This window comes from Cobetia sp. BL01, assembly GCF_056493605.1.
Window position 1 is genome coordinate 288,356 of the sequence record NZ_JBVBEE010000001.1, and the last position, 115,343, is coordinate 403,698.

The window sequence follows — 115,343 nt, forward strand, 5'->3', positions numbered from 1 at the left end:
CGACCTTGCGCGCCTGTGTCGCTATGCCTGGCCCGGCAACGTGCGTGAATTGAAGAATGTCATCGAGCGCGCGCTGCTGCTGGGACGCCTGCCCGGCGATGCCCTCCCGGCCTCCGGCACCTCTCTCACGTCTGGCCATGCCGCGATGCCCGGCGCCTCGGATGCACCAGGCGACGCTGCCGCTCCCCAGGCGGGGGGGGAGGCCGACAGCGAGGCTTCACACGGCTATCCGCTGGAGTGGTCGCTGGATCGTGTTGAGCAAGCGCATCTGCGTGCAGTACTGGAGCATCACGCCAACAACAAGTCCGCTGCCGCGCGTCAGCTGGGCATCTCGCGCAAGACGCTGGATCGCAAGCTGACCCACTGGCGCGCCGAGGCCGAGAGCGCCATGCCTGACCGCGACTCGTCTCACCGCTCGGCTGATGACCCTGCATGATCCAGCGCCTGCGCCATTACCTTGCCGGCTCGCTGCGCCGCCGCTTGCTGGTGCTGACGCTGGCCCCGCTGCTGCTGTTGCTGCTGGCGCTGGTCGGCCTGACCGCCTATTGGACCACCGCCTACACCGACCGCCAGCTGTACATGAACGTGCGCAGCGATCTCGATGTGGCAAGCCGCACGCTGCAACGTCAGCACCAGCGGCTTCGTGACGGCCTGGAAACCCTGCGCCGCAACCTTCGCCAGTCCACCACGCTGCCAGGCTCGTCCTCACCATCGACCGAGACACTGGCGCCTCGTCTGAAGGCGTTGCGTGAGACCCTCAACGCCGATTGGCTCCGCTGGCTGCCAGCGGAGCAGCTCGGACAGACGCCCGGTGTCGCCGCCCTGGTTCCGCGTCTGCGCCAGGGCGAGAATCTGGATGGCCTCGACATGCTCAGCGCCGATTCACTGGCATCTCTCGACCCCTTGCTGGCAGAGCGGGCCCGCCTGGCCCTGCGCCGGACACCTCATGCACAACCCAGCGCGCGGCGTGAGGAAACGCGCGGCATGCTGTTGCGTGCGCTGGTGCCGATCATGGATTCACGCGGGACGCTCGTGGGCGTGCTTGATGCCGGGCGGCTGCTCAATCGTGACCCGAACCTGGTGGATGAGATCCGCGATCTCCTCTACGGCCCGGGGACGCTGCCGCTGGATGGCACAGGCACCATCACCCTGTTTCTGGACGATGTCCGAATTGCCACCAACGTGACTGACAGCACCGGTGAACGCGCACTCGGCACGCAGGCCTCGCTCGAAGTGACCCGTCAGGTCATCGGTGAGGGGCAGCGCTACGTCAATCGCGCCTTCGTGGTACGCGACTGGTTCGTTGCCGCCTATGCGCCTCTGGATTCTCTGGACGGCCAGCGGATCGGCATGATCTACGCGGGCTACCCCCAGGCACCCTACGTGCGACTCTACCGGGAGACATTGGTCCACATCAGCCTGGTACTGCTGGCGGTCAGCCTGTTGGGAGTTCTACTGGTCTGGGGCGGGGTCGAGCGCCTGATGCGCCCCATTCGCCAGATACGCCATGTGGTGCATGCCGTTCGCGATGCACCCTCCAGTGATGGGCTGCGCATCGGGCCGCTTGCCTCGCTTGGGCCAGAACAGCGTCGTGGTGATGAGCTGGATGAGCTGGCGCAGGAATTCGATACCATGCTGGCGCGGCTGGAGGCGCACCGCAGCGAGATTCAGGCGGCCGCCAATACCCTGGAAGCCCAGGTCGAGGACCGCACGCGTGACTTGAGCGCACAGACGAACACGCTGCGCGAGCGCAGCCAGGCACTGGAGGAGCATGTCCGCCTGTTGCGCGAAGCACGCGCGAAGCTGTTGACCCGCGAGAAGCTGGCAGCACTCGGGGAACTCACGGCAGGCATCGGGCATGAGATCAACAATCCCGCCGCCGTCATCCTCGGGCATGTCGAGTTGATCGAGGTCATTCTCGGCGACCAGGCAGACCCCGTACGCGAGGAAATCGCGACCATCATCCATCAGGTGGAACGAATTCGCGCGCTGGTCGACAACCTGCGCCAATATGCACGTGACCCACATCAGGCGAGCCACCACGGCGCACAGGCAGAGCTGCCTGACCTGCCGGGCGAGACGCTCCCCACCACGCTGAGCCCCCCGAACCTCAGCCAGATTCATCCAGATGAGGCCATCCATAGCGTCGAAGTACTGGTACGCCATGCGCTGGATCATCACGGACACAGATTGACGCATGAGCTCTCGGCGACACGTCAGATCGAGGCCGACCGCGCCCAGCTGACACAGGTGCTGGTCAACCTGCTCATCAATGCCATCGAGATGGCACCCGGACCGGACACGCTATGCATCACCAGCGCCGATCGCGACGCGACGCTCGCCGGTGTGGAGGAGGATCATTCGCCGGTGATGACAGGAGACCCCGGCGGTGAGGTCGTGGCCGGCATCGAGATCCGGATCATCGATCACGGCAATGGCGTCCCGGAACACCTCAGGGAGCGCATCTTCATCCCTTTCTTCACCACGCGCGCCAACGGCTCCGGTATCGGTCTGTCGGTCTCGTCCGGGTTGATCACGCAACTGGGCGGACGACTGTGGCTGGAAGAGACGCCCGGGGGCGGCGCGACCTTCTGCCTGTGGCTGCCTTGTATCGCGCGGCGTCACCACGAAGACAACCAGGGCCGACACCTGCTCGAGACCCTGAGCGCCGGTGGCAGCAGCCGTGCCAGTTGATCCCCCTGCCCTGCCATCCACCGACCGGAGCCTTTGCCATATGCCATCGGCCAATTCGACTCCCTCTCCAGCCCGCCAGACCTCGACGGCATCCACCGATGAGCCACAAGCCCGTCACGCGAACACGTCGCCGACGCTTGGCCAGCGCCTGCGCATCCTGCGCACCCGCCACGGCCTGTCTCAACGCGAACTCGCCAAGCGCGCCAACGTGACCAACTCGACCATTTCCCAGGTCGAACAGGATGCCGTCAGCCCCTCTGTCAGCTCGCTCAACAAGATACTCGATGTCTTCCCTGTCTCGCTCAGTCACTTCTTCAGCGACGAGATCCCCGAGGCGCCTGCGCGAGTGCTGCGCCGTGAGGAGCATGCACCATGCGAGGAAAGCCCCGCTGACACGCGACTACGCAAGATTCCCGACTGGCCTGATGCCTCAGAACAGCGTCGTCAGAAACCGCAGGTCACGCTGGGGAGACTTGAAGACCAGGACAGCGTCAGCCTGCAGGCAAGCCATGACAGCCTCTTGCTCGTCACCCGCGGGCGACTGCGCATCGAGCTGCCGGCAGAAGCGCTCGATATCCACCTCAGATCCGGAGATGCCGTGCGGCTGCAGGCCGGAGAGCGCTACCGACTCCACCATGCCCAGGCGCAAGATGCTGATGGGTCTGAACCACTGGACGAGGAAAGCCTGACAGCCAGTCACTGGTCATGCATCGCCAGCGCGGGATAAACCGAAGGAGCCCCCTTTCTTCCCAGCGAGCCACGCATCAATCAAGAATGCCCCTCTTTCCTGTCAGTACCGCGACACGAAAGAGGGGCATTCATCAGAACCGCGATTCACCTGGGCATCCGCTCACTCGACAGGCCGAGAGGGTTTACTCCCCCTCTTTCGCCGGGGGCAGCACCAGATTGAGCACGATCCCCAGAATGGCCGCCAGGCTGACGCCCTGCAGCGTGAACTGGCCACCACCAACCTGCATGCCGCCAATCCCGAAGACCAGAATCAAGGACGCGATCACCAGATTGCGCGGCGCGGTAAGCGAATCACCGGCACGCACCAGGGTGTTCATTCCCACCACGGCGATCGACCCGAACAGCAGGCACATGATGCCACCCATGACAGGGGTGGGAATCGTCTGCAGTACCGCCCCCACCTTGCCGATGAAGGCAAGCGAGATGGCCACGCAGGCCGCGACGGTCATGACACGCGGATTGAAATTGCGCGTCAGCATGACAGCGCCCGTCACTTCCGAGTATGTCGTGTTGGGCGGTCCACCGAACAATGAGGCCGCGCTGGTGGCCAGGCCATCTCCCAGCAGTGTCCGATGCAGTCCCGGCTTCTTCAGATAGTTCTGACGCGTCACGGAGCCGATGGCCACCATGTCACCGATATGCTCCACGGCCGGCGCGATGGCGACCGGAATCATGAACAGGATGGCGGAGAACTCGAAGGTAGGAGCGGTGAAGCTTGGCAAGGCCAGCCACGCCGCCTCCGCCACAGGCGACAGGTCGATCACCCCCATGGCCAGTCCCAGCAGATAGCCGGTGATGATCCCGCCGAGAATCGGGATGAGGCGCCACAGTCCGCGACCGAAGATCGACAGTATCAGGGTGACGGCAAGACTCACCAGCGAGAGGGTCAGTGCCTGTCCATGAGAAATGGTGTCACTGAATTCCCCCGTGGCCATCTGGACGGCGGTCGGTGCCAGCGCCAGTCCGATCACCATGATGACAGGCCCCACCACCACGGCAGGCAACAGGCGATGCACGATACCGACGCCCTTGAGACGAATGCACTGCGCCAGCAGCACATAGACCAGTCCGGCAACGAACAATCCCCCCATGGTGGCGGGAATGCCGAAGTTGGCGACCGAACTCTGGATGGGAGCGATGAAGGCGAATGACGAGGCGAGGAAAACCGGCACGCTCGCCTTGGTGACGCTCTGGAAGACCAGCGTCCCGACCCCTGCCGTGAACAGCGCGACGTTGGGATCAAGGCCAGTCAGCAACGGCACCAGCACCAGCGCACCGAAGGCCACGAAGAGCATCTGTGCTCCCGTGATCAGCGTCGCCAGCGTGAAAGGCTCCTTCTCAGGAGTCTGGAGAGCATCATGAGAGGCAGAGGAAGCGGAGTCCGGGGCTTGAGAAGACGACATGGCGGAAGATTCTATTCAATGAACTGACGAAGGAAGGCCTCAACCTGACTGCTCAGACAGGTAAGGCAGATACAAAAACGCCCCACGCAAGGCGAAGGGCGTCGAGAGCTCAGGCGAGGCGCTTAGCGCGTGCCGAAGATCTTGTCACCGGCGTCACCAAGACCCGGGACGATGTAGCCATTCTCATCAAGACGATCATCGACGGAAGCCGTGAAGATCTCGATGTCAGGATAGGACTCCTGCACCTTGGCGATGCCTTCCGGTGCCGCGACCAGCACGATCACCTTGATCTGCTGGCAGCCCTTGGCCTTCAGCATGTCCAGCGTGGCGATCATGGAACCGCCTGTCGCCAGCATCGGGTCGATGACGATCGCCAGACGCTCATCGAGATCCGAGACGAACTTCTCGAAGTACGGTACCGGCTCGAGGGTTTCCTCATCACGGTACAGTCCCACCACGCTGATGCGCGCGCTGGGAATCAGGTCCGTCACCCCTTCCAGCATGCCGAGACCGGCACGCAGGATCGGCACGATGGTCACTTTCTTGCCCTTGATGCTCTGGACGTCCAGCTCGTTGCCGCTCCAGGCGTCAATGGTGGTAGTTTCCAGCTCAAGGTCCTGGGTTGCCTCATAGGTCAACAGCTTGGCGACCTCACTGGCCAGCTCACGGAAGCTCTTGGTGCTGATGCCTGCTGCACGCATCAGGCCGAGCTTGTGCTGGACCAGTGGATGATTGATGGCATGGACGCTCATGGAAATACCTCTTGGGACAGAAGATGGTGCTCATGATTGCGCAGCACTACCCCGCCAGCGAGGGACGATGGCAGGCAGAGAGGCTGGCAAATTGGGCGTATTCTAGCCGAGCAGGACTTTGATGTTAAGCGCACCCGACATCGTCACAGGCGAGGCGGTCAAGAAAATCGCCGACGGCTGAACAGTAATCAGGGTAATCGAAGCGCTCAGCCAGAATCTGACGCGCACGTCGGCCCATTTCACACCGAAGCTCAGGACTGGCGATCCATTTATCAAGCACTTCTGCTGCTGCCACTGGCGATATCACCCTGGCCGCAACGATGGCATCCTCGTCAGGCGAATAGACCCTGACCTCTGGCCCGACGAAAGCGAGATCATGCTCTGCAAGTTCACCTATGGATCTGATGGTGGGAAGCACGGCGCCATTCTCTCCCGCGATGACCTGCTCCGGCAGCCCATCGACATTGCCGACGATGGTCGGCACGCCATGCGCCAAGGCTTCCTGCACCACGTTACCGAATGGCTCACGCCAGGAAGGGCAGATGAAAGCATCCAGCGTGCAATAGAATTCCGACATCTCCTTAACCGCGCCATGAAACGTCACGACATCGGCCAGCCCCCACCTTGTCACCAGTGCTTGCAAGGGGTGTCGCAAAGGCCCGTCTCCCGCGATATGCAGCTCCACATTCGCATGGATGTCCCGCAGCAATCTGATGGTCTCGAGCGCCACGACAGGCGCCTTGAGTGCCGTCAGTCGACCGGCAAACCCCAACCGGAAGACGTCGCCGTCATGGGTTGCCGTCACCTGCGGTAGCGACATGGCATTGCGTGCCACAAGCGCCGGGCACTCCTCTGATAGACCTAGCTTCAGCTGGAGCATGCGCAGTGATGCATGGGAATTGCAGATGACGCCGGACCAGCGTTCCACGTAACGCTGGATATCGGGAGCCGGCTCGATGAACCAGGCGCTGCCTCTCTCGAAATGCACGATGGGTACGTCATTTGGGAGAGCAATGGGGAAGTTGCGATATTTATTCCAGATGACCAACTGCTCAAGCGTCAATGATTTCAGCAATTTCCGCTGATACGTAGAACGCAACCATGGAATCTGCTTGGGAAGATTGATGCCACGAGGTCCCTTGACGGAATGAATTCGCCAGAAATGATCACTCAATTCTTCTTGTACGATAGGGTGGATTCGATCGGTCATCGGAAGGACATGATAATCATTTCCGGCTTCCAGCATGGTAGTGAAGAAGCGTGAAAAGTGACGTTCCACTCCGCCCAGATTTCTCAGGCTGACGAGATGACCTATCTTCGGCTGACTTCCCATGGCGCTCCTTCTATGTGAATGCGTCCCTATCGGAAGCCAACATTATCACAACGGAAACATCAGCACCGCGCCATGCCTGACATCCCCGATGACTCACCTGCCCTCTCATGAGAGGATGAGTCCACACCCAACCTCCGACAATCATTGCTCAGGAAGGATACCCAAAATTGGCAAAGTCCTGTGCATATAGGATGGCCAACTTCTCTCGCGTGGCAGACGCCATACTTTCCTGAGCCACACGACAGCGGACATCCCCCTTGTTGCGATGAGCAATGGAGGAATCGATACCCAGCTTCTCAGCGACAATCTTGAAGTCCTGATCCAGCGTCTCGAAATGTCCCAGGAAATCCACCATCAACCTGTCATCTGCCGACATGATGAAAGAAGATTGAGAGTGGAATAACAGATGACTGCGAAAAGCACCTTGCCAGAGCCCGGTTTCCACAAAGTCATCAAAGCCACGATACTTTGCGAGTGAGGCTGCCACGCGACTGTCCTCAGGCCCCTGATTCCCACCCTTCAATATATAATGGTATGCGGAAAAAGCGCGATCATAGGGATTTCGCACAAAGGAGAACTTGAAGTAATTATTGAATTTCTTGCTATCTGCTTTTTTATAAGTTTGCCAGGAAACATGATCTCGGCCTTTTTCACTCTTCTTTCCCAATGCGGCTAGAACCGAGGTCCCGGCGGCCTTGGGAATATGTATGAAAATACATTTGTTGCGATCAAAGTGTTTACGATAAGGGAATTCGTGCTTCAACCACATGACAAGCCTCATACATAGATTGCGAATGATCCATCACCTTGCCGCAAGAGTAGGCAAACAATACGCATTTTTCGTGTACATACCGTCAAAAAAAGGAAGAAGTAGATCATGCGCCAGCGCAATGTTACAGTACATGGAAATAGACTTACGGTGTGACCATCAGCCATGCTCCATATTTTTATATCGTGCGATGAAAACTATGCGCCTCATCTAGCCACGACCATCATGTCCATACTTGATAACTGTCAAAAGCCAGAAGCGCTGAGCTTCATCATTGGTGATGGAGGACTGTCGTCCGACACCATTTCCAGATTGCACGCAATGATCGCGCCCTACCAGTCACAGATCACCTTTACTTACCTGCACGAGAGCAAGTTTGAAGGACTGGAGGTCAAACGTTACGGGCTTTCCATCTATTTCAGATTATATCTGAGTGAGGTCATCGACCCTTCCATTCAACATATCGTATGCATTGATTGCGATACTATCGTCGTGGACGATATTACGACGATCATGGATGACCTGCCGACCCAGGACTTCACGCTGGCCGCTGTGGAGAATATTGGCCGATCTCCTTATAAATCATTGGGCCTGGAGAAAGGCAAATACTTCAACTGCGGCTTGATGTTGATCAACATGCCTCGCTGGAAGGAATATAATATTGGCGAGAGGGCATTATATTTCTTGAGAAAACACCCCGAACTCTGTCTATATCCTGAACAATCCGCACTGAATAAAATTCTCGACGGCCAATGGACACAATTACCGTTGGTCTGGAATGCTCAACGTCCTGCTTACAAGATTCTTGAGAAAAGAATGGATGAACAGCATAGAGCGGAACATGAATTCCTGGAGTCCATCGAGAAACCCAAGATGATTCACTACATGGGAAAAGGCAGCAAGCCTTGGGAATATGGCTCACTGCATCCATTGAAGGATGTTTACTTTTATTATAGAGCCAAGACGCCATGGGCCTCTGGCAATATCGTCAACAACAAGACACTCAAGAAATCCATTCTGTCTTATATTGAATTGCAGAAGTTATACAAGTACCACAAGAGAAGATCCATGAGCCAGGAGTTGCTTGACGCTCATCGATAACGATTTCCTTGAATGGCATCTCTCGGAGATGCCATTCAATTCATCATCATGGCCGCCTCTTGATTACCGCTTGTCCACTACCTCGGCAATGAAGTCACCAATCCCCTGGCAGTACCGTTGCTGACAGAAATCTCGTGCGATGATCTCGCGGGCGACCGTCCCCATCTCTCTCCGCTGCTCCGGGCTTTCCGCCCAACGCTGCAGGACATCGGCAATGGCGGCCGAGTCCAGGACATGCGCCTGCACGATGGCATCGCGCTCGGGTGAATAGACTCTGTCCGGCCCCTGGACGAAGTCTTCTCCATAACGGGCGAGCTCACCCTTCGGGCGTCCGGGTGTCAGCACCTCACCATTGAGGCCGGAGGTGATCTGCTCCGGCAATCCATCGACATTGCCGACGATCGCAGGCACTCCATGCGCCAGGGCTTCCTGCACTACATTGCCGAACGGCTCGCGCCAGGAAGGACAGATGAAGGCATCGAGGAAAGAATAGAATTCACTCATGTCACTGAGCAGGCCACAGAAGCGGACACTGTCTTCAAGCCCCCACTCGATGACCAATGACTTGAGAGCCGCCTCCAGCGTCCCCGTACCAGCGATCCAAAGCTCAGCATGGGGCACACTGACCTTGAGATCTCGCAGCGCCTCGATGGCAATCACTGGCGCCTTGAGGCCGGTCAGGCGTCCTGCAAAACCGATTCTGAATCGCGAAGCCGGATGCGTGGAGGCCTTCTCGGGCAGCATGATGGAATTGCGCACCACCTTGCAGGGCAAGGTGTCACGGATGCCGAGCGACAATTTCAACATGCGACTGGCGGCATGGGAGTTGCAGATGATGCCATCGAGCCTCGAGAGGTAATCCTCGACCTCGGGGGTAGGCTCCACGAACCAGGCAGCGCCATGCTCGTAATGGATGAGGCTGATGTGCTCAGGAAAATGCAGAGGATGGTGACGCAGCTTGTTCCACACCACGATTGCCTGCATCTCTTCATCATCGAGCAATCGCGCCTGGCAGTTATCCCGCAGCCAGGGGAGCTGACGCGGGATCTTGATACCGAGATAGCGCTTTATATCGTGCACGCGACCTGGAAAGTCCGCATAGACGGACTGCAGCATCGGATGAATCTCGGGGGTCTGCAACAGCACATGATGATCACGCTCATTGGCGGCCATGCGATAGAAATTGGTGAAGGTGCGCTCGGCCCCTCCCAGGTTCTTGAGACTGATCAGATGACCCGCGCGAGGTCCTTGCAATGTCGGATGCGTCAATGTGGTTTCTCGTCTTCACTCTCAGGTATCAAGCAGTGGCAGCTGCCAATCTATCGGCACATCGCCACGTGCCTCCAGCCAGGCATTGGCCTGTGAGAAGTGACGAGAACCGAAGAATCCGCGGTGCGCTGCGAGAGGCGACGGATGCGGAGCGTGGAGTACCAGATGCTTCTGGCGATCCGCGGCCCCCGCCTTCTTCTGGGCATGACTGCCCCAGAGCAGGAAGACGACACCCTCGCAGTGCTGGTTGATCACGTCGATGGCGCGGTCGGTGAACTGCTCCCAACCTTGCTTCTGATGCGAGGCGGCCTTGCCCTGCTCGACCGTCAGCACGCTATTGAGCAGCAACACCCCTTGCTCCGCCCAGCTTTCGAGGAAGCCGTGATCCACGGGTTCGACCCCGACATCGGCAGCCAGTTCCTTGTAGATGTTCTTCAGTGAGGGCGGCGGGCGCACGCCGGGGCGTACCGAGAAGCACAGACCATGTGCCTGGTCCGGCCCGTGATAGGGGTCCTGCCCCAGGATCACGACCTTGACGTTGCTCAGCGGGGTCAGCCAGAAGGCGCGAAACCAGTCCTGCGAGTGCGGGTAGATCACCTTGCCGGCATCTTTCTCGGCGCGCAGGAAGGCCTTGAGCCGCTGCATGTACTCGGCATGGAATTCCTGCCCGAGATGCGCCTGCCAGTCGGCAGGCAGCACCTGGGAGCTACCGGAGGTGGCAGTCTCCAACGGCATGTCAGCTGTCGCTCTCTTGCTTCTTGAGCTGCTCGGAGATCGGTTCGACGTAGGCGATTCCCATGTCCCACGGGAACTGGATCCAGCAGTTCTGCGGCACTTCGGTGATGAAATCATCGACCAGTGGACGGCCTTCCGGCTTGGCGTAGACGGTCACGAAATGGGCCTTGGGCAACATGTCGCGCACGGCACGTGCGGTGTTGCCGGTGTCGACGAGGTCATCGACCAGCAGCCAGCCGTCACCGTCATGATCGACGCCCTTGACCACTTCCAGACCACCCTGCTCCATGTGGTCGTGGTAGCTCTTGATGCACACGGTGTCGATATGGCGGATGCCCAGTTCACGGGCGATCAGGCCAGCCGGGATCAACCCACCACGGGTGATGGCGATGATGCCCTTGTAGTCACGACCGATCAGGTCATGACAGAGCGCGCGCACGTCGCGGTGCAGCTGGTCCCAGGAGACGATGAAATGGTCGTGATAGCGTTCGGAAGACATGTGGGTCACTCGCAATGACGGAACAAGAACAAAGCATGGTGGCTGGCGTGCCACCCTACAAGGGACAGATCGCGCCGGTGTGAAACGACACTGCCGGCGACGACGATATCGGACGTTGTCTGCAACGACGATGGCCCTGCCAAAAGACAGGGCCATCGTCGTTGCGCAGGCTTACTCGGCTTCGGTAAAGCTGCAGGCGGCGAAGACGCTGTGGCCTTCCTCGTGGATCTTGGCGGAACCTCCCAGCTCCGGCAGGTCGATGATCGCGGCGGTCTCCACCACGATACCGCCGGTGCGCTCGATCAGCTTGCAGGCCGCCAGCATGGTGCCACCGGTGGCGATCAGGTCATCCATCACCAGGATGCGATCGCCTTCACGGAAGGCATCGGAATGCAGTTCGACGGTGGACTCACCGTATTCCAGCGTGTAGGTCTCGCTGATGGTCTTGAACGGCAGCTTGCCCTTCTTGCGCACCGGCACGAAGCTGCAGCCCAGCTCATAGGCCAGCGGTGCACCGATGATGAAGCCGCGTGCATCGATGGCGGCGATGGCGTCGATCTCCATCTCCTGATAGCGGTGCACGAAGGAGTCGATCAGCTTGCGGAACGCGGCGGAATTCTGCAGCACCGGCGTGATGTCGCGGAAGTTGACACCTGGCTGGGGCCAATCCGGCACGGTGCGGATGACAGACTTGATGTAGTCGCTGTAGATGCTCATTAAAGGGCTCCGTCGAGGAACAGGTATTTGCAGGCAAACAGGACGGCGAGAATCACCAGCCCCGGGCTCAGATCACGATAGCGGCCAGAGAACAGCTTGATCACGGCGTAGCTGATGAAGCCCAGTGCGATCCCGTTGGCAATCGAGTAGGTCAGTGGCATCACCAGGGTGGCGATCACCACTGGCGCGGCTTCGGTAATGTCATTCCAGTCGATGCGTGCCAGGCCACCTGTCATCAGGCAGGCAACATAGAGCAGCGCACCCGCGGTGGCAAAGGCGGGGATGGAGGTGGCCAGCGGTGACAGGAACAGGCTGACGAGAAACAGTCCCGCCACGACCACCGCGGTCAGTCCTGTGCGTCCGCCTGCCGCCACACCGGTGGCAGATTCGATATAACTGGTGACATTCGAGGTCCCCATCACCGAACCGGCCATGGTCGCGCTGGAGTCTGCCATCAGGGCACGACCGAGACGCGGCAGGTGGCCACGCTCGTTGGTGAGTCCCGCCTGCTGGGATACGGCGATCAACGTGCCCGAGGTATCGAACAGATCGACGAACAGGAACGCGAAGATGATCGACACCATGCCCAGGTTGAAGGCACCGGCGATGTCGAGCTGTGCGAATGTCGGCAGCATGCTCGGCGGCATCGAGGCAAGGCCATGGAAGTCATTGTTGCCGGTCAGGGTCGCCAGCAGCGTCACCACCAGGATGCCGATCATCACGGCGCCGATCACCTTGCGGTAGGACAGCGCGACGATCAGGAAGAATGACAGCAGCGCATACAGGGCTGCCGGCGAGGACAGATCACCCAACGTGACTAGGGTGCCCGGTGCATCAACGACGATGCCGCTGCCCTGCAGCGCGATGATCGCCATGAAAAGGCCGATGCCCGCGGCGATGCCCGTCTTCAGTGAGGCCGGAATGGCGTTGATGATCCACTCCCGGATCTTGAAGGCGGAGAGCAGGAAGAAACTCACCCCGGACAGGAAGACCGCGCCCAGCGCGATCTGCCAGGGAACGCCCATCTGCCCCGCCACCGTATAGGTGAAGAAGGCCGTCAGGCCCATGCCGGGTGCCAGCGCGATCGGGTAGTTGGCGTAGAGCCCCATGATCAGGCAGCCAAGGGCAGCTGCCAGACAGGTCGCCACGAAGACGGCGCCGTGATCCATGCCGGTGGAGGCCAGCATCGAGGGGGCAACGAAGATGATATAGGCCATCGCCAGGAAGGAAGTGAATCCGGCGATGACTTCGGTACGCACATTGGTACCGTGCTCCGAGAGCTTGAAGAGACGTTCCAGCATGAGGGAAACCCTTATCCTTGAGCAGTGCCTGTCCGGCAAGCCGCAGTGGTCGATGACGTTCGGGAACAGCGGATCAACACGAACTCACTCGGACAGGTATGCTGCACAGGGGGCAACCATGGCTTCCCCCTCGTTCAGCCTGCCTGAACCACGATGCCCTGCCGGTGGCAGGGCATCGAAAGGCGCAACATGGTACCCAAAGGTCTGCAGCGAATCGAGCATTGCAGGCATATTTCCTGACCGGTCAGACGGGTTCTGGCGTCCTGCCAGCGAATTGACCCCGCAGCAAGCCTGCAAGCCTCATGCCAGCCGTGAGGCCATGACTCGCTCCACCGTCTCGACGATGGCCTGGGTCTGGGGGTCCACCTCGAGATTGACCCGATCCCCCACCGCGCGCTCACCCATCAGGGTGCGCTCAAGGGTTTCCGGTATCAGATTGACGCAGAAACGCGTGCCCTGGACCTCCCCGATGGTCAGACTGACACCGTCAAGTCCCACATAGCCCTTGTCGAACAGGAAACGCATCAGCTCAGCGGGAGCCTGGAACCAGATCCGGCGATTGTCAGCCGTGGCTTCAATGGCATCGAGGGTGACCATCGCCATGACGTGACCGGACATGGAGTGGCCACCGATTTCATCCCCGAAGCGCGCTGCCCGCTCGATGTTGACCCGACTGCCCACCTTGAGCTCGCCGAGGTTGGTCAGTCGCAGTGTCTCACGCATCAGATCGAAACTGGCCAGCTGACCCTCGAGTGCCGTCACGGTCAGGCAGCAACCGTTGTGCGCCACTGACGCCCCGGTTTCCAGCCCCTGCTCCAACCCCTGCGGCAACCGGACCTGATGGGTACGAAACTCCGGACGCTCTTCAATGGCGACCACTTCCGCCATGCCTTGCACGATACCGGTGAACATGCGCTTCCTTATCCTTGCACTGCTTCCCGCAGAGCGGGAACCCATGAATATGATGACAGGCCATGACACCCGGGCACTGATGACACCACGAGATCCGACATGCCGATGGGAAATCCTAGCATGCCGGACTCGATGCCGGCAGCCATCACGCCTCCTTCACGCCATCGAGCGAAGCGAAGATGAGCAGGCCTGCTGTCAAGGGTTGGCCTTGCGCCACGGGGCTGGCAAGGCGCCCTGCGTGTAAGACATCTCTGACAGCGAGTATCGGCAAATTGCCATATCGAACGCCAGTTCGAATAAACCGTCAACGCCAGACCAAAATCGTTGACACCCCGAGGGTGACTGATAGAATGCGCCTCAAATCTGTTTGGCGCCGATTTGTACCCGGATTGCGGGCGCCCACTTCGAGAGTCTGTCTCCCGGGGTGCAAGTTCTGCTAAAAGGGTGTGTCCAGCGTTGATGGCCACCCATCTTGGGTGGTCTTTTTTTCCTCTCTGGATCACTCTCCTCTTGCCAGGCGTGCCTTGCCCTTCTCGGCGCAGTGCACGACACACGCAGAACAGGCGGCTTGCCGCAGACCTTCGCCCGCATTCCGGTTGGTGCCTTAACCATTCGGACCCCCATGATCACACTCAAGAACGTCTCCAAGACTTACGGCAGTGGTGACAAGGCCGTGGTCGCGCTCAAGGATGCCAGTCTCACGGTTCCCCAGGGCGCCATTACCGGTGTCATCGGCCTGTCCGGTGCCGGAAAATCGACCCTGATTCGCTGCGTCAATCTGCTCGAACGCCCCACCGAGGGCAGTGTCGTGGTCGATGGTCAGGAGCTGACCGCACTCGACGACAGCGCCCTGCGTCGTGCTCGCCACCAGATCGGCATGATCTTCCAGCACTTCAACCTGCTGTCCTCGCGCACCGTCTTCGCCAACGTGGCCTTGCCGCTGGAACTGGCCGGAATCTCCAAGGCCGAGATCAGCCAGCGCGTCGAGCCACTGCTGGAACTGACCGGCCTGAGCGACAAGGCAAGCCAGTATCCTGCCCAGCTGTCCGGCGGACAGAAGCAGCGCGTCGCCATCGCTCGCGCACTCGCCAGCCGCCCCAAGGTGCTGCTGTGCGATGAAGCCACCTCGGCGCTCGACCCCCAGACCACTGTCTCCATTCTCGAGCTGCTCAAGGACATCAATGCCAAGCTGGGCCTGACCATCCTGCTGATCACCCATGAAATGGAAGTGGTCAAGAGCATCTGTGATCAGGTCGCATTGATCAGCGGCGGCGAGCTGGTGGAAGTGGCAGCGGTCGGCGATTTCTTCACCGCCCCGCAGACCCGCCTGGGCCGCGAATTCCTCAATGAATTCCTGGAACTCGAACCACCGCGCGCACTGGTCGAGCGCCTGGAGGCGACTCCCGGCCCGCACACCCATCCGGTGGTCCGTCTGGCCTTCAGTGGCGACGCCGTCTCCACGCCGCTGATCTCGCGCCTTGCGCGTGAGTGTCAGGTGGACGTCAGCATCCTGCAGGCCAAGGTGGAATCCATTCAGGACCGCACCCTGGGCCTGATGATCGCCGAACTGATGGGCGACAGCGCCCAGACCCAGCAGGCGCTGGACTATCTCGAATCCCACGACCTGAAAGTGGAGGTGCTCGGCCATGTCACCCGCACTGCTTGAACTCGTCCTGTCCTCCACCCTCGAGACCCTCTACATGGTCGCGGTGGCAGGCCTGATCTCCGCGGCACTCGGCATTCCGCTGGGCGTGGCACTCTACACCTCGCGCCCGGGCCAGATTCTCGCGCGCCCGGTACTCAACAGCGTGCTGAGCATCATCACCAACATCGGCCGCTCGGTGCCCTTCATCATCCTGATGGTGGCGATCATCCCGCTGACACGCCTGATCGCCGGCAGCTCGATCGGCACCAATGCCGCCATCGTGCCGCTGACCATCGCCTCGATCCCCTTCGTCGCCCGTCTGATCGAAGGCGCCTTGAATGAAGTCGGCCCGGGGCTGGTCGAAGCCGCTCAGGCCATGGGTGCCACGCCGATGCAGATCATCACCAAGGTCCTGCTGCCGGAAGCACGCGGCGGCATCATCAATGGTCTGACCATCACCGTGGTCACCTTGATCAGCTATTCCGCCATGGCCGGTACCGTCGGTGGCGGCGGCCTGGGGGATCTCGGCATCCGCTACGGCTACAACCGCTTCGACCCGATGGTGATGCTGGTGACCGTGGTCATCCTCGTCGTCATGGTGCAGGGCTTCCAGAGCCTGGGCGACCATCTGGTGCGCAAGTCGAACCACAAGTAAGCCTCGCTCCATGAGCGGTGACTGATCCACCAGTGGCGATCGATCTACAAATCACATGGCTTTCGGTATCGTGACGGCTCATCACAATGAGCCGTCACTCATAACATCCCGCGGACCCCGCCGGTCACGTCGGATCACAAGGAGAACATCGATGCGCAACATGCTGACCACGCTTTCTTCCCCGCTGCGCCTTGCCGGTGCTGCCACCCTGCTCGGCGCCACCCTGCTGGCAGGCTGCGGCAACGACGCGTCCGACGAGAACACCCTCAAGATGGGTACCGTCGCAGGTCCGGAAACCGAGGTGATGAAGGTCGCGGCCGAGATCGCCAAGGAAAAGTACGACCTGAACGTCGAGATCACCGAGTTCACCGACTACGTGTCTCCCAACGCCGCTCTGGCCGATGGCTCGCTGGATGCCAACGCCTACCAGCACCAGCCGTACATGGAATCCATGGTGCGTGAGCGCGGCTACAAGTTCGCCAGCGCCGGCAAGACCTTCGTGTACCCGATCGGTGCCTATTCCGAGAAGTACGAAGACATCAGCGAACTGCCGGACGGCGCGACCATCGCACTGCCGAACGACCCGTCCAACGAAGGCCGCTCCCTGATCCTGATGCACGACCTGGGCATGATCGAGCTGACCGACAAGGACAACCTCGAAGCGACCCCGATCGACGTCGCCAAGAACCCGCATGACTACCAGTTCAAGGAAATCGAGGCTGCCCAGCTGCCGCGCATCCTGCCGGACGTCGACCTGGCCTTCATCAACAACACCTTCGCTCAGCCGGCTGGCCTGAAACCGGAAGACGCGCTGATCCGTGAAGGCGCCGAGTCCCCGTACGTCAACCTGATCGTCGTGCGCCAGGGCGATGAAGACAGCGAGAAGGTGCAGAAGCTGGTCAAGGCCTACCAGACACCGGAAGTCGAAGCCAAGGCCGAAGAGCTGTTCAAGGGCGCTGCGGTACCGGGCTGGAAATAAGCCTTCGAGCGCAAGCTGACAGCCGCATGACGCAAAGCGCCGACCCTGAGGTCGGCGCTTTTGCATCTGATTGATGAATCCCCCCATCACGTCCAGATGCCGACGCGGCGCAAGAGCGCGCGCGCAGGGCGTGCTTGAAACAGGCGACCCGCGACCGCATCCCTGCGTCACCGGCATCAACCCGCCATCCACTCAGGAGCCAACATGGCCACTCGTCCCGACTACTCACTGCTGGCCCGCCAGCTGGACGCCACGCTCGACACTCGCGACTGGCTGACCAACGCCTCCCAGACGGCTGCCTTCATCAACATGACGGTGGCGGACCTCAACTGGGCAGGCTTCTATGTACAACGTCAGCCGCAGATCCTGCACCTGGGACCGTTCCAGGGTCAGCCGGCCTGCCACCCGATCCCCTTCACCAAGGGCGTGTGTGGCGCTGCCGCGACCCAGCGCACCACTCAGCGCATCGCGGATGTGCATGCCTTCCCGGGCCATATCGCCTGTGACGCCGCGTCGCGCAGCGAGCTGGTCATCCCCGTTCTCATCGAGCAGAACGGCCAGCAAGTGCTGTGGGGCGTGCTGGACCTGGATAGCCCCAGCCCCGAGCGCTTCGATGAAGAGGATCAAGCCGGCATCGAACGCCTGGTCGAGATCTTCATCGCCTCCAGCGATTTCGACAGCGTGCCCGCCTGATACGCCCATCAGGTGCCGACATCATGTCCTGCCGCCCGCCATGCCTCCTGCATGGCGGGCGGTCTGCGTTGCGGCGGGTCAGGCCTTTCTTGCATAGCCCTCACACAGCCCCTTGCAAAGCCCCTTGCACAGCCCCTGGCGAGATGACACGTTAAGAGCTCTCTGACCCGACAGGAGCAGAACATGTCATCCCAGTCAACATCACATGACGCGTCTTCCTCAGCGCCTTCCTCATCTTCATCGACCGCTCATCCTGCCCCGCATGCGCAAGGCTCTCTCCAGAATCACGATGACGCCCACGCAGGGCTCGAGCAGGTCATCGCGCATCTCGAGCGCCTCAAGGCCTTCACGGCACGTACCGGCAATGACCTGGGCGCCAAGCGCACCCTGCTGGAAGGCTACTTCGCCGCTGATGCCAGCATTCTCGACACCGGCGTGACGCCACGCCTCGAGATGCTGCCGGGAGGAAACGGCGAGCGCCTCTGTGAGGTATTGCCCGCACCAGACGGCGCACCGACACCTGCACGTCACCTGCTGTACGTGCATGGGGGTAGCTGGATCGCCGGCTCCCCCGCCGGTCATCGCCCGCTGGCCAGCCGTCTGGGCCGCGCGGCGCGCGCCGAGACCTACACGCTGGATTATCGCCTCGCCCCTGAGGCGCCCTTCCCGGCAGGCCTGGAAGACGTACTGGCCGCATGGCACTGGCTGTGCCGCGAGTTTCCGGATGACCACCTGCTGCTGGCCGGAGACAGCGCGGGCGGCAACCTCACGCTCTCGACCCTGAATGCGCTCAAGAGCGCAGGCGAGCGGCTGCCGGATGCAGTGATCGCCTTCTCGCCCGCCACCGACCTCAGCTGGGGCAGCGCCTCGCTGTCGCGCAAGGCCGAGGTGGACCCGATCCTCGACCCCAATCTGCTGCCCTTCGTGAGCATGGCCTATGTGCAGGACGGTACCGACATGAGCGATCCACGTATCTCGCCGCTGGAGGGGGATCTGTTTGACCTGCCACCGACGCTGATCCAATGCGGCGAGGCGGAAATCCTGCTCGATGACAGTCGTCGCTACGCCGCGCAGGCACAGGATTGCGGCTCACCTGTCACGCTCAGCCTGTGGCCGGACATGCCGCATGTGTTCGTCGGCTTCGCACCGCTGCTCAGCGCTGCCAACGCCGCCCTCAAGGAAGCCGGTGACTTCCTCGACACCACGCTTGCCTGACAGCACGGCCAGCGCCAGCGCTTCTCGACAGGCGTGTCTGACGCGCACACGAAAACGCCCGACTCGATGAGCCGGGCGTTTTCTGGAATCTGGTAGGACCAGGCGGATTTGAACCGCCGACCTCCACGATGTCAACGTGGCGCTCTAACCAACTGAGCTATGGTCCTGGATGAGGCTGATGGATCACTGTCACTTGAAGCTTCTGCTTGGTAGGACCAGGCGGATTTGAACCGCCGACCTCCACGATGTCAACGTGGCGCTCTAACCAACTGAGCTATGGTCCTGTATCAAGTGGCGAGATGTTGCCATCGATGCCGATGCTGGTAGGACCAGGCGGATTTGAACCGCCGACCTCCACGATGTCAACGTGGCGCTCTAACCAACTGAGCTATGGTCCTGTGTCAGCAGCTGAATGAGAGAAGCGTTTGTGGTGCGAAGCGCTTTGCCCTGTCAGCGAGGACGTATTCTACTTATCTTCCGTTTTGATGCAACCCCCTGATGATAAAAAAATTTCTCGCCTGAGTAGCATCGCGATACTCGCCGTATGCGCCTTCTTTCAGGCGTCTCACCGGGGTCACCGATCCTCCCCCGAGAACGCGCGAGGCGGTGCCAGCCCATGCCGGCACCGCCTCACTTCTTTACGCCCTCACGTCTTCACGCCCTCAGCGCCGCGCAAGCGACATCACAAGGCAACGGGGCGTCAAAACAATACCCATCGCAGTCCCGCGGCCACAGCCGCCCCCAGCAAGGGGCCGGCGATCGGCACCCAGGCATACCCCCAGTCAGAACTGCCCTTGCCCGGAATCGGCAGAAGCCAATGCGCGACACGTGGCGCAAGATCGCGCGCCGGGTTCATCGCATTGCCGGTCGGGCCACCCAGTGACAGACCGATGGCCCATACCAGCGCCCCGATGAGATACGGCAATACCCGGTCAGTGATCAGCTCGCTGTTGACCATGCTGCCGATCGCGAAGACGAGTACCACCGTCGCGATCGCCTCACTGACGACATTCGCCAATCGGGAATCGACTGCCGGATCGGTACAGAAGACCGCACGCTTGCGCAGCGGGTCACGGGTCACGGGTCACCTTCCAGTGGGGATAATACGCCGCCCACACCAGCACGGCCCCGGTGAAGCATCCCAGCATCTCCGCCAGCATCATCCTGGCCACCTCGAGCACGCTTGCATGCACGCCCAGCAGATACTTGGCGAGGGTGACCGCTGGATTGAGATCTCCGTAGGGAGAGCCTGTCGAGGTCGACACCAGCACCCCGACCATCACCGCAAAGCCCCAGCCGGCATTGATCATCAACCAGCTGGAACCGGCTCCCTTGGTCTTGCGCAGCATCGCATTGGCGACGACTCCGCCGCCCAGCAGGATCATGAGCGTGGTACCCAGAAATTCGCCCGTCATGACGTCAGTCCACATGCCAGATGACCTCCGTCACTTGTCCCCATCCACCACCCACTGCGTCTTCCAGCCCCGAGAGAGGTCGCGGCATCGCTCCCCCAGACAGGAATGTCGGCACACGGGCACAAAGACTTCGCCCCGTCGAGTGACGGGGCGAAGGAGGCGTTACATTGCCACAGCTGACGAGGTGGCTCCAGCCACTTGCGACAGAAGGGCTTACAGCAGCAGATTCCACATGCTGGCCGCGATCAATGCCCCCGCCAGCGGGCCGGCGATGGGCACCCAGGCATAACCCCACCCGGAGGCACCCTTGCCATGGATCGGCAGCAGCGAGTGCGCGATGCGAGGACCAAGATCACGCGCCGGATTGATGGCATAGCCAGTGGCGCCACCCAGCGACAGCCCGATGGCCCACACCAGCATGCCGACCAGATATGGCAGCAGGCCGGCACTGATCTTGCCGGAGCCGACGATGGCGCCGATGCCGAAGATCAGCACCACGGTGCCGATCACCTCACTGAGCATGTTGCCCAACCGGCACTCGACCGCGGGGTCAGTACAGAACACCGCACGCTTGAGGCCAGCGTCGCCGGTACGCTTCCAATGCGGCAGATAGGCCAGCCACACCATCACCGCACCGGCGAAGCAGCCCAGCATCTGGGCAATGACATGACGCGCCACATCGATGAGGGTGGCATGCACCCCGAGCAGGTACTTGGCGAGGGTCACCGCCGGATTGAGGTCCGCCTGGGGCGAGCCGGTGGAAACGGCCACGAACACGCCGATCATCACCGCAAATCCCCAGCCGGTGGTGATCACGATCCACCCGGAGCCGTTGCCCTTGGTATCCGCGAGTACCACGTTGGCGACCACACCGCCGCCGAAGAGGATCAGGAACAGGCAACCGAGAAACTCGCCCGTCATGACGTCAGTCCACATGTCAGTGACCTCCGTCGCTCTTCACCCGTTCGACGGCTTCCAGCCAACCGGCATAGAGGCGCTCACGCTGCTCTTCCGCCATCTCCGGCGCGAAGGTGCGCTCGCAGTGCCACAGCTCGCTGATCTCCTCCAGGCTTTCATACCAACCGATATGCAGGCCGGCCAGATACGCCACACCCAGCGCCGTGGTTTCCAGCACACGCGGGCGATCCACCTTCACGCCCAGCATGTCGGAGAGGAACTGCATCACCCAGTTGTTGCTGACCATGCCGCCATCCACGCGCAGATTCGCGCAATTGATGGTGACGTCATCCAGCATGCACTCCTGCAGATCTCGGGTCTGATAGCACACCGATTGCAGGCCGGCCGCGACGATGTCGGTGATGCCGGTACCTCGGGTCAGCCCCAGGATCGCGCCGCGTGCCTGCGGGTCCCAGTGTGGCGCTCCCAGGCCGGTGAAGGCCGGCACCATGTAGACGCCGTGGTCGGCGCTGGCCGCACGTGCCAGCGGCTCGGTCTCGGAGGCATCGGAGAACAGCTTCAGGCCATCACGCAGCCACTGCACGGTGGCGCCGGCCACGAAGATGCTGCCTTCCATGGCGAAGGTCGGCTTGCCGTTGAGGCGATAACCGACGGTGGTGAGCAGACGGTTCCTGGACAGCTCCATCTTCTCGCCGGTGTTCATGATCATGAAGCAGCCCGTGCCATAGGTGCTCTTGCTCATGCCCGGCGTGAAACAGGCCTGCCCGACCAGCGCCGCCTGCTGATCGCCTGCCACGCCACGGATCGGCATTGCCGCCCCGAACAGCTGCGGATCGGTGGTGCCGAAATCATCACTGGAATCCAGCACTTCCGGCAGCAGGCATTCCGGGATGCCGAACAGCGCCAGCAGCTCGCTGTCCCAGCACTGATCAACGATGTTGAACAGGCAGGTGCGCGAGGCATTGGTGGCATCGGTCACGTGACGGGCCCCACCGGTCAGCTTCCAGATCAGATAGCTGTCGACGGTTCCGAAGGCCAGTTCGCCCTTCTCGGCGCGCGCACGCACGCCTTCGACGTTCTCGAGAATCCAGCGCAGCTTGGTCGCGGAGAAGTACGGGTCGATCAGCAGGCCGGTCTTGCGCTGAATCATCTCGCCATGGCCGGCATCGGAAAGCTCACGGCAGTACTCGTGGGTCCGGCGGTCCTGCCAGACGATGGCGTTGTAGACCGGCACGCCGGTCTTGCGGTCCCAGACGATCGTGGTCTCACGCTGGTTGGTGATCCCGATGGCCGCGACCTGCTCAGCGCCGATATTGGTATTGATCAGCGCCTGATGCACGGTGCGCTTCACCGATCCCCATATATCATCGACGTGATGCTCGACCCAGCCGCTGTTCGGAAAGTGTTGCGCAAATTCTTCTTGTGCCAGTCCGGTCACCGCGCCTTCACGATCGAAGAGGATGGCGCGCGAGCTGGTGGTTCCCTGGTCAATGGACAGAATGTGGTTGGTCATCGTCAATATCTCCCGGTAGTCCGTTACAAGATGGCCCGCCCATGCAACGTTCAGCGGGCCATTTGAATGATCATGTTTCCGCTGGGAATCAGCTAGCGGTGCGTGCCGACATGCGAGCGCTCTCGAAGATCGTCAATGACAACAGGACGACCGCCATCACGCACGAGCCAATCAACAACATGAAACCACCATCCCATCCATAGGCATCTACCGTATAGCCTACCAAGGCACTGGCAGCGACAGAGCCGCCCAGGTAACCGAACAGGCCGGTGAAGCCAGCCGCGGTCCCTGCCGCCTTCTTGGGTACCAGCTCAAGCGCCTGCAGACCGATCAGCATGACCGGGCCATAGATCAGGAAGCCGATGGCGACCAGACACAGCATGTCGATTCCCGGATTACCGGCAGGATTCAACCAATAGACAGTGGTGAAGACGGCGACCAGCGCCATGAAACACACCCCTGTCGCACCGCGGTTGCCCCGGAACAGCTTGTCGGACAACCAACCACACAGCAGCGTGCCGGGGATACCGGCCCACTCATACAGGAAATACGCCCAGGAGGACTTGTCGACGCTGAAGCTCTTGGCTTCCTGCAGGTAGGTCGGCGCCCAGTCGAGGACCCCGTAACGCAGCAGATACACGAAGACATTCGCCAGCGCGATGTACCAGAGCATGCGATTCTTGAACACGTACTTGACCAGGATCTCCCGCGTGGAGAATTCCTGTTCGTGGCTTTCATCGTATCCCGGCGGGTAGTCATTCTTGTGCTTCTCGATGGGAGGCAAGCCACAGCTCTGCGGCGTGTCTCGCATGGTCAGCAGGGCGAAGATCGCCACGAAGACGGCCAGCGCGGCAGGCACATAGAACGCGGACTGCCAGTCGTTGAACCAGGCCATGCCAAGAATGAACAGCGGACCGACAAGACCGCCGCCGACGTTATGGGCCACGTTCCACACCGAGACGATCTGGCCACGCTCACTCTGTGACCACCAGTGCACCATGGTGCGACCGCAGGGCGGCCATCCCATGCCCTGCACCCACCCATTGAGGAACAGCAGCACGAACATGATGCCGATGCTGGAGGTTGCCCAGTCAGTGAAACCGAAAAGGAACATGATGCCGGCAGACATCAGAAGACCGGCAGGAAGGAAGTAACGCGGGTTGGAGCGGTCAGAGACAGCCCCCATCACGAACTTGGAGATGCCATAGGCGATCGACACGCCGGCAAAGGCCAGACCAAGATCACCACGGGAATAGCCCTGCTCCACCAGGGAAGGCATGGCCAGGGAGAAGTTCTTGCGTACCAGATAGTAGCCGGCATAGCCTAGAAAGATACCGAGAAAGATCTGCCATCTCAGTCGCTTATAGGTGTCGTCTACCTTGGCGTCGTGAAGCGGTGTGGCGTGCACCGCGGATTTGAATAAACCGTACATTCTGCTGCTCGCTCCTGATTTTACGACACCGACCTCTACACGGGCATAGCGACGCCTTGACAGACGCGCTTGGTGTTCGAATGCGAAAGTACAGGCTTCACATCGGTGTCACAATGCGAAAAGCACCGATATTCGCTAGACCTTTGTCTACACGAGCATGACAATCCTTGCTATTCAGTAAGTTATGCATGATTTCGTATAACTTCAACGGCTTGCGCCCACCAGGTCAATCAGTGCAACCACTGGCGTCACCGCGAGCATGTATCAAAAAGAACATCAAACGAACATTCTGGATGGCACACTGCCCCGCCTCACCATCACGGGGCACCTGGTCGAGCAGCAACCGCACGCAGGATCACGTTGCCTGCGCGACGGTTCAGAGCAGACGTCTTTTCACCGGACATGAGCAAGAGGACAGGATGATGCAGTCCAAGCGCCACCGCGCCATCGTCGAACTGATCACGCGTCAGGGCTATGCCTCCATCGAGCAGCTGGCGAGTCACTTCAAGGTCACGCCGCAGACCATTCGCCGTGACCTCAACCAGCTCTCGGAAGCCGGTGCCCTAAAGCGTGTCCATGGGGGGGCGGGACTTGAATCCAGCACGGTGAACACTGCCTACAGCACGCGCAAGACCCTGAACCTGGAAGCCAAGCGACGCATCGCTCGCACCCTGGCCAACGAGATACCGGATCACGCCTCGCTGTTCATCAACATCGGCACCAGCAATGAGATGGTCGCCGAGGCGCTGTGTGATCATCACGGACTGGAAGTCATCACCAACAACCTCAACGTGGCAGCCATTCTCCAGCACAAGGAGGATTTCAATGTCATCGTCGCCGGTGGCATGGTGCGCTCCCGCGATGGCGGCATCATCGGCGAGGCGACCATCGACTTCATCAATCAGTTCAAGGTGGATTACGGCATCATCGGCATCAGCGGCATCGATGAAGATGGCTCGCTGCTGGAGTTCGACTATCAGGAAGTGCGTGTCGCCCAGGCGATCATCCACAACTCGCGCCAGGTATTCCTGATCGCGGATCACTCCAAGTTCCAGCGCAATGCCGTGGTGCGTCAGGGCAACCTGAGCCAGCTGGATGCGCTGTTCACGGATATCCAGCCTCCGGAAAACATTCTGAGACTGATGCACCAGCATGAAGTGGCCTTGCATGTTGCGGTATCCGACGAGGCCGGGAACGCCTGATCCACGGCGCAGAGCGCCCAGCCACGCGGAACACCTGTCGTCTCGCCATCCCCTTCCTCATCGTTGAGTCATTTCCCACGTCAAGCTGTGCGTCATGCCGTGGCGTGGGTTGCCGCTGTTCTTCTCTTCTTCTCTTCTTCTCTTCTTCTCTTCTTCTCTTTTTCTCTTTTTCTCTTCTTCTAGCCTGCTCCTCCTCGGCTCTCTTCTCATCCTCCTGCTCAGCAAGCTCCCCTTGCATCGGGCATCTCGCCTTGCGGTGCGCCGGCAGGCTGCAGAAAAGCCCATCGGCCAGTACCTCGAGCGCATGGGCGAAGAGGCAGATCTTCATCCGACTGTCATATCCCGCATCGACACTGTGAAAAATGTTCAGGCAGGACAACAGGTTGAACATGGTGCAATGCCGGGTCGCTTGTTCGAGCCCATTATGCGCACTTTCGAAAATCGAGATGCCACAAGAATCACCTTGATGTTCGACTTTCACTAAGCTATGTTCACTTTCGAAACTTATCACGCGCACCGAACCGGTGCCGCCCCATCTCGATCTCCCCGGTAGCGCCGGGCACGTGCAGGAGCAGCCCATGTCCCGCGACAACGACGCACTTATCGACCTCTTCATCATCGGCGGTGGCATCAATGGTGCCGGTATCGCCAATGACGCCAGCGGGCGCGGCCTGAGCGTGGCACTGTGCGAGCAGAATGATCTGGCCAGCGCCACCTCTTCCGCCAGCAGCAAGCTGATCCACGGCGGCCTGCGCTACCTGGAACACTACGAGTTCCGGCTGGTACGTGAAGCCCTGCAGGAGCGTGAAGTGCTGCTCAAGAAGGCACCGCACATCATCTGGCCCCTGCGCTTCATCCTGCCGCACCAGCCACATCTGCGTCCGGCCTGGATGATCCGCGCCGGCCTGTTCCTGTATGACCACATCGGCAAGCGCGAGACCCTGCCAGCCTCCAAGGGGCTCAAGTTCGGTGAGCAGAGCCCCTTGGTCAGCGAGATCACCCAGGGCTTCGAATATTCCGACTGCTGGGTGGATGATGCGCGTCTGGTCATCACCAACGCGCTTCAGGCTCAGGAGCAAGGCGCGGAGATCATGACGCGCACTCGCTGCGTCGGGGCACGCGACGTGAACGGGCATTGGGAGCTGACGCTGGAGAACATCGACAGCGGTGAGACCTTCACCCGCCACGCCCGCACATTGGTGAATGCCGCCGGACCCTGGGTGGAGTCCTTCATCAAGGGTGCCACCGAGCGCACGCCGCGCTACGGCATCCGCATGATCCAGGGCAGCCACCTGATCGTGCCGCGCCTCAATACCGATGATCGCGCCTTCATCCTGCAGAACAAGGACAAGCGCATCGTCTTCGTGCTGCCCTATCAGGAAGACTTCAGCCTGGTCGGCACCACGGACGTGCGCTACAAGGGCGACCCCTCCGAGGTAGCCTGCTCCAGCGATGAAACCGACTACATGCTCGAGGTGGTCAACCATCACTTCAAGCGCAAGCTGAGCCGCGATGACGTCATCTCCTCCTTCTCCGGCGTACGCCCGCTGTGTGATGACGAGTCAGCCGACCCGTCAGCGATGACCCGCGACTACACCTTGCACCTGGATGACAGCGGCGCGCCGATGCTGTCCATCTTCGGTGGCAAGATCACCACCTATCGCAAGCTGGCCGAATCCGCGCTGGAAGATCTGAAGCCACTGCTGCCCAACATGGGTGAGCCGTGGACCCACGAGAAGGCCTTGCCGGGGGGAGACATCGAGAGCCGCGCGGCCTTCACTCGCCAGCTGGTCCGCGACTTCCCGTTCCTGGGAGAGGCTCGCGCCAGACGCCTGGCTTCCAGCTATGGCAGCCTGTGCCTGCACTTCCTCGAGGGCAAGAAGAGCGAAGCCGAGCTTGGCGAAGACTTCGGTGCCGGCCTGAGCGCCGCCGAGATCGATTACCTGGTCGAGCGTGAGTGGGCACATGAGGTACAGGATGTGGTGTGGCGGCGTACCAAGCTGACCCTGCGCCTGAGCGATGAGCAGAAGACCCGTATCGGCGAGTACCTCAAGGAACGCCTGATGGCGCACGCCGCCTGACGCATCGCTGATTCATCTGCTCGCGACATCAGAAAGCCCGCCCTCCTGACTGGAGGGCGGGCTTTCTGTCGTTTACTCGCAGACTCTTGCGTGCTGTCTCTTGCCTGCTGACGCTTGCTGTCAGCCTTGCGGGGGCACGCTTACTGGATGCCGCCCTCGGTCAGCTTGGCCGGGTCCAGCAGGCGCTCCAGCGTCTCACGGTCGAGATCCGTCTCCTCCTCGGCCACCTCGAGGATCGGCCGGCCGGCCTGATAGGCCACCTTGGCGATACGCGCGGCCTCGTTGTAACCGATCACCGGATTGAGTGCCGTGACCAGAATCGGGTTCCTGGCCAGCGGCGCTTCGATGTTGTCCTGCCGCACCGTGAAGGTGGCAATGGCCTTGTCCGCCAGCAGGCGGCTGACATTGGCGCTCAGCGTGATCGAGGACAGCAGATTGTTGGCGATCAACGGCAGCATGACATTGAGCTGGAAGTTGCCGCTCTGACCGGCGATGCCGATGGTGGCATCGTTGCCCATCACCTGGGCAGCCACCTGGGCGGCGGCTTCCGGAATCACTGGATTGACCTTGCCCGGCATGATGGAGCTGCCCGGCTGCAAGGCCTCAAGCTCGATCTCGCCCAGCCCGGCCAGCGGCCCGGAGTTCATCCAGCGCAGGTCATTGCTGATCTTCATCATCGCCACGGCGTAGGTCCGCAGGTGACCGGAAAGTTCGACCGCGGAATCCTGACAAGACAGCGCCGCGAAGAAGCTGTCGGCCGGACGGAAGGCGTGCCCGGTCTGAAGCGATAGGCGCTTGGCCATGCGTTCGGCAAACTCGGGATGCGCGTTGATGCCACTGCCGACGGCCGTGCCGCCCTGGGCGAGACGCTCGAGACGCGGCAGCGACTCCTCGATGCGCTCGATGGCCTGTGCCACCTGGGATTGCCATGCCCCCAGCTCCTGACTCAGACGAATCGGCATCGCGTCCATCAGGTGGGTGCGGCCGGTCTTGACGACATCATCGACCTCCGCCGCCTTGCTCGCGATCACATCGTGCAGATGACGCAGTGCAGGCAGCAAGGTATCGGTGACGGCAATGACCGCCGACAGGTGAATCGCCGTCGGGATGACATCGTTGCTGGACTGCCCCATGTTGACGTGGTCATTGGCGCCGACCTTGAGGTCGCTGTTCTCGCTTTCCAGCTGGGCATTGGCCAGATGCGTCAGCACTTCATTGACGTTCATGTTGGTCGAGGTGCCGGAACCGGTCTGGAAGACATCGACCGGGAACTGATCCGCATGCTCGCCATCGATGATCTGGCGCGCCGCCTTGACGATGGCACCGGCACGCGCCTCATCCAGCAACTCGAGGTCGAGATTGACCTCTGCCGCGGCAAGCTTGATGCGCGCCACCGCCTGGATGAACGGTGCCGGCAAAGGCTGGCCGCTGACCGGGAAGTTGTCCACCGCACGCTGGGTCTGCGCCCCGTAGAGTGCACTGACCGGCACCTCGAGTTCGCCCATGCTGTCCTGTTCGCGACGGGTCTGGCTGCTCATGCAATGACTCCCTGTGATGACACCAGGCAGCGGCTCGTGTGACTGGCGCTGCCGGTAGGCGTGAATGGATTGCCCCCATGATCACGTGGGGCCTTGGGGGAATCCAATCAAGCCACTTGATGGTAGTGATTATCAATAACAATCATCAGATTTCCGCGTTGCCCTTCACGACCCGCCACTACCCTGCTGATGACAACGTGATTCTGGCATGCCAAGCGCTGTGACGAGCTCGTGGGGGTCGGTTACACTGTGCGGCGATTCGGTGGTCCGCCGCGCCCTGCCTGCGCCGGTGCGCGGCGGCATCGCTCACGACATCCTCTTCCATTCTCTGTCGACGGAATCTCCTGGCACCCGATGTCCACTTCTCTGCTGCTGATGCCCGCCATGTCTGCGACTCGCCTGCTCACTCCCGGTCTTGTCATTCGCGAGGGGGAATCGGCATGAACTGGCTATCGCACAATCCCTACTTCACCTATCTGCACCGCCAGCGCCTGCATATCCTGCGGGTCACCGTCGCCCTGACGCTCTGTTTCAGCATCATCGAGCTGTTCGATCTGCCGCACAGCTCCTGGGCACTGGTCAGCACCGTGATGGTGATGGGCAATCTGCCCCACGTCGGCGGCGTGCTCGACAAGGGCTCGCAGCGCCTGCTCGGCACGCTGCTGGGGGGACTCTGGGGCCTGATCCTGATACTGGTCGCGGACCCGCTGCCCGGCGTGGTGCCCATCTGGAGCATGGTCGGCATCGCGCTGGCGCTCAATGCCACCTTCAGCAATCGCTATGGCTACAGCTCGCTGCTGTTCTGCGTCACCCTGCTGATGGTGGTGGGCGATGGCAATCATGATCTCGGTATCGCCCTGTGGCGCGTCTTCAACGTGGTACTGGGCACCTTGATCAGTATCGTGGTCAGCCTGGTCCTGCTGCCCCAGAAGGCGACGGATGTCTTCCGCTTCCTGCTGGCCGACAACCTCGACAAGCTGGCGCGGCTTTACCACAACCACACCAATGCAGAGCGTTCCAGCATCGAGGAAACGCTCAATCTGGTGCGCGCCACCTCCGCCCAGCTGGTCAAGCAGCGTGGACTGGTGGATGCCGTGGTGCGTGAGGGCCGGATCCAGCGCGGTGATATCGAGGAGATCCTGTCGTTCGAGCGGCGCATGATCTCGACCATCGAGCTGCTGCAGGAAACCCACTGGAACACGCGAGAAGGTCATGAGTTCATCGAAGGACTCGAGGGCCTGCGCGATGCCCAGCACCGACTGGCTCGTGCCCTCGGCACGCTGGCCTTCCAGGTGCGTACCGGCCAGCACATCGAGCTAACGGTCACACCGTTCGACCTGCAGCGCTACGCCGAGGTACGCAATGTCGAGAGCCGCAAAGGACGTGCCCTGTTCAGCCCGGCGGGCTATCTGTGGCTGAATCGTGAACTCGCGCGCCTGACGGAAGCCCTCGGGGAGCGGCTGTCCCTGCTGGAACGTCTGCCCAGCGAGCGCCTGCAACGGCGCCTGCCGGGCCATGGCCTGATCAGTGATGCCCGCCGGATCTTCCTGCCGGAGGACCCGACCCCGGGCGAGACAGCCGTCCCCAAGGACTCTGACAGCGACGGCACGCCCCCGACACCCGAGGCGAAGTCACCTGACACCCGGGATGACGCCCATTCCCGCTCGCCCGCCGCCGCACCCGGTGACACGCCCGGTGACACGCCAAGGAAAGACGCATGAGCACAGCGCATGACATCACTGCCACCAGTGACCACGATGTCCTGATCGTGGGCGGCGGTGCGGCCGGCCTGACCCTTGCGCTCAGCCTGGCCAATCAGCCGTCATCCGCGTCGCGCTCGCGCCGCGTGACGCTGCTGCGTCCGGCGCGGGAGGCCCAGGGCGCCAGCCGCTGGGCTCAGGGCGGCATCGCGGCGGTACTGGCCCCGGAGGATGACGTGGAATCGCATGTCGCCGATACGCTGATCGCGGGGGACGGCCTGTGCAACGAGCGAGCGGTGCGCTTTACCGTCGGACATTCCCGCGAGGCCATCGAGTGGTTGATCGGGCTTGGCGTCCCCTTCACGCCAGCCGAAGCCGATGCCAGCTACCCCTATCACCTCACCCGGGAAGGCGGCCACGGCCGGCGACGCATCATTCATGCGGCCGACGCCACGGGGCGGGCGCTGCTGGATACGCTCAGTCAGCATGTCGAGTCACATCCTGCCATCGAGGTGCTCGATGACCTGCTCGCCGTGGACATCGAGGTGAAGGGGGCTCAGGTCGCGGGACTGCGGGTCATCGATGGCACCGGCCAGCAACGCTTGCTGACGGTGCGCGATCTGGTATTGGCCACGGGAGGTGCCAGCGGCCTGTTTGCGCATGCCACCAGCCCCAGCGCCAGCGTCGGGGATGGCATGGCGATGGCCGTGCGTGCCGGTGCCAGCCTGATGAATCTGGAGTTCCAGCAGTTTCACCCCACCTGTCTGTACGACCCGGCCGGAACACCGTTCCTGATCTCGGAAGCCGTGCGCGGCGAAGGTGGCCTGTTGAAGCGCCCCGATGGCCATCGCTTCATGCTGGATCACGACCCTCGCCTGGAGCTGGCACCACGCGACGTGGTGGCGCGCGCCATCCTCGCCGAGATGCGCGCTCACGGGCTGGATCACGTCAATCTCGATATCAGTGCACTGGGATCCGCGGCCATCCATCATCACTTCCCGACCATCCTGGCGCATTGCCGGGAGCGTGGCATCGACATCACCCGAGCCCCGATTCCCGTGGTACCGGCAGCACATTACAGCTGCGGCGGAATCGCCACCGAATTGAATGGCGCGAGTGATCTGGCAGGACTGTGGGCCATCGGCGAAGTGGCCTGTACAGGGCTTCACGGGGCCAATCGCATGGCCAGCAACTCATTGCTGGAATGCCTGGTGCAGGCGCGCGCCTGCGGCGAGGCGCTCACCGAGGGCGAATCGGCGCCCGACACCTGGCCAGTGGCGCAGGCGCTCACAACGAGCATGCTGCCTGAACGAGGACAGCTGCCTCCCCGTCAGCAGGCACTATTGACTCAGCTGAAAGACAGACATGCGCTCTGGCAGCACGTGATGTGCCTGGAGAATCGCGAAGCGGATGAGCGGCTCACGGCGTTGCGGCGCCTGATGAGCCTGCAGGCGGGCATCGAGCGTAGCCAGCAGGGACTGGAAGCGGCACTGGATCAGATGGCGGCCTGGCTGGCCTGTGAGCCCCCTCATTCGTCAGAGCGCGCTCATTCCTCTGAACTCTCCCGGCAAGGCAGGCACTCAGGGGCCAGCGCAGGTGTCACTCACCTGGCCCTGTATCAGGCGCTGACTCTGGCGCCGCTGTTGTTGATCAGCGCTCACCAACGTCATGAATCACGTGGGCTCCACTTCGTGCGCGATTACCCCATGCCGGCACCGCGTGCACGTGACAGCGTGATTCACCTCAGATGATCATTGGCGGCGATCAGTCGCGATACGGGCCATCAGCGGCTCGATGGCAGGCGGCTGTCGTGGCATGTCGTGGGCGAGAGGTGGCCACAGCAGCCACAGTCGCAGCCGATGCAGCTGTGCTGGAGGTGCGCTGTCTGGCCATAGCCACAGAGTACGTGAGCGCTCACCGAGGCACGTGAGGCGCAGGCCCACCAGTCGCGGCGAACACCACAGGCGCGTGACGCCGACACGCTGCCAGCCACCGGAGTTCGCGTCCGCCCACCACCAGCAAAGGCGCATCTCGGGGTGCCGCCTGCGCGTCTCGTCGAGTGATGCCGGTGAGCGAGGGCTTTCCTCTTCGGCTTCGTCGTGCGCCAGTTCGCCCTCCTCACCTCCCTCACCTGTCTCCGTCTCTGTTTCTGTTTCTGGCATGGCGGCCAGCCCCGAGCGCTCCGCCCTTTCCCCCACGGGCTCCGCCCCGAGCGCCAGCCACCATACCTCCCGATGCCGGTCTCGGCGATGCCACCACCACCAGGCTTCCACCCCCTGCAAGACCCCGCCTGTGGTCAGCATGGCCATGACGGCCGAATGGATGTTCAAAGGCGGCATCATGCCCCAGAAAGCACAATGCTCCGCCTCGAAAGGCAGAGCATCATGGGTGCGGCAGGCCCACCAGGCATCCAGGCCGGAAGGTCCTGCCAGGCGAGCGAACAGCCACGTCATCAGCACGAGGCTGCACGCCAGGAGTATCAGGCGCAGAATCGCCTGAGCATGCAGGGCCTGTTCAGAGGCCCTTGAACTGATCGCGTTCGCCATGTTCTGCATTGGCGATCACCATGTCGATCAGGCGCTGATAGTCCTCATTGCCACACGGATCCCGCTTCATCAGCCACACGAAGAGATCCTGATCCTCTTCCGCGAGCAGTTCCACGTAGAGGGCCTTGTCCTGCTCACTCAACGCATCGAAGCGCTGCTCGAGAAAAGGCAACAGCAGCAGATCGAGTTCCCACATGCCGCGGCGGGAGTGCCAGTGAAGGCGCTTGCGAATCATCTCATCCATTGCCCGAACCTCAGTCGTCACATCAATGCCGGCAGTATACCCGAGGGGGAGTCTGGCAGCATCCGTTGACCCTTTGCCACGACAGGAATTGGCAATCCATGTCGTGATGGGCAATGATGTTCGTAGTGCGTTGTTTTCTCAGGATTTGCCCATTATGCTGAGGAGATAACAATCACAAGGATGCGGGGGTCCGTCAGACGACAAGAGGTCATCTGACAGCCGCATCACGATCACCCTTCCCGCAAGGGTGCAGGCATGGAGAGATCCGATGACCAAGTCCGAGCTGATCGAACAGATAGCCATGCGACAGCCTGAGTTGTCGCTCAAGGATGTAGAAGCCGCCGTTCGCATCATCCTCGATGATGTCACTGATGCGCTGGCCCACGGGGGGCGCGTGGAGATTCGCGGGTTCGGTAGCTTCTCGCTGCACTACCGTGAGCCGCGTCTGGGACGCAACCCGAAGACCGGAGAGCCCGTCCAGCTGGACGGCAAGTTCGTCCCGCACTTCAAACCGGGCAAGGAACTGCGCGAACAGGTCGATGCCAGCCGCGCGCTCGGCTACTGAGCCCACAAGGCATCGGCCTGGCCTCAGGCCGCACGGCTGACGTCGAGACTCACGGCTTGCCCGGTGATACACTCGCCAGGCGATGATTCACGACTGCATTTCATGACAAGGAAACCGTTATGCGCTGGCTAAAAGGTCTCGTTCTGGCCGTGATCCTGCTGATCGTTCTGCTGGTCGGCATCCTGTTTGCCGTTCACAACCAGCAAACCGTGCCTCTCGACCTCATCTGGCTCGAGCTGCCGGCTGCCTCACTTTCCATGTGGCTGCTGTTTTCACTGGCCATCGGCGTCGTGCTCGGCATGATCGCCATGACCGGCATGTATCTGCGCCTGCGCACGCTGTTGACCCGCGCGCAGCGCCGCAACCAGCAGCAACGCAAGGAACTGGACCAGCTGCGCATCCAGGAGATCAAGGAAGTGGCATAAATGCCTGACCTGATACTGCTGGGACTGCTGATGGCCGCCATTGCCATCGGGTTCTGGCTGGGGCGACGTGATCGTCGCCCCACTACGCAAACTCCCGCCCCTGCCACCTTGTCCCGCGACTATTTCGTTGGCCTCAATCATCTGCTCAACGAGCAGCCTGATCGCGCCATCGAAACCTTCGTACAGGCCTTGGAAGTCAACAGCGACACGGTCGATACCCACATCGCGCTGGGTAACCTGTACCGCAGTCGCGGGGAGGTCGACCGCGCCGTCAAGATCCACCAGAATCTGCTGGCACGCCCGGCCCTCGACAGCGAGCAGGGCGAACGCGTTCAGCTGGAACTGGCCCGCGACTTCATGCGCAGCGGTGTCTACGACCGCGCCGAGAAGCTGCTGGAAACCCTTCTCAAGCAGGCCCAGCACGATGACCATCGTCGCGCTGGCCGACGCCTCCTGATCGACCTGCTCGAGCGTGAGCGAGAATGGGAGGCTGCCCTCGAGGTCGCGCACCCCATCCTGCGTCAGGAAGGTGGCATCCGACGCGCCGCCGCCCACTGGCACTGCGAACTGGCGGCCCTCGATATCCTCGAAGGCAGTCAGGCGGTGGCGCGCAAGCGCCTCAAGCAGGCACTCTCCACGGATGAGAAGTGTGTGCGCGCCAACTGGATGCTGGCCGAGATCGAATACGAGCATGCCAACTACAAGCAGAGCATTCGCCTGCTGCAGCGCATTCCGCGTCAGGACACCGGTTTCACTCCCATCATTCTCGAACCGCTCGGCAAGGCATTCCACATGCTGGACGACGAAAGCGGACTGGTGCGCTATCTGCAGCAGGAAGTCGAGCGCGGCCCCTATACCACCACGGTGGTCAGTCTCGCCCAGTTGATCGAGCGCCGGGAAGGGGTCGAGGCCGCTGTCAGCTTCGCCAGCGAGCAATTGCATCGCCACCCCAGCCTGCGGGGGGTCGACTATCTGCTCGACCTGTACCTGCTGGATGCCGATGAGCGCGAGACCCAGCGCTTCAGCCTGCTCAAGCGCCATACCCAGCAGCTGATCGAGGCACGCCCTCGCCATCGCTGCCACCGCTGCGGATTCGAGGCCTCGATGCTGCTGTGGCAATGCCCGAAATGTCGCCACTGGGGTACCGTCAAGCCGATCACCGGACTGGAAGGCGAATGAGCCCCCGCGTTCCGTGACTCGCTCATCTGAACCAGCCCGTCAGCTCAGCCCGTCAGACCAAGCACGTCAGACCAAGCACGCCCGAGCAGAAGGCGAGACGCCCCCGCCGCTTTCGCGACGGGGGCGTCTCGTCATTTCAGGGCCTGAAAGCCCTCGACTCTCTGGCATGTCAGGCGACGCGAGGCCCACGCAGACGCGGTGACAGCGTCTCTCCTGCCCCGCAGGCCAGCACGATGGCCCCCAGGAAATACGGCCAGTCCTCTAGACTCAGGGCCGCCACGCCAAGCGCATCAATGAAGATCGCCACGATGCAGATCGGGCTGACATAGCGAATCATGAACAGCCAGATACGGTAGCCTCCCTCACTCAGATCCAGCTCATCGCGCAACATGCTGCTCTTGAAGACGAAGCCGGCCAGCAGCGCCATGGCGATGCCACCGATCGGCATCATCCAGCGCGAGGTCAGGTAATCCAGCCAGTCGAAGAAGTGCTTGCCGGCCAGGGTCCAGTCCGCGCCCAGATTGAAGGACAGCATCGCGAACATCGCGACCAGCCACAACACGCTTCCGGCAAGCCACGATGCCTTGGTGCGACTCATGTTGCGGTTCTCGCTCAGCCAGGCGACGGTGGCCTCGATCATCGAGATCGCGGACGTCAAGGCGGCAATGGAGAGCATGGCGAAGAACAGTACCCCGAACAGCTGACCGAAGGGCATCTGGTTGAAGGCCACCGGCAGGCTCATGAAGATCAGCCCCGGACCGGAGGACGGGTCCATGCCATTGGCGAAGATGATCGGGAAGATCGCGAGTCCCGCCATTAGCGCCACCAGCGTATCGGCGATCGCGACCGTGAAGGTGGTGCGAGCGATGGAGGTGCCTGACGGCAGATAGGAGCCGTAGGTCAGGATGGCGCCGGAGGCCAGCGACAGGGTGAAGAAGGCATGCCCCAGCGCGGCCAGCACGCCCTCACTGCTCAAACGGGAGACATCGAAGTCGAACAGGAAGTGGAAGCCTGCCGAGAAGTTGCCGGAGGTCAGGGCGTAACCGATCATGATCAACAGCATGATCACCATGCCCGGCATCATCCAGCGCACGCTCTTCTCGACCCCCTCCTGCACGCCACGCCCGACGATCAGCATGGTCACTACCGTCACCAGCGTCGCCCAGCCACCCAGTGCCCAGGGATTGGCGTTGCCAGCCTCGAAGATACCGCCCAGCTCAGCGACGCCATGTCCGGACAGCGACCCGCTGGCCATCTTCCACAGGTAGCTGAAGGACCACCCCGCGACCACGACATAGAACGACAGGATCATGAAGCCGGCCAGCATCGCCATCCAACCGAAGACCTTCCACAGCGGGCTGGCCCCCGCTTCCCGGGCCAGGTTGGCGATCGCCTCGATGGGGCTGCCGCGACCACGGCGCCCGAAGGCGATCTCCGCCATCATCACGGGTACGCCAACGGCGAGAATGCAGGCCAGATACACCAGCACGAAGGCGCCTCCGCCATATTCACCGGTGATATAGGGAAACTTCCAGATATTGCCCAGCCCTACCGCGGAACCGGTAGCTGCAAGGATGAAACCCCAGCGACTGATCCAGAGATTCTTGGGTTGCTGTCTTGCCGTCATGGAATACCTTACGAGTTATTGTTGTGAGCCAGTGGTGATCGACGCAACGCCTTGCCGTCTCGGGTGCTCACGCAGACCATTTTACTGATAAGAAGGATGTTCGTCCGCGATTCCTGTGGAAAATCCCCACACGCACCTCGCAAAACGTCTGCGATAGCGCCATTACCAAGCGACGCCATTCACTCTACATCAGCCACTGCTAATTGGTAACATTTGAAACGACCATCAGAGCAGGCGCTTGGCAAGGGAAATCCCTGTCGGACGAGGATCAGTGCGGAAGCCGACATCGACGAGTCACTGGAGTAAGCTCATCCATGAGCGCACCTGCAAGCGCTAGCGGCAGAGCCTCGGAATTCGCTGAGCTGATAGGTCTCTCGCCCTCTCAAGCAGCGCAGACAAGGAGTCGTCATGCATCGTCAATTCGCGGTGATCGGACTGGGGTATTTCGGCAGTACCGTCGCGCGGGAGCTCAGGCGCCACGACCATGAAGTGCTCGGCGTGGATCTCGATGAGAAACGTCTCAATGCTATGGCGGACCTGCTCAATCAAGCCGTCATTGCCGACCCGACCGATGAGCATGCCCTGCGTGAGCTTGGCCTCGAACAGTTCGATGCCGTGTTGATCGATCTGGCCGACTCGATGGAGCAGAGCCTGATCTGCGCGCTGCTGGCCAAGGAACTCGGTGCCAGGGAACTGTGGGTCAAGGCGACCTCGGATGCGCATCACAAGCTGCTCAGCCGTCTGGGCGTGGACCACATCGTGCACCCGGAGTACGACCTGGGCGTGCGGGTGGCGGAAAGCCTCGCCTATCACGCCATGGTCGACTTCATCCACCTGGGCGATCACCAGTTCGTGGTCGAGCTGGAGGTCAGCGAGCGTCTGTGCGATGACTGCCAACAGCTCGATCAGCTCCCCATCGATGAGGACATCAGCGTGATCGCCTTGCGCAAGGGCGCGACACTCGATCGCAAGCCTTCCGGCAGTACGCAGCTGTCCGCTGGCGATCATCTGGTACTGATCGGCGAACTGAGCGCGCTGCGCAAGCTGGGGGCGCATCTGTGAGGCAGCGCTACCGACGCTATCTTCGCCCCCTGACCCGTGGCCCACGTGGCCCCATCATCCACCTGTCGCCTCCGGAGATCCTGCTGGGCGGCTTTCTGGGACTCAGCATGCTGGGGGCCTGCCTGCTGAAACTGCCAGGCATGCATCAGGAGGGCCTCAGCTGGCTGTCGGCACTGTTTACCGCCACCTCGGCGGTGACCGTCACCGGGCTTTCCGTCACCCCGCTCAGCGAGTTCACCTTCGCCGGGCAGGCCGTCGTGCTGGTATTGATCCAGCTGGGCGGCCTCGGTTTCATGACCATCGCCGCCCTGTCACTGGTGATGCTGGGGCAACGACTGCCGATGCATCAGACCAGCCTGCTGCGTGAAGCGCTCAACCGCAGCAGCTCACGCGAGATCGGCCGGCTGCTCAGGGTCATCACCGCCTTTGCGGTGACACTTGAACTGGGCGGCGCTCTGCTGCTGGCGCTCGAATGGGTGCCACGCCATGGCTGGGGACGCGGCATGTGGCTGAGCCTCTTCCACTCGGTCTCGGCCTTCAACAATGCCGGCTTCACCCTGTGGCCGGACAGCCTGTTGCGCGAATCCCGCAACCCGCTGGTCGCAAGCGTCATCAGCCTGCTCTTCATGACGGGTGGCATCGGCTTTGCCGTGATCGGCGAACTGCGCGAGCGCAGGCGTGAGCATGGGTGGCGCGTGCTGCTGCACCCCTCACGCTTCTCCGTACAGACACGCCTGGTGCTGGAAGCCACCATCGCACTCAACCTGTTGAGCCTGGTGGTGATACTGGCGCTTGAATGGGGCAACCCCGATACCCTGGCAGGCATGCGTGATCATGGCGAACGCTTCATCTCGGCAGCCTTCATGGCAGTGACGCCCCGTACCGCCGGCTTCAGCATGTTCGATACCTCCGCGATGACACAGGCCTCGACCCTCTGGACCATGGCGATGATGTTCATCGGTGGCGGGAGTGGCTCGACGGCCAGTGGCATCAAGATCACCACCTTCGTGGTGCTGCTGCTGACCACTCGCGCCTTCCTGCGCCAGAGACACTCACCGACCCTGCATGGCCGCCGTATCGGAGACGAGACTGTCTTCAAGGCCATCGCCGTGGCCTTGGCCGGCATGCTGTTGATCTTCAGCATGCTGTTCGGGCTGACCATCACCGACCCCGACCACGACTTTCGATCATTGGCCTTCGAGACGGTCTCGGCGTTCGGCACCGTGGGACTGAGCCTGGGGGTGACGCCGGAGCTTTCCGCTCCCGGACAGTGGTTGATCATCATCACCATGCTGCTGGGACGCACCGGCCCGCTGGCACTGGGTTACCTGCTGGCGACCCGCAGCCGTCCCGGCGTCAGCTATGCACGCACCGAACTCTCCATCGGCTAGGCAGCACGACTTGTCTGACGCACTTTCTCTCCCCCTGAACGACGAAAGCCCCGATGCAGGGCATCGGGGCTTTTCACTCGAACGACAGGAGCGGCGAAGCTGTCAATGGCTCAACGGCAACGGCTTCGACCAGCGACCTCAGTGATCATCGTCATCATGATGATCATCGTGGTCGTCATGCTCCTCAAGGCGCTGATGGGTATGGCCTTCGCCATCGTACTCATCCACCCGAGCCTTGAGTTTCTGGCCAGGACGGAAGGTCACCACGCGACGCGCGGAGATCGGAATCTCCTCGCCTGTCTTGGGATTGCGCCCCGGACGCTCGCGTTTGTCACGCAGATCGAAGTTGCCGAAACCGGACAGCTTCACCTGTTCGTTCTCACGCAGGCAGCCACGAATCTCATCGAAGAAGACTTCGACCATCGACTTGGCTTCGCGCTTGGACATGCCAAGCTCTGCATGGAGATGCTCGGCGAGTTCCGCCTTGGTCAACGCTCCCATGTCCGCTCCCTCGTTCAAGTGGCGACTCATGCTCTCAGCGCCACCCCGAAACGTGTGTGGCCATCGGCGACGATCGCATCGACTAACTGATTGATTTCCTCATCATTCAGCGTGCGCGAAGGATGCTGCCAGGTCAAGCCCAGAGCGAGCGACTTATGACCATCGGCTACCCCCTGGCCCTGATAGACGTCAAACAGGCGCAGATCCGTCAGCCATTCCCCGGCTTGCGAGCGGATGGCGTCGAGCAGCGACTGCACGTGCACGCCCTCTTCGACCACGAAGGCCAGGTCACGACGCACTTCCGGATACTTGGAGAGCGGTGCAAAGCGCGGCAGACGGCCCGCACAAGCAGCGGCCAGCGTGATCTCGAACACGAACACCTCGACCTTCAGGCCGAGTTCGGCACGCGCCGCCGGGTGCAAAGCCCCCATCCAGCCTGCCGGCTCGCCGTTGTAGAACAGCTGAGCGGACTGACCCGGATGAAGCGCCGGATGCTCGGCAGCCTCGAAACGCCAGGCATCCAGGTTGCCGCCCAGTGCCAGCAGTGCCTCGACATCGCCCTTGAGATCGAAGAAGTCGACCTTGTCACGACCGCCATTCCAGCCTTCCGGCAGACGTGCGCCGGTGATCAGGCCACCGATCATCGGTGTCTGCTCGAGGGAGTCCAGCTCACCACGGAACACAAGCCCGGTCTCGAACAGGCGCACGCGCGACTGCTGACGATTGAGGTTGTGACTCAGTGCCTTGACCAGCCCCGGCAGCAGCGAGCTGCGCATCACGGCCATGTCGCTGGAAATCGGGTTGGCCAGTGCCGGCGCCACCCCTTGCGGGTCCAGCGTCTTCTGCAGCTCAGGGGCGACGAAGCTGTAGCTGATCGCTTCCTGATAGCCCCGCGCCACCAGCTGACGACGCAGACTGGTCAGCGGCTGGGTGGTCTCATTGGCCACGGCCGGTGCCAGGCGCGCGTTCGGGCGGCTGACCGGCAGATTGTTGTAGCCGTGGATGCGCGCCAGCTCCTCGATCAGGTCAGCCTCGATGCTGACATCGAAACGCCAGCTCGGCACCGTCACCTGCCACTGGCTCTCGCCATCGGCCACGACCTGCATGCCCAGACGCTCGAGGATCTCGACGATCTCGGCATCCGGCAATGCCATGCCCAGCGTGCGCTCGACACTGGCGCCGCTCAGGCTGACGACGGCGGCCTTGGGCAGCGCTGCGTCGCTTGCGACCTCGATGATCGGGCCCGGCTTGCCCCCGGTGATCTCGAGCAGCAGAGCCGTCGCCCGCTCGATGGCATCACGCTGCAGCTGCGCGTCCACACCCCGCTCGAAACGATGCGAGCTGTCGGTGTGCAGGCCATAGCTGCGCGCCTTGCCAGCCACGTTCAACGGCGCGAAGAAGGCCGACTCGAAGAAGATGTCGCGCGTCTCGCCGTTCACGCCACTGCCTTCGCCGCCCATCACGCCAGCGATGGCCAGCGGGCCCTTCTCGTCGGCGATGACCAGGGTGTCGTCACGTAGCGCGACTTCCTGACCGTCGAGCAGCGTCAGCGGCTCTTCAGCGGCCGCCATGCGCACCTCGATGCCACCGTTCAGGCGCGCCAGATCGAAGGCGTGCATCGGCTGACCGAGCTCCAGCAGCACGTAGTTGGTGACGTCGACGACGGGGTCGATGCTGCGGATACCACTGCGGCGCAGACGCTCCTCGAGCCATAGCGGGGTGGTCGCGGTGACATTGACGTCGCGCACCACACGCCCCAGATAGCGCGGGCAGGCCTGCGGCGCACTGACGGTGACCGGGAAGGTGTCGTCGATCTGGGCCGCGACCGGCTCGATGCTCGGTGCCGTGACGGCAAGACGATTGAGCACACCGACTTCGCGTGCCAGGCCCTTGACGCTCAGGCAGTCACCGCGGTTCGGAGTCAGATCGACCTCGATGGCGCTGTCGTCGAGGTGCAGGAAGTCACGGGCATCACGGCCCACCGGCGCATCCGCGGCCAGCACCATGATGCCGTCAGAGGCTTCCGCCTCCAGACCCAGCTCGGAGGCACCGCAGATCATGCCGCGGGATTCGACACCGCGCAGCTTGGCCTTGCGAATCTTGAAGTCACCCGGAAGCTTCGCGCCGACCTGGGCGAAGAGCACCTTCTGACCGGCGGCGACATTCGGCGCGCCACACACGACCTGCACCAGCTCACCACTGCCATCATCCACCTGACAGACGTTGAGGCGATCAGCCTCAGGATGCGGTTGCTTGTCCTTGACCTCGGCCACGACAACACCGGTGAACTCACCGGCGACGGGCTCGATACCATCGACTTCCAGGCCGGCCATGGTGACCTGATCGGCCAGCTGCTGGGTGTGCAGTTCCGGCGACACCCACTCACGCAGCCACTGTTCGGAAAATTTCATCTTGCTGTCCTGTTCCGTAAGTTCACGCCCTCACGGCGCGATACGTGAATGAGTGCCTAGCTGAACTGGCGAAGGAAACGCAGGTCATTCTCGAAGAACAACCGCAGGTCATTGACGCCATAACGCAGCATCGCCAGACGCTCCACGCCCATGCCGAAGGCGAAGCCGCGGAAGCGTTCGCTATCGATACCGGAGTGACGGAAGACTTCCGGATGCACCATGCCGCAGCCCATCACCTCGAGCCAGCCGGTGTGGGAGCAGACACGACAGCCGTCACCGGCACACATCACGCACTGGATGTCGACTTCGGCAGACGGCTCGGTGAACGGGAAGTAGGACGGACGGAAACGGACTTCCAGATCATCGCGCTCGAAGAAGGCATGCAGGAACTCTTCGACGGTGCCCTTGAGGTCAGCGAAGCTGACGTTCTCATCTACCAGCAGCCCCTCGACCTGATGGAACATCGGGGTATGGGTCAGGTCAGAGTCGCAGCGATAGACACGCCCCGGGCAGACGATGCGCAGCGGCGGTTCACTGGCCTTCATGCTGCGCACCTGCACCGGCGAGGTATGCGTACGCAGCAGACGCGTGGCGTCGAAGTAGAACGTATCGTGCATCGCACGTGCCGGGTGATGCGACGGGATGTTCAGCGCTTCGAAGTTGTGGTGGTCATCTTCGATCTCCGGGCCTTCGGCAACCCCGTAGCCGATGTGCGCGAAGAAGCTCTCGATGCGCTCAAGCGTGCGCGTCACCGGGTGCAGGCCACCCACTGGTTCGCCGCGTCCCGGCAAGGTGACGTCGACGCGTTCAGCAGCCAGTCGTGCATTGAGCGCTGCCGTTTCCAGCGCGGTACGACGCGCTTCCAGCTCGCCGTTCAGCAGCTGCTTGGCTTCGTTGATGGTCTCACCGGCCTTGGGACGCTCTTCGGGGGACAGTTTGCCCAACCCCTTGAGCAGCGCGGTGATCTCGCCCTTCTTGCCCAGAAAGCGTACCCGCACCTCATCGAGGGTCTGGACGTCTCCGGCCGCCTGGATCGCGGTGCGTGCTTCGTCCACCAGGGTGGAAAGATGTTCCATCCGTTCAGCTCCGATCGCTTGAGTCATCGACGTGGTAGAGCCCACGTCAATGGAAGTCGCGCCGACCCGAAGATCGGCAGGGAGAACGCTCCGTCCGCGGTGAGTCACACAGACGGTCGCGCCCTTGCCAGAGTCCGGCCCGATCCGCGGCCAGTCTCATTCATGTTCGCGCTGGCACCTCTCCCGAAATCCGAGGGAGACACCAAACAAAAACAGGGGAAGAGCGGCTGCTCTTCCCCTGTGACGTAACACGTCATCTCGATGCCACCTGAGCTGTCCAATGCAAGCATTCGACAGTCGCGCCTCGACTCACCACTCGCGTGGCTGGCCGGTGCCGGGCGACATCTGATCCGGTCACTTACTGAGCAGCCTTGGCCTTCTCGACGATGGCAGCAAAGGCAGCTTTTTCGTGAACCGCGATATCGGCGAGGACCTTGCGGTCGATCTCGATATTGGCCTTCTTCAGGCCAGCGATGAAGCGGCTGTAAGACATGCCATTGATGCGGGCCGCAGCGTTGATACGCGCGATCCACAGGGCACGGAACTGACGCTTGCGGACACGACGGTCACGGTAAGCGTACTGGCCGGCCTTGATGACAGCCTGCTTGGCTACGCGGAAGACGCGTGAACGCGCTCCGTAGTAACCCTTGGCCTGCTTCATGATCTTCTTGTGACGGCGACGTGCGACGACGCCACGCTTGACGCGGGACATAGCGTACTCCTGATATTAAGAAAGTTGGACCGAGGTAAGGACGGCTTACAGGTTCGGCAGCATGCGCTGGATCAGCGCCTTGTCTGCAGCGTGAACCTGCTTCATGCCACGCAGCTGACGCTTACGCTTGGTCGACTTCTTGGTCAGGATGTGGCTACGGAAGGACTGCTTGTGCTTGAAGCCGTTGGCAGTCTTCTTGAAGCGCTTGGCAGCGCCGCGGTTAGTCTTGATCTTCGGCATGAGTATTAACTCCGCTCGGTTTCTTGAGAAAATCCAAGGCCGACAAAAAGAGCCACGCCCGCAAGCGTGACCCTGATGTGTCCGTTCTACTGCCTGTGGATCACTTCTTTTTCGGCGCGAGAATCATGATCATCTGACGGCCTTCCATCTTCGGGAAGGACTCGACGGTCACGAGTTCACCGAGGTCGCCGGCGATACGTTCCATCAGCTTGCGGCCGATGTCCTGATGCGCCATTTCACGACCACGGAAGCGCAAGGTAACCTTGCCCTTGTCTCCGCCTTCGATGAAGCGAGTCAGGTTACGCAGCTTGACCTGATAATCGCCTTCATCGGTACCAGGACGGAATTTGACTTCCTTGACCTGGATTTGCTTCTGCTTCTTCTTCTGAAGATTCTTCTGTTTCTTCTCATCGAAAAGAAACTTGCCGTAATCCATGATCTTGCAGACGATGGGATCGGCATTGGAAATCTGGACGAGGTCGAGCCCTGCCTCTTCGGCCTTGGTGAGCGCTTCTTTCGTCGGCACTACGCCGACCTGCTCTCCATCTGCGTCGATGAGGCGGACTTCGTCCGCACGAATACGGTCATTGATGGGAGCCCGCTTTTCCTGGGGGCGTCCGCGCTGATTATTCCGCTTGATCGTTGCGTCTCCGTTTGGCTGAAATTCGTTACTGTCAGACCTGTTCTTCCTTCAGGCGTTCCATGAATTCTGAAACTTTCATGGTGCCGAGGTCTTCACCGGAACGGGTTCTGACAGCTACTGCATCAGCTTCCACTTCCTTGTCGCCGACGACGATGAGGTAAGGAACCTTCTGCAGAGTATGCTCACGGATTTTAAAGCCGATCTTCTCGTTCCTCAAGTCTGCTTTGACACGGATGTCATGTTTCTCGAGGCGAGAGACCAGATCCTTGGCATATTCTGCCTGGGAATCCGTGATGTTCATCACGACAATCTGCTCCGGGGCGAGCCAGAAAGGCATCGCGCCAGCGTGGTGCTCGATCAGTATGCCGAGGAAGCGCTCGAAGGAGCCGAGAATCGCACGGTGCAACATGACCGGAGTGCGACGCTCACCGCTTTCATCGACGAACTGGGCACTGAGACGCTCAGGCAGATTGAAGTCGAGCTGTAGCGTACCACATTGCCAGACACGATTCAGGCAATCTCGCAGGGAGAATTCAATCTTTGGTCCATAGAAGGCGCCTTCGCCCGGCTGAAGCTCCCACGGCAGGCCGGTCGCATCCAGTGCCGCCTGCAGACCAGCCTCGGCCTTGTCCCAGGCTTCCGGCTCACCGATGAACGACTCGGGGCGTGTCGAGAGCTTGAGCTCGACATCCTCGAAGCCGAACTGACGATAGACTTCCAGCGTCAGTCGGATGAAGTCTTCCGCCTCGGACTGCACCTGATCATCGGTACAGAAGATGTGAGCATCATCCTGAGTGAAACCACGCACACGCATCAGACCGTGCAGAGAGCCTGAAGGCTCGTTGCGATGACAGGAGCCGAACTCGGCCAGACGCAGCGGCAGGTCGCGGTAGCTCTTGAGCCCCTGATTGAAGACCTGGACGTGGCACGGGCAGTTCATCGGCTTGACGGCGTACTCACGCTTCTCGGACTCGGTGGTGAACATCAGCTCGTTGTAATGCCCCCAGTGCCCGGACTTCTTCCAGAGCGAAAGATCGACGACCTGAGGCGTCTTGATCTCCTGGTAGCCGTTGGCTCGCTGGATCCGGCGCATGTACTGCTCGAGCACCTGATACATGGTCCAGCCATTCGGGTGCCAGAACACCATGCCCGGTGCCTCTTCCTGCATGTGGAAGAGATCCAGCTTCTTGGCCAGCTTGCGGTGGTCGCGCTTCTCGGCTTCCTCGAGACGCTTGAGGTAGGCCTTGAGCTGCTTCTTGTCCGGCCAGGCGGTGCCATAGATACGCGTCAGCATCGGCTTGGTGGAATCACCACGCCAGTAGGCACCTGCCAGTTTGAGCAGCTGGAAGTGCTTCAGGTGACGCGTGTTCGGCACGTGCGGGCCACGACACATGTCGGTGTATTCTTCATGGTGATACAGGCGGATGGTATCGCCCTCACCGATGCCTTCGATGATTTCCTGCTTGTACGGCTCTTCACGCTTCTCGAAAGCGGCCATGGCCTCGTCACGCGAGACGTACTCGCGGACCACGTCGTACTCGCTGTCGATCAGCTGCTTCATGCGCTTCTCGATGGACTCGAGGTCTTCCGGCGTCACGGAGCGACCGAAATCGATGTCGTAATAGAAACCGTCATCGATGACCGGACCGATGGCCATCTTGGCATCCGGATAGAGCTGCTTGACGGCATGACCGATCAAGTGGGCGCAGGAGTGACGGATCACGTCCAAACCTTCGGCATCACGGGCCGTGAGAATGGCGACGTCAGCATCTTCGGTGATCATGTCGGCGGCATCGACTTCGACGCCATTGATCTTGCCGGCGACACACGCCTTGGCAAGGCCGGGACCGATGGATTCGGCCAGCTGCATCACGGAAATCGGAGTATCGAAGGTACGCTGGCTGCCGTCAGGCAGGGTAACGATAGGCATGAAGGAATCCTTGCATTCAGTGGTGGCCCTTACCAAGGGTCACGTGAAGCGAATTTAGCCGAGCGCCTGGGGCGTCGGCTCGATGGGGTGGTGCGGATCATGGACGGAACGGTTGCCGTCCCCGGCCTACGATGCCAGGGGAAGCTGCCGTGATGGCGCAGAGCGCTGACGCGCCGGCCACACATCACGGACGCACGGACCGATGGCCCATGATCGAGACAAGACCTTAGCAGCCCACTCAAATAGCGTAAAGACACACCCATGAGCAGGTACATGATCCTGAAGGGAGAAACGCAGACGGGGCGCCCGAAGGCGCCCCGTCTGATTCAGCTTACCGCGATGGGCTTACTTGACTTCAGCAAGCTCGACGCGACGGTTTTCAGCACGACCTGCAGCGGTGTCGTTGCTGGCAACCGGCTGCTCTTCACCGTAACCCATGGTTTCCATGCGGTTGGAACCGACACCTTCAGAGGCCAGGTACGCCTTGACGGAGTCAGCACGCTTCTGGGAGAGCTGCTTGTTGTAGGAGTCAGAACCCACGGAATCAGTGTGACCTTCGATACGGACACGAACGTTCTCGTTGGACACCAGCTTGGCAGCCACACCGTTCAGCACTTGCTCAGCGCCGGAGGTCAGCTTGGCGGAGTCGAACTCGAAGTTCACGTCGCGCAGCACGAGGTCAGCGACACAGCCCAGGGCGTTGACCTTGGCACCTGCCGGAGTGTTCGGGCACTGGTCCTGGTAGTCCGGCACGCCGTCACCATCGGAATCCAGCGGGCAGCCTTTCGCGTCAACAGTGACGCCGGCCGGGGTACCCGGGCACTGGTCCTTGTAGTCAGCAACGCCGTCACCGTCGGTGTCCAGCGGGCAGCCTTTCGCATCGACTGCGACGCCTGCCGGAGTACCCGGGCATTCGTCACGATCGTTCGGCACGCCATCGCCGTCGTCGTCCATGGACTTCGGAGCGTCGTCAGCACACAGCAGTGCACCGGCAGTCGCGCCGCCCACGGCACCCAGAGAAGCGCCGGTGTCTTCGTCGCTGTCGCCAGAGACGCCGTAACCAATCCCCCCACCGATCAGGCCACCGGCCAGACCGCAGACGAACGGCTGGCTGTACCACGGCTTCTCAGCGGATGAGGACTGGGAAGCAGAGCTTGCACAGCCAGACAGGCCAACAACCAATGCAGACCCCAGAACCAGGCCAGTCGTAGATCTTTTCATGTAAGACTCCTTCTTTACACAGCGCTATTTGTAACGGGGTGTTACGCAGCGGCTCCGAGTATAAGAGCCGAACTCGTTACGGTGAAAGGAATTTTATATACCTCATCCCTTTAGAAGAAAGCACATCTGAGTGCGTCCTTCCAGCTCTGATCGGGTCTGTTTCCCTTGAAAACGGTACCGATCCTCATGCATACGTTGAAGGAAAACAGTGTTTTTTGCAACGTCGAAAAACTTTGACACTACCTGTATCATTTAAGAGACGCTGTAAAAGTCACGATTCATGCACCGTTCAGGTGGTGACGCACCAGTCCCTCGAAGAGCGCGACACCCGGCAAGATCAGGTCATCCGGGAAATCATAGCGGGGATGATGGAGTCCCGGGAGCGCTTCACCGGCCCCCAGCGTGAACATGGCGGCATGGCATTCTCGCCCCAGCACTCCGAAATCTTCCGACCAACGATGTGCCTGATCCAGCTCATGACAGGGCTGCCCCACCTGCGCCGCCACGCGACGAATCACCGCGTTCGCCTCAGCCGAATTCCAGGTCGCCTCAAAGGCATCGCACCAGTCCACCTCGATGCCGAGATGGTCCTCTTCCGACTCACTGCGGGCCAATGAGACCGCCGCCTCGGCGAGGGCCTTCATCATGTCGTTGCTTTCCGTGCGCAGGGTCGCCATCACCTCGGCATCCCCCGGCGCGGTGCCGAAGGCGACCTCCCCAAGCCGCGCGTGCACCAGAGTGACCATGGCAAGCCCCGTCTCGTCCGCGAACTGCAGCGGCAGACGAGAGAGTCCCTGCATGATGCGACACATGGCCATGGCGGGACTGCGCCCATTCTCGGGATGGGCTGCGTGGGCGCACAGTCCGGAAAGCCGCACGATCATGCCCCGCGAGGCACAGGTGAAGGCGTCATCACGGACGCTGACCTCTCCCAGCGGCCGCCCCGGCAGATTGTGGCAGGCATAGAGGAAATCCGGCTTGATGGTCTCGAAGGCCTTGGTGCGTACCACCGCACGCGCACCCTCTCCCGTCTCCTCGGCGGGCTGGAACAGCAATACCACCTCGCCCCTGGCTACCGGGCGCCTGGCCAGGCGCTGCGCCACTCCCAGCAGCCACGTCATGTGCCCATCGTGACCACAGAGATGGCCGACATGCTGGTGACAGGATGACCAGTCTCCCCGTGGCACCTCATCGATGGGCAACGCATCGAGCTCACAGCGCAACATGACCCGCGGGCCGGGCGCGGCACCGCGGAAGATGGCCGCCAGACCATGCCCCCCCAATCCCGTGACCACCTCGGCGCCTGCCTCTTCCATCCAGCCGGCGATCAGGGCCGAGGTAGCTTCCTCCTGCCCGGACAGCTCCGGTGCCCGATGCAGCGCATGGCGCAGCTCGATCAGTTCAGTTCCCAGCAGCGGGAGCGTATTGTTCATGCCAGCCTCTCAATGGCCTGATACCACCCGAATTCACACGATGCCCTGCGGCTCGTGACCCGCGGGTCCGAAGCAAATGCTCTCCCCGCCCGTGCGCAGCACCCGATGCCGCTATAGCGCCTGACCCAGATCCGTCGGTGCCACGGGCCGTTCACGTCCCAGGTACTCGCGATACCACACCGGCATGCTTTCCAGCACGCATTGCGCTGCCTGCTGAAGAGGCTTGGCCATCTCTTCCTCGACGGCGATGCGCTCCTTGTCCTCTGCCAGCCGCTCACGCGGGCTCAGTGCCTTGCGTGCCGAGTGGGTATGCAGGTGGGACACTCGCCCGTGCAGGGTGCCAAAGGCCCCCAGGACGTCATCCTCTGCCAGCGAGGTATCCAGTATCTCGATCAACACCTTGCAGCGCAGCCCCCCTTCCACGAGGTCCACCTGGCCGGCCTGCATGGCACGGGCAATCGCTTCAAGACTCTCCAGGCAATTGGCGCGTGCACGCGTCAACTCCTCTGCACGCAACGCCTCGCGCTTCCTCACCTCACGGCGCAACTTGAGCGCATACGCCGTCAGACCGGCGATGATGATGAGTGCAATGACGATCAGAATGATGCTGGTACTCAGGGACATGCGATTCTCCTGCCGAAATCAAGTGACGAGTATAGGGACTGCGGACGGGACACCCAAGGCGGCGCGATGCCCCAGGGACCCCCGCGCGATGCCTGACAGAAAAAAAGCCCCGTATCCAGCGGAATACAGGGCTTTCTGATCAGCAGGTGATTCGCTCAGCGCCCCGCCATCAATGCCTCGAAACTGGCCTTGAGCTTGAGGTTCTGGGCCTGATGGGAGTAGCCCGTGGCAAGTGCGGCCAGGGTTCTGCTCAGCGCATCGGAGTCGCTTTCCAGCAGATGGGTACAGCGCTCGGCCCACTGCGTCGGGCTGGATTGCGCGGCCATCACCAGCGAGGGGTGATCGTCGAGCAACTCGGCCGAGCCGACACGCGCATTGAGCAGTACCGGCGTACCACAGGCCATGGCTTCCAGCGCGACACGTCCGAATTCCTCGATATGTGCCGGCAGAACGAACAGGTCCAGCGCACCATAGAGCGTTTCGACCTCGGCGATGGTCGAACGCCAGATCATGCGCTCAGCCACGCCGGCCACCTGCGCCTGCTGCTGGTAGGGCGCGGCATCATCCTTGCCCACCACCAGAAAACGATAGCGTCCGGGGCTGGCCTGCTCCATCAGCGCGGCCATGGCGACGAATCCGGCCACATTGCGCTTGGTGAAGTTCCCTGAGGTCACCAGCCCGATCAACTGCTCTTCCCCACTGACGCCAAGCGCCTCACGCTGGGCTTCACGGCCGGCACGTGCACGCTCGGGCGTGAACTGCACCGGGTCATAGCCCGGGTAGCTGATCTCGATCTTGTCCGGCGAGATCGCGTAGCGCTCGACGAGATCATCGCCCATCATGCGCGAATTGACCGCCACCTGACGGAACTTGCCACCATTGAGCACGTGATCATGGATCGCGGCCACTTCATGATTCTCAGGCAGATCACGGCCATGGATGCACTGTGACGCCAGATGCACGCAGTTGTGCAGATAGACGGTATCCGGGCTCTCGCAATCCCCATGGCTGACCAGCAGGTCCGGCGTGTGGCGACGGGCCCATGCCTGAACCCGACGATTGAACCAGAAGCGCCGATAGGCCCCCTTGAACGGCCAGCGCCACAGACGCACCAGCTCCGCGCCATGCTCCCGCGCCAGCTCAGGCTTGCCACGTTCGGCGAGAATCACCACGCGATACCCCAGCGCGGTCAGGGCGTCCGCCTGCTCGAAGGCGTTGCGACTGGCACCGGTGCTCTTCTCGACCTGACGAATGGCAATCGCGGCCAGCTTTTCTGACCTCGCGAGACCCGCGCTCACGAGGCCTCCGGAGCTTGATGCATGGAATCACCACGGCCGACCGCGTAATACATCAGGCCGGCAGACTTCATGGCGGACGGCTCGAAGAGGTTGCGGCCATCCACCACCACCGGGAAGGCCAGCTGCTGCTTCAACCACTCGCCATCCAGCGTGCGGAATTCCTTCCACTCGGTGCACACCACCAGCGCATCCGCACCCTTGACCGCCTGGATGCGATCCGCGACCAGCACCAGGTCATCGCGCTCACCGTAGATACGACGGCATTCCTTCATCGCTTCCGGGTCATAGGCCTGCACCTTGGCACCCGCCGCCCACAGCGCTTCCATCAGCGTGCGGCTCGGCGCATCGCGCATGTCATCGGTGTTCGGCTTGAAGGCCAGCCCCCAGACGGCGATGGTCTTGCCGGCGAGATCGCCATCGAAGGCGCGTGACAGCTTCTCGAACAGCGTGACCTTCTGACGCTTGTTGACGGATTCCACCGCGGTGAGCAGCTCGGCCTCATAGCCTACCTGACTGGCGGTACGTGCCAGTGCCTGGACATCCTTCGGGAAGCAGGAGCCACCGTAGCCACAGCCCGGGTAGATGAAGTGGTAGCCGATGCGCGGGTCACTGCCGATCCCGCGGCGCACTTCCTCGATATCCGCGCCCAGGCGCTCGGCCAGGTTGGAGATCTCGTTCATGAAGCTGATCTTGGTGGCCAGCATCGCGTTGGCGGCGTACTTGGTCAGCTCGGCGGCGCGCACATCCATGAACATCAGCTTTTCATGGTTGCGGTTGTAGGGGGCGTAGCATTCGCGCATGCGCTCGCGCACCGCCTCGGAATCGGTGCCGACCACGATGCGGGCACCGCGCGTGAAGTCCTCCAGCGCCGCGCCCTCCTTGAGGAATTCCGGGTTGGAGCAGACATCGAACGCAACGCTCACGCCGCGGTGCTTGAGCACCTCTGCCACCCGGGCATGCACGCGATCCGCGGTGCCCACCGGCACGGTGGACTTGTCGATGATGACCTTGTAGTCATCCATGTGCTCACCGATGGTGCCCGCCACGGCCAGCACGTACTTGAGATCGGCACTGCCGTCTTCATCCGGCGGCGTGCCCACGGCGATGAACTGCAGCACGCCGTGCGCGACGGCCTCGCGGGCGTCGGTGGTGAAGTTGAGACGCCCTGCCTCCACGTTGCGCGTCACCATGCTCTCGAGCCCCGGCTCGAAGATGGGGATCTCACCCTGCTTGAGGCGATCGATCTTGGCGGCGTCCACGTCCATGCAGATCACGTCATGGCCAACATCCGCCAGACAGGTGCCGGTGACCAGACCTACGTAACCTGTTCCGAAGACAGTGATTTTCATGTCAGTCCTTGGGTGTCTCTGAGGGTAGTGAAGGGGGTGACAGGGTGATCGGCGCGGAGGTTTCCATCGCCGTCACGCCAGAAGATTGTGCACGAGCGGATGACGCACCATCCGAAGCGCTGTCGAGCAAGCCATCCGGACTTTCCAGCAGACGCGTCGTGGCCTCCACGGCCTCTTCCAGTTCTTCGGCACCGGGGGCCAGCGGCCGGGCAAGAAAGTCCGACGGCAGATCCTCGAAGAAGTTCAGACGCCCCAGTTGATCCAGCACCGGATGGCGCTCGCGCGGCTGATAGCAGGCCGACCAGGGTGACAGACATGGCTTGTCCCCCGAGAAGTGGATTCCCATCCAGTCACTGGCCAGATAGGGAAGATCAAAACTGGCGAACGGCTGACGGGCATGCTCGCGCAGATGCACCATCTCACGCTCGGGATTGGGACCACGCCCCGCCTGCCACAGCCACAGGGGAATGCGATAAGGCGCCTGGCTGGGGCGATCACCGCCATGCACGTAGGCATCGCTGAGCGGATCATGCTCAAGACCATGATCGGAAAGGTAGAGCACGCCGGCGTGGCGACCCTCGAGACGTTGGAAGACGCCCTCCAGCACCTGGTCCGTGAAGCGGATGCTGTCATCATAGGCATCGGTCAGCGGCGAGGTACTGTCTGGTGTCAGGAAGTAACGCAGCGAGTCGGGGTACTGCAGGCTGGCCGGCGGATGGCTGCCGTACAGATGCAGCACGATCAGTCGCGGCCCCTTGACCTTGCGCGCCAGTGCCTCATCGAGTGCATCCAGCAGTCCGTCGTCGTACTCCGTCATGATGGTTCTGGCGACGTCGGCACGCTGGGCGATGGCGGTGATCCAGGTGCGCTCGGAGGTGATATCGAGCCCCTGACGCGACAGCCACTCCGTATGCATGCCGGCCTGATTGGCCAATGAAATCAGGTTGGCATCCAGATAGCGCGGCGAGAAGGTGCGCGGGTCCATCAGACTGGAAAGCATCGGCACCGCCAGCACCGTCTGCGGCGCCGGCGCGATAGCCTGATCAAAGACCACCAGCTGATCACGACGGGCGTCGAGATTGGGCGTGGTCGGACGCGAATACCCGTAGAGCGACAGCTGATCACGCCGCTGGGACTCACCGATCACCAGCACGAAGACCGCATCATCCGGCACTTCAGGGCTGAGCGTGACCTTGCCGAAATCGTAGTCATCCGCCATCAGTGCCTTGAAACGCTCCTTTTCCCACCAGGCATGTGAGGTGGTGGCCAGGTTCCAGCCCGGCGATACCGACAGCGTGGTGATGGCCAGCGGCACGCTGGCACGCCCCCACTGCCAGCTACCTGCCAGCAGCATCAGCATCCAGAGCACGAAGGCGATTCCGCTGCGCCCCCCCAGCCGGGCGCGAGCCAACCCGGCCCCATGGCGATTGGCCAGTGACAGGGCCAGCAGGAAGAACCCCAGCGGCACGATGAGTGCCAGCGGGAACTTGAACAGCATCGCCATCGACTCGCTGCGACTGGTATCCAGCGAACTCAGCGCGAAGGCCAGGCCATAGCGCGAATCGTAATAGACGGCGCTGACCACACTGGCCGAGAGATTGACGCCCAGTGCGGCCATCAGGCCAAGTGCCGGCCAGCGCCAGCGTGGGCGATGGGCTGCCGCCAGCAGACACGGCCACAGCAGCAGGTTGCCGACCAGGATCAGACCACCCTCGAGCAGCCCGTGGTAGATCAATGGCACCAGACTGGCCAGCGATGACAGCAGCACGGCGCTGATCAGCCCACCGGCGACACCGCCATCGGCGCGTCTGGCAAAGAGAGCACGCCCCGCGCGGCGCAGCATGCCTTTGCCACCACCGGCCCCGGGCCGCTCATTGTCATGGGTTTCACGCATCATGAGTCATCTCGCTCAGGCGCAAGCGTCAGCACTCCAGCACCTGGCGCCAGCGGCCGTCAGACTGGCCACAGGCAATGAAGAAAGGATTTCTGAGGGTGTCACGCGCGTTGTAACGCAGGACATCCGGCTGACCATCGGTCAGGCTCTGCGCATCGAAGACACACCCGCCCGCCGCTTCCAGCACGGCCTGCGCCGCGGCGGTGTCCCACTCGCAGGTCGGGGCATAGCGCGGGTAGAGATCCGCGTCGCCTTCCGCGATACGACAGAATTTCAGCGAACTGCCGCAGCTGACGGTCTCGACCGGCGTCAGACGCTCGATCAGCGCCGCCGTCTGCGCATCGAGATGCGACTTGCTGGCCACGACTCTCAACACCTCGGGCTCCGGGCTGACGCGAATGGCCGTTCGTCCATTGGGGTCCTCGCGAAACGCGCCCACGCCATCAAGCCCGCTCCAGGTCGCCCTGAGCACCGGCGCATCCACCACGCCCAGCACGCTGCGCGTCCCCTGGATCAAGGCGACATTGACGGTGTATTCGCCACTGCCGTTGACGAACTCGCGGGTGCCATCCAGCGGGTCCACCAGCCAGAAGGTCTGCCAGTCACGGCGCGCCACGATATCCGCCTTGTCGCTTTCCTCGGAGAGCACCGGAATCTGCGGCGTCAGGCGGGCCAGCCCCTCCACCAGCACACGGTGTGCCGCAAGATCCGCGGCCGTCACCGGACTGTCATCGGCCTTGGCGCGTGTCTCGAGATCGCCGCCCTGCGCAACGGCGAGTATCGCCTGCCCCGCTTCACGGCAGAGCGTCTCGATGGCCGTCAGAAGTTCAAGATCAGGGGTGACATCAGACTGATTCATGGAAGTCTCGCAGATAATTCAAGGGAGTCAGCACGCGGCTTTCAGCTCGGGGCCATCATACGCAAAAGCGGCCGCGGATTCTGCCCACGGCCGCTTCCAGGAAGCCATTGATGACGGGGTGCGAGCTCACTCGCACGCCCATCTCAATCGGTGCTGCTATGCCTGCTTCAGTTGCTGCGATAGCCATTGGGGTTGCGTGACTGCCAACGCCAGCTGTCAGCCATCATGCGATCCAGCCCCAGCTCCGCCTTCCACTTCAATTCCTTGAAGGCCTTGTCCGGCTCCGCCCAGCATTCGGCGATATCACCGGAACGCCGCGGCGCGATGCGATAAGGCACCGGGCGACCGCTGGCCTTCTCGAAGGCCTTGACCATGTCCAGCACGCTATAGCCAGTGCCGGTACCCAGGTTGTAGGTGTGGACACCATCACGCGCATCACCGGCCAGATAGTCCAGCGCCTTGAGGTGGCCATCGGCCAGGTCGACGACGTGGATGTAGTCACGCACCCCGGTGCCATCCGGCGTCGGATAGTCATCACCGAACACGGCCAGCTCTTCAAGGCGACCCACCGCCACCTGGCTGATATAGGGCACCAGGTTGTTGGGGATGCCGTTGGGGTCCTCACCGATGGTACCGGACTCGTGGGCACCCACCGGATTGAAATAGCGCAGCAGCGCGATGCGCCAGCTGTCATCCGCCACGGACAGGTCACGCAGCACTTCCTCGACCATCAGCTTGGAGCGGCCGTAGGGGTTGGTCGCGGACGTCGGGAAGTCTTCACGGATCGGCGTGGACGCCGGATCGCCATACACGGTGGCGGAGGAAGAGAACACGATACGCTTGACGCCGGCCCGCGCCATGGCGTCACACAGCACCAGGGTGCCATTGACGTTGTTGTCGTAGTAGGCCAGCGGCTTGGCGACGCTCTCGCCCACCGCCTTGAGCCCGGCGAAGTGGACCACGGCCTCGATATCATGACGCTCGAACAGGCTGTCGAGCAGCGCGCCGTTGCGGATATCCCCTTCGACGAACGGCACTTCGCGTCCGGCAAGCGTCGCCACGCGCGCGAGGGAGGCTTCGCTGGCATTGGACAGGTTGTCCAGCACCAGCACCTGATGGCCGGCCTCCATGAGCGCCAATACCGTATGAGACCCGATGTAGCCTGCACCACCCGTGACCAGAATCATCCATCATCTTCCTTGTGAAAGTAACGCGACAGTGGGCCGCGCAGTTGACCTGCGCTGGCCCCGTTCATGGCTGCTAACCCTACCTTCCAGCCCTTGCGCTCACAAGTCCACAGCCAACGACAGCGTCTGTCGCCAGACAGCAACCTGACCCGTGCAGGATGGCGTCACGCAAGGCCTCGCACGCGACCTGAGCGCCTCAGATCGAGCGTCGCGCTTGCGCGGCGTCAAGGTTTCACCCACGGGAGTTTCGAAACAGGCAATGAAGGCTATTGAGCCGTGGCGCAATGCTGAGACAATGGCGCCGCCTGCCGGCCCGAAAGCCCCACCTGACCGACTCTCGGCGGCGATCGACCGACGCAGGCAGCATGACACGACGTGCATGACCTCCCGTTCAGGAACGAATGCATGCCGTGCAGTGAACAACGCTAACACGACAACGTGCCATCACCTACCATGACCCATACCAACAACACGATGACCAACATGATGAGGAAGCCTGTCGCCAGCGGGCTTCTCTGGAGTCGACATGCCTGAGCAACCTACCGATCACGTCGTTGATCAATCCTCCACGCCGCCACAAGCGCCACTTGCGGCGCGTATCGGTCTGATACTCGGTCCGCTCCTGCTGCTGCTGACCTGGCTGACCCCTGCCCCGGGCGACATGCCGGACACCGCCTGGCTCTGCGTGGGCCTGGCGCTGTTGATGGCGACCTGGTGGGCCACCGAAGCATTGCCGATACCGGTGACATCGCTGTTGCCCATCGTGCTGGTGCCCGCACTTGGCATCGACGACATCAAGAGCACCACGGCAGCCTATGCCAATCCGACTATCTACCTGTTCCTCGGTGGCTTCCTGCTCGGGATCGCCATGCAGCGCTGGGACCTGCATCGCCGCGTGGCCCTGCATACGCTGAAGCTTGCCGGCCATTCACCCCGCCGTCAGATCGCCGGTTTCATGATCGCCACCGGCTTCATCAGCATGTGGGTATCCAATACCGCGACCAGCATCATGATGCTGCCCATCGGCATGTCAGTGGTCAGCCTGATGTCCAGTGGCCGGGATGAGCGCGACAGCGACGACCCGGAGCTGAAGCGCTATGCCGCCGCCCTGCTGCTGGCCATCGCCTACTCCGCCAGCCTTGGCGGTATCGCGACACTGATCGGTACGCCGCCGAATGCCCTGCTGGCGGGTTACCTGTCCAGTGACCAGGGCATCGAGATCGGCTTTGCCCAGTGGATGGTCGTCGGCCTGCCGGTGGCCATCGCGATGTGCACCATCACCTGGTGGTGGTTGACGCGCACGCCCTTCTCCTTCGCATCCGAGACTTCGGACAGTGGCGAGATGATAAAGCGTGAGCTCAAGGCACTGGGTGTCATGAGCAGCGCCGAGAAACGTGTCGGCATTGCCTTCCTGGTAGCCGCCCTGCTGTGGATGTTCCGCCCGCTGATCAATCAGAGAGGCCTTGAGTGGCTGTCGGATACCGGCATCGCCATGGCCATCGGCGTCGGGCTGTTCGCGATTCCCTCCGGCACCTCACGCGGTCGTCGCCTGCTGGTGTGGGAAGACGCGCGTGACCTGCCCTGGGGCGTATTGCTGCTGTTCGGGGGTGGACTGGCACTGGCGGGCGTCATCAAGAGCTCGGGTCTGGCGGAGTGGATCGCCGGACAGCTGTCGATGTTCAGCGTGCTGCCGCTCATCGGGCTCGTGGGCATCGTGGTACTGGTGATCATCTTCCTGACAGAGGTCACGTCCAATACCGCGACGGCCGCCGCCTTCCTGCCCCTGCTGGGCGCGCTTGCGCTGTCGCTGGACATCGACCCGCTGCTGATCACCGTGCCGGCGGCCATCGCGGCCAGCTGCGCCTTCATGATGCCGGTGGCCACGCCACCCAATGCCATCGTGTTCGCCACCGGGCACCTCAAGATCCAGACCATGATACGCGCCGGCTTCTTCCTGAACCTGGCAGGCACCGTGGTGGTCACGCTGCTGGCCTATGGTCTGATCGTGGCACTGTGGAGCTGATTCCCTGACAGCGTGACGTGACCCATCACTCGCGCCGCAAGGGGGATCCCCCGAAACGACAACGCCGGACTCCCATGGAGTCCGGCGTTGTCGTTCATGCCAGGCATGATTCTGCAACATCTCATCATGACACCTGCTGTCATGTTCAGAAGAAGCCGAGGAAGCCCTTGATGATCAGCGAGTTGGCGATATCGATCAGGAAGCCACCCACCACCGGCACGATGATGAAGGCCAGACGCGACGGCCCGTGGTGCTGCGTGACCGCCTGCATGTTGGCGATCGCCGTCGGCGTGGCGCCCATGCCGAAACCACAGTTACCCGCGACCAGCACCGCAGCGTCGTAGTTCTTGCCCATCAGGCGGAAGGTGACCTGGGTGGTGTAGAGGAACACCAGCGCGACCTGTGCCAGCAGGATGGCCAGAATCGGCAGTGCCAGATTGGCCAGATCCCAGAGCTTGAGCGTCATCAGTGCCAGTGCCAGGAAGATGGACAGACTGATGTTGCCCAGCACATCCACGGCATGGGTATTGAGGTGCTTGTCGCCGAAGGCGCGCACCACGTTGCCGATGACGATACAGCTGAACAGCACCCACACGAAGGTCGGCAGCGAGAAGGCCGTATCCGCCGTGAGTGCCTGCAGCTGCTGACCGCTGACGACCCCGAGCAGCAACATGAAGAGCGTTTTCAGAGCATTGGCGGTATTCAGCGGGTGCTGGACTTCCGTCTCGTCATACTCGGAATCGCTGACCTGGGCATTGATGTCCTGTCCTTCACGCTTCATGCGATTGATCAGGAAACGTGCCGTCGGCCCACCGATCAGCGACCCGAACACCAGCCCGAAGGTGGCACAGGCCATCGCGACTTCCATCGCGCCATTGATGCCATATTCGTCGGCGAAGACGTTGGCCCAGGCAGCCCCTGTACCGTGACCACCGGACATGGTGATGGAACCGCCGAGCAGCCCCAGTACCGGGTCGAGGTCAAACAGGCTGGCAACACCGACACCCAGCAGGTTCTGCAGGATGAGCAGGCCGATGACCAGCACGAGGAACAGGATCAGCTTGCTGCCGCCGGCACGAATCATGCGGACGTCCGCCGACAGGCCGACCGAGCCGAAGAACAGCAACATGAAGGGGGTCTGGAGACCGGCGAAGAACTGGAACTCGTAGCCCAGGCCACGCAGGCCGGTGACGATGAGGGTGGCGATGAGACCGCCGACCACAGGTTCGGGGATGTTGAACTCGCGCAGCACGCGTACGCGCTCGACAATCAGATGACCGACGACGAGGACAAGCGCCGCCAGCAGCAGGGTAGTGATAGCATCAAGTTGAATCATGCGATACCGATGAGTAGTTGTGGGTTGTTCTAGCGGACCTCCTGAACGAGAGGTGCACCGGCGAATCCCGACCGACGAGGGGATGGGGACACATCCATTGTCTCGTCACTCAGGGGGGTTGCCCTTGCACCGCTTGGAATTGTTGTGCTCTCGAATCCGTTGTACCACCAGATCGTTATCATTTACGCGGATGCAGCGATGATACGCAGGGATGGCACCGGTGCAAGTCCGGATATTGACTCGTCAGACAACTTCCGACAAAAGTCTATATCCGCTCGCCATGCCAAGGCCGGGGTTATCAGCTACTGACATTGCGCTCATCCCTTGCCATGACTGGGCTGGGGAGTGATCGGCCTTGAGAAACGACGAAGCCCTCGCCGCAAGGGGCGAGGGCTTCGTGGACCGTCACTGCAAGCAGGATTTCCGCCTTTCGTGGACGCTCGTGTCGCTCATTGCCGTCAGACGGCGACGGGACCCGCCTCTTCGGCACGTTCCGCTTCACTGCGTGCACTGCTTTCCAGGCCGCGATTGACCGCCGACAGCACCGCCTTGAGTGACGCGCTCACGGTGTCACCATCCTCGGCCATGCCGCAGACGCGCTTGCCATCGAGATTGAGCATCACGAAGGCCACCGCCACGGCGTCACTGCCTTCCCCGAGCGCATGCTCGCCGTAGTCCACCACGCTGACGGTGGCACCGGTGTGGCGCTGCCAGGCATCCATGAAGGCGGAGATGGCACCGTTGCCTTCACCGGCCAGGGCAATCTGCTCACCCTTCTCGTCAATCAGTGTCGCGGTGAGCTGCTCGGCCCCCTCACGATCCAGTCGATAGCCCTTGAGACTCAGCGGTGCCTCGCGCTTGAAGCTGGCATCGAGAATCGCGCGGATCTGGTTGCTGGACAGCTCACCACTGACCTGCTCGCTGGCCTTCTGCACGTGCGGGGCGAGCTCGAGGCTCATCCAGCGCGGCAGACTGATGCCGTGATCGCGTTCGAGCAGGAAGGCCATGCCGCCCTTGCCGGACTGGCTGTTGACGCGAATCACCGCCTGGAAGTCGCGGCCCAGATCCTGCGGGTCGATGGGCAGATAGGCGACCTGCCACGGCTCGTCCGCCTGCTGCTTCTTGAGGCACTTGCGAATCGCGTCCTGATGGCTGCCGGAGAAGGCGGTGTAGACCAGCTCCCCGACCCACGGGTGGCGCGGATGCACCGGCAGATTGGTGCACTCGGTGTAGACCTGGATGATCTCGTCCGGATTGGAGAGATCCAGCTCCGGGTCGATCCCCTGGCTGTAGAGGTTCATCGCCATGGTGATCAGGTCCATGTTGCCGGTACGCTCACCATTGCCCAGCAAGGTTCCCTCGATGCGGTCCGCCCCGGCCAGCAGGCCGAGCTCGGCAGCGGCAGCGGCACCGCCCCGGTCGTTGTGGGTATGCAGCGAGATGATCGCGCAGTCACGACGACTGAGGTGCTTGATGAAGTACTCGACCTGATCCGCGAAGTGATTGGGCGGGCCCACTTCCACCGTGGCCGGCAGGTTGAGGATGCAGCGATTGTCCGGTGTCGGCTGCCAGACATCCATCACCGCTTCACAGACCTCGACGGCGTAATCCATCTCGGTGGAAGTGAAGCTCTCCGGCGAGTACTGGAACACCCAGTGGGTGTCCGGGTAACGCGCAGCGTAGTCCTTGACCAGCTGCGCACCTTCGACGGCGATGGCCTTGATGCCCTCACGATCCATCTCGAACACCCGCTCGCGCTGAACGGTGGAGGTGGAGTTGTAGACGTGCACCACGGCATCGCGCGCCCCGACCAGTGACTCGAAGGTACGGGCGATCAAGTGCTCACGCGCCTGCACCAGCACCTGGATGCTGACACCCTCCGGCACCTGGTCTTCCTCGATCAACCAGCGCACGAAGTCGAAATCGAGCTGACTGGCGGACGGGAAACCGACTTCGATCTCCTTGAGGCCGATCTTGACCAGCAGCTTCCACATCAGCTTCTTCTGCTCGACCGTCATCGGCTCAAGCAGCGCCTGGTTGCCATCGCGCAGGTCGACACTGGCCCATAGCGGCGCCTGGGTCACGGTACGCGACGGCCATTGGCGGTCGGTCAGCGCGACAGGCGTGACGGGGCGATATTTGGTGTGGTCGAAGGCAGCACTTGGCGTGGATGCAGCAGTCATGGTCGTGTCCTTGGCGTGGTGGGCGTGGAAAGCAACGTTCGACATCCGGATGCGGATTCGATGGCACCTTTCCCGCTCAACAGTGTCCCAATCGGGGCGCCTGAGTAAATGTGAGATGACGAGGGCATCAAGGCCCTCGCATCCGAAAGCTTGCCGCCAGCGCGACAGGCAAGCAAGTCGGAGGTAGAGAACATGGCCGCTACCTGCGACAGGACGTGGCTCCGGATCACGGTTGCCAGCGCGGAAGGAGAGATCGCGGGATCACCGTCGAATGCCTCTCAGCGGCCTCGCATCGATCAGAAGCGAGCCGGGTTCCGCAGGAAGCGGGCTGGACAGGGTGGCCAGTCCACCTGCTCGCACGACCCTGATGGTCGAACATCTGAATCGCTGAACAGTGATTACAGTATATGCTTCATATCGGGGCGCATGATTGCGAAAAACCCACTAAACCGCCATCTTGAAAGCATTTTATTTCATAATTCACACCTTCACCGCCAATGGATTGCGAAAAATGAGCCAGAACATTTCTCTCCCGACACTGGACCGCTTCGATCGACGGATTCTTGACGAACTCCAGCAGTCGGGACGCATCAGCAATCAGGAGCTCGCCGAACGCATTGGCCTGTCACCGTCACCTTGCCTGCGCCGGGTACGTGCCCTGGAAGAAAGCGGCATGATCACGGGGTATCGGGCACAGGTCGATGCCCGCAAGCTGGGCCTGAGCCTGATGGCGCTGCTGCATATCTCGATGGACCGCCATACCCCGGAGCGCTTCGCCAACTTCGAGGAAACCATCGCGGCGCTGCCCCAGGTGATGGAGTGCCTGCTGATCACCGGTCAGGAAGCCGACTACCAGCTCAAGGTGGTCGTCAATGACATGGATGACTATCACGACCTGCTGCTCAAGCAGATCACCCGTATCGAGGGCGTCACCGGCGTGCATTCAAGCTTCGTGCTGCGTCAGGTGATCGACCATCAGCGCGTGCCGACGATGTAATGACGCCATGAAGGCCAGTTGACCAAACGACGACGCCCCGCCGAATCTCGGCGGGGCGTCGTCGTTTCAAGGCGGAAGGTTCATCAGGCGGAAGGTTCATCAGGCGGAAGGTTCAGGCTGACGGCCACGCTAGCCGGTCACTCCGGCGGGCCAGCTCTGGTGAGCGCCCGCTGCTCGCGATGAAGCTCACTGCTCGCCCTCCAGCACCCCGCGACGGATCTGGTCTTCCTCGATGGATTCGAACAGCGCCTTGAAATTGCCTTCACCGAAACCGTCATTGCCCTTGCGTTGGATGATCTCGAAGAAGATCGGCCCGATCACCGTCTCGGTGAAGATCTGCAACAGGATTCCTTCACCCGGTGCGCCATCCACCAGCAGGCTCAAGGCCTTGAGATCCTCGACGTTCTCTTCATGGTTGGGCACCCGTGCATCGACCTTTTCATAATAGGGTTCGGGTGTGGTCAGGAACTTGACGCCATTGGCCTTGAGCGCCTTGACGGTGGCATAGATGTCATCCGTCGCCATCGCCAGATGCTGGATGCCTTCCCCGTTGTAATCCCGGATGAATTCCGCGATCTGGGAGTTGTCGTCGGCGGACTCGTTGATGGGGATGTGCATCTTGCCGCAGGGCGCTGTCATGGCTCGCGAGAAGAGCCCGGTCATCTTGCCCTCGATATCGAAATAACGGATCTCGCGGAAGTTGGCGATACGGGCATAGAAGTCCGCCCACACATCCATCTGGCCGCGTCCGACATTGTGCGTCAGATGATCCAGCGTATGCAGGCCGACGCTGTTGGCATTCTCCACCGCCCCCTCGATGGCAACGAAGTCGGTGTCGTAGATCGAGCGTTCCCGGTGATGGTCCACGAAATACAGCACCGAGCCGCCAATCCCCTCCACCGCCGGGATACCGACCTCGCCCGGGCCGACAGGGTGCTCGACACTGCGTGCGCCGTGCGCCAGCGCGTAGCGATGCGCCTGCTCGGCATCTGCCACGCGCCAGGCCATCGCACAGGCACTCGGGCCATGAATCGCCGCGAAGCGTGCCGCGGGGCTGTTCGGCTCGGCGTTGAGCACCACATTGATGCCATGCTGCTGGAACAGGAACACCTGCTTGGAGCGATGACGCCGCGTCTCGGTAAAGCCAAGCTGGCAGAACAGCCCACGCAGGGCATCGATCCCGGCGGCATCCGGTGCCGTGAACTCGACGAACTCGAAGCCGTCCGTGCCGATGGGATTGTGCTGTTCGATACGCGCCGGTGCGTTCATGAAGTACTCCTGAGTCAGGCTGCCGACAAGGCAGGCAAGGTAGAGAAAGGCGGGCGACATCCTTCATGACAGGCGAACGCGCCGCACATCACCTGTGATGTCCCGATTCCGTTATCGGGAATCTATGCCTTGCCTGCCGCCCTGCCCATGCACCTTGCGCCCTCATTAGTGCCGTATCCTGCCTCCCCCCACGCCAGACATGTAACGAAACTCTGCCATAGTGCTGACGGCCATCTCGACACTGCTCACCCGGGGCGCTCTAACTGCCGCGAGCGCCTGACACTGCGTCATGCTTTCTTTACACCTATCGGCGCGTCGCGCCTGCGACTGCCACATGCCCGTCTTGCGTTGGCCACTAGAGCCAGGCGCCACTGCCCAGCTGCCAGGCGACGGCCAGCAGAATGGCCGCGATGAAGGCTTCGATGACCTGCCAGGCACGCGGACTGGTCAGGCGGGGTGCCAGCCAGCCAGCACAGGCCACCAGCCCGAAGAACCAGACCATCGAGGCCAGGCTGGCTCCGGCGATGAAGCCCGCCGGCGAGCTCTGTTGTGCCCCGATGGCGCCCAGCATCACCAGGGTATCCAGATAGACCTGCGGATTGAGCAAGGTCACCGCCAGCGTCGCCATCAGCACCTTGCCAAGGCTCGCCTTGAGCGCCGTACTCGCCGTGAGCTGCCCACCACTGCGCATGCGCCCCAGCGCCTTGACGGCTTGCCAGAGCAGGAAGGCGACACCTCCCCAACGCGCGATGCTCATCAACATGGGGGATTGCTGCATCAAGGCCCCCAGCCCCAAGACCCCCGCCACGATCAGCAGCCAATCACACAGCGCACAGAGCCCCGCGACCCACCATTGATGTTCGCGCTTGAGCCCCTGACCCAGCACGAAGGCATTCTGGGCACCGATGGCGATGATCAGCCCGGCCCCGACACCTGCTCCATTGAACACTGACCACCACATGACACTGCCCTTCCCTTGCATGATTCTCGGATTCAGCGCATTGCGCCCCTGTCTGTCTTCGGCGCGCTTCCGGACTTCCCGGCGCTGCAGCCGCAGGCAGAGTACGCTAGGATGAATACATCATGGAAATTGATTCAGGGAATGGCTCATAAGGATTTCTGATGCTGGACTACAAACTGCTGGAGGCGCTGGCCGCCGTCATCGACCAGGCAGGTTTCGAGCGCGGGGCACGCGCGCTGGGCCTGACACAATCAGCGGTCTCGCAGCGCATCAAGCTGCTGGAGGCCCGTCTGGGTCAGCCGGTACTGGTGCGCACGCCACGCCTGGGACCGACTCCGCTGGGGCGGCGTCTGCTCAATCATGTGCAGCAGGTGCGCCTGCTGGAGCATGACCTGCTGGATCAGATCCCCGCTCTCGGTGACAGCGAGCAGCGCCTGCGCATCGCCATCAATGCCGACTCGCTGGCCACCTGGTGGCCACAGGTCACCGGTGCCTTCTGTCAGACGCACGAGCTGCTGCTGGACATGCTGGTGGAAGATCAGGAGGTCGCCCTCAAGCGCATGCGCGATGGCGAGGTGGCGGGCTGCATCTGCTCGACCCCACGCCCGGTCCAGGGGGCACGCTCACATCCGCTGGGCAGCATGCGGTATCGCGCATTGGCCAGCCCGGATTTCGTGCGCCGCCACATCGCCGGAGAGGATGGCGTCATCCCGTCACGTCTGCCTGCCGAGAAACTGCGCAGCATGCCCGCCATCGTCTATGGCCGGGATGACCGTCTGCAGCATCGGCTGCTGGCCGAGATGGGCTTCGACGAGCCTTTCCCGCATCACCTCTGTCCCTCCTCAGAAGGCTTCGTTCACCTGGCCTTGAGTGGCATGGGCTATGGGATGATTCCCGAGCAGCAGGCGCGCCACCTGCTGGACAGCGGTGAACTGGTCGATATCGCGCCGGACCACGCGCTGGACATCCCGCTCTACTGGCATCACTGGCGCCATGGCGGCAGCACCCTCGAACAGCTCACTGATCACCTGCTGCGTCACTGCAGCGCCATGCTGCTGCCCATACCGGAGCAGCAACCGCCACGCCCGGGGACCCTGTGATCCTGTGAGCTCATGACCCTGTCCGCATCACGCCAGCCCCTCGCACTCAGCTCGTCTGCTGCTCACGCACCAGCTGAGCGAGAAAGCGATCACAGGCCGCCAGCTGGCGGATGTCGATGTACTCGTTGGCCTGATGGGCCACGCTGATGGAGCCGGGCCCGCAGACCACCGTCGGCCAGCCTTCGCGCTGGAACTGGCCCGCTTCGGTGGCATAGGTCACCGCCTGACTGGCACGCGCCTCCCCCAGCAGACGCTGACAGAGATGGATCGCCGGATCACGTTCGCCCTGCCCCAGCGCCGGCACCGTCTCCACCGTGCGCTCACTGTGGATCGCCACCTCGGGCGCCCGCTCGCGATAGGGCACGAGCAGACGCTCCGCGTAGGCATCGATCTCCGCCAGCATCGCCTCGACATCCTCGCCCGGCAGATGGCGCAACTCCCAATCGAAGATGCACTGCCCTGCGGTGATGTTGACGGCCGTGCCGCCTTCGATGCGCCCGACATGCAGGCTGGCATGCGGCACCTCGAAACGCTCGTCGAGATGCCCACAATCGATGCGCGCCTGCATGCGGTCCTCGATGAAGGTGACCATGCGTGCCGCCAGATGAATCGCGCTGACCCCCAGATTGACCTGACTGGAATGCGACGGCTTGCCGGTCACCGTGGTGCGGATGACCGTGATGCCCTTGTGGGCATCGACGACGCTCATCAGGGTCGGCTCCCCCACCAGCACCGCCGCCGGGCGCGGCAGGCGATCACGCAGACGCGCGATCATGCGCGGCGCGCCGAGACAGCCGATTTCTTCATCATACGAGAAGGCGAAAATCACAGGCCTTTCAAGCTTGCCATCACGCGCTGCACTCACCAGCGCCGGCACCGCCGCCATGCAGCAGGCGATGAAGCCCTTCATGTCGGATGAGCCCCGCCCATACAGGCGGCCATCGGCCTCGCGCAGCGTGAAGGGATCACTGTCCCAGGCCTGCCCCTCCACCGGCACCACATCGGTATGCCCGGACAGCACCACACCGCCCTCCACGTCAGGGCCGATCACCGCGAGCAGATTGGCCTTGTCACCGCCATCATCATGAATGATCTCGGCGCTGACACCGGCCACTTCCAGAGCATCACGCAGGCAATGGATCAACGCCAGATTCGAGTCACGTGACACGGTCGCGAAATGGATCAGATGCGCCAGCCATTCACGGCTGTTCGGCCAATCGGAGAAGTCGGCGTGCTGAGGCATCAGGCTGGCGGTATCGACGGCGCTGGTGGCGGAAGCGTGCATGGGGGCATTCCTGTTCGGGGACATCTGAGCGGAGAGCACCATGCGCAACGCGCTGGCCTCATGTGCTCACCGGTATAGCGCAGCGCACCTTTGACAACAAGCGCCAGGCCACGCCAGGCACCGGGCCAGGAGTGCCGCGATCAGCCACAGGCCGCAAGCGCCTTGCGACGCGGGGGATAGAGCACCAGCGCGATCCCGAACAGGAAGATGCTGCACGAGAGCCACTGTGCCAGCGACAACTGCTCATCAAAGATGGCGTAACCACTGAGCAACGCGAACACCGAGACCAGCAAGGTCATGGGGGCCAGTTGACTCATCGGATACTTGAGCAGCATCCGGTTCCAGACCCAGTAACCAAAGAGGGTCGTCGGATAGGCCTGGAACAGCACCGAGACCCAGGCATCCATCCCCCACTGTTGATAGGTGGCACTCAGCCCCCCCCAGCCATTCATCGCGACGCTCAGCGCCATCAGCGGTAGCGGTGCAAACAGCATGCCCCAGAGGTTGAAGGGGAAAGGTGCGCGCGTGCCGGAGCTGCGCAGAATCACGCCAGCCAGGGGCCAGCAGATCGCCGCCAGCAGGATGAAGGCAAGTCCCGCCAGGGTCACGTTGCCGTTGGTGGTGAAGACGGAGACCACCAGCCCCACCAGCGAGACCAAAATGCCTGCCGCCATGCGCGACGAGATGATCTCCCGGTAGAGCAGCACGCCGACCAGCACCGTGGTCAGCACATCGGTCTGCAACAGGACCGCCGCCATGCCAGAGGACAGCCCGAAGGTGATCGAGCATGAGGCCATGCCCCAGATACCGGTACCGAACACCAGCCCGTAGGCCATCAGGTAGCGCCACGGCACCTGCGGCTTGCGGATGAAGAAGATGAGCGGAAAGGTGGCACACGCGAAGCGCGCCGCGGCGATCAGCAAGGGATCCATGTCACTGACCCCCAGCTTGATCATCGAGAAGTTGAAGCCCCAGATTGCCATCACGCTGGTGATGAGCAATAGATCGCGTCCCTGCATGGCGTGTCTCCTGATCGAGGTTCCCTTGACGACGGGCAATGACCGCCGCTGTCCGTGACCGTGGAACATCACGGTGATGACGTGCGGCATACGAGGGCCAGTCTCGCTTGCCGCACCAAGGCCGTACAGATACAGTTTCTGGACATTCCACCAGTACAGTTCGCTCATGGCACGCTATCGACAGCTGGCAGAGAAGTGCATTCAGGATATTCAGGCCGGCAGACTCAGTACCGGGGATCGCATGCTGTCGCTGCGCCAGTTTGCCCGCCAGCACGGCATCAGCGTGTCGACGGCGGTCAGCTGTTATGCGGAGCTGGAATCGCAGGGCTGGCTGATGGCTCGCCCACAATCGGGGTTCTTCATCGCCGAGCCCTCAGGTGTCATGCCCGCGCCCACCTGGCAGTCCTTCGAGAGCCGAGTCATCACGCCCGCCACGCATCGCCATCGCACGCAGAGGTGGTGCGGGCCGCTGGGCACTGCGCATCTGGCGCTGGACAAGGCGACCCGGCAGGCACTGGATCGCAGCCTGCGCCGCGCCATGAAGCGGGCCGTGCATACCCTCACCCAGTATCCCGCCGCGCAAGGCGAACCCGCACTGTTGAGCGCCCTGGCGAGCCATTTCACCCAGGCCGGCTTTGCGCTGGGCAGTGAGGAGCTGGTCATCACTCACGGCTGCATGGATGCGGTCAGGACGGCGCTTGAGGTCTGCACGCAACCCGGCGACACGGTGGCAGTCAGCTCACCGTGCTACAACGGCCTGCTGGATCTGCTCTCGCAGCTGTCCCTCGACGTCATCGAGATTCCCTCGAGTGCACAAGGCATCGATCTCGATCAGTTCGAACAGCATCTCGCCAACGGTCAGCTGCAGGCCGGGCTGTTCTGCACCACTCACATGAATCCCCAGGGCATCACCCTCACTCCCGCGCAGAAACAGCGCCTGGCCAGGCTTGCCAATCACTACCGCGTGCCGGTGATCGAGGATGATGTCTATCTCGAGCTCACCCATCGCGAAGCGCCGCCACTGCCAACGGCCTGCCACGACGAAGGTGGCTTCGTCATCTGGTGTGGTTCGGTCTCCAAGACCCTGTCACCGAGCTACCGACTGGGCTGGTGTCGGCCCGGTCGATTCCTTCCGCCATATCTCAAGCGCGCGCTGGGTGTGCCGACGCTGGTACAGTGCGCCGTCGCGGACTTCATCGATTCCGGCGCCTATGCCAGTCACCTCAAACGTGTCCGTCACCAGCTCAGCCAGCACAAGGCCCACTACCTCAACTATCTGAGTCAGCATCTGCCCGAGGGCAGTCGTGTGACGCAACCACAAGGTGGCCTGGTGCTGTGGATCGAGGTGCCCGGCCTCGATGCCAGGGCCCTCGGCAAGGCCGCCGAGCAGGCACAGCTTGATATCCGGATCGGCCCCTGGTTTACCGAATCTGCGCGCTATCGCAATTGTCTGCGTCTCAATATCGGCCTTGCACCGGATGAGCGGATCGAGCAGGAACTCGCCCGCCTGATGACGTTGATCGCGAATCACTGCAAACGCTGAAGGTTGTCGTGCTCACATGCGCCTGTCAGACAATGCAGACGACGCTGCCACGCCCCGGTCAACAGGTCGTGGCAGCGTCGTCTGTAGCGAAAGCCTCCTGTCACGAAGGGTCTCTCATGCCCGATATCAGGCAGCGCGCCCGTTGCGCACCATGGCATGGGGGTCGATGACGAATTTCTTGGCAGCCCCACCGTCGAAGTCCGCGTAGCCCTGCGGCGCTTCTTCCAGACTGATGACCTGCACGTTGACCGCATCCGCGATATTGACGCGCCCGAACAGGATCGCCTGCATCAGCGGGCGGTGATACTTCATCACCGGGCACTGCCCCGTGTGCAACGAGTGAGACTTGGCCCAGCCCAGTCCGAAGCGCATGGAGAGCGCACCGACCTTGGCGGCCTCATCCTCGGCGCCCGGGTCTTCGGTGACATAGAGGCCGGGAATGCCGATCTGGCCGCCGGCACGCGTCAACGCCATTGCCGAGTTGAGCACCGTCGCCGGCTGCTCACGTCCATGATCACACCCACAGCCATGCGCCTCGAAGCCGACGCAATCGACGAAGCAATCCACTTCGCGCTCGCCGAGAATCGCCTCGACCTTGTCCTCCATCGAGCCTTCCTGACGCAGGTCGATGGTCTCGCAGCCGAAGCTCTCGGCCTGCTGCAAACGCTCGGGAATCATGTCGCCCACGATGACGCAGGCCGCCCCCAGCAGCTGGGCAGACACCGCCGCCGCCAGCCCGACCGGCCCGGCCCCCGCGATGTAGACCGTGGCGCCCGGCCCGACCCCTGCAGTCACGCAGCCATGGAAGCCTGTCGGGAAGATGTCGGAGAGCAGCGTCAGGTCACGGATCTTCTCCATCGCCTGATCGGCATCCGGGAACTTGAGCAGGTTGAAGTCGGCATAGGGCACCATGACGTAATCCGTCTGACCGCCAGTCCAGCCGCCCATGTCGACATAGCCATAGGCGGCGCCGGGACGCGCCGGATTGACGTTCAGACAGATCCCCGTCTTGCCTTCCTTGCAGTTGCGGCAGCGCCCGCAGGCGATGTTGAACGGGACCGAGACGATGTCGCCGACCTTGATGAATTCCACGTCGCGGCCAGCCTCGACGACCAGTCCGGTGATCTCGTGGCCCAGCACCAGGCCCTGGGGTGCCGTGGTCCGGCCACGCACCATGTGCTGATCGCTACCACAGATATTGGTCGAGACGACCTTGAGAATGACGCCGTGTTCACACTTGCGATTTCCCAGCGCCAGGGTCGGATAGTCCAGTGATTCGACACTCACCTTCCCCGCTCCCTGGTAGACGACTCCGCGATTGGCATTGGCTGACATGACGTGCTCCTGCTGGCATGGGATTTGGTGCATGGACGGCGTCAGACAGGCACGCTGACGACATCTCCCGTCACTTGCCGATACGCCGACCACCTGCCCCCTGTCGGTGGCGTCCGACCTGAAGGGCCCCTGCAGACTAGGCCACTTGCCACGGGTGAGCTGTCCAGATGAGGCATCGACATGCCCATGCGAGACATGCCACGACCAAAGTGGCAGTGCGCATGACCGAGGTCGTCGCGCCTGGCCGACAGGATGCGTCGATGCATCGCCACACTTGAAGCCAGTGACACTGCCCCCACGTCAATCAGCAGAGCACGATGGGTAACCCATTTCGCCATGGCAATCGCTCGCGCCAGCCCTCGCTCCGTGAGCGGCGTCTCGCTGCGAGCCATTGGCCTGATTCATTCCAAGGAGAGACCATGACCATGACATCCAACGCCCTGCGCACCGCCTGCATGACCGTCGCCATCGCCGGAACCGCCTTCATTGCGGGCTGTGGCAACACCAGCGTGATCGAGAAGCAGGACACGCGTTACGAGGTCAGCGCCGTCGATGAGGACCGTGACGATGCCATCGCTCAGGTCAAGGAACGCGCTCTGGAAGTCTGCGAGGAGCAGGATCGCGACAAGTACGACGTGCTTGATTCCCGTGTCTTCGGCCCGCAGGACAGCATGTCCAAGGCAGCCGAAGGCAACGATCAGCTGGAAGGCGGCACCATCAATGAAGATACCGAGATGGCCGCCGCCACCCACGAAGGTGAAGGCTACAAGGTCGCCTGGACCATCCGCTGCCGCTGAGGCGCCTTCCCGTCAGCCAGCCCGAGCTGACAGCAAGGCCATGTGCATGAATGCAAAAGCGCATGAGCACAAGAGCGCATGAACGCAAGAAAGCCGCCCCTGAGGGCGGCTTTCTTGCGTTCATGCATCACGAAACCCCGGAGACGGACGGCCGTTCGGAACGCGCAACCTCGGGTTGCCGCCCACGACGGGATATTGCAGCGCCGCATTAGACGACTCTTGACTATGCTGAGACGAAAGCGCTCGCCAGTTCGGCGCCTGCCATCCCCCCAGGACAGCGCAGCACGCGGGAGCGGAGGCGAAGCTTTTGCGTACCAGACAGCCGTGACACCCGAGCATTGCCATGCGAGACGCTCGACTACCCAACGCCCGGGGCGGTCGATCACTGCCATTTGCCATGACGAATCCATCAGGACTCTACGCGCCCAGCGCCGTCAAGGAGGCTTTTCCATGAGTATCGAACAACGCCTGGCCCCCGTTGCACTACCCGAAAACCGTCAACGACAGATCGTCGAGCGCCTGCTCTCTGGCTCCGGGGTCAGTCTGAATGGCCCTGACCCCTGGGATATCTGCGTCCGCCATCCGGATCTGTTCCGGCGGGTGCTGAATCAGGGCAGTCTGGGGCTGGGTGAGGCTTACATGGAAGGCTGGTGGGATTGCGAACGGATCGACGAGATGATCCATCGCCTGCTCAAGCATGGGCTGGGGGAGCGAGCCCACACCTTTGGTGAGCGCATCGCCTACCGCCTCCAGGCGGGAGTCATCAATCTGCAGAGCCGTCGTCGTGCCGAGGTGGTGGGCAAGGTGCATTACGACTTCGGCAATGACCTCTTCACCCGCATGCTGGACCCGACCCTGTGCTACAGCTGCGGATACTGGAAAGGATTGCCGATCGCGCCGGAGAACCTGGAGCAGGCCCAGCAGGCCAAGCTGGATCTCGCCTGTCGCAAGCTCGGGCTGACACCCGGCATGCGCGTGCTGGACATCGGCTGTGGCTGGGGAAGCTTCGCCGCCTACGCCGCGCGCCACTATGGCGTGGAAGTCGTCGGCATCACCATTTCCGCCGAGCAGGCGGCGCTGGCGCGGGAACATTGCCATGGCCTGCCAGTGGAGATCCTGCTCAAGGATTACCGTGACGAGCAATTCCGTCACGAGGTCGGCACCTTCGATGCCATCGTGTCCATCGGCATGTTCGAGCACGTCGGCCACAAGAACTACGCGACCTACTTCACCCGTGTCGCGCAGCTGCTGCGCCCCGGCGGACGCTTCGTGCTGCACACCATCGGCTCCAACCTGAGCGACATCTCCGCGGACCCCTGGGTCAATCGCTACATCTTCCCCAACGGCGTGCTGCCCAGTGCCAGTCAACTGATCCAGGCCAGCGAGCATCACCTGATCATGGAGGACTGGCAGAATTTCGGTGCCGACTACGACCCGACGCTGATGGCATGGCGTGCCAACCTCGATGCCAGATGGCATGAACTGGCCGACACCTACACGACGCGGGACAAGCGCATGTTCGAGTATTATCTGGGTGCCTGTGCCGGGGCCTTCCGCGCCCGCCAGCTTCAGCTCTGGCAGGTGGTCTTCACCCACGGCAATCCGGGGCGTTACGACGCACCACGCTGATCCGCTTGCGCCCTCCGTGCGCCTGGCACTCTCCAGCCGTGCCAGGCGTCCGGCAAGGCGACTCACCAGGGGACGACTTGCCCCTTGGTGCCCCATGACTCACGATGCGTCGCCGGTGACCGGGAGCGCGTCCCTCTGGCACCTGTCCGTGATGCCGGGGCATTGCCTGCCGACTCGGCCTGCGAGCGGGAGATGCTGTGCCTGGCATTGCGCTCCAGCGCCTGAAGCATGCCGGCCAGCTGATCCAGCGATTCATCCTCGAAGCCGACATATAGCTCCTCGCGAACTCGCGCGATGCGCTCACCCAATTGCACAAGGCATTCATGCCCCGCCTCGGTGAACCACAGGCAGCGAGCACGACGATCCGTGGCGTGGGGTTCGCGACGAATCAGCTGCTGACACTCGAGCTGATTGAGCGTGCGCGTCAACGACGGCATCTCGATTCCCAGCTCGCTGGCCAGCATCTGCTGGGTACAGCCCTCGCCAAGCTTCTCCAGATGCACCATCACCGTCCAGCGGGCTTCCGTCATCCCCAATGGCTCGACCGCGGTCGTGATCGAGGTACGCCAAAGGCGGTGGACACGCCCGAGCAGGCCTCCCAGGGAGGGCTTGATGGTCTCGTGAAGGGGTTGAGCATCATCACAGGCTTTCATCGCCTGCAGCGCCACTTCGTCGTCAGTGCCTTGTTGCATGATGATTCTCCGTCTCCACGCCACGGGGCTCACCCCCTGGATGAGCCCCGCGATGCCAACGTCAATTTAGCTTGCTAATGAATGGCGGAATCATACGCTTTATTAGCGGGCAAATCAAAACACGCGTGACGGGAAGCGCTCGGCAGCATCCTGCCACTCCCCTTTCCGATGGCGCGCTGGCCTGTTTGCGTGCCTGAGCGCCCGCGTGATTCTCGCGCGGCTAGTCCGCCTCCGAGCCGATCCCGTGGCGCTTGAGCTTGTTGGCAATGGTGGTGTGCGAGACACCAAGACGCTTGGCCAGCAGTCGGCTGGAGGGGAACTCCGGATAAAGACGCGCCAGCACGCGCCGCTCCACCTCGTCGTGGATATCGCCGAGGCTGCCTGCCAGATCGATGCTGTCCAGACCTTCATCGCGCACCTCGCCAATCAGGCGCAGATGCTGCGCCTCGATCACCTCGCCCTCGCACAGCGAGACCGCCTGGAACAGCACGTTTTCCAGCTGGCGCACGTTGCCGGGCCAGTGATAGCCGCGCAGGCGTGCCATCGCCTCCGGTGAGAGAGTGCGAACACGCGCTCCGATCTGGCGCACGGCACGTTCGAGAAAGTGATGTGCCAGCTCCTCCAGTCCATCCAGGCATTCCCTGAGTGGCGGAATCTGCACGCACAGCACATTGAGACGATGGAAGAGGTCGTGGCGGAAGCGCCCTTCGCTGCTCAGCGCCGGCAGGTCCTGCTGGGTCGCGCAGATGACGCGCACATCCAGAAAGGTCTCTTCATCGCTGCCGACACGCCTGAAGCCACCATCCTGCAGAAAGCGCAGCAGCTTGACCTGCATGCGCGGGCTCATCTCGCCGACCTCATCGAGGAAGATGGTGCCACCACTGGTCAGCTCCAGCAGACCCAGCTTGCCTTCCGGCCGTGCCCCCTCGAAGGCGCCCGGGGCGTAACCGAACAGCTCCGTCTCGGCCATTGACTCCGGCAGGCCCGCACAGTTGAGCGCCATGAACGGTGCCTGCCCGCGTGGACTGGCCAGATGGCAGGCGCGCGCCAGCAATTCCTTGCCGGTGCCGGTCTCGCCCTCGATCAACAGCGGGGCATCCAGCGGCGCCATGCGCCTGGCCTCCTTGACCACGGCGGACAGCTGGCGGCTTGCCTGGAAAATGGCCTCGAACCCCCGCACCTCGGTACGCTGAATCTGATAGATACGCGAGCCCAGACGGTCCGCACGATGCAGGGTGACCACGGCCCCCGCCAGCGAGGCCACGTCCTCGTTCTCGGTATGCAGCGGCGCGATGTCGGCCAGGAAGGTTTCCTCTCCGACACGCAGACGCAGGCCGTTGACGCGCGCATTGTTGCGCCGGATCAGCTCCGGCAGGTCGACATCCTGGATGTGACGCGTCAGTGCCAGCCCCGGCACCTCATCGATGCGGACGCCCAAGAGCTTGCCGGCCGCACGATTGGCCGCCACCACGCGTCCCTCCATGTCGATGGACATCACCGGATCAGACAGCGATGACAGCAGTGCATTGAGCTCCAGATGACGCCGTTCGGTGGGCATCAGGCTGACCCGGGTGACCTTGAAGACCCCGGGAATTTCCTCCAGTGCTGGCTTCAGGGTGGAGAGCTGCATGCGCAGCATGTTGGGAACATGCAGATAGATGGAGTTGTTGGCCTCCCCACCGACCTCACCACGCAACACGTTGAGGCCGTAATCGGCAAAGGGGGCCAGGATGTCGCGCAGAATCCCGATCCGGTTCTGACAGGTCAGTTTGAGGCGCATGGCATTCTCGGCATTGTCGTTGGCATATCGCCGCTGTCAGGGTGGCTCTGACGGCACGGCTCTGAGGGTCAGGCGCTTGAGGATCACAAGCGTGGAGGGGAAACGCTGATGACCCGAGGACATCATTCGGGCTACCGCAGGGCGATGCGGCACATTGGATGACGTTAACGTAAGCGTTATCGAAAACCTCGTAAAGCATTCCTTACAATAGACGGTATTGCCGGCACGCAAAACTGCCCTAATGGCACTGATCGAGGCCATCAGCCGCACAGGTGTCAGGATTATGTGACAAGAGATGGGACATCGCACCGTTATCTGCCGTGCAAAAGCAGGCCGTGGCACTGGTCAAGGCTGTCCGACAAGGCCTAGCGTAGTCATCGACATGCAGGGACTGACATGTCCGCCATGATGACAATACGGCAGCCTGCCCACGCAGCGCCGCCATACCGTTCGGGAGGTTGCATGAACGCACCGCAGGGTCGTGACTGGCCACAGGCATCCCAGGTATCTGCGCCCGGCTCGCAGGCTCAGGCCAAGGGCACCCGCTACGTGGCGCATGAACCGGATAGCCGGGGCAGGATCCGTTATAGCGATCAGGAGCATGCCACCTGGCAGACGCTGATGACGCGCCAGCTGGCGCTGGTCGAGGGACGTGTCTGCCGCGAGTACCTGCAAGGGCTTGAACATCTTGACCTGCCCAGGGATCGCATCCCCCAGCTGGACGAGATCGACCGGGTGCTCGAGGCCGCCACCGGCTGGCGAACCGCGCGAGTACCGGCCTTGATCCCCTTCACCCGCTTCTTCGAACTGCTCGCCGAGCGGCGTTTCCCGGTTGCCACCTTCATTCGCCGTCCCGAAGAACTCGATTACCTGCAGGAACCGGACATCTTCCACGAGATCTTCGGTCACTGCCCGATGCTTACCCACCCCGCCTTCGCGGAATTCACCGCCACCTACGGTCGACTCGGTCTCGCCGCCAGCAAGGAAGAGCGCGTCTACCTGGCCCGCCTCTACTGGATGACGGTGGAATTCGGCATGCTGCGCGAGGTTCAACCCGATGGCAGTCGTGCGCTGCGCCTCTACGGCGGCGGCATCATTTCCTCGCCACGCGAGACCTGCTATGCACTGGGCGAGCTCGAAGACAGTCTCGAGTGCCCCGAGCACCTGCCTTTCGATGCCGTCGAGGCACTGCGCACTCCGTATCGCATCGACATCCTGCAGCCGCTCTACTATGTCCTGGAATCGCTGGACGATCTGCATGAACTCGCCAGTCGCGACATCATGGCGCTGGTGCACGAGGCCATGGCGCTCGGTCTCAAGACGCCGCGCTTCGCACCACGCTGATCGCACCGGCGCCTTGCGCTCCTTTTCACCCGCCCCACCCTCTTTCCCCAAGCCGGAGATAGTGACATGACCGAACTCGCCAGACAGTCCTGTGAAGCCTGCAGTTTCGATGCCCCCAAGGTCAGTGACAGCGACATCGAGACGCTCAAGACCGCCATTCCCGAGTGGCAGTTGCTCAATCGCGATGGCATCATGCAATTGGAGCGATGCTTCACGTTCCGCAACTTCAAGCAGGCACTGGCATTCACCAATCGCGTAGGCGAGATTGCCGAGGACGTCGGGCATCACCCGGCACTTCTCACCGAGTGGGGCAAGGTCACCGTGACCTGGTGGTCCCACGAGATGAAGGGTCTGCACAAGAACGATTTCATCATGGCCGCCAGAACCGACGAGGTAGCGAAATAAGATGTTCGAGCAGATTGCGCGTGTACCCGGGGATGCCATCCTCGGCCTGATCGAAGCCTTCAACAAGGACACCAACCCGCAGAAGGTCGACCTCGGCGTGGGCGTCTATCGCGATGCCAACGGCAATACGCCGGTCATGCGTGCGGTCAAGCAGGCCGAGGACCGCCTGGTCGAGAACGAAGTCACCAAGACCTACATCGGCTCCCACGGTGACCCGCGCTTCGGCAAGGTCGTGCTGCCGATGGTGCTGGGCGCCGAGTCGCCGGTGCTGGCTGCCAACCGTGCCAGCGCCACTCAGGCGCCCGGCGGTACCGGTGCCCTGCGTCTGGCGGCAGACTTCATCGCCAGCAACCTCAAGGGCCGTGATATCTGGCTGTCCACTCCGACCTGGCCGAATCACCTGGGCATCTTCGATGCCGCAGGCGTGACGCGTCACAGCTACCCGTATGTCGACGAGAACAATCGCCTCGACTTCGACGGCATGCTGGCGACCCTCAAGACGATTCCGGAAGGCGACGTGGTGGTGCTGCACGCCTGCTGCCACAACCCGACCGGGTTCGACCTGAGCCGCGAGCAGTGGGACCAGGTGCTGGAAGTCGTCCAGTCACGCAAGCTGCTGCCGCTGATCGACTTCGCCTATCAGGGCTTCGGTGATGGCCTGGAAGAAGATGCTTACGGCGTGCGCCTGCTGGCCGAGAATGTCGATGAGGCCATCATCACCAGCTCCTGCTCCAAGAACTTCGGCATCTACTGCGAACGTACCGGCTGCCTGATCCTGATCGCCAAGGACGAGGACAGCATGCTGGACGTGCGCTCCCAGGCCGCGATCACCGCGCGTGAGAACTACTCCAATCCGCCGGCACATGGCGGTGCGGTAGTCATCGACATTCTCGAGGACGAGACGCTGCGCGCGGAGTGGAAGAGCGAGCTGACCGAGATGCGCGAGCGCATCAATGGCCTGCGTCGTGAGTTCGTCGAGGCGCTCAAGCCGTATGGCCTGGATGAGCAGTTCGCCTTCATCGCCGAGCAGCGCGGCATGTTCTCCTACACCGGCCTGACACCGGAGCAGGTCGATCGCCTGCGTGACGAGTTCGGCATCTACATGGTGCGCTCCGGACGCGCCAACGTGGCCGGCTTCTCCAGCGAGAATCTGCCCTACGTCGCCAAAGCCATCGCGACCGTCGTCAAGGGCTGAGCCTGACCGAACGCTTCGTGAAAGATGAAAAACCCGCCGATTGGCGGGTTTTTCATTGCTGGGGCGAGACATTGTCAGGCGCCCTCAGTCGGCAGCCTTCGCTGTCACCGCGAACGTCATTCCTCGCGCTCGACAGGCAGCGTTGCAAGACTCGCTGCCACCGCCTCTTCCAGCAGGCTGACCAGCAAGGCCTGCACCTCATGCAGCGATTCATCGTCCTGCGTTGCCTGCCACTGCCACTTGAGCGCCAGATAGCGCTCGCTGCGCATCGAGAGCGGCATGCCGATCAGGTCGCCTCCGGCATCTTCGAGTACCTGATGCGCCGACAGGGCATCGATGATGGTGGCAGCACTGCCTGAGCGCGCCAGACGCCCGGCGCTGGCAGGCGTGGCCACCTCCACCAGACTCGCCGGCGTCACACGCTCTCGCTTGAGCAGTCCACGGACCAGCCGCCCCTGACTGCTGCTTTCCGGCAGCTCCACGAACGGCCGCTCATTGAGGCGTTCCACCGTCAGCGGCTTGTCGAGCAGTGGCCAGCGCGAAGGCCACAGCAATATCAGTGGCAGCTTGAGCGCAGTAGTCTGGCCTGCAGCGTCGCGCTGCTCGTCGGCAGCCTCGACGGGAGGCTGTGCCGCCGCTGTCGTGTCGTCCAGAGAGGACAGCAGATCATTCTGGCGAGTGATACCGACCTCCGACAATGCGGCATCGTCTCCCAGCTCCGGCATGCCTGAGGAGATGCCCTGCGCCGCAGGGATGCCGGCGCCCTCCTCGGCGCCCTCCACCAGCACGGTCTCCTCACGGGCCCGTGCGCGCAGACTCTGCTTGAGTTCGCGCGCGCGTGCGGCCGCTGTCCTGGCACGCTTGCCGCCCTGAGGCTCCTCCGGCGCTTCCAGCGTGACGGCCATGTGTATCCGCCCCTCGGCCAGCGCCGCGGCATGTGTCGAGGCTTCCATCACCTCAAGGCTCGGCAGCCAATCACTCAACGACTCGCTGGCCGCGATGCGCTCAAGCCATCCGGTGCTGAAGGCTTCCAGAGACGGCGTCACTGCCAGTACCAGGCGCGGGCGCTTGCCACTGCCCGGCCCGAAGGCCAGTCGCCTGAGCTCGGACTGCGCGGTGAACATCCGGGCCAGTGACGGGGTCAGGCGTTCGGCTTCCGGCGTGGGCACCAGGCGGCCACCTTCACGCAGGAACAACGAATAGCCCAGCGTCTGCTCAAGCTGCGCCAAGCCCCGCGAGACCACCGGCACGCTGATGCCCAGCTGCGCCGCGCCACCCTTCATCGATCCGCATTCGATCACCGCCCACAGCATTTCCAGCTGACGCAGCCGTATGCCGGGTTCTCGTGTGCCTGTGTCTGACTGCGCCATGGTGTTGCTCCTTGAAGGGGTTCGTCCGCGATGCTCCGAGAGTCAGCAGTGTGCGCCGGCTCATTTAGCCTTACGCTAATCATGCTGGCGTCAAATGTCACGCTTCACCTGCCTTCAAGACGTCATGCCCCTGAAACGACACTCCCCCCGCTGATGAGTCAGCGAGGGGAGTGAGGGACAAGGCATCGATGCGCCAGTCATTCGTTCAGACCGGCCACTCGTTCAGGCCAGTCATTCCTTCAGACCGGCAATGGACGAGCCATCACGAGAGTGCCAGAACGCCTTCTGCTTCAAACAGCACGCCCTTGGGTAGCTCCTTGACGCCGACGGCAGCACGCGCCGGATACGGCTGGCTGAAGTACTGCTCCATCAAGGTGTTGACCACGCCGAAATTGCTGAGATCGGTCAGGAACAGGTTGACCTTTACCAGCTGATCCAGGCTACCGCCTGCCGCTTCACACACCGCCTTGAGATTGCGGAACACCTGATCGGCCTGAGCCTCTAATCCGCCCTCCACCACGTCCATGGTGGCCGGGTCCAGCGGGATCTGGCCGGACAGGAACACCAGGTTGCCGGTACGCACCGCCTGGGAATAGGGACCGATAGCGGCAGGTGCGGCGTCAGTGGAGATGATCTGCTTGGTCATGCGGGCTTCCTTGTATCGAGTGATGAAAGAGAGGTCTTGAAGCGTGTGGGGAGACGCGTCACCTGACGGCGTGCTCAGCGACTCCCTGATGACACGAGACGAGAAACGGGAGCGATCCGGGCCCGCCGACACCGGCAGGCCCTGACGACGGCACATGACATTCAGGCAGCGTAACGACCGAGGTTCAGCCCGTTCGGGTCGATGCCGGGCGTTCGCCCGCCGACCAGGTCCGCCAGCAGGCTGGCGCTGCCACAGCTCATGGTCCAGCCGAGCGTGCCGTGCCCGGTGTTCAGCCACAGGTTGTCATACTTGGTGCCGCCGATGATCGGCGTGGAATCCGGGGTCATCGGGCGCAGGCCGGCCCAGAATTCCGCCTTGGCGTAGTCGCCCGCTTCCGGGAAGACATCACGCACCACCATGTTGATGGTCGCACGGCGCTTCTCGAGCAGGGACAGGTCGAAGGACGCAAGCTCCGCCGTACCGCCCACGCGGATGCGATCATCGAAGCGCGTCAGCGCGACCTTGAAGGTCTCGTCCATCACCGTGGACTGCGGCGCGGCATCGGCATTGATGATCGGCACGGTCAGGCTGTAGCCCTTGACCGGGTAGATCGGCAGATCCAGATCCAGATCACGTGCCAGGAAGGGCGAGTAGCTGCCCAGGCACATCACATAACTGTCGGCGCTCATCTCGCCGCGGTCGGTGATCACCTTCTCGATCCGGCTACCAGTACGCTGGATGCGCTGGATCGTGGTATTGAAGACGAACGTGACGCCCAGGGTGTCACGGCAGTAATCCGCCAGCCGGTTGGTGAACAGATGGCAATCACCGGTCTGATCGTCCGGCAGGTGCAACCCGGCGATGAACTTGCCCGGTACGCGCGCCAGGGCCGGCTCGACGGCGGCGCAGGCCTCTGCATCCAGCAGCTGGTGACGCACGCCACATCCGGCCAGTACCTTCATGTCCTTCTGCACGGCCTCGACCTGGGCCTCGTTGCGGAACAGCTGCAGCAGGCCCTTCTGACGGTCCTCGTAGCGCAGCCCTGTCTCTTCACGCAGCGAATTGATGCACAGACGACTGTATTCCGCGACGCGAACCATGCGCTCCTTGTTCACGGCATAACGGTCCGCATTGCAGTTGGCGAACATCTTGACCATGAACTTGGCCATCTGGGGATCCATGCGCGGCTGGATCTTGAGAGGCGCGTGCTCCTGGAACATCCACTTGACGGCTTTCTGCGGAATGCCCGGTGCCGCCCAGGGAGAGGAAAAACCGAAGGACACCTGGCCGGCATTGCCGTAGCTGGTTTCCATCGCCGGGCTGGCCTGACGATCCACGACCGTGACTTCATGGCCCTGACGCGCCAGATAGTAGGCACTGGTCACGCCGACGACACCGCTTCCGAGCACAAGAATCTTCATGTTGTTCTACTCCGTGACTGCAACCGCGCTCGGCGGTGGAAGAAAGGGGGGTTCCGTGCGCCGCGCACGAAACGTATCGCTTGATCCAGCCCCGAGCAGCAGCGCTGCCTTCAGTGACTTGACCTCAATTACCCCAGTATAAGAGTGAAATCCGTCACGAATATTCTGTTATTGGCCTCCAATACAGATGATTGATAGCTAATTTTGCCAACCTGCCAGCAATTACGCACAAAAAAGCGGCCATTTTTAGAATGGCTGCTTTTGCGCTACGTCAAGGACTCGTCCTGGCAGTCTCACCCTCTCGAACACACCCTCATCGGCATCACGCGGTGGCGCTCTCGACAGGCCCTCGGGAGAGCTTGCCCAGCCCGCCGATCGCCTGACGATAGAGACGCCAGGCCACGATACCGGCCAGCAGATTGCCGATGGCCGCCCCGATCGCGACGCCGCGCAGACCATCGAGCTCAGCGCCCAGCCAGACGGCTGGCAGGAAGCACACGAAGAGACGCAGGAAGGACAGGAGCGTGGCCCGTAGCGGCCAACCCAGCGCATTGGCGGCCGAAACCACCAGCATGCAGATTCCCAGGAAGGCATAGCTTGGCAGCATCCAGGGGATCAGCAGGACCAGCGCCGCGCCGACCTCCTCATTGCCGACCAGCAACCGGGACAAGGGGACGGCGAGGAGCGCTACCACCACGCCCAGCACCAGCTGCCAGATGATCACGATCCTGGCGACCAGATTCATCAGTCGGCGCACTTCCTGCCAGCGACCTGCGCCGTAGCACCGCCCCAACCAGGGGGGCAATGACATGGTGAGCGCCAGCACCACGATCAAGGAAAAGGTCTCGAGCCGGCAGGCGATCCCCCAGGCGGCCACCTGGGTCTGTCCCAGCGTCGCCACGATGGCCGTGACCAGCATGGCGGACACGGCCGGCATCATCTGCGAAAGGATGGCCGGTGCCGCGATCCCCGTCAGCTGACGCCAGGAGTCCCGCCATTCCTGAACCAACCCCTGCACCGCGATCCACTCTTCCTGCAACAGCTTGAAGGTCGTCACCATCAGGCCGATCACGAAGGCGATCAGCGTCGCCCAGGCTGCCCCCGCCAACCCGAACCCCGGCACGGGGCCGAGACCGAAGATCAGCAGAGGGTCCAGCGCCAGATTGAGCAGACTGGTCACCAGCATCATCACGCCGGGCAGCCGCGTGTTGCCGTGGGCACGAAACAGGCTGTAGAGCACATAGGCCATGGCGCCCACCCAGCTGGCCACCAGCCAGGGGCCCCAGTACGGCTCGATCAGCGAGAGCTCCTGGTCATTGGCGCCCAGCAGATGGAAGGCCGGCGCACGTATCAGCCATAGTCCTACCATCAACAGTGCCAGCAATCCGCCGGAGACCAGCACCACCACACTGCCGAGCCGCCGGGCACGAGCATCCTCCCCTGCCCCCAGCGTGCGTGACACGATGGCGGCAATGGCGATGCCCATGCCGACCTGGACCCCGATGATCAGGAAGGTCAGCGGGAAGGTGAAGGACTGAGCCGCCAGTGGCGCCGTTCCCAGGCGCGACACGAAGGCGGCATCCACCAGATTGAAGCCCAGCAATCCCATGATGCCGATGGTCATCGGCAGTGTGGAACGCCAGAGACGGGACATCAGCTCGCCGGTACTCGGACAGGATGAAGGCGAGGATGTCGAAGAAGTACGAGTTGAAGACATGCAATCACTCCCAGGATGCCAGGCATCGCTGGTCTGAAGAAGAGAACGAGGGCGCTTGAGCTACGCGACGACAGCGCTTGAACGTTGATTCTAGGGATTCCTCCGTCAGGCAGATACCGCCAGCCAGACATGTCTTTGATGCAGTAACGGCAACACGAAGGCGAGAAAATCCGTTGATGCGTAGTATTAGCGGAAACATTGGGCGTGCTAAGCTTCGCCTGTTGACGATGCTGACCCGCTGGGCGACCGGTCTGTCCCTACCGATTGTCCTGCCATCTGCGGGCGGCGTCCCTGTCTGCTGAAGCGCGCCGCAACCCTGAAGAGCAGGACGGCTGCGTGAGCCTTTTCCTGTTGCATCACGAGAGGTCATACCGTGGATAAAGCATCCCGCTTGTTGCTGTTTCTGGATGTCGTGGAAGCACAGAGCTTCTCCAAGGCAGCCGATCATCGTCAGGTCAACCGCTCGGTGGTTTCCAAGCAGATCAGTCGTCTGGAAGAAGAGTTGCAGATTCGTCTCTTCAACCGCTCGACCCGCTCGCTGGCCCTGACCGATGCCGGCCGCGAGATCCATCAGCATGCCTTGCGGCTGCGCGAAGTGCTGGAAGACACCGATGATGTCGCGGGCGCCTACCAGGACGGGCCACGAGGGGTGCTCAAGATCACCAGCCCCAGCCACTTCGGTCGCACCTACGTGGCTCAGGCGGTGCGCCTCTACATGGAGCGCTATCCGGACACCCAGGTGGAAGTCCGTCTGGAAGACCACCTGACCGACCTGATCGGTGGCGGCTATGATCTCGCCATCCGCATGTCGGAACTGGAAGACTCCAACCTGATCGCGCGTCCCCTGGCCGCGCATCGCCATCTGATCTGCGCATCGCCTGCCTTCATCGAACGCCACGGCATGCCGAAGACCCCCGCGGACCTCTCGGGGCTGCCGGCGGCCGTCTATTCACGCGATGGCTTCATTCTCGACCGCCTGCGGGTGTGCAGTGAAAGTGGCGTCGAGGAAAAGGTGGCGCTGGATTCTCGCCTCAAGGTCAATGATGCCGACGTGCTGATCGGAGCCATCAAGTCCGGTGCCTGCTATGGCATGATCTCCGCCATCAACATCAAGGATGAGGTACTGAATGGCGAGCTGGTCCCGCTGCTTACCGACGTGCCGATGAAGCCGCTGCCATCCATCCATCTGGTCTACCCGCATCGCCAGTATCTTCCCCAGAAGACGCGTCGCTTCAGTGATTGCCTGCAGGAAGTCGTCGGGACTCCGCCGGTGTGGGAGCAGCGCATTCCGGGCTTCGAGAACATGTACGGCTACGGCAAGACCTGCAGCTGAGCGCGTCACTTGCCTGTCTGGCGCCCGCTTCTGCTGCATGAAGCACCGAAGGTAAAACGAAAACGCCCGTCATGCGACTGCATGACGGGCGTTTTCGTTTCCTGTGCCAGACAGGGCTTGCACCCGTCAGCTCAGGCGGCCCCGGGACAGGGGTGAATGCAGGGCTTGTTGCCAAGCCACTGCTTGAGCTCCGGCAGGCGCTTGGGCCGCGCGTAACGGAAGCCCTGCACCAGATGGCAACCCATCTCCACCAGCAGGCGTTCCTGCTCCACCGTCTCGACGCCCTCGGCCAGTACTTCCATGCCGAGGCTATCGGCCAACGAGATGGCATGCGAGACGATGGCGCGGTCACGCGCATCATGATCCAGGCTGCGGACGAACTGCTGGTCCACCTTGAGACGACAGGCGCGTAGATCCCGGACATAGAGCAGCGAGGCAAAGCCGGTCCCGAAGTCATCGATGGCAAGCCTGACACCTCGGTCGATCAGACCGGTCAAGCGCTCGACGACGCGATCCAGATCCGGCACCCGTGAGGACTCGGTGATTTCCAGCTCCAACCGCTCGGGGGCGAAGTCGTGCAAGGCGAGCGCCTGTGAGACTCGCTCGGGAAAGCCGGGGTCACGAAATTCCTGGGCCGAGACGTTGATCGCCACCGACAGCGGCTTGCCGTCCGGGGTCACCAGATCCCGCGTCGCCTTGAGAGCAGCATCCATCACACGAGCCCCGACGGTACCGATCAAGCCGTACTGCTCCGCCAGCGGAATGAAGCGCCCAGGCCCGATGGTCCCGAGCTCCGGATGGTCCCAGCGCACCAGCACCTCCACGCCGACCGCCTGACCACTGACCAGATCGAACTGAGGCTGGAAGGCAAGATCGAGCTCTTCGAGATGCTCGCGCAGGTCACTGGTCAGCCGGTAATCGTTGAGGTGACGCATGTGGGCACCGGGCGAGAAGACATGCCAGGCCCCGCAGACATCGATATCGTCCTGCTCGCCATGCAGCATGGCCAGTTCAGCCAGGTGCAGCAGCCGATGCGCGCGACGCGCGTGCTGAGGCGCCAGGCTGATGCCTACCCGCGCGGTGACGGGCAAGGACTTGCCATCCAGGCGCATCAGCGTGACCAGCTGCTCGCACAGCTCGCTGGCCCGCGCGATCAGGGCGACTTCATCGCCGGTGAAGAACAGCGCGAAGGCATTGCCCAGCGGACGACAGACCAGTGCATCGCGGTATTGCAACGACATCGCTTCCGCCACGCGCTCCAGCAGCGGGTCGATACGCTCCGCGCCATGCGCCGAGTTGATGATCTCCAGATGGGTCAGCGAGAGATAGATGATGCCGCCATCGACCGCCTCACCGGACAGCAGCTCGTCCACCTGGGCATTGAAGCGATCACGCGACAGCAGGTTGATCGGCTGCAGTCGACGCAGCGCGATCAGCACCTTGTCGTCCAGTCCGGCAGCGCGCGCTTCGGCCAGACCCGAGAACGGCGCCTTGAGGCGCACGCGGCGCTCACTGACCGGTTCAAGCCGCGGACGCGCCTCACCGAACAGCTCCTTCCAGCCACAGGTATAGGCGACGAGTCGTTCTTCATCGAACACCGCCATTCGCCAGGGAAGATTGGCCTGCTGCACCAGCAGCCAGTGGCCCAGCTCCCCGTCGATCCCCATCATCCACATCCCCGGCTGGCCGCTGAGCCCACAGGGCTCCGGCAGATGCGACAGGGTTCTCGGCAGTTCAGGCTGGTGTTCTGCCTGACGGGCACGGGGTGAGCTCCAGGCGAGCTGGCCGAAGCGGTCGAAGATCCACAGCGGCTCTTCGATGGAGGACAACAACTTGATCAGAATATCGAGAGGCACGCTCACCCCACTGCAGTCACAATGAATAAGGGTCTTGCTATCCCGCCCGCTGACGGTGCAACCGTTACCGCCATCGAGCTCACCTCCGGTCCTTCACATGCCATGTCTCACTTCAACGGCATGTCCTGCACTTTCACCATTACTGCAATCTTTCGCTAATACACTGAGTCTATGTCAGGGCATGGGGCAGGTACTAAGGCTATTTTCTCGCCCCATCAACGCTTGCGATGTCTCGACGCTTTTCCTGAGCCAATGCGGTACGCGCCTCCCGGCCATCCAGAATGTCCTGCTGGCCTCAAAGTGTCCTGGTGGGCATCAAAGTGTCCTGGTGGCATCAAAGCGTCCTGGTGGCATCAACACCGCGGGAAGAGTAGGATAGGCGCCCGTTTCGCCCGGACCGGATCCCGGGCGCCGAATCCATCGGTCAAAGAAATTCTCCGTCATGACTCTCAACGTCCCGAATTCCGCTGTATCCGCTCCTGCCTCCTCTGCAGAGCGCCCCCGCGCCGTCGTCATCTACTCCGGTGGCATGGACTCCTACACCGTCCTGCACCAGGCGCTGAAGGAAGGCTTCGAGGTACACGCCCTCTCCTTCCATTACGGCCAGCGCCACTCGCGTGAGCTCGACGTCGCACGCCAGGTCTGCGAGTCACTGGGCGTCGCCCACGAAGTCGTCGACATTCGCGCCATCCATGGCCTGATCGACAACTCCGCGCTGACCAACAGTGACCAGGCGATGCCCAAGGCCGACTACGACGAGGACTCCATGACCTCGACCGTGGTGCCCAATCGCAACATGATCCTGCTGTCCCTGGCGATCGCCAAGGCCGTCAATATCGAGGCTGGCGTGTGCTTCTATGGTGCCCACGGCGGAGATCACGTGCTCTACCCGGATTGCCGTCCGGAATTCGTCGAGAAGATGAATGCCGTCGCCGCGATCGCCAACTTCTCGCCGGTGGAGATTCGCGCGCCCTTCCTGCACGCCAGCAAGGACGAGATTCTGGCCGCCGGCATCGCCATGCAGCTCGATTACGCCCAGACCTGGACCTGCTATGAAGGCCGTGAACTGGCCTGTGGGGAATGCGGCAGCTGCCGTGAGCGCCTCGCTGCCTTCGCCGCCCATGGGCTGAGCGATCCGCTCGGGTATGACTCGACCGATTCGGCCAAGGGCGCAGGCACTCTCTGATGTATACGGTAAAGGAAGCGTTCTACACCCTGCAGGGCGAAGGTGCTCGCGCAGGGCGCGCCAGCGTGTTCTGCCGCTTTGCGGGCTGCAATCTGTGGAGTGGTCGTGAGCAGGACCGCGACACCTCGGTCTGTCGCTTCTGCGACACCGATTTCGTCGGCACCAATGGCCAGAATGGCGGCAAGTTCCGCACGGCAAGCGAGCTGGCGGACTTCCTGGCCAGCCTGTGGCCGGAACACTCCGGCATCGCCACGCCCTATGTGGTCTTCACCGGCGGTGAGCCGCTGTTGCAGCTCGACCGCGAACTGGTGGACGCGATGCACGCCCGCGGCTTCGAGATCGCGGTGGAGACCAACGGCACCGTCACGCCGCCCGCCGGCATCGACTGGCTATGCGTCAGCCCCAAGGGTGCCAGCGAGCTGGTCCTCACCGGCGGCGATGAGCTCAAGCTCGTCTACCCGCAGCCGGAGGCGCTGCCGGAGCGCTTCGTCAGTCTGGACTTCGCGCACTTCTATCTGCAGCCACTGGATACCGCCGCCCTGGATGCCCTGCCCGCGCCAGCCGCCGCTCGCGAGCATTATCGCGAGGTACTGGCGACGGATACGCCGATGAACCAGTGCGTCAGTTACTGCATGGCCAATCCCCAGTGGCAGCTATCGCTGCAGACTCACAAGATCAGTGGTATCGATTGATGACGGCAATGACTTCCAAGACCCTGTTCGTCAGGGCCCTCACCGCGGTGGATGCCTCGGTGTGGAGCAATACCCGCGGCCTGCATGGCATCAGTCAGCATCTGGACCTGGAGCTGGACGGCGCCGTCGGCCATGACGGCATGCTGTTCGACTTCGGCGACGTCAAGCCGTGGGCCAAGCGCATGATCGACCAGGACGCCGATCACACCTTGATCGTGCCCAGTCAGGCCGACGGCGTGAGCGTCACGGACTGCCCGGAAGGACTGTGTCTGCGCTTCACCCAGCCCTATGCCATGGAAGTGCGCGGTCCGCGTCAGGCCTTCTGCCTGCTGCCGGTGGCCGAGGTCACCACCGTGGTGCTGGCCAACCACTTCGAGAAGCTGCTGACGCGCCGCCTACCGCCGCGCGTCGAGGCGCTGCGCGTACGTCTGCGCGATGAGTGCATCGAGGGTGCCGCCTACACCTACAGCCATGGGCTGCGTCATCACAGCGGCAACTGTCAGCGTATCGCGCATGGTCACCGCTCCCCGCTGGTCATCGAGCGCAATGGGCTGCGGGACACGGCGCTGGAAGCCGAGTGGGCCGAGAAGCTCAATGACCGCTACCTGGCCGAAGAAGGCGATCTGATCGACCGTCCCGGCCGTGAGCTGGTGTTCAGCTATGAGGCACCGCAGGGCAGATTCCGCATTCGCCTGCCGCGCAAGCAGGTCTGGTTGCTGCCGACACCGACCACCATCGAGTGGATCGCCGACTGGCTGGCGCGCCAGATCGCTCTCGACAGCGGCGACAGCATTCGCGTCGAAGCCTATGAAGGGATCAACAAGGGCGCCATCGCGCGGCACACGCCAGAGACCGCCCGCCAGCCGCTGGTGCTGCCTGAGCATGAGGAAATGCCCGCCACATCATGACGCAGACCGCCCACCACCTCGCGGCCACTCCCGCATCCGGCTGCCGCGCCGGCTGCGGGGGGTGCTGCATCGCGCCTTCCATCTCGAGCCCGATTCCCGGCATGTCCAATGGCAAGCCGGCAGGCGTGCGCTGCGTGCAGTTGGATGACGAGAATCTGTGCAAGCTGTTCGGTACGCCACAACGACCGGCCGTGTGTGGCAACTTCGACTTCGATATCGAGCTGTGTGGCAATTCAAGCGAAGAGGCCCTACGCCTGATCGGCGAGTGGGAGCGCCTGACGTGAGAGACGCCCCCTGAGGGATAGATCTCAGCTCACTCGCCGAAGAAATTGAAGGGCCTGGCGGCACCCTCGCTGCGACAGGCCAGCAAGGCGGCATTCAGCTGACGGGAATCCGCCAGCGGCAACGCAGTCGCCCTCCCCTGCTGCTCCAGCGGCGCGATCAACTCGAGTCGTGAGTCCTCGCGCCAGCTGGAAGGCGCAAGCTCGGCACGTCCCTTGGCACGGTTATAGCTGCGCCAGCCTTCCGTCGTGTGAAAGATGCCCTTCACCCGCCAGTCGCGCGGCAGTCCATCCAGCCACCGGGTCAGCTGATCAAGATCGAACACCTCGCCCGCCACGATTCGCCATCCCAGACTGGCATGCTCAAGCCCTTCGGCCTGCTCGATCACCGGTGCGCCGGGCAATGGCATCACGCCTGAAGCTGACAACTTTTCACTGGTGGAAGTCTCCTGCGCCAGACGCGCCCTATCCCGCGCAGCGCGATGGGCAGCCGGCATGCTGATCTCGGGCTGGTTCTCACGATCTTCGCTGACGTGATGGGCGTCGCTGGCGTGCAAGCCGCCCTGGCGATGGGATTCACGCCCTGCTGGCAGCAGCCAATCGATCAGCGCGACCTCCTGACCGTCCATGCGTGCCTGGGCCGGCTGACTTTCGCCGTCGGCTCTGCCCAGCTCACCCACCCAGCGCTTGCGCGGCCACATCCCTTCCAGAAACTCATGCGCGGCCGCCAGCTGCTCATCAGTCGCCAGATCCCGCTTGCTGAGCACCACGCCCCCCGCCAGCGTCAGCTGATCCTGGAAGGTGCCGTGTTCACGCGTGCGGGTATCGTCCAGTGCACGCGGGTCCAGCAGGGTGATGACTTCCTCGAGCTCAAGCGCGGAGGCCAGCCCTTCACTGCGCAGCACATCGATCAACCCTGCGGGATGTCCCAGCCCCGAGGGCTCGATGATCAGACGATCAGGACGGGTCTGATGGATCAGGCTGACCAGTCCCGCCTGCAGCACGAAGGCCAGCTGACAGCACAGGCACCCGCCGGGCAGCCCCTTGACGCTGACATCCTCGCGTCCGGCAAACAGTGCCTGATCGATGCCTACCTGCCCGAATTCATTGACCAGGATCGCCCAGTGCTCATCCGCCGGCTTGGCCGCGACCAGTGCCTGGATGAAGCTGCTCTTGCCGGTTCCCAGAAAGCCGGTGATCAGATGCACCGGTATCCGCGTGTGACGTGCTAAATCCGTCGAGGCGTCGCCGGTATCGGCGCCGCGTGAAGCCAGAGACATGCTGAATTCTCCGCAGGATGAAGGGCGTGCAAAAGGTTATAGAGTAACAAAATAAGCCCGCACATGACGCAATCCGGCAATCGGCAAGCCGCCGCCAAGGGGACATACGCAAAACCCCTCGCCACCAGAGGTGACGAGGGGTTTCAGGCTTGCCTTTCGCCCTGACTGACGTGCGTGATCAGGCAGCGCGGGTCAGGATACGACGCGCCACGTCCGGCGTGATGTCACCGTGCTCGCCGATGGCAGTGAAGCCATGCCGTGCCAGGTTATCGACCAGCTGGTCGATGCTGTCGGCACCGATGCCGGCTTCGCTCAACGATACCGGCGCGCCCATGCGGGTGAAGAATTCACGCGTCTTGTCGATGGCAGCGCGGGCGACGCTTTCGTCATCACCGTCCAGCCCCCAGACACGACGACCATACTGCGCCAGCTTGGCACGCTTGGCCTCGAACATTTCTTCCCACAGTGCCGGCATCACGATGGTCAGGGTGCGGCCATGATCGACACCGTGCAGTGCGGTGATCTCGTGACCGATCATGTGCGTGGCCCAGTCCTGCGGCACACCACGCCCGATCAGACCGTTGAGGCCCAGGTTGGCGGCCCACATGATGTTGGCGCGCACGGCCAGGTCATCCGGCTGGCTCAGTACCTTGGGGCCTTCCTCGATCAAGGTCAGCAACAGACCCTCGGAGAAGCGATCCTGGACCGGCGCGTTGACCGGGTAGGTCAAATACTGCTCGCTGACGTGCACGAAGGCATCGACGACACCGTTGACGCTCTGGCGCTCCGGCAGGGTCAGGGTGGTGGCCGGATCCAGCACCGCGAAGCGCGGGTAGGCCAGTTCGCTGAACATCGGCAGCTTGTCGTGGGTCTCGTAATTGGTGACCACGGCATTGCCGTTGGACTCGGAGCCAGTGGCCGGCAGGGTCAGCACCACGCCCAGCGGCAATGCCGTCTCGGGATGCTTGCCTTCGGCGAGAATCTCCCACGGATCACCGGCGTGACAGGCGGCCAGCGCGAGGAACTTGCTGCCATCGGCGACGCTGCCTCCCCCGACTGCCAGCAGATAATCGACCTTCTCGCGCTTGATGACCTCCAGCGCTTCCAGCAGGGTGTGATAGCTCGGATTCGGCTCGATGCCGCCGAAGCTCCACCACTGATGGCCCTCCAGTGCCGCTTCCACCTGATCCATCACGCCGTTCTTCTTGATGGATCCACCCCCATAGGTGACCAGCACGCGGGCATTTGCGGGAATCTCGTCACGCACCTTGGCGATCTGGCCGGCACCGAAGTGCACGCGGGTCGGGTTCTGATAGGTAAAGTCCTGCATGATGCTCTCCTCGCAGAGTCAGGGGCGGCACGGCGGCAATGCAGAACGCCGCCATGATCAGGCGCCACCTGACACAGGGTGTCGCGTGAGGGCCTGGTGACACGAAAACGAAATGAAGACGTCACCACCCCACGAATGTTGCGCACATTCTAGAGCAGCATCTACGACGAAAGTAGAGCACAGTGCGCACGTCTTTGGTTCGTGTGAATCACCAATCGCGTCGCGACGTGACAGCTTCTCACAAACGCGAAAGGCTCGCCGTGGCGAGCCTTTCGTGAATACCTGAGCACCGCGCGTACGCGAGGCGTCAGGTGTTCGGGGCTTCAGTGCTGCCGTCTCAGGTTACAGACGTACCAGCATCTTGCCCTTGTTGGCGCCTGTGAACAGCTTGAGGAAGGCGTCCGGCGCCTGTTCCAGTCCCTCTTCCACCGTCTCTTCGTAGTCGATATCGCCCTTGGCGACCTGCGGCCCCACTTCCTCGAGGAAGCGGCTGTAGTTGTCCCAGTGGTCAAAGACGATGAAGCCCTGCATGCGCGCCCGGCGAATCAGGATCATCGAGATATTGGAGGGGCCCGCCGCCACCTCGGTATCGTTGTAGCTGGAGATCATGCCGCAGACGGCGATGCGTGCACCGACGTTCAGGTTGTTGAGCGCCGCCACCAGGCAGTCACCACCGACGTTCTCGTAGTAGACATCGAAACCGTCCGGGCAGGCCTCCTTGAGCGCTTTCGTCAGCTGCTCAGCATCCTTGCCCTTGTAGCTGACCGCCTTGACGCCGCGCGCCTCCAGCCAATCCAGTTTCTCCTGGCTGCCGGCGATGCCGACGACAGTCCCGCCCTTGGCCTTGGCCAGCTGCACGGCGAGCGAGCCGACCGCACCGGAGGCCGCGCTGACCAGCACGTTGTCGCCCTCTTTCATCTCGGCGATGATGTTCAGACCGGTCCAGGCAGTCATGCCCGGCATGCCCAGCACGCCCAGATAAGCCTGCTCCGGCACGTCGATGCTCGGCAGCGGCTCGACCTGATCGCCAGACAGCTGCGCGATATCACGCCAGCCGCCCATGTGACGCACCTTGTCGCCGGTCTTGAAGCGAGAGTCGCGTGACTCGATCACCTCACCGACTGCCGCACCCTGCAGCGGCTCATTGAGCTCGAAGGGGTCAATATAGGTCTTGGCGCCACTCATGCGGCCACGCATGTAGGGATCGACGGACAACCAGCGGTTGCGAATGCGCACTTCCCCTTCGCCAAGCTCGCTCAGCGCCTCTTCACGCAAGGTGAACAGGTCGCGTTCCGGAGTGCCTTTCGGATAGTCGGTGATCGTGTAATAGCGTGTCTGCATGAAATGCTCCTTGCGAATGATCTGGTCAAACGTCACGTGATCAGAATCGTCATCAGGCAGGTGGCCCGAGGCCTTGACCGTGTGACGGCAGGTCGCCGCAATCGTTCCCCGGCGACGAAGTTCCACCAGATTACTCGCGCTCCCGATATCACACCAATGACAGAAACTGAATTCCGGTATGCATGAGACTGATATCATGCGTGGTTGAAAATACGCACCTTCATCCCCGTCCGGGGCCTCTTCACCACCGGAAACTTCCCGCCATGCATCTGGCTGAACTCGCTCGCCATGACCTCAACACGCTGGTCGCGCTGCATGCGCTGCTGGAAACGCGCAGCGTGTCTCGGGCCGCGGAGCGCCTCAACCTGAGTCAACCTGCCGTTTCACGTACCCTGGCTCGGCTGCGCGAGGCCTTTGACGATCCCCTGTTCGTTCGTGCGCAACGCGGCCTGCGCCCCACGGCACGTGCCGAGGCGCTCAGACAGCCTCTCGCGCGCCTGCTCCAGGAGCTGGGCGCACTGCTGGCACCCCCCGAATTCTCGCCAGCCGACAGCCAACGCCGCTTCCAGTTGGCCACCACCGACTATGGCATGCACGCCTTCGTGGCACCGCAGATAGCGCCGCTGCATGACCAGGCACCCGGCATCCGTCTGGACATCCAGGCCTATGGTGGCAATGTCGAACAACAGCTGGAGGAAGGGGGGCCGGAGCTTGCGATGTGCGTGCCCACCGCCAAGGTGCCGGCCGGCGTGCATGGGCGCGAGATCGGAGATGACCAGTTCGTCTGCGTGATGCGCAAGGACCACCCGCTGGCAGCGAAGGAGACATTGAGTCTGGAGGACTTCGTCGCCGCCAGCCATCAATTGATCAGCATGGGCGGTGATGAGCGTGGTGCGGTGGATCTCAAGCTGGCGGAGCTGGGCTTGAGTCGGCAGGTCGTCATGCGCCAGCCCCACTTCCTGGCCGCCTTCAGTGTCACCTGCCATAGCGATCTGCTGCTATGCGTTCCGGGCTGCCTGGCCATCAGCATGCTGGACCAGCTACCACTGGTGCTGCGCCCGCTGCCCATCGCCATCAACCGCTTCTCCTACTGGCTGGTGTGGCACGAACGCCTGCATCATGACGCCGGGCATCGCTGGCTGCGTCAATCTCTCTCGACAGGCATTCAAGCCCGCCACCGCGAACTCTCCCATCGGCTGCGTCAACGCCTCACGCCGTGACACTGTCGTGACTGCGGGAATGTGCGCAGGATTGACTCGACACTGCACCAGAAATTGCCCCGACACTGAACCAAAAAAAGACCGCCACCCCATGGGGTGGCGGTCTCTGGTGGCAGAGGTCAGGACGTGATTCTCAAGGGAGGCAATGCCTCGAGTGAGACGTGACGGTACTCACGTCCGTTGCTCCGTGCTCACTTGCGCTCGATATCGGCACTCTCGCGCAAGGATTCCTGCAGCCCCTCGACGGCTGACTGGGCCTGCAGGCGCATCGCCAGACGCGACAGGAACTGGTCCATGTCACCCGGCTCGGCCTCTCCTATATCGGTCAACGCGATCAGGGCGATGCCGCCCTTGAGGGCTGCCTTGCCATACACCGGCTGGTCTGCCTCGGGATGCGGCAGCGCGAAGGCCTGCTTGACCAGATTCTCAGGCAGCTGGGAATCTCCCTGACGGCTGACGTCGTCTGCGTCGCGCCAGTCGATCCCTTCCAGCGACTTGCCTTCACGCAGCGCCTCGATGCGCGTCTGTGCCAATGCCTCAAGCGCCTTGGCGGTCTTGTCCGCCTTGGCTTCACGCTGCACCTGCTGCTTGACCTCGTCGAGGGCCAGCGTGGTGGCCGGACGCTGCTCGAGCACGCGCAGCACCAGACGGCGACTGTCGTCGAGTTCGATCACATCGCTGTTGTAGCCTTCCTTGAGCACTTCGTCATCGAAGGCAGCCGCCATCACGCCCGGCTCGGACAGCAGTTCGTCGTCATTCTCCTGTGCCACCCAGTCGGTCTTCTCCAGCGGAAGATCCAGATCCTCGGCAACGCTGGCCAGATCATCCGCCGCGAAGCTTTCATCCTTGAGCTGCTGCGCCTTCTCATTGAAGGTGTCACGCGAGGCTGACTTACGCGCCTGGGTGAGCAGTTCATCACGCATTTCGTCGAACGGCGCGATATCGAGCCCGGTCACCTTGATCAGGTGCAGGCTGTCGCCGGTATCGACGATGTCCGAGACCTGCCCTTCATCCAGCGCGAAGGCGGCGTCATCGAAGTCTTCGCCGAAGATACCGCGGGTGATCACTCCCAGCTCACCGCCATCCTCGGCCGTGGAGCTGTCTTCGGAGACCTCGGCCGCCACCTTGGCGAAGTCTTCGCCGTTGGCGAGTGCGTCACGTGCGCCTTCGAGCTTGGCACGTGCAGCCGCCACATCATCGCCCTTCTCGACCATGATGTGCGCGATCTCGCGCGGTGCATCGGCACGCTTGGCGGCATATTCGGCCTTGAGCGTGTCCTCACTGATCTCGCCGCCGTCGGCCAGCTCATTCTGATCCAGCAGCACATAGGCCAGCTTGACCTGAGCCGGACGCCGATAGTTGTCCTGATGGCTGTCATACCAGGCGGTCAGCTCATCCTCGCTCAAGGTGACCGGCGACTCGAGGTCGGCCTGACTCAGGGTGGCGTAACGGAAACTGCGCGTCTGACGCTGAAGCTGGCTGAGCTTCTCTTCTTCGCCCGGCAGCACGAAGGCACTGGCAGCGAAGCCATCGGTCAGCTGCTGACGCAGGGTGTCGCTGCGCAACTGCTCGCGGAAGGACGTCGGCGAATAGCCGGCGCTGGCCAGACGATTGCGGAAGACGTCGGCGTCAAAGCGGCCCTGGTCATCCTGGAATTCCGGGAAGCTGACGATCAGTTGATCGAGCTGTTGTTCTGAGAGGTGCAATCCACCCTCTTCGGCGTACTGGTCCAGCAGACGGGAATCGATCATCTGGGTGATGATCTGATTGCGTGCCTCACGCTCCTGTTCGGGAGCGACCTGTCCGGAACGGATGGCACGTTGCACTTCGGTCTCAACTGACTGACGGCTGATCTTGTCGCCATTGACGCTGGCGATCTCGTCACTGCTGCCAGTGAAGGCACCAATGATCGACTCAACGCCGAAGAAGGCAAAGGTGACGACGATAAAGCCAACGATCGTCTTGGCCACCCAGCCATGCGACCGGTCTCGAATTCGTTGCAGCATGCGGGCCTCGAGCTACAGGGAAGGAAATGGCCTCTAGGGCCGCGAATCAGTGACTGTTGATTATACGCATGACGCCGACAGATGCAGGTGCCTTTGGTAGCGGCAGAAGCAGGGTCACCGCAGATTGCCCATGATATCAGTCACAAAAAAAGCGCATCGCCAGGCGATGCGCTTCGATTTCCTGGTGCCGACCTGACAGACAACGACGTCATGACAGGGCGGCACCACGTCACCGGGTACCTGCAAGAGCAGGCAGACCTCAGTTGACGGCGTCTTTCAGTGCCTTGCCAGCCTTGAAGCTCGGCACCTTGGCAGCACTGATTTCGATCGGATCGCCAGTCTGCGGGTTACGGCCAGTACGAGCAGCGCGCTCCTTGACAGTAAAGGTGCCGAACCCGACCAGTGCCACGGTCTCACCTTTCTTCAGGCTATCAGTGACGGTGTCGACCATCGCATCGAGTGCACGGCTAGCTGCTGCTTTCGGAATATCGGCAGATGCAGCAATGGCTTCGATCAGCTCGGATTTATTCACTCTTCACCCCTTGAATTTGCAAAAAAATTACCAGAAATCAGCGCGAAAATTACGGGTGCTAAACGCGATCGCGACGAAGCGGAGTTTATAGCAACGCCCTCAAACGACTGTCAAGCAACCTCACGCGCAAAACCGCACCACGCCGCCGTTTCGACAACGGCATGGCCAGAAATATCCATCAATGTGTACTGATGACTGACTGACGACCACTGGCATCGTCCTGTCGAGATTCATCCGGCTCACTTGAAGACTTTTCCGCCAGAGCCACCTCAAGAACTTCATCGATCCAACGCACGGGGCGAATGTCCAATGCATCCTTGATGGTGTCCGGGACCTCCTTGAGATCACGGCGATTCTCTTCGGGAATCAATACGAGCTTTATACCACCGCGTCGCGCTGCCAGCAATTTCTCCTTGAGGCCGCCGATCGGCATGACTTCGCCGCGCAGGTTGACCTCACCGGTCATCGCCACATCACAGCGCACGGGGCGCCCACAGTAAGCGGACACCATCGCGGTGACCATGGCAGCCCCCGCACTGGGGCCGTCCTTCGGCGTGGCACCTTCCGGCACGTGAATGTGCAGGTCTTCCTTCTCGAAGCGTTCAGCCTCGATACCGAAGGACTCGGCGCGTGCGCGCACGACGGTATGCGCTGCACTGACCGACTCCTTCATCACGTCGCCCAGCGAGCCCGTCTTGCTGACACGGCCCTTGCCGGGCGTGACCACCGACTCGATGGTCAGCAGCTCACCGCCGACGGACGTCCAGGCCAGACCCGTCACGCGCCCGATCTGGTCCTCGGCATCCGCGAGACCGAAGCTGTACTTGCGGACACCCGCATAATGCTCGACCTGCTCGGCCTCGAGGTGCATGGAAGACAGCGCACCTTCCTTGGCCTCGGCGACCACGCGCTCGCGCACGATCTTGCGGCAGACCTTGGCGATCTGGCGTTCCAGCTCACGCACACCGGCTTCACGCGAATAGTAACGAATCAGCTCGAGCACGGAGGCTTCACTGAAGGTCAGCTCGCCCGGCTTCAGGCCATTGGCCTTGAGCTGCTTGGGGGCCAGGTAGCGCATCGCGATGGCCAGCTTCTCGTCTTCGGTGTACCCCGGCAGACGGATGATCTCCATGCGATCACGCAGCGGCCCCGGAATGTTCATCGAGTTCGAGGTACAGATGAACAGGGTCTCGGACAGATCGTAATCAAGCTCGAGGTAGTGATCGGCGAACTTGTCGTTCTGCTCCGGGTCCAGCACCTCAAGCAGCGCCGAGGCCGGATCACCACGGTGATCCATGCCCAGCTTGTCGATCTCGTCGAGCAGCACCAGCGGATTCTTGACGCCGGTCTTGGTCATGCGCTGGATGATCTTGCCCGGCAAGGCGCCGATGTAGGTGCGACGGTGGCCACGGATCTCGGATTCATCCCGCACGCCACCCAGCGCCATGCGAGTGTACTGGCGATTGGTGGCGCGAGCGATGGACTTGCCCAGCGACGTCTTGCCGACACCCGGCGGCCCTACCAGACACAGCACCGGCCCCTTGAGCTTCTTGACGCGCTTCTGCACGGCGAGATACTCGAGGATGCGTTCCTTGACCTCGTCGAGACCGTAGTGGTCCTCATCGAGCACCCTGGCGGCGTGATCAATGTCGTGACGCACGCGGGTGCGCTTCTTCCACGGCACGTCGCACAGCCAGTCCAGGTAGGTGCGCACCACGGTCGCCTCGGCGGACGTCGGGCCCATCATCTTGAGCTTGTTGAGCTCCTGATTGGCCTTTTCCTCGGCGTCCTTGGGCATGCCGGCGTCCTTGATGCGACGCTCATACTGCTCGACCTCATTGGGCACGTCATCCAGCTCACCCATTTCCTTCTGGATGGCCTTCATCTGCTCATTGAGATAGTACTCGCGCTGCGACTTCTCCATCTGCTCCTTGACGCGGGTACGAATGCGCTTCTCGACCTGCAGCAGGTCGATCTCGGCTTCGATCAGCGTCATCAGGTGCTCGATGCGGTCGCGCACCTTGTCCATCTCGAGCAGCGCCTGCTTGTCATCGATGCCCAGTGACAGGTGGGCACTGATGGTATCCACCAGGCGACTCGGGTCCTCGATGCCCTGCAGGCTGCCCAGCACTTCATTGGGCACCTTCTTGGACAGCTTGACGTACTGCTCGAACTGGTTGAGCAGAACGCGTACCAGGGTCTCCTGCTCGCGCTCGGACAGCGGCTGGCTGTCACGCAGCACGACATCGGCGATGCTGTGACCGTCGTCATGCAGACGAATCGCCTGGATATCGGCGCGTGAGCTGCCCTCGATGAGCACCTTGACGGTGCCATCGGGAAGCTTGAGCAACTGCATGATGTCGGCGACGGTCCCGATCGCGAAGAGATCCTCGGCAGTCGGGTCGTCCTGGCTGGCTTCACGCTGTGCCGCAAGCAGGATCTTCTTGTCGCCTTCCATGGCCACTTCGAGGGCCTGGATCGACTTTTCCCGGCCGACGAACAGCGGAATCACCATCTGGGGATAGACCACCACATCCCGCAGCGGCAGCAGCGGAAGTGTCAGGGTCTGATCATCGTTCTGCTCCATGGCAGACGTTCCTCGGTATTCTGTGGGTGGGCCGCCTCACACGGCTCTCTGATACAGAGACCATGGGGGCAAGGTCATGATTTTGCAATGATCCTGAGACGCATGGGCGGTAACTCAACGCTGAATGAAGCCGCACGCGAGTCATGAGGAACATTGCCAGAGAGGCGAGTGACGAAGGCAAACGCAACGGGGGGCCTTGCGGCCCCCCGTTGGTGCGACTCAGGCCTGGACGCTTCAGCCGTCCTTGCCGGCCACCTTGCCCTGACTCTTCTCTTCGCTCTGGGAGTAGATCAGCAGCGGCTTGCTGTCGCCGGCAATCACTGACTCATCCACTACCACCTTGCTGACATTCTCTTCCGAGGGAATGTCATACATGGTATCGAGCAGCACGCCCTCGAGAATCGAGCGCAGACCACGTGCGCCAGTACGACGCTCGATGGCCTTGCGAGCCACGGCACGCAGTGCGTCTTCACGCAGGTCCAGCTCGACATCTTCCATCTCGAACAGGCGCGAGTACTGCTTGACCAGCGAGTTCTTCGGCTCGGTCAGGATCTGTACCAGCGCGTCCTCGTCCAGCTCGGTCAATGTCGCGATGACCGGCAGACGCCCGACGAACTCGGGGATGAGACCGAACTTGACCAGATCGCTCGGCTCGACATCCGCCAGTACGCGACCCACGGTCTTCTCGTCCTGCTTGCTCTTGACCTCGGCATTGAAGCCGATGCCCCCCTTCTCGGCGCGCTCACGGATCACCTTGTCCAGACCGGCGAATGCACCGCCGACGATGAACAGGATGTTGGCCGTGTTGACCTGCAGGAACTCCTGCTGAGGATGCTTGCGCCCGCCCTGCGGCGGCACCGAGGCAGTGGTGCCCTCGATCAGCTTCAGCAGTGCCTGCTGCACACCTTCACCCGAGACATCACGGGTGATGGAAGGGTTGTCAGACTTGCGGGAGATCTTGTCGATCTCATCGATGTAGACAATGCCGCGTTCGGCCTTCTCGACATCGTAATCGCACTTCTGCAACAGCTTCTGGATGATGTTCTCGACATCCTCACCGACGTAACCCGCTTCGGTCAGGGTGGTCGCATCCGCGATGGTGAAGGGAACGTTCAACAGGCGTGCCAGCGTCTCGGCCAGCAGCGTCTTGCCGCTACCGGTCGGGCCGATGAGCAGAATGTTGGACTTGCCCAGTTCCACTTCGTCCGCTGCCTTCTGACCGGCACGCAGACGCTTGTAGTGGTTGTACACCGCGACGGACAACACGCGCTTGGCGCGGTCCTGACCGATCACGTAGTCGTCGAGAGTCGAGCGAATCTCACGCGGCGCCGGCAGGCGATCATCATCACCTTCGGCGTCGGCTTCGAGGACCTCTTCGCGAATGATGTCATTGCACAGATCGACACATTCGTCGCAGATGTAGACGGAAGGTCCCGCGATCAGCTTGCGCACTTCATTCTGATTCTTGCCACAGAAGGAGCAGTACAGCAGTTTGCCGTTCTCGTCCTTGCCTTTGCCGTCAGCCATTCGCGTACCTCTCAATGGCGGTAACTCCCCGGGGAGTCACCGGAAATGCATGTTTACCGACGTCAGGTCAGCCGTGTGCGTGGATCATTCCACGTCCGGACGGCGTTCCAGCACGGCGTCGATCAGGCCGTACTCCATCGCCTGATTGGCGGCCATGAAGTTATCACGGTCCGTATCGTTGGCGATGGTGTCGAAGTCCTGACCCGTATGGTGCGCGAGAATGCGGTTCAGCTTCTCGCGAATGGTCAGGATTTCCTTGGTGTGGATCTCGATGTCCGTTGCCTGGCCCTGGTAGCCACCCAGCGGCTGGTGAATCATCACACGAGAATTGGGCAGCGCGTAACGCTTGTCAGCGGCACCGCCTGCCAGCAACAGTGCCCCCATGCTGGCCGCCTGGCCGATGCATACGGTGGACACGTCGGGCTTGATGAACTGCATGGTGTCGTAGATCGCCATCCCTGCAGTCACGGAGCCACCCGGCGAGTTGATGTACAGATGGATGTCCTTGTCCGGGTTTTCAGACTCGAGGAACAACAGCTGAGCCACGACCAGATTGGCCATGTAATCCTCAACCGGGCCCACAAGGAAGATCACCCGTTCCTTCAGCAGGCGGGAATAGATGTCATAGGCCCGTTCGCCGCGAGCATTCTGCTCGACAACCATCGGAACCAGACCGCCTGCATTCTTGATGTCGAAGTCGTTCATGGGGGCTTCCTTCATCCGATGACATTGATATCCATTGAGCATGCCACTTTACCCTGCCCACTGACCAGAGACCCGGCCGTAGCCGGGTCCTGGAATCACATGCAGAAAGTCAGCACGCTAGGTCAGCAGACAGGTATCAGGCCTGCTCTTCTGCTTCTGCCGCTTCTTCTTCGGCTTCTTCCTGCTGCTGTGCTGCCTGCAGGGCTTCCTGGTAGGACATGGTAACGTCCTTAACCTGAGCCTGTGTCAGCAGCTTGTCAACGGCCTTCTCTTCGAGCAGGACGGACTTGAGCTGGTTGCGAGCCTGTTCGTTGGAACCATAGTACTCGGTGACCTGAGCCGGATCCTGATACTGCTGGGCCATTTCTTCAACGCGAGCGTTGAGCTCTTCGTCGCTGACGTCCATCTCGTTGCTGCTGACGACTTCGCTGAGCAGCAGGCCAGTCTTGACGCGCTGTACGGCCTGGTCCTGGAACAGCTCACCCGGCAGCTGGGAGACGTCGAAGTCTTCGCCCAGACCGAACTGCTGTGCTGCCTGACGCTTCAGGCCGTCGATTTCCTGATCCGCCAGTGCCTGCGGAACGAGGATGTCATTGGCCTTGGTCAGCTCAGCCAGCACCTGCTGCTTGACGCGATTCTCGATCGCGTTCTTCAGCTCGCGCTGCATGTTCTTCTTCACTTCCACCTTGAAGCTTTCGACATCGGCAGCTTCCAGGCCGAACTGGGCGATGAACTCTTCGTTCACTTCCGGCAGTTCCTGAGCCTTGACGGCGTGGACCTTGACCTTGAAGGTCGCTTCCTGACCGGCGAGGTGCTCGGCCTGGTAGTCAGCCGGGAAGGAAACCTTGACTTCCTTGTCGTCGCCAGTAGAAGCACCGACCAGCTGCTCTTCGAAGCCCGGGATGAAGCTGTTGGAACCCAGCACCAGCTCGTGGCCTTCAGCGCTGCCGCCTTCGAAGGCTTCTTCACCGAGGAAGCCTTCGAAATCGATCTTGACCTGGTCGCCGTCAGCGGCAGCGCGCTCGACGTCGGTCCAGGAGGCATTCTGCTTGCGCAGGGTCTCGATCATCTCTTCGACGTCGGCGTCGGTCACTTCGGCCTGCGGACGCTCGATTTCAGCGCCTTCGATCGGCTTCAGTTCGATTTCCGGGTAGATTTCCAGAGTCGCGACGAACTCCAGATCCTTGCCGGCTTCATCGACGGTGGCATCGATCTTCGGCCAGCCAGCCGGGTTCAGTTCGTTTTCGGTGACGGCGGTCACGTAATGCTGGCGCATGATCTCGCCAACGATCTCGTTGCGCACGTCCTTGCCGTAACGCTGTTGCACCACTGCCATCGGCACGTGGCCCTTGCGGAAGCCGTTCAGACGAACGGTCTTGGCGGTTTCCAGAAGACGGGCGTTGACGGCCTGGTCGACTTCAGAAGCCGGCACCGTGATGGTGACCTTGCGCTCGATCGGAGAAGTCGTTGCGACAGAAGCTTGCATGAAAGTTCCTCTACCCACTGGTGGCGTTCGAATCATAAAGGCGAAGATTGTAGAAACCCCGCCACGCGCTGGCAAGCGCGGATATGACCTGCCATATGGTGCCTTGGTCCAAGATATTCAAGGAGCCAGGCCTTTTTCTGCTCCGTCCTCCCGCCTGACAGGCGCATGGAGCGCCCGTCAACCCGGTCAGATCGCAGACGAAGCAGTGCGAAAAAACACGAAAAAAGGGGGAGAAAGCCATTGGCCTTCTCCCCCTTTTGCGGCATGCCGCCCGCCCAAGCGGGACAGGCAGCATCCTGATATTCATCGAGACGTGGGGTGGATGATGGGGTTCGAACCCACGACCACCGGAGTCACAATCCGGGGCTCTACCACTGAGCTACACCCACCACTTCTGGAGGTTGGACAGAAAGCCTGCCGTCTCCATCTCGTTGATACTGCTCAAGCTGACATGCAATGGGGTGGATGATGGGGTTCGAACCCACGACCACCGGAGTCACAATCCGGGGCTCTACCACTGAGCTACACCCACCACTGCATGAACACCTTCACATCGTCTGGTCGCCATCATCAGGCTCAATGAAGAGCAATCCGATTCCCATCATGACAACAATCGTTATCGTGATGGCACGCCCAGCAGGACTCGAACCTGCAACCTACGGCTTAGAAGGCCGTTGCTCTATCCGGTTGAGCTATAGGCGCAGAAACTGATGCTGTGAGTCAACCTCCGGACAAAGCCTTGAATGCGTGTCTCGAAAGACCGAAGTCTTGCGAGGTGCTGCATTCAAATGGTCGGGATAGAGGGATTCGAACCCCCGACATCCTGCTCCCAAAGCAGGCGCGCTACCAGACTGCGCTATATCCCGAAACCGCCTTCAACCGACCGTCGAACCCCGTCGATGCGAGGCGTATTCTACCGAACTTTCGTCTGCGGTCAAGCCCTTACGTGAATTCTTTCCAAAAGAATCGTTTCCCTTCCTGCTGTCACGCCACTGTCATGTCAGCATCCAGTGATACACGCGGGGTGCGCTCCCACCTCCATACGGGCACCTCACTCTCGCCCCTACCCTGGCACCGGGCGAATCAGTGACGACTCACTTCCACTGAGCGGCATCCGTGGCCCGACCATCGGGTCTGAGCTTCTTCTCCTTCTCCTTCTCCTTCTCCTTCTTCTCGAAGCTGATCACGTCGATCGTCCTTTCTACCTCTACCTCTTTCTATTTCTCTTCCCCGATCAGGCATCTCACGAACGCCTCGTCTGACGGATCTCTGGAAAACTGACAGAAAGGTCTGACAGAGAGAACTGGCTGAGAGAACCGACAGCTGTGGTCTCACGACGTCGAGTTCCAGACTCGTGGGCAATCAGCACCGCTGCCTGCCCACGAGACGCCTCCAAAAGAGGCGATACTTGCATCTGCTTTCGACCAAGGTCGTCATTCGGCGTTGACTGCCAGACAGGGCATGCGAAAATTGTCCCCGGTTTCTCCCCTCCTGCATTTTTGCCTATGAGAAGGAATGATCGCTGATGGCAGCACAACTGATTGATGGCAAGGCCATTGCCGAACGCGTACGCCAACAGGTCGGCCGCCAGGTCGAAGCGCGCCGCGATGCCGGTGAACGAATCCCGGGGCTTGCCGTCGTGCTGGTCGGCGAAGACGCGGCATCCGAGGTCTATGTCCGCAACAAGCACCGCGCTTGCGAGAAGGCAGGCATCCTCTCCACCCAGCACCGTCTGCCTGCTGACACGACCCAACAGGAACTTGAGGCACTGGTCGACTCGCTGAATGACGATGCCAGCATTGATGGCATCCTGGTCCAGCTGCCGCTGCCGGAGCACCTCGACTCACGCCCGATCCTCGAACGGATCCGCACCGACAAGGATGTGGACGGCTTCCATCCCTACAACCTCGGTCGTCTGGCACAGCGCCTGCCGGTGATGCGTCCCTGCACGCCCAAGGGCATCATGACGCTGCTGTCCGAGAGCGGCCTGCAGGTGCGCGGCATGGACGCCACCATCGTCGGCGCGTCCAACATCGTCGGCCGTCCGATGGCGCTGGAGCTGATGCTGGCTGGCTGCACCACCACCGTCTGCCACCGCTTCACCAAGGACCTTGAGAGCAAGGTCCGCCAGGCGGATCTGGTCGTGGTCGGCGTGGGCAAGCCGGGCCTGGTCAAGGGGGAGTGGATCAAGGACGGCGCCATCGTCATCGATGTGGGTATCAATCGTCTCGAGGACGGTTCGCTGGTCGGCGATGTGGAATTCGCGCCAGCCGCGGAGCGCGCCGGCTGGATCACGCCGGTCCCCGGCGGGGTAGGCCCGATGACCGTGGCCTCGCTGCTTGAGAACACCCTGTTCGCCGCCGAGCTGCACGACGCGCGCCTCACCGCCGAGTAACCCCCTCGCCCTTCTCTCTAGCTCGTGATGGAGGCCCGACATGAACGGGCCTTCATCGCGTCTGACTCAGGATCGCATCATGACCCTCAAGACTCTTGGCATCATCGGCGCCATGGCCGAGGAAGTGGCCATTCTCGCCGAGCGCCTGGAAGACAGCACCACCAGCACCCACGCCGGCTCCACCTTCCATGTCGGCCAGCTGCACGGAATGAAGATCGTGCTGCTGCAATCCGGTATCGGCAAGGTCAATGCCGCCGTCGGTGCCTGCCAGATGATCGAGCGCTACCAGCCCGATGCCATCATCAATACCGGCTCGGCCGGTGGTTTCGCGTCTGATCTCGAGATCGGCGATGTGGTCATCTCCAGCGAAGTGCGCCATCACGATGTCGATGCCGTGGTCTTCGGCTATGAGCACGGACAGGTGCCGCAGATGCCGGCGGCCTACCCGTCAGCCCCTGAGCTGGTCAAGGTCGCGCGCGAGTGCGTCGAGGCCCAGGGAGAGATCAAGGCGCGTGAAGGCCTGATCTGCACCGGCGACATCTTCATGTCCGACCCGGAACTGGTCGCGCTGACCCGCTCACGCTTCCCGAGCATGCTGGCCGCCGAGATGGAAGCTGCCGCCATCGCCCAGACCTGCTACCTCTACGACATGCCGTTCGTGGTCATCCGCGCGCTGTCCGACATCGCCGGCAAGGACAACAACAGCCAGTCCTTCGAGGAATTCCTGCACGTGGCCGCACGCCAGTCCTCGCGCATGGTCGATGCCATGGTCAAGCGACTCGCCAGCTGATCGCAGACGGCTCGAAAGCGGTGCTGGTCGACAGCGCACAAAAAACCGCCGCCCCTCACGGGACGGCGGTTTTTTTCATGCTGACATCGCGTCACGCCAGTGACATCAGCCTTCCAGCACCCAGGTCGTCCCCTCACGGGAGTCCTTGAGGATGATGCCCTGTGCGGCCAGCTCGTCACGGATGCGATCCGCCCCCGCGAAATCCTTGGCCTTCTTGGCGGCGGCACGCGCCTCGATCTGCGCCTGGATCTCGTCTTCAGACAACGCCAGTGCCGCAGTATCGCCCTTGAGGAAGACTGCCGGGTCCTGCCCGAACAGACCCAGCAGACCGCCCAGCGAGATCAGCTCGAAGGCCAGCGCCGGCGCCTGCTGCGGTGCTTCCTTCTTGGCACGGTTCAGCTCGCGTGCCAGCTCGAACAGCACCGACAGCGCACCCGCCGTATTGAAGTCGTCATCCATGGCGGCCACGAAGCGTGCCCGCCAATCGCCTGACACCTCGCCTTGCTCGGGCGTGACAGTCTCGAGCGCATTGTAGAAGCGCTCCAGCGAGCGACGCGCCTCATCCAGCGAGTTGGCTTCATAGCTGATCGCGCTGCGATAGTGGCTGGCCACCAGCAGGTAACGCACCACTTCCGGGTTGTGCTGCTCCAGCACGTCACGAATGGTGAAGAAGTTGCCCAGCGACTTGGACATCTTGTCCTGACCGACACGCACCGCGCCGGCATGCATCCACACGTTGGCGTACTGCTGGCCCGTGGCGGCCTCGGACTGGGCGATCTCGTTCTCGTGATGGGGGAAGGTCAGGTCCGGCCCGCCGCCGTGGATATCGAAGGTGTTGCCCAGGCAGCAGGTCGACATCGCGGAGCACTCGATATGCCAGCCAGGACGCCCCTCCCCCCAGGGCGACGGCCAGCTGGCCTCGCCCGGCTTGGCAGCCTTCCACAGCACGAAGTCGAGCGGATCTTCCTTGGCTTCCTCGACCTCCACCCGCGCACCGGACTGCATGTCGTCCAGCTGACGGTTGTTGAGCTTGCCGTAGCCCTCGAAACGACGCACACGGTAGTAGACATCACCGTTGCTGGCCGCATAGGCATAGCCCTTGTCGATCAGCGTCTCGGTCATCGCGATGATGTCAGCGATGTGCGCGGTGGCACGCGGCTCGAGGTCAGGACGCAGAATCCCCAGGCGCCCTTCATCTTCATGCATCGCCTGGATCATGCGCTCGGTGAGCGCATCGAAGGCCTCGCCATTCTCGTCGGCGCGCTTGAGGATCTTGTCGTCGATGTCGGTGATGTTGCGCACGTAGGTGACGTCATACCCGCGCGCACGCAGATAGCGCGTGATGACATCGAAGGCCACCATCACACGCGCATGCCCGATGTGACAGAGGTCATAGACCGTCACGCCACAGACGTACATGCGCACCTTGTTGCCTTCCAGTGGCACGAAAGGTGCCTTGGTCCGGCTCAGGGTACTGTAGATGGACAGTGTGCTCGCGGCATCTTCGAGTGGAATCATTCAGTCATCGCCCTTGGCTACTTTGCTGACAGAAAGCTGTCAGCCTTTCAAAATGGAACGGCCCGCAGGCCGGTCATGCAACTTCGTCACAGAAGGTACAGGATCAGACTGCGGGCCGTGAAGCAGGTCACGAAAGCGTGACGACAGGGCTCCCGCGGGAGCCCGCCGACCATCACCCCTTCTTCTGTGCCTTGGCCCAACCGTCCTTCAGGCTGACGGTGCGGTTGAAGACCAGCGCGCCATCGACGCAGTCATGACGATCCGCCACGAAGTAGCCGATACGCTCGAACTGGTAGCGCGTTTCCGGCGCGGCATCGCGCAGACTCGGCTCACCGAAGCCCTTGACGATGCTCAGCGACTGCGGATTGAGGTGCTCAAGGAAATCGACATCCTTGTCACGGTCCGGCTCGGCTTCCAGGAACAGATTCTCGTACTGACGCACCTCGACCGGCACTGCATGCTCGGCGCTGACCCAATGGATGACACCCTTGACCTTGCGGCCTTCCGGGTTCTTGCCGAGGGTATCGAGGTCGACACTGCACCGCAGCTCGACGATCTCGCCGGCGTCATCCTTGATCACTTCATCACAGCGGATGACGTAACCGTTGCGCAGACGCACTTCCTTCTCGGGCGCGAGACGGAAGAACTTCTTCGGCGCGTCTTCCATGAAGTCATCCGCGTCGATCCACAGCTCACGGGTCAGCGGAATCTGACGCGTGCCCATGTCATCACGCGCCGGATGGCCGGGGACCTCGAACACTTCCTCATGGCCTTCCGGCAGGTTGGTCAGCACCACCTTGAGCGGGTTGAGCACGCACATGGCACGCAGCGCGTTGTCTTCCAGGTCAGAGCGAATGGCGTGGTGCAGCATGCCGATCTCGACCATGCCGCCGTCAGCACGGCTCACGCCGATCATGTCGCAGAACTTGCGGATGGAAGCCGCGGTATAGCCACGACGACGCATGCCGGAGATGGTCGGCATGCGCGGATCATCCCAGCCATCGACCACGCCTTCATCCACCAGCAGCTTCAGCTTGCGCTTGGAAGTGACGGTGTAATCCAGGTTCAGACGCGCGAACTCGATCTGACGGGGCGTGCTCGGCACCGGCAGATTGGCGAGGAACCACTCGTACAGCGGGCGGTGGTCTTCAAACTCCAGCGTACAGATGGAGTGCGTCACGCCTTCCAGTGCATCGGATTGACCGTGGGTGAAATCATAGGACGGATAGATCTTCCACTTGTCGCCGGTCTGATGGTGGCTGGCATGACGGATGCGGTAGAGGATCGGGTCGCGCAGATTGATGTTGGGCGCGGCCATGTCGATGCGCGCACGCAGCACCTTCTCGCTCTCGCCGAACTCGCCCTTCTTCATGCGCTCGAGGAGATCGAGATTCTCCTCGGGGCTACGCTCACGGTAGGGGCTGGGACGTCCCGGCTCCTTGAGCGTGCCACGGTATTCACGGATCTCGTCCGGTGAGAGGTCATCGACATAGGCCTTGCCTTCGCGCACCAGGTGCTGGGCCCAGGCATAGAGCTGATCAAAATAATCGGAGGCGAAGCGCACCTTGCCGGCCCACTCGAAGCCCAACCACTCGACGTCTTCCTTGATGGCGTCGATATAGGCCTGCTCTTCCTTGGCCGGGTTGGTGTCATCGAAGCGCAGGTGACAGTCGCCACCGAGCTGTTGCGCCAGACCGAAGTTCAGACAGATCGACTTGGCGTGCCCGATGTGCAGGAAGCCGTTGGGCTCCGGCGGGAAACGCGTGACAACCTTTTCGGCGCGGCCGGCGTCGAGTTCTTCGCGGATCTGGTTCAACACGAAGTTCGGGGCGCTCTGGGTCTCGGTACTCATGAAGTTTCGCTGCACCTCTGTGTGGTTCTTGGGCGTCGTGTTCCGGGACGTCACGGGGACTGGCACTGGGTAGCAGGCGATCGTGACGCGCGCTGGCGTGCGTCTCCGGGGCCTGCCGCCCCCTCAGGCTTTCGTCTCAGGATACAAAGCCGCTATTATAGCGCGACGCCCGCAGGCGATGCCATGAGGCCCCGCCTGCCTGACACTTGAGCAAGACAGATGACCGGGAAATTCGCATGATCGTTCTTCACACCAACTACGGCGACATCACCCTCGAACTCAACCACGAGAAGGCCCCGAAGACTGCGGCCAACTTCGAGCAATACGTGCGTGAAGGCCACTACAGCAACGTCCTTTTCCACCGCGTCATCCCGGGTTTCATGGTTCAGGGCGGTGGCTTTGACACCGACTTCAACCAGAAGCCGACCAACGGCGTGATCGAGAACGAAGCCGACAATGGCCTCAAGAACGACCGCGGCACCGTGGCCATGGCACGTACCATGGATCCTCACTCCGCCAGCGCCCAGTTCTTCATCAACGTCAATGACAACGACTTCCTGAACTTCACCAGCAAGACCAGCCAGGGCTGGGGTTACTGCGTGTTCGGCAAGGTCGTCGAAGGCATGGACGTGGTCGAGAAGATCGAGGCGGTCAAGACCACGCGTCGCGACGGCCACGCCGACGTGCCGGCAGAAGACGTGATCATCACCAGCGCCGAAATCACCGAATAAGCGATTTCCGCTGATCGCGCCTCACCGCGTACCTGCCGCCCGGCCTTGCCTCGTGATATCGAGCGTCAGGCCGGGCGGTTTGCGTTGCTCTCTCACTCGGCCTCTTCCGTCGCCTGCTGCGCATGACGACACCCGCCCCGACCCGTGGACCTGACCATGACTGCCACCACTCTGTTCATCTCCGACCTGCACCTGCAGCCCGAGACTCCCGAGATCGCCCAGGGCTTTCTTGACTACATGGCGCGCCTGGCGACCTGCGAACCTGCGGTGGATCGCCTCTACCTGCTGGGGGATATCTTCGAGGTATGGGTCGGCGATGATTATCGCGACGACTTCACCCAGCGCATGAGCGAGGCCATGCAGCGCGTCTCGGCCCGCGGCACCAGGCTCTACTTCATGCACGGCAATCGCGACTTCCTTATCGGCGAGACCTTCGCGGCCGAGGCCGGCGTGACCCTGCTGCCCGACCCGAGCGTGATCGAGCTCGACGGCGAGCGCGTGCTCCTGATGCATGGCGACAGCATGTGTACCCGCGATGAGGCTTACATGAAGTTTCGTGCCATGACGCGCGACCCTCAGTGGCAGGCACAGATTCTGGCCATGCCGCTGGAGCAACGACTGGCGCTGGCCCAGTCACTGCGCATGCAGTCCGGCGAGACCAATAGCGAGAAGGATGAGGCGATCATGGACGTCACGCCCGAGGAAGTGGTTCGCGAGATGCGCGAGCACGGCGTGCGCACCCTGATCCACGGCCACACCCATCGCCCGGCGGTACATGAACTCGAGATCGATGGCGAAGCGGCGCGCCGCATCGTGCTGGGCGACTGGCGCCCCGATACTGCCTTCGACATCATTGCCTGCGGCCAGGGACCGACCCTGCGGGAATTCGCATTGCCATTGTGTGATGCGATCACCCACGGCTGATCGCCTGCAACGCCCATGAAAAGCCCCCGTTGCCTTGAGTGGCAACGGGGGCTTTTCCTTGTCCAGCCTCGGCTTTCGAAGCGACTGGCGCCGTTCAGAGCCTGCTCAGCCCGGAGCGCCGGGCGTGCGCATCAGGCCGGCGATGACGCCTTGCGACGCGCACGCCCTTCCACCGCCTCCACCAGCTGATGCCACCCCAGTACCGCGGGTGCATCCGTTGCCGGCAGCTCATCCAGCAGTGCCTTGAGGCGCTCGCAGCGCTCGGTATCCTGCGCATCGACCAGCCTCAACCAGGCAGCGAGCCCCATTGCTTCATGATGCGGATTTTCCTGCTCGATGGAGTAGGCCAGGCCCTGCTCGATCAAGGAACGCACCTTCTCGCTCGGCAGACCTTGAGCGGCACGCAACGCGGCCACCAGGTAGCTGACCTCTGCCAGATAGAAGGAGTTGCGCTCCTGAGCCACCAGCAGCACCTTCTCCATGTACTCTTCGGCCGCCGAATGCTCACCCAGCGCCATCACGGCATCCATGTACCAGAGATTGGGCCGCTGATGCCGCTCACGCCCGGTCAGCTCGGCGAACTCGTTGATGCTGGACTGCAGCATCGCGAGCCCGTCGCGGTCGCCGTTCATCGCCCGCGCCCAGCCAAGCACGCCATGCGCCGCCATGTGCCAGAGGTGCAGATCCGCGGAGCGGGTCAGCTCCAGCGCCCGCTCGGCACGCTGGGTGGCCAGATGGGTATGCCCCAGCTGACGATAGAGCGAGGTGGAGAACATCAACGCCATGGCCAACGAGCCCGGCTGACCGATGGCCTCCGCCATGCGGATGGCCGCCTCGGCCTGCTGCTCGGCCTGCACGTAGTCAAAGCGCAGGCAGGACGTCCAGCTCTGCAGACATGCCGCTGCCACCTGAGGGTGATCACTGAACGGCAACCATTCGAGCACCATGGGATTGTGGACCGGATCGATCTCATCGAGATGCTCACCTGCCACGCGTACGCGACCGGCCCAGAATTCGCAGTGTGCCCGCGCATAGTCGGCCAGACGACGATAACGCCCATCCGACAGCTCTTCCGCCAGATCACTCAGGCCCGAGGCCAGCGCGAAGGCATCCGCATGCGCATGGCGCTCACTGCAACCGACCCACAGTCCCCACTTCACGATGAAGGCCTGCTCGAG

Annotated in this window: 98 protein-coding genes and 7 tRNA genes (2 of these 105 running past the window's edge); 38 read left to right on the top strand and 67 right to left on the bottom strand. The window is 62.1% G+C overall.

Features of this window, described 5'->3' with window-relative positions:
- The 3 genes in view from ACZYGA_RS01175 to ACZYGA_RS01185 are tightly spaced (at most 40 nt apart) and all read left to right on the top strand, a layout consistent with a single transcriptional unit that may run on beyond the window.
- Positions 1-436, top strand: the 3' portion of a protein-coding gene (locus ACZYGA_RS01175; RefSeq protein ID WP_404625187.1) for a sigma-54-dependent transcriptional regulator. 1,097 nt of this gene lie to the left of the window's left edge; only the last 436 of its 1,533 coding nucleotides appear in the window; its start codon lies beyond the left edge, outside the window; its stop codon occupies positions 434-436.
- On the top strand, positions 433-2,694 hold the full coding sequence (locus ACZYGA_RS01180; protein ID WP_404625186.1) for a cache domain-containing protein: 2,262 nt from the start codon (positions 433-435) through the stop codon (positions 2,692-2,694). Before ACZYGA_RS01175 ends, ACZYGA_RS01180 begins: the two co-directional genes overlap by 4 nt.
- 40 nt (positions 2,695-2,734) lie before the next feature.
- A complete protein-coding gene (locus tag ACZYGA_RS01185; protein ID WP_404625184.1) occupies positions 2,735-3,421 on the top strand; it encodes a helix-turn-helix domain-containing protein in 687 nt (228 codons plus the stop codon).
- A gap of 145 nt (positions 3,422-3,566) precedes the next feature.
- Here ACZYGA_RS01185 and ACZYGA_RS01190 read toward each other — a convergent pair whose 3' ends face one another.
- The 4 genes from ACZYGA_RS01190 to ACZYGA_RS01205 all read right to left on the bottom strand — a co-directional run bounded on the left by ACZYGA_RS01190 (position 3,567) and on the right by ACZYGA_RS01205 (position 7,701).
- Entirely contained in the window at positions 3,567-4,847 is a 1,281-nt protein-coding gene (locus ACZYGA_RS01190) for a uracil-xanthine permease family protein (protein WP_141392396.1), read from the bottom strand.
- Positions 4,848-4,969: 122 nt separating this feature from the next.
- Positions 4,970-5,599: a uracil phosphoribosyltransferase gene (upp, locus tag ACZYGA_RS01195; protein ID WP_077374565.1), complete on the bottom strand. Its 630-nt coding sequence runs from the start codon at positions 5,597-5,599 to the stop codon at positions 4,970-4,972.
- 124 nt (positions 5,600-5,723) lie between these two features.
- Complete coding sequence (locus tag ACZYGA_RS01200) at positions 5,724-6,932, bottom strand: glycosyltransferase (RefSeq protein WP_404625182.1); 1,209 nt, start codon at positions 6,930-6,932, stop codon at positions 5,724-5,726.
- A 148-nt stretch (positions 6,933-7,080) separates the two neighbouring features.
- Complete coding sequence (locus tag ACZYGA_RS01205) at positions 7,081-7,701, bottom strand: sulfotransferase family 2 domain-containing protein (RefSeq protein WP_404625181.1); 621 nt, start codon at positions 7,699-7,701, stop codon at positions 7,081-7,083.
- A gap of 165 nt (positions 7,702-7,866) precedes the next feature.
- Here ACZYGA_RS01205 and ACZYGA_RS01210 point away from each other — a divergent pair, with 165 nt between their 5' ends.
- The gene (locus ACZYGA_RS01210) at positions 7,867-8,802 is read left to right on the top strand and encodes a glycosyltransferase family 8 protein (RefSeq protein WP_136938673.1); all 936 of its coding nucleotides are present in this window, start codon (positions 7,867-7,869) and stop codon (positions 8,800-8,802) included.
- 63 nt (positions 8,803-8,865) lie between these two features.
- On the opposite strand, the gene ACZYGA_RS01215 is transcribed toward ACZYGA_RS01210, so the two are convergent.
- The 6 genes from ACZYGA_RS01215 to ACZYGA_RS01240 form a co-directional block, all read right to left on the bottom strand.
- Positions 8,866-10,056, bottom strand: coding sequence for a glycosyltransferase family 4 protein (locus tag ACZYGA_RS01215; RefSeq protein ID WP_404625179.1), 1,191 nt, complete (start codon positions 10,054-10,056; stop codon positions 8,866-8,868).
- 36 nt (positions 10,057-10,092) lie between these two features.
- Positions 10,093-10,806, bottom strand: a complete 714-nt coding sequence (gene ung / locus ACZYGA_RS01220) for a uracil-DNA glycosylase (protein ID WP_479398302.1) — start codon at positions 10,804-10,806, stop codon at positions 10,093-10,095.
- 1 nt (position 10,807) lies between these two features.
- Positions 10,808-11,305, bottom strand: a complete 498-nt coding sequence (gene gpt / locus ACZYGA_RS01225; protein ID WP_077374580.1) for a xanthine phosphoribosyltransferase — start codon at positions 11,303-11,305, stop codon at positions 10,808-10,810.
- Between the two features lie 171 nt (positions 11,306-11,476).
- Complete coding sequence (locus ACZYGA_RS01230; protein WP_404625176.1) at positions 11,477-12,022, bottom strand: adenine phosphoribosyltransferase; 546 nt, start codon at positions 12,020-12,022, stop codon at positions 11,477-11,479.
- Positions 12,022-13,323, bottom strand: coding sequence for an NCS2 family permease (locus ACZYGA_RS01235; RefSeq protein ID WP_084208142.1), 1,302 nt, complete (start codon positions 13,321-13,323; stop codon positions 12,022-12,024). The genes ACZYGA_RS01230 and ACZYGA_RS01235 overlap by 1 nt, the downstream gene beginning before the upstream one ends.
- 300 nt (positions 13,324-13,623) lie before the next feature.
- A complete protein-coding gene (locus tag ACZYGA_RS01240) occupies positions 13,624-14,235 on the bottom strand; it encodes a riboflavin synthase subunit alpha (RefSeq protein WP_136938677.1) in 612 nt (203 codons plus the stop codon).
- Positions 14,236-14,857: 622 nt separating this feature from the next.
- On the opposite strand from ACZYGA_RS01240, the gene ACZYGA_RS01245 reads away from it, so the two are divergent.
- The 5 genes from ACZYGA_RS01245 (at position 14,858) to ACZYGA_RS01265 (ending at position 19,422) form a co-directional block, all read left to right on the top strand.
- Complete coding sequence (locus tag ACZYGA_RS01245; RefSeq protein ID WP_404625174.1) at positions 14,858-15,901, top strand: methionine ABC transporter ATP-binding protein; 1,044 nt, start codon at positions 14,858-14,860, stop codon at positions 15,899-15,901.
- Positions 15,882-16,535, top strand: coding sequence for a methionine ABC transporter permease (locus tag ACZYGA_RS01250; RefSeq protein WP_077374591.1), 654 nt, complete (start codon positions 15,882-15,884; stop codon positions 16,533-16,535). The genes ACZYGA_RS01245 and ACZYGA_RS01250 overlap by 20 nt, the downstream gene beginning before the upstream one ends.
- Before the next feature lie 160 nt (positions 16,536-16,695).
- Positions 16,696-17,514 (top strand): MetQ/NlpA family ABC transporter substrate-binding protein, encoded by an 819-nt coding sequence (locus tag ACZYGA_RS01255; RefSeq protein WP_077375588.1) that lies wholly within the window; start codon positions 16,696-16,698, stop codon positions 17,512-17,514.
- Between the two features lie 204 nt (positions 17,515-17,718).
- Entirely contained in the window at positions 17,719-18,207 is a 489-nt protein-coding gene (locus ACZYGA_RS01260) for a GAF domain-containing protein (RefSeq protein WP_077374593.1), read from the top strand.
- A gap of 183 nt (positions 18,208-18,390) precedes the next feature.
- On the top strand, positions 18,391-19,422 hold the full coding sequence (locus ACZYGA_RS01265; protein ID WP_404625171.1) for an alpha/beta hydrolase: 1,032 nt from the start codon (positions 18,391-18,393) through the stop codon (positions 19,420-19,422).
- A gap of 90 nt (positions 19,423-19,512) precedes the next feature.
- On the opposite strand, the gene ACZYGA_RS01270 is transcribed toward ACZYGA_RS01265, so the two are convergent.
- The 8 genes from ACZYGA_RS01270 to glpT all read right to left on the bottom strand — a co-directional run bounded on the left by ACZYGA_RS01270 (position 19,513) and on the right by glpT (position 24,700).
- Positions 19,513-19,589: transfer RNA gene (locus ACZYGA_RS01270), tRNA-Val, on the bottom strand.
- A gap of 40 nt (positions 19,590-19,629) precedes the next feature.
- A tRNA-Val gene (locus ACZYGA_RS01275) sits at positions 19,630-19,706 on the bottom strand.
- Positions 19,707-19,743: 37 nt separating this feature from the next.
- Positions 19,744-19,820, bottom strand: a tRNA-Val gene (locus ACZYGA_RS01280).
- Between the two features lie 302 nt (positions 19,821-20,122).
- On the bottom strand, positions 20,123-20,503 hold the full coding sequence (locus ACZYGA_RS01285) for an MIP/aquaporin family protein (protein WP_404625170.1): 381 nt from the start codon (positions 20,501-20,503) through the stop codon (positions 20,123-20,125).
- Positions 20,493-20,852 carry an aquaporin gene (locus ACZYGA_RS01290; protein WP_404625169.1) on the bottom strand — a complete coding sequence of 120 codons (360 nt, stop codon included), beginning with the start codon at positions 20,850-20,852 and terminating at the stop codon, positions 20,493-20,495. Before ACZYGA_RS01290 ends, ACZYGA_RS01285 begins: the two co-directional genes overlap by 11 nt.
- Positions 20,853-21,050: 198 nt before the next feature.
- Positions 21,051-21,773 carry an MIP/aquaporin family protein gene (locus tag ACZYGA_RS01295; RefSeq protein ID WP_077374599.1) on the bottom strand — a complete coding sequence of 241 codons (723 nt, stop codon included), beginning with the start codon at positions 21,771-21,773 and terminating at the stop codon, positions 21,051-21,053.
- A gap of 1 nt (position 21,774) precedes the next feature.
- Positions 21,775-23,268, bottom strand: a complete 1,494-nt coding sequence (gene glpK / locus ACZYGA_RS01300; protein ID WP_077374601.1) for a glycerol kinase GlpK — start codon at positions 23,266-23,268, stop codon at positions 21,775-21,777.
- 88 nt (positions 23,269-23,356) lie between these two features.
- The gene (gene glpT, locus ACZYGA_RS01305; RefSeq protein ID WP_077374603.1) at positions 23,357-24,700 is read right to left on the bottom strand and encodes a glycerol-3-phosphate transporter; all 1,344 of its coding nucleotides are present in this window, start codon (positions 24,698-24,700) and stop codon (positions 23,357-23,359) included.
- Positions 24,701-25,119: 419 nt separating this feature from the next.
- On the opposite strand from glpT, the gene ACZYGA_RS01310 reads away from it, so the two are divergent.
- The 3 genes from ACZYGA_RS01310 to glpD all read left to right on the top strand — a co-directional run bounded on the left by ACZYGA_RS01310 (position 25,120) and on the right by glpD (position 27,983).
- Complete coding sequence (locus ACZYGA_RS01310) at positions 25,120-25,902, top strand: DeoR/GlpR family transcriptional regulator (protein ID WP_084208138.1); 783 nt, start codon at positions 25,120-25,122, stop codon at positions 25,900-25,902.
- A gap of 94 nt (positions 25,903-25,996) precedes the next feature.
- Positions 25,997-26,386: a hypothetical protein gene (locus ACZYGA_RS01315; RefSeq protein ID WP_479398304.1), complete on the top strand. Its 390-nt coding sequence runs from the start codon at positions 25,997-25,999 to the stop codon at positions 26,384-26,386.
- Positions 26,387-26,480: 94 nt separating this feature from the next.
- A complete protein-coding gene (gene glpD, locus ACZYGA_RS01320; protein WP_404625164.1) occupies positions 26,481-27,983 on the top strand; it encodes a glycerol-3-phosphate dehydrogenase in 1,503 nt (500 codons plus the stop codon).
- A 140-nt stretch (positions 27,984-28,123) separates the two neighbouring features.
- Here the strand turns inward: glpD and ACZYGA_RS01325 are convergent, their stop codons facing one another.
- Positions 28,124-29,521 carry a class II fumarate hydratase gene (locus ACZYGA_RS01325; protein WP_136938682.1) on the bottom strand — a complete coding sequence of 466 codons (1,398 nt, stop codon included), beginning with the start codon at positions 29,519-29,521 and terminating at the stop codon, positions 28,124-28,126.
- Between the two features lie 440 nt (positions 29,522-29,961).
- On the opposite strand from ACZYGA_RS01325, the gene ACZYGA_RS01330 reads away from it, so the two are divergent.
- A complete protein-coding gene (locus ACZYGA_RS01330) occupies positions 29,962-31,242 on the top strand; it encodes an FUSC family protein (protein ID WP_404625162.1) in 1,281 nt (426 codons plus the stop codon).
- Positions 31,239-32,972 carry an L-aspartate oxidase gene (gene nadB, locus ACZYGA_RS01335; protein ID WP_404625160.1) on the top strand — a complete coding sequence of 578 codons (1,734 nt, stop codon included), beginning with the start codon at positions 31,239-31,241 and terminating at the stop codon, positions 32,970-32,972. Before ACZYGA_RS01330 ends, nadB begins: the two co-directional genes overlap by 4 nt.
- Here the strand turns inward: nadB and ACZYGA_RS01340 are convergent, their stop codons facing one another.
- Positions 32,973-33,680 carry a hypothetical protein gene (locus ACZYGA_RS01340; RefSeq protein WP_404625158.1) on the bottom strand — a complete coding sequence of 236 codons (708 nt, stop codon included), beginning with the start codon at positions 33,678-33,680 and terminating at the stop codon, positions 32,973-32,975.
- Between the two features lie 55 nt (positions 33,681-33,735).
- A complete protein-coding gene (locus ACZYGA_RS01345) occupies positions 33,736-34,011 on the bottom strand; it encodes an FAD assembly factor SdhE (RefSeq protein ID WP_077374619.1) in 276 nt (91 codons plus the stop codon).
- 268 nt (positions 34,012-34,279) lie between these two features.
- On the opposite strand from ACZYGA_RS01345, the gene ACZYGA_RS01350 reads away from it, so the two are divergent.
- The 3 genes from ACZYGA_RS01350 (at position 34,280) to lapB (ending at position 36,180) form a co-directional block, all read left to right on the top strand.
- The gene (locus ACZYGA_RS01350; RefSeq protein ID WP_077374621.1) at positions 34,280-34,576 is read left to right on the top strand and encodes an integration host factor subunit beta; all 297 of its coding nucleotides are present in this window, start codon (positions 34,280-34,282) and stop codon (positions 34,574-34,576) included.
- A gap of 119 nt (positions 34,577-34,695) precedes the next feature.
- Positions 34,696-35,001: a lipopolysaccharide assembly protein LapA domain-containing protein gene (locus ACZYGA_RS01355; protein ID WP_077374623.1), complete on the top strand. Its 306-nt coding sequence runs from the start codon at positions 34,696-34,698 to the stop codon at positions 34,999-35,001.
- Positions 35,002-36,180, top strand: coding sequence for a lipopolysaccharide assembly protein LapB (lapB, locus tag ACZYGA_RS01360; RefSeq protein WP_084208132.1), 1,179 nt, complete (start codon positions 35,002-35,004; stop codon positions 36,178-36,180). It begins immediately after the preceding gene.
- 169 nt (positions 36,181-36,349) lie between these two features.
- On the opposite strand, the gene ACZYGA_RS01365 is transcribed toward lapB, so the two are convergent.
- Positions 36,350-37,807 (bottom strand): sodium-dependent transporter, encoded by a 1,458-nt coding sequence (locus ACZYGA_RS01365; protein WP_077374627.1) that lies wholly within the window; start codon positions 37,805-37,807, stop codon positions 36,350-36,352.
- Positions 37,808-38,215: 408 nt separating this feature from the next.
- Between ACZYGA_RS01365 and ACZYGA_RS01370 the strand changes: the two genes are divergently transcribed.
- Positions 38,216-38,869, top strand: coding sequence for a potassium channel family protein (locus tag ACZYGA_RS01370; RefSeq protein ID WP_077374629.1), 654 nt, complete (start codon positions 38,216-38,218; stop codon positions 38,867-38,869).
- Positions 38,866-40,260 carry a TrkH family potassium uptake protein gene (locus tag ACZYGA_RS01375; protein WP_240704230.1) on the top strand — a complete coding sequence of 465 codons (1,395 nt, stop codon included), beginning with the start codon at positions 38,866-38,868 and terminating at the stop codon, positions 40,258-40,260. The genes ACZYGA_RS01370 and ACZYGA_RS01375 overlap by 4 nt, the downstream gene beginning before the upstream one ends.
- A 138-nt stretch (positions 40,261-40,398) precedes the next feature.
- On the opposite strand, the gene ihfA is transcribed toward ACZYGA_RS01375, so the two are convergent.
- The 15 genes from ihfA to galE form a co-directional block, all read right to left on the bottom strand.
- Complete coding sequence (gene ihfA, locus ACZYGA_RS01380) at positions 40,399-40,761, bottom strand: integration host factor subunit alpha (protein ID WP_103751403.1); 363 nt, start codon at positions 40,759-40,761, stop codon at positions 40,399-40,401.
- A gap of 26 nt (positions 40,762-40,787) precedes the next feature.
- Positions 40,788-43,172 (bottom strand): phenylalanine--tRNA ligase subunit beta, encoded by a 2,385-nt coding sequence (pheT, locus tag ACZYGA_RS01385; RefSeq protein ID WP_404625153.1) that lies wholly within the window; start codon positions 43,170-43,172, stop codon positions 40,788-40,790.
- A 56-nt stretch (positions 43,173-43,228) separates the two neighbouring features.
- On the bottom strand, positions 43,229-44,248 hold the full coding sequence (gene pheS, locus ACZYGA_RS01390) for a phenylalanine--tRNA ligase subunit alpha (RefSeq protein WP_084208128.1): 1,020 nt from the start codon (positions 44,246-44,248) through the stop codon (positions 43,229-43,231).
- 358 nt (positions 44,249-44,606) lie between these two features.
- Positions 44,607-44,960 (bottom strand): 50S ribosomal protein L20, encoded by a 354-nt coding sequence (gene rplT / locus ACZYGA_RS01395; RefSeq protein ID WP_043335644.1) that lies wholly within the window; start codon positions 44,958-44,960, stop codon positions 44,607-44,609.
- Positions 44,961-45,005: 45 nt separating this feature from the next.
- Complete coding sequence (rpmI, locus tag ACZYGA_RS01400) at positions 45,006-45,200, bottom strand: 50S ribosomal protein L35 (RefSeq protein ID WP_043335648.1); 195 nt, start codon at positions 45,198-45,200, stop codon at positions 45,006-45,008.
- Between the two features lie 100 nt (positions 45,201-45,300).
- Entirely contained in the window at positions 45,301-45,840 is a 540-nt protein-coding gene (gene infC / locus ACZYGA_RS01405; RefSeq protein WP_077374638.1) for a translation initiation factor IF-3, read from the bottom strand.
- A gap of 34 nt (positions 45,841-45,874) precedes the next feature.
- Positions 45,875-47,773 (bottom strand): threonine--tRNA ligase, encoded by a 1,899-nt coding sequence (gene thrS / locus ACZYGA_RS01410; RefSeq protein ID WP_084208127.1) that lies wholly within the window; start codon positions 47,771-47,773, stop codon positions 45,875-45,877.
- Between the two features lie 345 nt (positions 47,774-48,118).
- A complete protein-coding gene (locus tag ACZYGA_RS01415; protein WP_065392602.1) occupies positions 48,119-48,994 on the bottom strand; it encodes an OmpA family protein in 876 nt (291 codons plus the stop codon).
- 278 nt (positions 48,995-49,272) lie between these two features.
- Positions 49,273-50,427, bottom strand: coding sequence for an amidohydrolase (locus ACZYGA_RS01420; protein ID WP_404625149.1), 1,155 nt, complete (start codon positions 50,425-50,427; stop codon positions 49,273-49,275).
- Between the two features lie 111 nt (positions 50,428-50,538).
- A complete protein-coding gene (locus ACZYGA_RS01425; protein WP_077374644.1) occupies positions 50,539-51,051 on the bottom strand; it encodes a DUF2489 domain-containing protein in 513 nt (170 codons plus the stop codon).
- Positions 51,052-51,206: 155 nt separating this feature from the next.
- Positions 51,207-52,349, bottom strand: coding sequence for a glycosyltransferase family 4 protein (locus tag ACZYGA_RS01430; RefSeq protein WP_077374646.1), 1,143 nt, complete (start codon positions 52,347-52,349; stop codon positions 51,207-51,209).
- Positions 52,346-53,698, bottom strand: a complete 1,353-nt coding sequence (locus ACZYGA_RS01435; protein WP_404625147.1) for a UDP-glucose dehydrogenase family protein — start codon at positions 53,696-53,698, stop codon at positions 52,346-52,348. The genes ACZYGA_RS01430 and ACZYGA_RS01435 overlap by 4 nt, the downstream gene beginning before the upstream one ends.
- 1 nt (position 53,699) lies before the next feature.
- Positions 53,700-55,595 (bottom strand): phosphoethanolamine transferase, encoded by a 1,896-nt coding sequence (locus ACZYGA_RS01440; protein WP_404625145.1) that lies wholly within the window; start codon positions 55,593-55,595, stop codon positions 53,700-53,702.
- A 25-nt stretch (positions 55,596-55,620) separates the two neighbouring features.
- A complete protein-coding gene (cysQ, locus tag ACZYGA_RS01445; protein WP_404625143.1) occupies positions 55,621-56,451 on the bottom strand; it encodes a 3'(2'),5'-bisphosphate nucleotidase CysQ in 831 nt (276 codons plus the stop codon).
- 167 nt (positions 56,452-56,618) lie between these two features.
- Positions 56,619-57,638 carry a UDP-glucose 4-epimerase GalE gene (gene galE, locus ACZYGA_RS01450; RefSeq protein WP_084208121.1) on the bottom strand — a complete coding sequence of 340 codons (1,020 nt, stop codon included), beginning with the start codon at positions 57,636-57,638 and terminating at the stop codon, positions 56,619-56,621.
- Between the two features lie 526 nt (positions 57,639-58,164).
- On the opposite strand from galE, the gene ACZYGA_RS01455 reads away from it, so the two are divergent.
- Positions 58,165-59,661 (top strand): SLC13 family permease, encoded by a 1,497-nt coding sequence (locus ACZYGA_RS01455; RefSeq protein ID WP_479398305.1) that lies wholly within the window; start codon positions 58,165-58,167, stop codon positions 59,659-59,661.
- 145 nt (positions 59,662-59,806) lie between these two features.
- On the opposite strand, the gene gltS is transcribed toward ACZYGA_RS01455, so the two are convergent.
- On the bottom strand, positions 59,807-60,997 hold the full coding sequence (gene gltS / locus ACZYGA_RS01460) for a sodium/glutamate symporter (protein WP_404625140.1): 1,191 nt from the start codon (positions 60,995-60,997) through the stop codon (positions 59,807-59,809).
- A 458-nt stretch (positions 60,998-61,455) separates the two neighbouring features.
- Positions 61,456-63,180, bottom strand: a complete 1,725-nt coding sequence (gene leuA / locus ACZYGA_RS01465; protein ID WP_084208120.1) for a 2-isopropylmalate synthase — start codon at positions 63,178-63,180, stop codon at positions 61,456-61,458.
- 511 nt (positions 63,181-63,691) lie between these two features.
- Between leuA and ACZYGA_RS01470 the strand changes: the two genes are divergently transcribed.
- Positions 63,692-64,177, top strand: coding sequence for an Lrp/AsnC family transcriptional regulator (locus tag ACZYGA_RS01470; protein WP_077374671.1), 486 nt, complete (start codon positions 63,692-63,694; stop codon positions 64,175-64,177).
- A 186-nt stretch (positions 64,178-64,363) separates the two neighbouring features.
- On the opposite strand, the gene hppD is transcribed toward ACZYGA_RS01470, so the two are convergent.
- Both hppD and ACZYGA_RS01480 read right to left on the bottom strand, forming a co-directional pair.
- A complete protein-coding gene (gene hppD, locus ACZYGA_RS01475; RefSeq protein ID WP_279855303.1) occupies positions 64,364-65,446 on the bottom strand; it encodes a 4-hydroxyphenylpyruvate dioxygenase in 1,083 nt (360 codons plus the stop codon).
- Positions 65,447-65,801: 355 nt separating this feature from the next.
- A complete protein-coding gene (locus tag ACZYGA_RS01480; RefSeq protein ID WP_077374677.1) occupies positions 65,802-66,407 on the bottom strand; it encodes a LysE/ArgO family amino acid transporter in 606 nt (201 codons plus the stop codon).
- Between the two features lie 161 nt (positions 66,408-66,568).
- Here ACZYGA_RS01480 and ACZYGA_RS01485 point away from each other — a divergent pair, with 161 nt between their 5' ends.
- On the top strand, positions 66,569-67,507 hold the full coding sequence (locus ACZYGA_RS01485; RefSeq protein WP_077374680.1) for a LysR family transcriptional regulator ArgP: 939 nt from the start codon (positions 66,569-66,571) through the stop codon (positions 67,505-67,507).
- A gap of 46 nt (positions 67,508-67,553) precedes the next feature.
- On the opposite strand, the gene argE is transcribed toward ACZYGA_RS01485, so the two are convergent.
- Positions 67,554-68,792 (bottom strand): acetylornithine deacetylase, encoded by a 1,239-nt coding sequence (gene argE / locus ACZYGA_RS01490; protein WP_308478074.1) that lies wholly within the window; start codon positions 68,790-68,792, stop codon positions 67,554-67,556.
- 140 nt (positions 68,793-68,932) lie between these two features.
- Complete coding sequence (locus tag ACZYGA_RS01495) at positions 68,933-69,811, bottom strand: EamA family transporter (RefSeq protein WP_479398307.1); 879 nt, start codon at positions 69,809-69,811, stop codon at positions 68,933-68,935.
- A gap of 166 nt (positions 69,812-69,977) precedes the next feature.
- Here ACZYGA_RS01495 and ACZYGA_RS01500 point away from each other — a divergent pair, with 166 nt between their 5' ends.
- Positions 69,978-71,354 (top strand): aminotransferase-like domain-containing protein, encoded by a 1,377-nt coding sequence (locus ACZYGA_RS01500; RefSeq protein WP_404625135.1) that lies wholly within the window; start codon positions 69,978-69,980, stop codon positions 71,352-71,354.
- A gap of 126 nt (positions 71,355-71,480) precedes the next feature.
- On the opposite strand, the gene fdhA is transcribed toward ACZYGA_RS01500, so the two are convergent.
- Positions 71,481-72,689, bottom strand: a complete 1,209-nt coding sequence (fdhA, locus tag ACZYGA_RS01505; RefSeq protein ID WP_084208117.1) for a formaldehyde dehydrogenase, glutathione-independent — start codon at positions 72,687-72,689, stop codon at positions 71,481-71,483.
- A gap of 419 nt (positions 72,690-73,108) precedes the next feature.
- Here fdhA and ACZYGA_RS01510 point away from each other — a divergent pair, with 419 nt between their 5' ends.
- Together ACZYGA_RS01510 and cfa are read left to right on the top strand one after the other, a co-directional pair.
- On the top strand, positions 73,109-73,486 hold the full coding sequence (locus ACZYGA_RS01510; RefSeq protein WP_077374692.1) for a hypothetical protein: 378 nt from the start codon (positions 73,109-73,111) through the stop codon (positions 73,484-73,486).
- 450 nt (positions 73,487-73,936) lie between these two features.
- A complete protein-coding gene (cfa, locus tag ACZYGA_RS01515; protein ID WP_077374696.1) occupies positions 73,937-75,115 on the top strand; it encodes a cyclopropane fatty acyl phospholipid synthase in 1,179 nt (392 codons plus the stop codon).
- A gap of 62 nt (positions 75,116-75,177) precedes the next feature.
- Here the strand turns inward: cfa and ACZYGA_RS01520 are convergent, their stop codons facing one another.
- Entirely contained in the window at positions 75,178-75,807 is a 630-nt protein-coding gene (locus ACZYGA_RS01520; protein WP_404625133.1) for a MarR family transcriptional regulator, read from the bottom strand.
- A gap of 220 nt (positions 75,808-76,027) precedes the next feature.
- The gene (locus ACZYGA_RS01525) at positions 76,028-77,587 is read right to left on the bottom strand and encodes a sigma-54-dependent transcriptional regulator (RefSeq protein ID WP_084208116.1); all 1,560 of its coding nucleotides are present in this window, start codon (positions 77,585-77,587) and stop codon (positions 76,028-76,030) included.
- A 462-nt stretch (positions 77,588-78,049) separates the two neighbouring features.
- On the opposite strand from ACZYGA_RS01525, the gene phhA reads away from it, so the two are divergent.
- The 3 genes from phhA (at position 78,050) to ACZYGA_RS01540 (ending at position 80,531) form a co-directional block, all read left to right on the top strand.
- Entirely contained in the window at positions 78,050-78,931 is an 882-nt protein-coding gene (gene phhA / locus ACZYGA_RS01530; protein WP_404625131.1) for a phenylalanine 4-monooxygenase, read from the top strand.
- A gap of 66 nt (positions 78,932-78,997) precedes the next feature.
- Positions 78,998-79,336: a 4a-hydroxytetrahydrobiopterin dehydratase gene (locus ACZYGA_RS01535; protein WP_191237496.1), complete on the top strand. Its 339-nt coding sequence runs from the start codon at positions 78,998-79,000 to the stop codon at positions 79,334-79,336.
- Between the two features lies 1 nt (position 79,337).
- Positions 79,338-80,531, top strand: coding sequence for an amino acid aminotransferase (locus ACZYGA_RS01540; RefSeq protein WP_404625129.1), 1,194 nt, complete (start codon positions 79,338-79,340; stop codon positions 80,529-80,531).
- A 116-nt stretch (positions 80,532-80,647) separates the two neighbouring features.
- Here ACZYGA_RS01540 and ACZYGA_RS01545 read toward each other — a convergent pair whose 3' ends face one another.
- The 4 genes from ACZYGA_RS01545 to ACZYGA_RS01560 all read right to left on the bottom strand — a co-directional run bounded on the left by ACZYGA_RS01545 (position 80,648) and on the right by ACZYGA_RS01560 (position 85,622).
- Positions 80,648-81,901, bottom strand: a complete 1,254-nt coding sequence (locus ACZYGA_RS01545; RefSeq protein ID WP_404625128.1) for a LysR family transcriptional regulator — start codon at positions 81,899-81,901, stop codon at positions 80,648-80,650.
- Between the two features lie 262 nt (positions 81,902-82,163).
- Positions 82,164-82,547: a RidA family protein gene (locus tag ACZYGA_RS01550; RefSeq protein ID WP_404625126.1), complete on the bottom strand. Its 384-nt coding sequence runs from the start codon at positions 82,545-82,547 to the stop codon at positions 82,164-82,166.
- Positions 82,548-82,708: 161 nt separating this feature from the next.
- Positions 82,709-83,968 carry a D-amino acid dehydrogenase gene (locus ACZYGA_RS01555; protein ID WP_141392336.1) on the bottom strand — a complete coding sequence of 420 codons (1,260 nt, stop codon included), beginning with the start codon at positions 83,966-83,968 and terminating at the stop codon, positions 82,709-82,711.
- A 322-nt stretch (positions 83,969-84,290) separates the two neighbouring features.
- Complete coding sequence (locus ACZYGA_RS01560) at positions 84,291-85,622, bottom strand: MATE family efflux transporter (RefSeq protein WP_404625124.1); 1,332 nt, start codon at positions 85,620-85,622, stop codon at positions 84,291-84,293.
- 436 nt (positions 85,623-86,058) lie between these two features.
- Between ACZYGA_RS01560 and ACZYGA_RS01565 the strand changes: the two genes are divergently transcribed.
- A complete protein-coding gene (locus ACZYGA_RS01565) occupies positions 86,059-87,018 on the top strand; it encodes a LysR family transcriptional regulator (RefSeq protein ID WP_077374722.1) in 960 nt (319 codons plus the stop codon).
- A gap of 131 nt (positions 87,019-87,149) precedes the next feature.
- Here ACZYGA_RS01565 and ACZYGA_RS01570 read toward each other — a convergent pair whose 3' ends face one another.
- The gene (locus tag ACZYGA_RS01570; protein WP_404625123.1) at positions 87,150-88,874 is read right to left on the bottom strand and encodes a putative bifunctional diguanylate cyclase/phosphodiesterase; all 1,725 of its coding nucleotides are present in this window, start codon (positions 88,872-88,874) and stop codon (positions 87,150-87,152) included.
- 442 nt (positions 88,875-89,316) lie between these two features.
- On the opposite strand from ACZYGA_RS01570, the gene queC reads away from it, so the two are divergent.
- The 4 genes from queC to ACZYGA_RS01590 are packed head-to-tail and all read left to right on the top strand — an operon-like array spanning position 89,317 to position 91,944.
- The gene (gene queC, locus ACZYGA_RS01575; RefSeq protein ID WP_084208111.1) at positions 89,317-90,060 is read left to right on the top strand and encodes a 7-cyano-7-deazaguanine synthase QueC; all 744 of its coding nucleotides are present in this window, start codon (positions 89,317-89,319) and stop codon (positions 90,058-90,060) included.
- Entirely contained in the window at positions 90,060-90,752 is a 693-nt protein-coding gene (gene queE / locus ACZYGA_RS01580) for a 7-carboxy-7-deazaguanine synthase (RefSeq protein WP_077374732.1), read from the top strand. Before queC ends, queE begins: the two co-directional genes overlap by 1 nt.
- Positions 90,753-90,760: 8 nt before the next feature.
- Positions 90,761-91,660, top strand: coding sequence for a 6-carboxytetrahydropterin synthase (locus ACZYGA_RS01585; protein ID WP_077374735.1), 900 nt, complete (start codon positions 90,761-90,763; stop codon positions 91,658-91,660).
- A complete protein-coding gene (locus tag ACZYGA_RS01590; RefSeq protein WP_404625121.1) occupies positions 91,657-91,944 on the top strand; it encodes a YkgJ family cysteine cluster protein in 288 nt (95 codons plus the stop codon). The genes ACZYGA_RS01585 and ACZYGA_RS01590 overlap by 4 nt, the downstream gene beginning before the upstream one ends.
- A 29-nt stretch (positions 91,945-91,973) precedes the next feature.
- Here the strand turns inward: ACZYGA_RS01590 and ACZYGA_RS01595 are convergent, their stop codons facing one another.
- The 3 genes from ACZYGA_RS01595 to ACZYGA_RS01605 all read right to left on the bottom strand — a co-directional run bounded on the left by ACZYGA_RS01595 (position 91,974) and on the right by ACZYGA_RS01605 (position 95,892).
- Entirely contained in the window at positions 91,974-93,221 is a 1,248-nt protein-coding gene (locus tag ACZYGA_RS01595; protein ID WP_404625119.1) for a CobW family GTP-binding protein, read from the bottom strand.
- 178 nt (positions 93,222-93,399) lie between these two features.
- Positions 93,400-94,551, bottom strand: coding sequence for an iron-containing alcohol dehydrogenase (locus ACZYGA_RS01600; RefSeq protein ID WP_404625118.1), 1,152 nt, complete (start codon positions 94,549-94,551; stop codon positions 93,400-93,402).
- Between the two features lie 342 nt (positions 94,552-94,893).
- Positions 94,894-95,892 (bottom strand): NADP-dependent oxidoreductase, encoded by a 999-nt coding sequence (locus ACZYGA_RS01605; RefSeq protein WP_404625117.1) that lies wholly within the window; start codon positions 95,890-95,892, stop codon positions 94,894-94,896.
- A 263-nt stretch (positions 95,893-96,155) separates the two neighbouring features.
- Here ACZYGA_RS01605 and ACZYGA_RS01610 point away from each other — a divergent pair, with 263 nt between their 5' ends.
- Positions 96,156-97,112 carry a LysR family transcriptional regulator gene (locus tag ACZYGA_RS01610; protein WP_167592974.1) on the top strand — a complete coding sequence of 319 codons (957 nt, stop codon included), beginning with the start codon at positions 96,156-96,158 and terminating at the stop codon, positions 97,110-97,112.
- A gap of 191 nt (positions 97,113-97,303) precedes the next feature.
- Here ACZYGA_RS01610 and ACZYGA_RS01615 read toward each other — a convergent pair whose 3' ends face one another.
- The 10 genes from ACZYGA_RS01615 to ACZYGA_RS01660 form a co-directional block, all read right to left on the bottom strand.
- Positions 97,304-99,118: a SurA N-terminal domain-containing protein gene (locus ACZYGA_RS01615; protein ID WP_404625115.1), complete on the bottom strand. Its 1,815-nt coding sequence runs from the start codon at positions 99,116-99,118 to the stop codon at positions 97,304-97,306.
- Positions 99,119-99,377: 259 nt separating this feature from the next.
- Complete coding sequence (locus ACZYGA_RS01620) at positions 99,378-99,650, bottom strand: HU family DNA-binding protein (RefSeq protein ID WP_065392603.1); 273 nt, start codon at positions 99,648-99,650, stop codon at positions 99,378-99,380.
- Positions 99,651-99,828: 178 nt separating this feature from the next.
- The gene (gene lon, locus ACZYGA_RS01625; protein WP_084208104.1) at positions 99,829-102,237 is read right to left on the bottom strand and encodes an endopeptidase La; all 2,409 of its coding nucleotides are present in this window, start codon (positions 102,235-102,237) and stop codon (positions 99,829-99,831) included.
- A gap of 234 nt (positions 102,238-102,471) precedes the next feature.
- Positions 102,472-103,764 (bottom strand): ATP-dependent Clp protease ATP-binding subunit ClpX, encoded by a 1,293-nt coding sequence (gene clpX / locus ACZYGA_RS01630; RefSeq protein ID WP_077374762.1) that lies wholly within the window; start codon positions 103,762-103,764, stop codon positions 102,472-102,474.
- An 84-nt stretch (positions 103,765-103,848) separates the two neighbouring features.
- Positions 103,849-104,469, bottom strand: coding sequence for an ATP-dependent Clp endopeptidase proteolytic subunit ClpP (clpP, locus tag ACZYGA_RS01635; protein WP_065392597.1), 621 nt, complete (start codon positions 104,467-104,469; stop codon positions 103,849-103,851).
- A 136-nt stretch (positions 104,470-104,605) separates the two neighbouring features.
- Entirely contained in the window at positions 104,606-105,955 is a 1,350-nt protein-coding gene (gene tig / locus ACZYGA_RS01640) for a trigger factor (protein ID WP_479398309.1), read from the bottom strand.
- A gap of 314 nt (positions 105,956-106,269) precedes the next feature.
- Positions 106,270-106,344: transfer RNA gene (locus ACZYGA_RS01645), tRNA-His, on the bottom strand.
- Positions 106,345-106,412: 68 nt separating this feature from the next.
- A tRNA-His gene (locus tag ACZYGA_RS01650) sits at positions 106,413-106,487 on the bottom strand.
- A 93-nt stretch (positions 106,488-106,580) separates the two neighbouring features.
- Positions 106,581-106,657, bottom strand: a tRNA-Arg gene (locus tag ACZYGA_RS01655).
- Positions 106,658-106,744: 87 nt separating this feature from the next.
- Positions 106,745-106,821 (bottom strand) — tRNA-Pro (locus ACZYGA_RS01660).
- A gap of 659 nt (positions 106,822-107,480) precedes the next feature.
- Here ACZYGA_RS01660 and folD point away from each other — a divergent pair.
- Positions 107,481-108,350, top strand: coding sequence for a bifunctional methylenetetrahydrofolate dehydrogenase/methenyltetrahydrofolate cyclohydrolase FolD (folD, locus tag ACZYGA_RS01665; RefSeq protein ID WP_077374768.1), 870 nt, complete (start codon positions 107,481-107,483; stop codon positions 108,348-108,350).
- 79 nt (positions 108,351-108,429) lie between these two features.
- Positions 108,430-109,140: a 5'-methylthioadenosine/S-adenosylhomocysteine nucleosidase gene (mtnN, locus tag ACZYGA_RS01670; RefSeq protein WP_077375597.1), complete on the top strand. Its 711-nt coding sequence runs from the start codon at positions 108,430-108,432 to the stop codon at positions 109,138-109,140.
- 105 nt (positions 109,141-109,245) lie between these two features.
- Here the strand turns inward: mtnN and cysS are convergent, their stop codons facing one another.
- Positions 109,246-110,628 (bottom strand): cysteine--tRNA ligase, encoded by a 1,383-nt coding sequence (gene cysS / locus ACZYGA_RS01675; protein WP_084209639.1) that lies wholly within the window; start codon positions 110,626-110,628, stop codon positions 109,246-109,248.
- Positions 110,629-110,830: 202 nt separating this feature from the next.
- Entirely contained in the window at positions 110,831-112,510 is a 1,680-nt protein-coding gene (locus tag ACZYGA_RS01680; RefSeq protein ID WP_077374771.1) for a glutamine--tRNA ligase/YqeY domain fusion protein, read from the bottom strand.
- A 236-nt stretch (positions 112,511-112,746) separates the two neighbouring features.
- Between ACZYGA_RS01680 and ACZYGA_RS01685 the strand changes: the two genes are divergently transcribed.
- Together ACZYGA_RS01685 and ACZYGA_RS01690 are read left to right on the top strand one after the other, a co-directional pair.
- The gene (locus ACZYGA_RS01685) at positions 112,747-113,241 is read left to right on the top strand and encodes a peptidylprolyl isomerase (protein WP_043331309.1); all 495 of its coding nucleotides are present in this window, start codon (positions 112,747-112,749) and stop codon (positions 113,239-113,241) included.
- Positions 113,242-113,397: 156 nt separating this feature from the next.
- Positions 113,398-114,165 (top strand): UDP-2,3-diacylglucosamine diphosphatase, encoded by a 768-nt coding sequence (locus ACZYGA_RS01690; RefSeq protein ID WP_084209638.1) that lies wholly within the window; start codon positions 113,398-113,400, stop codon positions 114,163-114,165.
- 131 nt (positions 114,166-114,296) lie between these two features.
- On the opposite strand, the gene ACZYGA_RS01695 is transcribed toward ACZYGA_RS01690, so the two are convergent.
- Positions 114,297-115,343, bottom strand: partial view of an ATP-binding protein gene (locus ACZYGA_RS01695; RefSeq protein ID WP_404625109.1) — the 3' portion only. 2,859 nt of this gene lie beyond the right edge of the window; 1,047 of the gene's 3,906 nt are visible here — the last part of the coding sequence; its start codon lies off the right edge, out of view — the gene reads right to left on this strand; it ends in the stop codon at positions 114,297-114,299.

Bases quoted from the DNA above. Each gene is read 5' to 3' on its own strand.
- ACZYGA_RS01180 (WP_404625186.1), top strand. From the start codon at position 433: ATGATCCAGCGCCTGCGCCATTACCTTGCCGGCTCGCTGCGCCGCCGC.
- ACZYGA_RS01185 (WP_404625184.1), top strand. From the start codon at position 2,735: ATGCCATCGGCCAATTCGACTCCCTCTCCAGCCCGCCAGACCTCGACG.
- ACZYGA_RS01190 (WP_141392396.1), bottom strand. From the start codon at position 4,847: ATGTCGTCTTCTCAAGCCCCGGACTCCGCTTCCTCTGCCTCTCATGAT.
- upp (WP_077374565.1), bottom strand. From the start codon at position 5,599: ATGAGCGTCCATGCCATCAATCATCCACTGGTCCAGCACAAGCTCGGC.
- ACZYGA_RS01200 (WP_404625182.1), bottom strand. From the start codon at position 6,932: ATGGGAAGTCAGCCGAAGATAGGTCATCTCGTCAGCCTGAGAAATCTG.
- ACZYGA_RS01205 (WP_404625181.1), bottom strand. From the start codon at position 7,701: ATGTGGTTGAAGCACGAATTCCCTTATCGTAAACACTTTGATCGCAAC.
- ACZYGA_RS01210 (WP_136938673.1), top strand. From the start codon at position 7,867: ATGCTCCATATTTTTATATCGTGCGATGAAAACTATGCGCCTCATCTA.
- ung (WP_479398302.1), bottom strand. From the start codon at position 10,806: ATGCCGTTGGAGACTGCCACCTCCGGTAGCTCCCAGGTGCTGCCTGCC.
- gpt (WP_077374580.1), bottom strand. From the start codon at position 11,305: ATGTCTTCCGAACGCTATCACGACCATTTCATCGTCTCCTGGGACCAG.
- ACZYGA_RS01230 (WP_404625176.1), bottom strand. From the start codon at position 12,022: ATGAGCATCTACAGCGACTACATCAAGTCTGTCATCCGCACCGTGCCG.
- ACZYGA_RS01235 (WP_084208142.1), bottom strand. From the start codon at position 13,323: ATGCTGGAACGTCTCTTCAAGCTCTCGGAGCACGGTACCAATGTGCGT.
- ACZYGA_RS01240 (WP_136938677.1), bottom strand. From the start codon at position 14,235: ATGTTCACCGGTATCGTGCAAGGCATGGCGGAAGTGGTCGCCATTGAA.
- ACZYGA_RS01245 (WP_404625174.1), top strand. From the start codon at position 14,858: ATGATCACACTCAAGAACGTCTCCAAGACTTACGGCAGTGGTGACAAG.
- ACZYGA_RS01250 (WP_077374591.1), top strand. From the start codon at position 15,882: ATGTCACCCGCACTGCTTGAACTCGTCCTGTCCTCCACCCTCGAGACC.
- ACZYGA_RS01255 (WP_077375588.1), top strand. From the start codon at position 16,696: ATGCTGACCACGCTTTCTTCCCCGCTGCGCCTTGCCGGTGCTGCCACC.
- ACZYGA_RS01260 (WP_077374593.1), top strand. From the start codon at position 17,719: ATGGCCACTCGTCCCGACTACTCACTGCTGGCCCGCCAGCTGGACGCC.
- ACZYGA_RS01265 (WP_404625171.1), top strand. From the start codon at position 18,391: ATGTCATCCCAGTCAACATCACATGACGCGTCTTCCTCAGCGCCTTCC.
- ACZYGA_RS01290 (WP_404625169.1), bottom strand. From the start codon at position 20,852: ATGTGGACTGACGTCATGACGGGCGAATTTCTGGGTACCACGCTCATG.
- ACZYGA_RS01295 (WP_077374599.1), bottom strand. From the start codon at position 21,773: ATGTGGACTGACGTCATGACGGGCGAGTTTCTCGGTTGCCTGTTCCTG.
- glpK (WP_077374601.1), bottom strand. From the start codon at position 23,268: ATGACCAACCACATTCTGTCCATTGACCAGGGAACCACCAGCTCGCGC.
- glpT (WP_077374603.1), bottom strand. From the start codon at position 24,700: ATGTACGGTTTATTCAAATCCGCGGTGCACGCCACACCGCTTCACGAC.
- ACZYGA_RS01310 (WP_084208138.1), top strand. From the start codon at position 25,120: ATGATGCAGTCCAAGCGCCACCGCGCCATCGTCGAACTGATCACGCGT.
- ACZYGA_RS01315 (WP_479398304.1), top strand. From the start codon at position 25,997: ATGCCGTGGCGTGGGTTGCCGCTGTTCTTCTCTTCTTCTCTTCTTCTC.
- glpD (WP_404625164.1), top strand. From the start codon at position 26,481: ATGTCCCGCGACAACGACGCACTTATCGACCTCTTCATCATCGGCGGT.
- ACZYGA_RS01325 (WP_136938682.1), bottom strand. From the start codon at position 29,521: ATGAGCAGCCAGACCCGTCGCGAACAGGACAGCATGGGCGAACTCGAG.
- ACZYGA_RS01330 (WP_404625162.1), top strand. From the start codon at position 29,962: ATGAACTGGCTATCGCACAATCCCTACTTCACCTATCTGCACCGCCAG.
- nadB (WP_404625160.1), top strand. From the start codon at position 31,239: ATGAGCACAGCGCATGACATCACTGCCACCAGTGACCACGATGTCCTG.
- ACZYGA_RS01345 (WP_077374619.1), bottom strand. From the start codon at position 34,011: ATGGATGAGATGATTCGCAAGCGCCTTCACTGGCACTCCCGCCGCGGC.
- ACZYGA_RS01350 (WP_077374621.1), top strand. From the start codon at position 34,280: ATGACCAAGTCCGAGCTGATCGAACAGATAGCCATGCGACAGCCTGAG.
- ACZYGA_RS01355 (WP_077374623.1), top strand. From the start codon at position 34,696: ATGCGCTGGCTAAAAGGTCTCGTTCTGGCCGTGATCCTGCTGATCGTT.
- lapB (WP_084208132.1), top strand. From the start codon at position 35,002: ATGCCTGACCTGATACTGCTGGGACTGCTGATGGCCGCCATTGCCATC.
- ACZYGA_RS01365 (WP_077374627.1), bottom strand. From the start codon at position 37,807: ATGACGGCAAGACAGCAACCCAAGAATCTCTGGATCAGTCGCTGGGGT.
- ACZYGA_RS01370 (WP_077374629.1), top strand. From the start codon at position 38,216: ATGCATCGTCAATTCGCGGTGATCGGACTGGGGTATTTCGGCAGTACC.
- ihfA (WP_103751403.1), bottom strand. From the start codon at position 40,761: ATGGGAGCGTTGACCAAGGCGGAACTCGCCGAGCATCTCCATGCAGAG.
- pheT (WP_404625153.1), bottom strand. From the start codon at position 43,172: ATGAAATTTTCCGAACAGTGGCTGCGTGAGTGGGTGTCGCCGGAACTG.
- pheS (WP_084208128.1), bottom strand. From the start codon at position 44,248: ATGGAACATCTTTCCACCCTGGTGGACGAAGCACGCACCGCGATCCAG.
- rplT (WP_043335644.1), bottom strand. From the start codon at position 44,960: ATGTCCCGCGTCAAGCGTGGCGTCGTCGCACGTCGCCGTCACAAGAAG.
- rpmI (WP_043335648.1), bottom strand. From the start codon at position 45,200: ATGCCGAAGATCAAGACTAACCGCGGCGCTGCCAAGCGCTTCAAGAAG.
- thrS (WP_084208127.1), bottom strand. From the start codon at position 47,773: ATGCCTATCGTTACCCTGCCTGACGGCAGCCAGCGTACCTTCGATACT.
- ACZYGA_RS01415 (WP_065392602.1), bottom strand. From the start codon at position 48,994: ATGAAAAGATCTACGACTGGCCTGGTTCTGGGGTCTGCATTGGTTGTT.
- ACZYGA_RS01420 (WP_404625149.1), bottom strand. From the start codon at position 50,427: ATGAACAATACGCTCCCGCTGCTGGGAACTGAACTGATCGAGCTGCGC.
- ACZYGA_RS01425 (WP_077374644.1), bottom strand. From the start codon at position 51,051: ATGTCCCTGAGTACCAGCATCATTCTGATCGTCATTGCACTCATCATC.
- ACZYGA_RS01435 (WP_404625147.1), bottom strand. From the start codon at position 53,698: ATGAAAATCACTGTCTTCGGAACAGGTTACGTAGGTCTGGTCACCGGC.
- ACZYGA_RS01440 (WP_404625145.1), bottom strand. From the start codon at position 55,595: ATGATGCGTGAAACCCATGACAATGAGCGGCCCGGGGCCGGTGGTGGC.
- cysQ (WP_404625143.1), bottom strand. From the start codon at position 56,451: ATGAATCAGTCTGATGTCACCCCTGATCTTGAACTTCTGACGGCCATC.
- galE (WP_084208121.1), bottom strand. From the start codon at position 57,638: ATGATTCTGGTCACGGGTGGTGCAGGCTACATCGGGTCTCATACGGTA.
- ACZYGA_RS01455 (WP_479398305.1), top strand. From the start codon at position 58,165: ATGCCTGAGCAACCTACCGATCACGTCGTTGATCAATCCTCCACGCCG.
- gltS (WP_404625140.1), bottom strand. From the start codon at position 60,997: ATGATTCAACTTGATGCTATCACTACCCTGCTGCTGGCGGCGCTTGTC.
- leuA (WP_084208120.1), bottom strand. From the start codon at position 63,180: ATGACTGCTGCATCCACGCCAAGTGCTGCCTTCGACCACACCAAATAT.
- ACZYGA_RS01470 (WP_077374671.1), top strand. From the start codon at position 63,692: ATGAGCCAGAACATTTCTCTCCCGACACTGGACCGCTTCGATCGACGG.
- hppD (WP_279855303.1), bottom strand. From the start codon at position 65,446: ATGAACGCACCGGCGCGTATCGAACAGCACAATCCCATCGGCACGGAC.
- ACZYGA_RS01480 (WP_077374677.1), bottom strand. From the start codon at position 66,407: ATGTGGTGGTCAGTGTTCAATGGAGCAGGTGTCGGGGCCGGGCTGATC.
- ACZYGA_RS01485 (WP_077374680.1), top strand. From the start codon at position 66,569: ATGCTGGACTACAAACTGCTGGAGGCGCTGGCCGCCGTCATCGACCAG.
- argE (WP_308478074.1), bottom strand. From the start codon at position 68,792: ATGCACGCTTCCGCCACCAGCGCCGTCGATACCGCCAGCCTGATGCCT.
- ACZYGA_RS01495 (WP_479398307.1), bottom strand. From the start codon at position 69,811: ATGCAGGGACGCGATCTATTGCTCATCACCAGCGTGATGGCAATCTGG.
- ACZYGA_RS01500 (WP_404625135.1), top strand. From the start codon at position 69,978: ATGGCACGCTATCGACAGCTGGCAGAGAAGTGCATTCAGGATATTCAG.
- fdhA (WP_084208117.1), bottom strand. From the start codon at position 72,689: ATGTCAGCCAATGCCAATCGCGGAGTCGTCTACCAGGGAGCGGGGAAG.
- ACZYGA_RS01510 (WP_077374692.1), top strand. From the start codon at position 73,109: ATGACCATGACATCCAACGCCCTGCGCACCGCCTGCATGACCGTCGCC.
- cfa (WP_077374696.1), top strand. From the start codon at position 73,937: ATGAGTATCGAACAACGCCTGGCCCCCGTTGCACTACCCGAAAACCGT.
- ACZYGA_RS01520 (WP_404625133.1), bottom strand. From the start codon at position 75,807: ATGCAACAAGGCACTGACGACGAAGTGGCGCTGCAGGCGATGAAAGCC.
- ACZYGA_RS01525 (WP_084208116.1), bottom strand. From the start codon at position 77,587: ATGCGCCTCAAACTGACCTGTCAGAACCGGATCGGGATTCTGCGCGAC.
- phhA (WP_404625131.1), top strand. From the start codon at position 78,050: ATGAACGCACCGCAGGGTCGTGACTGGCCACAGGCATCCCAGGTATCT.
- ACZYGA_RS01535 (WP_191237496.1), top strand. From the start codon at position 78,998: ATGACCGAACTCGCCAGACAGTCCTGTGAAGCCTGCAGTTTCGATGCC.
- ACZYGA_RS01540 (WP_404625129.1), top strand. From the start codon at position 79,338: ATGTTCGAGCAGATTGCGCGTGTACCCGGGGATGCCATCCTCGGCCTG.
- ACZYGA_RS01545 (WP_404625128.1), bottom strand. From the start codon at position 81,901: ATGGCGCAGTCAGACACAGGCACACGAGAACCCGGCATACGGCTGCGT.
- ACZYGA_RS01550 (WP_404625126.1), bottom strand. From the start codon at position 82,547: ATGACCAAGCAGATCATCTCCACTGACGCCGCACCTGCCGCTATCGGT.
- ACZYGA_RS01555 (WP_141392336.1), bottom strand. From the start codon at position 83,968: ATGAAGATTCTTGTGCTCGGAAGCGGTGTCGTCGGCGTGACCAGTGCC.
- ACZYGA_RS01560 (WP_404625124.1), bottom strand. From the start codon at position 85,622: ATGTCCCGTCTCTGGCGTTCCACACTGCCGATGACCATCGGCATCATG.
- queC (WP_084208111.1), top strand. From the start codon at position 89,317: ATGACTCTCAACGTCCCGAATTCCGCTGTATCCGCTCCTGCCTCCTCT.
- queE (WP_077374732.1), top strand. From the start codon at position 90,060: ATGTATACGGTAAAGGAAGCGTTCTACACCCTGCAGGGCGAAGGTGCT.
- ACZYGA_RS01585 (WP_077374735.1), top strand. From the start codon at position 90,761: ATGACTTCCAAGACCCTGTTCGTCAGGGCCCTCACCGCGGTGGATGCC.
- ACZYGA_RS01590 (WP_404625121.1), top strand. From the start codon at position 91,657: ATGACGCAGACCGCCCACCACCTCGCGGCCACTCCCGCATCCGGCTGC.
- ACZYGA_RS01595 (WP_404625119.1), bottom strand. From the start codon at position 93,221: ATGTCTCTGGCTTCACGCGGCGCCGATACCGGCGACGCCTCGACGGAT.
- ACZYGA_RS01600 (WP_404625118.1), bottom strand. From the start codon at position 94,551: ATGCAGGACTTTACCTATCAGAACCCGACCCGCGTGCACTTCGGTGCC.
- ACZYGA_RS01605 (WP_404625117.1), bottom strand. From the start codon at position 95,892: ATGCAGACACGCTATTACACGATCACCGACTATCCGAAAGGCACTCCG.
- ACZYGA_RS01610 (WP_167592974.1), top strand. From the start codon at position 96,156: ATGCATCTGGCTGAACTCGCTCGCCATGACCTCAACACGCTGGTCGCG.
- ACZYGA_RS01615 (WP_404625115.1), bottom strand. From the start codon at position 99,118: ATGCTGCAACGAATTCGAGACCGGTCGCATGGCTGGGTGGCCAAGACG.
- lon (WP_084208104.1), bottom strand. From the start codon at position 102,237: ATGGAGCAGAACGATGATCAGACCCTGACACTTCCGCTGCTGCCGCTG.
- clpX (WP_077374762.1), bottom strand. From the start codon at position 103,764: ATGGCTGACGGCAAAGGCAAGGACGAGAACGGCAAACTGCTGTACTGC.
- clpP (WP_065392597.1), bottom strand. From the start codon at position 104,469: ATGAACGACTTCGACATCAAGAATGCAGGCGGTCTGGTTCCGATGGTT.
- tig (WP_479398309.1), bottom strand. From the start codon at position 105,955: ATGCAAGCTTCTGTCGCAACGACTTCTCCGATCGAGCGCAAGGTCACC.
- folD (WP_077374768.1), top strand. From the start codon at position 107,481: ATGGCAGCACAACTGATTGATGGCAAGGCCATTGCCGAACGCGTACGC.
- mtnN (WP_077375597.1), top strand. From the start codon at position 108,430: ATGACCCTCAAGACTCTTGGCATCATCGGCGCCATGGCCGAGGAAGTG.
- ACZYGA_RS01680 (WP_077374771.1), bottom strand. From the start codon at position 112,510: ATGAGTACCGAGACCCAGAGCGCCCCGAACTTCGTGTTGAACCAGATC.
- ACZYGA_RS01685 (WP_043331309.1), top strand. From the start codon at position 112,747: ATGATCGTTCTTCACACCAACTACGGCGACATCACCCTCGAACTCAAC.
- ACZYGA_RS01690 (WP_084209638.1), top strand. From the start codon at position 113,398: ATGACTGCCACCACTCTGTTCATCTCCGACCTGCACCTGCAGCCCGAG.